Annotated in this window: 111 protein-coding genes, 2 pseudogenes and 1 riboswitch (1 of these 114 cut by a window edge); of the genes and pseudogenes, 66 read left to right on the forward strand and 47 right to left on the reverse strand. The window is 68.9% G+C overall.

What is annotated here, in order from left to right:
• Window positions 1–974: FAD-dependent monooxygenase (locus B116_RS25720; RefSeq protein WP_033667806.1), on the reverse strand; the 974-nt coding region annotated here is incomplete at its 3' end.
• Window positions 975–1,191: 217 nt separating this feature from the next.
• On the opposite strand from B116_RS25720, the gene B116_RS0122190 reads away from it, so the two are divergent.
• Together B116_RS0122190 and B116_RS0122195 are read left to right on the forward strand one after the other, a co-directional pair.
• On the forward strand, window positions 1,192–1,920 hold the full coding sequence (locus B116_RS0122190) for an SDR family oxidoreductase (protein ID WP_027661361.1): 729 nt from the start codon (window positions 1,192–1,194) through the stop codon (window positions 1,918–1,920).
• A 53-nt stretch (window positions 1,921–1,973) separates the two neighbouring features.
• Window positions 1,974–2,843, forward strand: coding sequence for an NmrA/HSCARG family protein (locus B116_RS0122195; RefSeq protein ID WP_027661362.1), 870 nt, complete (start codon window positions 1,974–1,976; stop codon window positions 2,841–2,843).
• Between the two features lie 116 nt (window positions 2,844–2,959).
• Here the strand turns inward: B116_RS0122195 and B116_RS0122200 are convergent, their stop codons facing one another.
• The 3 genes from B116_RS0122200 to fabG are packed head-to-tail and all read right to left on the reverse strand — an operon-like array spanning window position 2,960 to window position 4,734.
• On the reverse strand, window positions 2,960–3,577 hold the full coding sequence (locus B116_RS0122200) for a mycothiol-dependent nitroreductase Rv2466c family protein (RefSeq protein WP_027661363.1): 618 nt from the start codon (window positions 3,575–3,577) through the stop codon (window positions 2,960–2,962).
• Between the two features lie 13 nt (window positions 3,578–3,590).
• Window positions 3,591–3,920, reverse strand: coding sequence for a TcmI family type II polyketide cyclase (locus B116_RS0122205; protein ID WP_018723081.1), 330 nt, complete (start codon window positions 3,918–3,920; stop codon window positions 3,591–3,593).
• 28 nt (window positions 3,921–3,948) lie between these two features.
• Entirely contained in the window at window positions 3,949–4,734 is a 786-nt protein-coding gene (fabG, locus tag B116_RS0122210; RefSeq protein WP_018723080.1) for a 3-oxoacyl-ACP reductase FabG, read from the reverse strand.
• A 214-nt stretch (window positions 4,735–4,948) separates the two neighbouring features.
• Between fabG and B116_RS0122215 the strand changes: the two genes are divergently transcribed.
• The 6 genes from B116_RS0122215 to B116_RS0122240 all read left to right on the forward strand — a co-directional run bounded on the left by B116_RS0122215 (window position 4,949) and on the right by B116_RS0122240 (window position 12,232).
• Window positions 4,949–5,962 carry a methyltransferase gene (locus tag B116_RS0122215; RefSeq protein ID WP_026321876.1) on the forward strand — a complete coding sequence of 338 codons (1,014 nt, stop codon included), beginning with the start codon at window positions 4,949–4,951 and terminating at the stop codon, window positions 5,960–5,962.
• 53 nt (window positions 5,963–6,015) lie between these two features.
• Window positions 6,016–7,527 (forward strand): FAD-dependent monooxygenase, encoded by a 1,512-nt coding sequence (locus B116_RS0122220; RefSeq protein ID WP_018723078.1) that lies wholly within the window; start codon window positions 6,016–6,018, stop codon window positions 7,525–7,527.
• A gap of 27 nt (window positions 7,528–7,554) precedes the next feature.
• A complete protein-coding gene (locus B116_RS0122225) occupies window positions 7,555–8,514 on the forward strand; it encodes an aromatase/cyclase (protein ID WP_018723077.1) in 960 nt (319 codons plus the stop codon).
• Entirely contained in the window at window positions 8,511–9,950 is a 1,440-nt protein-coding gene (locus tag B116_RS0122230) for an FAD-dependent monooxygenase (RefSeq protein ID WP_027661364.1), read from the forward strand. Before B116_RS0122225 ends, B116_RS0122230 begins: the two co-directional genes overlap by 4 nt.
• Entirely contained in the window at window positions 9,937–11,415 is a 1,479-nt protein-coding gene (locus B116_RS0122235; RefSeq protein WP_027661365.1) for an FAD-dependent monooxygenase, read from the forward strand. Before B116_RS0122230 ends, B116_RS0122235 begins: the two co-directional genes overlap by 14 nt.
• Window positions 11,416–11,488: 73 nt before the next feature.
• Complete coding sequence (locus B116_RS0122240) at window positions 11,489–12,232, forward strand: antibiotic biosynthesis monooxygenase family protein (RefSeq protein WP_018723074.1); 744 nt, start codon at window positions 11,489–11,491, stop codon at window positions 12,230–12,232.
• Window positions 12,233–12,297: 65 nt separating this feature from the next.
• Here B116_RS0122240 and B116_RS0122245 read toward each other — a convergent pair whose 3' ends face one another.
• From B116_RS0122245 to B116_RS0122265, 5 genes are all read right to left on the reverse strand, one after another.
• Window positions 12,298–14,181, reverse strand: coding sequence for a hypothetical protein (locus tag B116_RS0122245; RefSeq protein WP_027661366.1), 1,884 nt, complete (start codon window positions 14,179–14,181; stop codon window positions 12,298–12,300).
• Complete coding sequence (locus tag B116_RS0122250; protein ID WP_018723072.1) at window positions 14,156–14,512, reverse strand: 4Fe-4S dicluster-binding protein; 357 nt, start codon at window positions 14,510–14,512, stop codon at window positions 14,156–14,158. The genes B116_RS0122245 and B116_RS0122250 overlap by 26 nt, the downstream gene beginning before the upstream one ends.
• 66 nt (window positions 14,513–14,578) lie before the next feature.
• Entirely contained in the window at window positions 14,579–15,373 is a 795-nt protein-coding gene (locus B116_RS0122255; protein ID WP_018723071.1) for a DUF3050 domain-containing protein, read from the reverse strand.
• Window positions 15,374–15,422: 49 nt separating this feature from the next.
• Window positions 15,423–16,895, reverse strand: a complete 1,473-nt coding sequence (locus B116_RS0122260; protein WP_026321875.1) for a type I glutamate--ammonia ligase — start codon at window positions 16,893–16,895, stop codon at window positions 15,423–15,425.
• A 20-nt stretch (window positions 16,896–16,915) separates the two neighbouring features.
• A complete protein-coding gene (locus B116_RS0122265) occupies window positions 16,916–18,223 on the reverse strand; it encodes an amidase (protein WP_027661367.1) in 1,308 nt (435 codons plus the stop codon).
• Window positions 18,224–18,576: 353 nt separating this feature from the next.
• Between B116_RS0122265 and purB the strand changes: the two genes are divergently transcribed.
• Window positions 18,577–19,863 carry an adenylosuccinate lyase gene (gene purB / locus B116_RS0122270; RefSeq protein ID WP_082312869.1) on the forward strand — a complete coding sequence of 429 codons (1,287 nt, stop codon included), beginning with the start codon at window positions 18,577–18,579 and terminating at the stop codon, window positions 19,861–19,863.
• Complete coding sequence (locus tag B116_RS0122275) at window positions 19,847–20,248, forward strand: GNAT family N-acetyltransferase (protein ID WP_027661369.1); 402 nt, start codon at window positions 19,847–19,849, stop codon at window positions 20,246–20,248. The genes purB and B116_RS0122275 overlap by 17 nt, the downstream gene beginning before the upstream one ends.
• 68 nt (window positions 20,249–20,316) lie before the next feature.
• On the opposite strand, the gene B116_RS0122280 is transcribed toward B116_RS0122275, so the two are convergent.
• Window positions 20,317–22,086 (reverse strand): ABC transporter ATP-binding protein, encoded by a 1,770-nt coding sequence (locus tag B116_RS0122280; RefSeq protein ID WP_018723066.1) that lies wholly within the window; start codon window positions 22,084–22,086, stop codon window positions 20,317–20,319.
• A 107-nt stretch (window positions 22,087–22,193) separates the two neighbouring features.
• Window positions 22,194–22,514, reverse strand: a complete 321-nt coding sequence (locus tag B116_RS0122285) for a non-heme iron oxygenase ferredoxin subunit (RefSeq protein WP_018723065.1) — start codon at window positions 22,512–22,514, stop codon at window positions 22,194–22,196.
• A 240-nt stretch (window positions 22,515–22,754) separates the two neighbouring features.
• Between B116_RS0122285 and B116_RS0122290 the strand changes: the two genes are divergently transcribed.
• Window positions 22,755–23,165 (forward strand): VOC family protein, encoded by a 411-nt coding sequence (locus B116_RS0122290; protein ID WP_018723064.1) that lies wholly within the window; start codon window positions 22,755–22,757, stop codon window positions 23,163–23,165.
• Window positions 23,166–23,234: 69 nt separating this feature from the next.
• Window positions 23,235–24,032 carry a VOC family protein gene (locus tag B116_RS0122295; protein ID WP_027661370.1) on the forward strand — a complete coding sequence of 266 codons (798 nt, stop codon included), beginning with the start codon at window positions 23,235–23,237 and terminating at the stop codon, window positions 24,030–24,032.
• Between the two features lie 86 nt (window positions 24,033–24,118).
• On the opposite strand, the gene B116_RS0122300 is transcribed toward B116_RS0122295, so the two are convergent.
• From B116_RS0122300 to B116_RS0122310, 3 genes are all read right to left on the reverse strand, one after another.
• The gene (locus B116_RS0122300) at window positions 24,119–25,681 is read right to left on the reverse strand and encodes an alpha/beta hydrolase (RefSeq protein WP_027661371.1); all 1,563 of its coding nucleotides are present in this window, start codon (window positions 25,679–25,681) and stop codon (window positions 24,119–24,121) included.
• 219 nt (window positions 25,682–25,900) lie between these two features.
• Window positions 25,901–27,022 (reverse strand): glycosyltransferase, encoded by a 1,122-nt coding sequence (locus tag B116_RS0122305; RefSeq protein WP_027661372.1) that lies wholly within the window; start codon window positions 27,020–27,022, stop codon window positions 25,901–25,903.
• A complete protein-coding gene (locus tag B116_RS0122310) occupies window positions 27,019–28,041 on the reverse strand; it encodes a methyltransferase (RefSeq protein WP_026321872.1) in 1,023 nt (340 codons plus the stop codon). The genes B116_RS0122305 and B116_RS0122310 overlap by 4 nt, the downstream gene beginning before the upstream one ends.
• A 280-nt stretch (window positions 28,042–28,321) precedes the next feature.
• Between B116_RS0122310 and B116_RS0122315 the strand changes: the two genes are divergently transcribed.
• From B116_RS0122315 to B116_RS0122330, 4 genes are all read left to right on the forward strand, one after another.
• Window positions 28,322–29,248: a putative sugar O-methyltransferase gene (locus B116_RS0122315; protein ID WP_018723059.1), complete on the forward strand. Its 927-nt coding sequence runs from the start codon at window positions 28,322–28,324 to the stop codon at window positions 29,246–29,248.
• An 84-nt stretch (window positions 29,249–29,332) separates the two neighbouring features.
• Window positions 29,333–30,319, forward strand: a complete 987-nt coding sequence (locus B116_RS0122320) for an NAD-dependent epimerase/dehydratase family protein (RefSeq protein ID WP_027661373.1) — start codon at window positions 29,333–29,335, stop codon at window positions 30,317–30,319.
• 9 nt (window positions 30,320–30,328) lie between these two features.
• A complete protein-coding gene (locus tag B116_RS0122325; protein ID WP_027661374.1) occupies window positions 30,329–30,940 on the forward strand; it encodes a dTDP-4-dehydrorhamnose 3,5-epimerase family protein in 612 nt (203 codons plus the stop codon).
• A gap of 49 nt (window positions 30,941–30,989) precedes the next feature.
• Complete coding sequence (locus B116_RS0122330; RefSeq protein WP_018723056.1) at window positions 30,990–32,003, forward strand: Gfo/Idh/MocA family protein; 1,014 nt, start codon at window positions 30,990–30,992, stop codon at window positions 32,001–32,003.
• Between the two features lie 17 nt (window positions 32,004–32,020).
• Here B116_RS0122330 and B116_RS0122335 read toward each other — a convergent pair whose 3' ends face one another.
• The 3 genes from B116_RS0122335 to B116_RS0122345 all read right to left on the reverse strand — a co-directional run bounded on the left by B116_RS0122335 (window position 32,021) and on the right by B116_RS0122345 (window position 35,184).
• Window positions 32,021–32,755, reverse strand: coding sequence for a YdcF family protein (locus B116_RS0122335; protein ID WP_027661375.1), 735 nt, complete (start codon window positions 32,753–32,755; stop codon window positions 32,021–32,023).
• Window positions 32,756–32,915: 160 nt separating this feature from the next.
• On the reverse strand, window positions 32,916–33,947 hold the full coding sequence (locus B116_RS0122340) for a glycosyltransferase (protein WP_027661376.1): 1,032 nt from the start codon (window positions 33,945–33,947) through the stop codon (window positions 32,916–32,918).
• Window positions 33,948–33,972: 25 nt separating this feature from the next.
• Entirely contained in the window at window positions 33,973–35,184 is a 1,212-nt protein-coding gene (locus B116_RS0122345) for a DegT/DnrJ/EryC1/StrS family aminotransferase (RefSeq protein ID WP_027661377.1), read from the reverse strand.
• 175 nt (window positions 35,185–35,359) lie between these two features.
• On the opposite strand from B116_RS0122345, the gene rfbB (B116_RS0122350) reads away from it, so the two are divergent.
• The 6 genes from rfbB (B116_RS0122350) to B116_RS0122375 all read left to right on the forward strand — a co-directional run bounded on the left by rfbB (B116_RS0122350) (window position 35,360) and on the right by B116_RS0122375 (window position 41,254).
• Window positions 35,360–36,376: a dTDP-glucose 4,6-dehydratase gene (rfbB, locus tag B116_RS0122350; protein WP_027661378.1), complete on the forward strand. Its 1,017-nt coding sequence runs from the start codon at window positions 35,360–35,362 to the stop codon at window positions 36,374–36,376.
• Window positions 36,304–37,644, forward strand: coding sequence for a beta-ketoacyl-[acyl-carrier-protein] synthase family protein (locus B116_RS0122355; protein WP_027661379.1), 1,341 nt, complete (start codon window positions 36,304–36,306; stop codon window positions 37,642–37,644). Before rfbB (B116_RS0122350) ends, B116_RS0122355 begins: the two co-directional genes overlap by 73 nt.
• Window positions 37,641–38,930, forward strand: a complete 1,290-nt coding sequence (locus tag B116_RS25725; RefSeq protein ID WP_155255780.1) for a ketosynthase chain-length factor — start codon at window positions 37,641–37,643, stop codon at window positions 38,928–38,930. The genes B116_RS0122355 and B116_RS25725 overlap by 4 nt, the downstream gene beginning before the upstream one ends.
• A gap of 5 nt (window positions 38,931–38,935) precedes the next feature.
• Window positions 38,936–39,181: an acyl carrier protein gene (locus B116_RS0122365; RefSeq protein WP_026321867.1), complete on the forward strand. Its 246-nt coding sequence runs from the start codon at window positions 38,936–38,938 to the stop codon at window positions 39,179–39,181.
• Window positions 39,163–40,146 (forward strand): acyltransferase domain-containing protein, encoded by a 984-nt coding sequence (locus tag B116_RS0122370; protein ID WP_018723048.1) that lies wholly within the window; start codon window positions 39,163–39,165, stop codon window positions 40,144–40,146. The genes B116_RS0122365 and B116_RS0122370 overlap by 19 nt, the downstream gene beginning before the upstream one ends.
• Window positions 40,147–40,279: 133 nt before the next feature.
• Window positions 40,280–41,254 (forward strand): LnmK family bifunctional acyltransferase/decarboxylase, encoded by a 975-nt coding sequence (locus B116_RS0122375; RefSeq protein ID WP_027661380.1) that lies wholly within the window; start codon window positions 40,280–40,282, stop codon window positions 41,252–41,254.
• A gap of 18 nt (window positions 41,255–41,272) precedes the next feature.
• Here the strand turns inward: B116_RS0122375 and B116_RS0122380 are convergent, their stop codons facing one another.
• Window positions 41,273–41,596 carry an acyl carrier protein gene (locus B116_RS0122380; RefSeq protein WP_018723046.1) on the reverse strand — a complete coding sequence of 108 codons (324 nt, stop codon included), beginning with the start codon at window positions 41,594–41,596 and terminating at the stop codon, window positions 41,273–41,275.
• 116 nt (window positions 41,597–41,712) lie between these two features.
• Between B116_RS0122380 and B116_RS0122385 the strand changes: the two genes are divergently transcribed.
• Window positions 41,713–42,168, forward strand: coding sequence for a helix-turn-helix transcriptional regulator (locus tag B116_RS0122385; RefSeq protein ID WP_018723045.1), 456 nt, complete (start codon window positions 41,713–41,715; stop codon window positions 42,166–42,168).
• Between the two features lie 205 nt (window positions 42,169–42,373).
• Window positions 42,374–43,246, forward strand: coding sequence for a glucose-1-phosphate thymidylyltransferase RfbA (gene rfbA, locus B116_RS0122390; protein WP_018723044.1), 873 nt, complete (start codon window positions 42,374–42,376; stop codon window positions 43,244–43,246).
• Between the two features lie 63 nt (window positions 43,247–43,309).
• On the opposite strand, the gene B116_RS0122395 is transcribed toward rfbA, so the two are convergent.
• On the reverse strand, window positions 43,310–44,689 hold the full coding sequence (locus B116_RS0122395; RefSeq protein WP_397540859.1) for an MFS transporter: 1,380 nt from the start codon (window positions 44,687–44,689) through the stop codon (window positions 43,310–43,312).
• A 358-nt stretch (window positions 44,690–45,047) separates the two neighbouring features.
• Here B116_RS0122395 and B116_RS0122400 point away from each other — a divergent pair, with 358 nt between their 5' ends.
• The gene (locus B116_RS0122400; protein WP_263404935.1) at window positions 45,048–45,743 is read left to right on the forward strand and encodes an HAD family hydrolase; all 696 of its coding nucleotides are present in this window, start codon (window positions 45,048–45,050) and stop codon (window positions 45,741–45,743) included.
• Window positions 45,744–45,816: 73 nt separating this feature from the next.
• Here the strand turns inward: B116_RS0122400 and B116_RS0122405 are convergent, their stop codons facing one another.
• From B116_RS0122405 to B116_RS0122420, 4 genes are all read right to left on the reverse strand, one after another.
• A complete protein-coding gene (locus B116_RS0122405; RefSeq protein WP_027661383.1) occupies window positions 45,817–48,366 on the reverse strand; it encodes an ABC transporter permease in 2,550 nt (849 codons plus the stop codon).
• Entirely contained in the window at window positions 48,366–49,133 is a 768-nt protein-coding gene (locus tag B116_RS0122410) for an ABC transporter ATP-binding protein (RefSeq protein WP_018723040.1), read from the reverse strand. Before B116_RS0122410 ends, B116_RS0122405 begins: the two co-directional genes overlap by 1 nt.
• 294 nt (window positions 49,134–49,427) lie before the next feature.
• On the reverse strand, window positions 49,428–50,126 hold the full coding sequence (locus tag B116_RS0122415) for a LuxR C-terminal-related transcriptional regulator (RefSeq protein ID WP_027661384.1): 699 nt from the start codon (window positions 50,124–50,126) through the stop codon (window positions 49,428–49,430).
• Window positions 50,123–51,034 carry a RecB family exonuclease gene (locus tag B116_RS0122420; RefSeq protein ID WP_018723038.1) on the reverse strand — a complete coding sequence of 304 codons (912 nt, stop codon included), beginning with the start codon at window positions 51,032–51,034 and terminating at the stop codon, window positions 50,123–50,125. Before B116_RS0122420 ends, B116_RS0122415 begins: the two co-directional genes overlap by 4 nt.
• Before the next feature lie 84 nt (window positions 51,035–51,118).
• Here B116_RS0122420 and B116_RS0122425 point away from each other — a divergent pair, with 84 nt between their 5' ends.
• The 3 genes from B116_RS0122425 (at window position 51,119) to B116_RS0122435 (ending at window position 53,876) form a co-directional block, all read left to right on the forward strand.
• Complete coding sequence (locus tag B116_RS0122425) at window positions 51,119–52,261, forward strand: site-2 protease family protein (RefSeq protein ID WP_033665568.1); 1,143 nt, start codon at window positions 51,119–51,121, stop codon at window positions 52,259–52,261.
• A gap of 4 nt (window positions 52,262–52,265) precedes the next feature.
• The gene (locus B116_RS0122430; RefSeq protein WP_018723036.1) at window positions 52,266–53,222 is read left to right on the forward strand and encodes a tRNA (adenine-N1)-methyltransferase; all 957 of its coding nucleotides are present in this window, start codon (window positions 52,266–52,268) and stop codon (window positions 53,220–53,222) included.
• Window positions 53,223–53,303: 81 nt separating this feature from the next.
• Window positions 53,304–53,876 (forward strand): hypothetical protein, encoded by a 573-nt coding sequence (locus B116_RS0122435; RefSeq protein ID WP_027661385.1) that lies wholly within the window; start codon window positions 53,304–53,306, stop codon window positions 53,874–53,876.
• A gap of 130 nt (window positions 53,877–54,006) precedes the next feature.
• Here the strand turns inward: B116_RS0122435 and B116_RS0122440 are convergent, their stop codons facing one another.
• Complete coding sequence (locus tag B116_RS0122440; protein ID WP_018215393.1) at window positions 54,007–54,300, reverse strand: ferredoxin; 294 nt, start codon at window positions 54,298–54,300, stop codon at window positions 54,007–54,009.
• A 174-nt stretch (window positions 54,301–54,474) separates the two neighbouring features.
• On the opposite strand from B116_RS0122440, the gene arc reads away from it, so the two are divergent.
• The 5 genes from arc (at window position 54,475) to prcA (ending at window position 60,062) form a co-directional block, all read left to right on the forward strand.
• Window positions 54,475–56,256 (forward strand): proteasome ATPase, encoded by a 1,782-nt coding sequence (arc, locus tag B116_RS0122445; RefSeq protein ID WP_018723034.1) that lies wholly within the window; start codon window positions 54,475–54,477, stop codon window positions 56,254–56,256.
• 148 nt (window positions 56,257–56,404) lie between these two features.
• Entirely contained in the window at window positions 56,405–57,922 is a 1,518-nt protein-coding gene (dop, locus tag B116_RS0122450; protein ID WP_033665566.1) for a depupylase/deamidase Dop, read from the forward strand.
• A 104-nt stretch (window positions 57,923–58,026) separates the two neighbouring features.
• Window positions 58,027–58,242 (forward strand): ubiquitin-like protein Pup, encoded by a 216-nt coding sequence (locus B116_RS0122455; protein ID WP_018723032.1) that lies wholly within the window; start codon window positions 58,027–58,029, stop codon window positions 58,240–58,242.
• A 150-nt stretch (window positions 58,243–58,392) separates the two neighbouring features.
• Entirely contained in the window at window positions 58,393–59,232 is an 840-nt protein-coding gene (prcB, locus tag B116_RS0122460; protein ID WP_026321865.1) for a proteasome subunit beta, read from the forward strand.
• A gap of 53 nt (window positions 59,233–59,285) precedes the next feature.
• Complete coding sequence (prcA, locus tag B116_RS0122465; protein ID WP_027661386.1) at window positions 59,286–60,062, forward strand: proteasome subunit alpha; 777 nt, start codon at window positions 59,286–59,288, stop codon at window positions 60,060–60,062.
• Window positions 60,063–60,091: 29 nt separating this feature from the next.
• Here prcA and rfbB (B116_RS0122470) read toward each other — a convergent pair whose 3' ends face one another.
• Window positions 60,092–61,066, reverse strand: a complete 975-nt coding sequence (rfbB, locus tag B116_RS0122470) for a dTDP-glucose 4,6-dehydratase (RefSeq protein WP_027661387.1) — start codon at window positions 61,064–61,066, stop codon at window positions 60,092–60,094.
• Between the two features lie 114 nt (window positions 61,067–61,180).
• Here rfbB (B116_RS0122470) and pafA point away from each other — a divergent pair, with 114 nt between their 5' ends.
• Both pafA and B116_RS0122480 read left to right on the forward strand, forming a co-directional pair.
• Window positions 61,181–62,539 (forward strand): Pup--protein ligase, encoded by a 1,359-nt coding sequence (gene pafA / locus B116_RS0122475; protein WP_018723028.1) that lies wholly within the window; start codon window positions 61,181–61,183, stop codon window positions 62,537–62,539.
• A gap of 54 nt (window positions 62,540–62,593) precedes the next feature.
• Window positions 62,594–62,779: a hypothetical protein gene (locus tag B116_RS0122480; RefSeq protein ID WP_018723027.1), complete on the forward strand. Its 186-nt coding sequence runs from the start codon at window positions 62,594–62,596 to the stop codon at window positions 62,777–62,779.
• A gap of 41 nt (window positions 62,780–62,820) precedes the next feature.
• Here B116_RS0122480 and B116_RS0122485 read toward each other — a convergent pair whose 3' ends face one another.
• Window positions 62,821–63,906, reverse strand: a complete 1,086-nt coding sequence (locus tag B116_RS0122485; protein WP_027661388.1) for a DUF3866 family protein — start codon at window positions 63,904–63,906, stop codon at window positions 62,821–62,823.
• A gap of 149 nt (window positions 63,907–64,055) precedes the next feature.
• On the opposite strand from B116_RS0122485, the gene B116_RS0122490 reads away from it, so the two are divergent.
• From B116_RS0122490 to B116_RS0122515, 6 genes are all read left to right on the forward strand, one after another.
• Complete coding sequence (locus B116_RS0122490) at window positions 64,056–65,048, forward strand: helix-turn-helix transcriptional regulator (protein WP_018723025.1); 993 nt, start codon at window positions 64,056–64,058, stop codon at window positions 65,046–65,048.
• A complete protein-coding gene (locus B116_RS0122495) occupies window positions 65,045–66,058 on the forward strand; it encodes a helix-turn-helix transcriptional regulator (protein ID WP_027661389.1) in 1,014 nt (337 codons plus the stop codon). Before B116_RS0122490 ends, B116_RS0122495 begins: the two co-directional genes overlap by 4 nt.
• Before the next feature lie 10 nt (window positions 66,059–66,068).
• Window positions 66,069–66,317 carry a hypothetical protein gene (locus B116_RS0122500; protein WP_018723023.1) on the forward strand — a complete coding sequence of 83 codons (249 nt, stop codon included), beginning with the start codon at window positions 66,069–66,071 and terminating at the stop codon, window positions 66,315–66,317.
• A gap of 184 nt (window positions 66,318–66,501) precedes the next feature.
• Entirely contained in the window at window positions 66,502–66,807 is a 306-nt protein-coding gene (gene tatA, locus B116_RS0122505) for a Sec-independent protein translocase subunit TatA (protein ID WP_018723022.1), read from the forward strand.
• 18 nt (window positions 66,808–66,825) lie between these two features.
• Window positions 66,826–67,776, forward strand: a complete 951-nt coding sequence (tatC, locus tag B116_RS0122510; RefSeq protein ID WP_027661390.1) for a twin-arginine translocase subunit TatC — start codon at window positions 66,826–66,828, stop codon at window positions 67,774–67,776.
• A gap of 69 nt (window positions 67,777–67,845) precedes the next feature.
• Window positions 67,846–68,766: a diacylglycerol kinase family protein gene (locus B116_RS0122515; RefSeq protein WP_027661391.1), complete on the forward strand. Its 921-nt coding sequence runs from the start codon at window positions 67,846–67,848 to the stop codon at window positions 68,764–68,766.
• An 80-nt stretch (window positions 68,767–68,846) separates the two neighbouring features.
• Here the strand turns inward: B116_RS0122515 and B116_RS0122520 are convergent, their stop codons facing one another.
• A complete protein-coding gene (locus tag B116_RS0122520; RefSeq protein ID WP_027661392.1) occupies window positions 68,847–69,608 on the reverse strand; it encodes an HAD family hydrolase in 762 nt (253 codons plus the stop codon).
• Between the two features lie 87 nt (window positions 69,609–69,695).
• Here B116_RS0122520 and B116_RS0122525 point away from each other — a divergent pair, with 87 nt between their 5' ends.
• On the forward strand, window positions 69,696–72,464 hold the full coding sequence (locus B116_RS0122525) for a DEAD/DEAH box helicase (RefSeq protein ID WP_027661393.1): 2,769 nt from the start codon (window positions 69,696–69,698) through the stop codon (window positions 72,462–72,464).
• Window positions 72,465–72,528: 64 nt separating this feature from the next.
• Here B116_RS0122525 and B116_RS0122530 read toward each other — a convergent pair whose 3' ends face one another.
• Window positions 72,529–73,446, reverse strand: coding sequence for a 5'-3' exonuclease (locus tag B116_RS0122530; protein ID WP_018723017.1), 918 nt, complete (start codon window positions 73,444–73,446; stop codon window positions 72,529–72,531).
• A 169-nt stretch (window positions 73,447–73,615) separates the two neighbouring features.
• Between B116_RS0122530 and B116_RS0122535 the strand changes: the two genes are divergently transcribed.
• Window positions 73,616–74,758 carry an acyl-CoA dehydrogenase family protein gene (locus B116_RS0122535; RefSeq protein WP_026321860.1) on the forward strand — a complete coding sequence of 381 codons (1,143 nt, stop codon included), beginning with the start codon at window positions 73,616–73,618 and terminating at the stop codon, window positions 74,756–74,758.
• An 80-nt stretch (window positions 74,759–74,838) separates the two neighbouring features.
• Complete coding sequence (locus tag B116_RS0122540; RefSeq protein ID WP_018723015.1) at window positions 74,839–75,345, forward strand: Lrp/AsnC family transcriptional regulator; 507 nt, start codon at window positions 74,839–74,841, stop codon at window positions 75,343–75,345.
• Here B116_RS0122540 and B116_RS0122545 read toward each other — a convergent pair.
• Complete coding sequence (locus tag B116_RS0122545; protein ID WP_018723014.1) at window positions 75,275–75,886, reverse strand: histidine phosphatase family protein; 612 nt, start codon at window positions 75,884–75,886, stop codon at window positions 75,275–75,277. The genes B116_RS0122540 and B116_RS0122545 overlap by 71 nt on opposite strands.
• A gap of 154 nt (window positions 75,887–76,040) precedes the next feature.
• On the opposite strand from B116_RS0122545, the gene B116_RS0122550 reads away from it, so the two are divergent.
• On the forward strand, window positions 76,041–76,238 hold the full coding sequence (locus B116_RS0122550; protein WP_018723013.1) for a CsbD family protein: 198 nt from the start codon (window positions 76,041–76,043) through the stop codon (window positions 76,236–76,238).
• A 130-nt stretch (window positions 76,239–76,368) separates the two neighbouring features.
• On the opposite strand, the gene B116_RS0122555 is transcribed toward B116_RS0122550, so the two are convergent.
• Window positions 76,369–77,772 carry a KamA family radical SAM protein gene (locus B116_RS0122555; protein WP_027661394.1) on the reverse strand — a complete coding sequence of 468 codons (1,404 nt, stop codon included), beginning with the start codon at window positions 77,770–77,772 and terminating at the stop codon, window positions 76,369–76,371.
• Between the two features lie 150 nt (window positions 77,773–77,922).
• Here B116_RS0122555 and kdd point away from each other — a divergent pair, with 150 nt between their 5' ends.
• The 9 genes from kdd (at window position 77,923) to B116_RS0122600 (ending at window position 88,226) form a co-directional block, all read left to right on the forward strand.
• Complete coding sequence (kdd, locus tag B116_RS0122560) at window positions 77,923–78,981, forward strand: L-erythro-3,5-diaminohexanoate dehydrogenase (RefSeq protein ID WP_027661395.1); 1,059 nt, start codon at window positions 77,923–77,925, stop codon at window positions 78,979–78,981.
• Window positions 78,982–78,986: 5 nt separating this feature from the next.
• Window positions 78,987–80,552: an amidohydrolase gene (locus B116_RS0122565; RefSeq protein ID WP_027661396.1), complete on the forward strand. Its 1,566-nt coding sequence runs from the start codon at window positions 78,987–78,989 to the stop codon at window positions 80,550–80,552.
• Complete coding sequence (gene kamD / locus B116_RS0122570; RefSeq protein ID WP_018723009.1) at window positions 80,549–82,111, forward strand: lysine 5,6-aminomutase subunit alpha; 1,563 nt, start codon at window positions 80,549–80,551, stop codon at window positions 82,109–82,111. The genes B116_RS0122565 and kamD overlap by 4 nt, the downstream gene beginning before the upstream one ends.
• Entirely contained in the window at window positions 82,108–82,890 is a 783-nt protein-coding gene (kamE, locus tag B116_RS0122575) for a lysine 5,6-aminomutase subunit beta (RefSeq protein WP_027661397.1), read from the forward strand. The genes kamD and kamE overlap by 4 nt, the downstream gene beginning before the upstream one ends.
• Window positions 82,887–83,279 carry a 3-aminobutyryl-CoA ammonia lyase gene (gene kal, locus B116_RS0122580; RefSeq protein ID WP_027661398.1) on the forward strand — a complete coding sequence of 131 codons (393 nt, stop codon included), beginning with the start codon at window positions 82,887–82,889 and terminating at the stop codon, window positions 83,277–83,279. The genes kamE and kal overlap by 4 nt, the downstream gene beginning before the upstream one ends.
• Window positions 83,276–84,607, forward strand: a complete 1,332-nt coding sequence (locus B116_RS0122585; protein WP_027661399.1) for a glutamate mutase L — start codon at window positions 83,276–83,278, stop codon at window positions 84,605–84,607. The genes kal and B116_RS0122585 overlap by 4 nt, the downstream gene beginning before the upstream one ends.
• A gap of 531 nt (window positions 84,608–85,138) precedes the next feature.
• Window positions 85,139–86,755, forward strand: a complete 1,617-nt coding sequence (lnt, locus tag B116_RS0122590) for an apolipoprotein N-acyltransferase (protein WP_223874656.1) — start codon at window positions 85,139–85,141, stop codon at window positions 86,753–86,755.
• Window positions 86,748–87,536, forward strand: a complete 789-nt coding sequence (locus tag B116_RS0122595) for a polyprenol monophosphomannose synthase (protein WP_018723004.1) — start codon at window positions 86,748–86,750, stop codon at window positions 87,534–87,536. The genes lnt and B116_RS0122595 overlap by 8 nt, the downstream gene beginning before the upstream one ends.
• A gap of 171 nt (window positions 87,537–87,707) precedes the next feature.
• On the forward strand, window positions 87,708–88,226 hold the full coding sequence (locus B116_RS0122600) for an FxsA family protein (protein ID WP_027661401.1): 519 nt from the start codon (window positions 87,708–87,710) through the stop codon (window positions 88,224–88,226).
• Window positions 88,227–88,443: 217 nt separating this feature from the next.
• Here B116_RS0122600 and B116_RS0122605 read toward each other — a convergent pair whose 3' ends face one another.
• From B116_RS0122605 to B116_RS0122620, 4 genes are all read right to left on the reverse strand, one after another.
• Complete coding sequence (locus tag B116_RS0122605; RefSeq protein ID WP_012013503.1) at window positions 88,444–88,785, reverse strand: RNA polymerase-binding protein RbpA; 342 nt, start codon at window positions 88,783–88,785, stop codon at window positions 88,444–88,446.
• 192 nt (window positions 88,786–88,977) lie between these two features.
• Window positions 88,978–90,084, reverse strand: coding sequence for a coiled-coil domain-containing protein (locus tag B116_RS0122610; RefSeq protein ID WP_027661402.1), 1,107 nt, complete (start codon window positions 90,082–90,084; stop codon window positions 88,978–88,980).
• Between the two features lie 47 nt (window positions 90,085–90,131).
• Window positions 90,132–90,968 carry a class I SAM-dependent methyltransferase gene (locus B116_RS0122615; protein ID WP_027661403.1) on the reverse strand — a complete coding sequence of 279 codons (837 nt, stop codon included), beginning with the start codon at window positions 90,966–90,968 and terminating at the stop codon, window positions 90,132–90,134.
• 98 nt (window positions 90,969–91,066) lie between these two features.
• Window positions 91,067–92,005 carry an EamA family transporter gene (locus B116_RS0122620; RefSeq protein ID WP_027661404.1) on the reverse strand — a complete coding sequence of 313 codons (939 nt, stop codon included), beginning with the start codon at window positions 92,003–92,005 and terminating at the stop codon, window positions 91,067–91,069.
• Window positions 92,006–92,070: 65 nt separating this feature from the next.
• Between B116_RS0122620 and B116_RS0122625 the strand changes: the two genes are divergently transcribed.
• Complete coding sequence (locus B116_RS0122625) at window positions 92,071–92,559, forward strand: Lrp/AsnC family transcriptional regulator (protein ID WP_027661405.1); 489 nt, start codon at window positions 92,071–92,073, stop codon at window positions 92,557–92,559.
• Between the two features lie 70 nt (window positions 92,560–92,629).
• Here B116_RS0122625 and B116_RS0122630 read toward each other — a convergent pair whose 3' ends face one another.
• A complete protein-coding gene (locus B116_RS0122630) occupies window positions 92,630–93,430 on the reverse strand; it encodes a hypothetical protein (RefSeq protein ID WP_027661406.1) in 801 nt (266 codons plus the stop codon).
• A complete protein-coding gene (locus B116_RS0122635) occupies window positions 93,427–93,726 on the reverse strand; it encodes a hypothetical protein (protein ID WP_018722996.1) in 300 nt (99 codons plus the stop codon). The genes B116_RS0122630 and B116_RS0122635 overlap by 4 nt, the downstream gene beginning before the upstream one ends.
• Before the next feature lie 70 nt (window positions 93,727–93,796).
• On the opposite strand from B116_RS0122635, the gene B116_RS0122640 reads away from it, so the two are divergent.
• Entirely contained in the window at window positions 93,797–94,534 is a 738-nt protein-coding gene (locus B116_RS0122640; protein ID WP_027661407.1) for a helix-turn-helix transcriptional regulator, read from the forward strand.
• Between the two features lie 83 nt (window positions 94,535–94,617).
• Here the strand turns inward: B116_RS0122640 and B116_RS0122645 are convergent, their stop codons facing one another.
• The gene (locus B116_RS0122645; protein WP_027661408.1) at window positions 94,618–95,511 is read right to left on the reverse strand and encodes a bifunctional 5,10-methylenetetrahydrofolate dehydrogenase/5,10-methenyltetrahydrofolate cyclohydrolase; all 894 of its coding nucleotides are present in this window, start codon (window positions 95,509–95,511) and stop codon (window positions 94,618–94,620) included.
• A 16-nt stretch (window positions 95,512–95,527) separates the two neighbouring features.
• Window positions 95,528–95,610: riboswitch (ZMP/ZTP riboswitch) on the reverse strand.
• Between the two features lie 121 nt (window positions 95,611–95,731).
• Here B116_RS0122645 and B116_RS0122650 point away from each other — a divergent pair.
• Complete coding sequence (locus B116_RS0122650) at window positions 95,732–96,370, forward strand: class I SAM-dependent methyltransferase (RefSeq protein WP_027661409.1); 639 nt, start codon at window positions 95,732–95,734, stop codon at window positions 96,368–96,370.
• Window positions 96,371–96,479: 109 nt separating this feature from the next.
• Window positions 96,480–97,037, forward strand: coding sequence for a GNAT family N-acetyltransferase (locus B116_RS0122655; RefSeq protein WP_188116064.1), 558 nt, complete (start codon window positions 96,480–96,482; stop codon window positions 97,035–97,037).
• 117 nt (window positions 97,038–97,154) lie between these two features.
• Here B116_RS0122655 and B116_RS0122660 read toward each other — a convergent pair whose 3' ends face one another.
• Window positions 97,155–98,465: a dihydrofolate reductase family protein gene (locus B116_RS0122660; protein WP_027661410.1), complete on the reverse strand. Its 1,311-nt coding sequence runs from the start codon at window positions 98,463–98,465 to the stop codon at window positions 97,155–97,157.
• A 22-nt stretch (window positions 98,466–98,487) separates the two neighbouring features.
• Entirely contained in the window at window positions 98,488–99,057 is a 570-nt protein-coding gene (locus B116_RS0122665; RefSeq protein WP_027661411.1) for a hypothetical protein, read from the reverse strand.
• Between the two features lie 70 nt (window positions 99,058–99,127).
• On the opposite strand from B116_RS0122665, the gene B116_RS0122670 reads away from it, so the two are divergent.
• On the forward strand, window positions 99,128–99,742 hold the full coding sequence (locus B116_RS0122670) for a TetR/AcrR family transcriptional regulator (RefSeq protein ID WP_018722989.1): 615 nt from the start codon (window positions 99,128–99,130) through the stop codon (window positions 99,740–99,742).
• Window positions 99,743–99,766: 24 nt separating this feature from the next.
• On the opposite strand, the gene B116_RS0122675 is transcribed toward B116_RS0122670, so the two are convergent.
• Entirely contained in the window at window positions 99,767–100,243 is a 477-nt protein-coding gene (locus B116_RS0122675; protein ID WP_027661412.1) for a helix-turn-helix transcriptional regulator, read from the reverse strand.
• Window positions 100,244–100,690: 447 nt separating this feature from the next.
• Between B116_RS0122675 and B116_RS27715 the strand changes: the two are divergent.
• From B116_RS27715 to B116_RS0122685, 3 genes and pseudogenes are all read left to right on the forward strand, one after another.
• A pseudogene (locus tag B116_RS27715) lies at window positions 100,691–100,852 on the forward strand (MerR family transcriptional regulator); the annotation flags it as partial.
• Window positions 100,853–101,118 (forward strand): annotated as a pseudogene (locus tag B116_RS27720) (hypothetical protein); the annotation flags it as partial. It abuts the pseudogene before it with no gap.
• 108 nt (window positions 101,119–101,226) lie between these two features.
• Window positions 101,227–102,615, forward strand: coding sequence for a cellulase family glycosylhydrolase (locus tag B116_RS0122685; RefSeq protein ID WP_027661413.1), 1,389 nt, complete (start codon window positions 101,227–101,229; stop codon window positions 102,613–102,615).
• Window positions 102,616–102,835: 220 nt separating this feature from the next.
• Here B116_RS0122685 and B116_RS0122690 read toward each other — a convergent pair whose 3' ends face one another.
• Complete coding sequence (locus tag B116_RS0122690) at window positions 102,836–103,816, reverse strand: aldo/keto reductase (RefSeq protein ID WP_033667784.1); 981 nt, start codon at window positions 103,814–103,816, stop codon at window positions 102,836–102,838.
• A 427-nt stretch (window positions 103,817–104,243) separates the two neighbouring features.
• On the opposite strand from B116_RS0122690, the gene B116_RS0122700 reads away from it, so the two are divergent.
• Window positions 104,244–104,615, forward strand: coding sequence for a VOC family protein (locus tag B116_RS0122700; RefSeq protein WP_018723246.1), 372 nt, complete (start codon window positions 104,244–104,246; stop codon window positions 104,613–104,615).
• Window positions 104,616–104,779: 164 nt separating this feature from the next.
• The gene (locus B116_RS27090) at window positions 104,780–104,947 is read left to right on the forward strand and encodes an alpha/beta fold hydrolase (protein ID WP_018723248.1); all 168 of its coding nucleotides are present in this window, start codon (window positions 104,780–104,782) and stop codon (window positions 104,945–104,947) included.
• Between the two features lie 254 nt (window positions 104,948–105,201).
• Here the strand turns inward: B116_RS27090 and B116_RS0122710 are convergent, their stop codons facing one another.
• From B116_RS0122710 to B116_RS0122720, 3 genes are all read right to left on the reverse strand, one after another.
• On the reverse strand, window positions 105,202–105,594 hold the full coding sequence (locus B116_RS0122710; protein WP_033667785.1) for a cupin domain-containing protein: 393 nt from the start codon (window positions 105,592–105,594) through the stop codon (window positions 105,202–105,204).
• A gap of 73 nt (window positions 105,595–105,667) precedes the next feature.
• Window positions 105,668–106,579: an SDR family oxidoreductase gene (locus B116_RS0122715; protein ID WP_018723250.1), complete on the reverse strand. Its 912-nt coding sequence runs from the start codon at window positions 106,577–106,579 to the stop codon at window positions 105,668–105,670.
• Complete coding sequence (locus tag B116_RS0122720) at window positions 106,576–107,199, reverse strand: TetR/AcrR family transcriptional regulator (protein ID WP_223874657.1); 624 nt, start codon at window positions 107,197–107,199, stop codon at window positions 106,576–106,578. Before B116_RS0122720 ends, B116_RS0122715 begins: the two co-directional genes overlap by 4 nt.
• A gap of 104 nt (window positions 107,200–107,303) precedes the next feature.
• Between B116_RS0122720 and B116_RS0122725 the strand changes: the two genes are divergently transcribed.
• Together B116_RS0122725 and murJ are read left to right on the forward strand one after the other, a co-directional pair.
• Window positions 107,304–107,738 carry a MauE/DoxX family redox-associated membrane protein gene (locus tag B116_RS0122725; RefSeq protein WP_026321898.1) on the forward strand — a complete coding sequence of 145 codons (435 nt, stop codon included), beginning with the start codon at window positions 107,304–107,306 and terminating at the stop codon, window positions 107,736–107,738.
• A 95-nt stretch (window positions 107,739–107,833) separates the two neighbouring features.
• Window positions 107,834–109,411, forward strand: a complete 1,578-nt coding sequence (murJ, locus tag B116_RS0122730) for a murein biosynthesis integral membrane protein MurJ (RefSeq protein WP_027661417.1) — start codon at window positions 107,834–107,836, stop codon at window positions 109,409–109,411.
• A gap of 119 nt (window positions 109,412–109,530) precedes the next feature.
• Here the strand turns inward: murJ and B116_RS0122735 are convergent, their stop codons facing one another.
• The 3 genes in view from B116_RS0122735 to B116_RS0122745 are tightly spaced (at most 31 nt apart) and all read right to left on the reverse strand, a layout consistent with a single transcriptional unit that may run on beyond the window.
• Window positions 109,531–110,886 carry an alpha/beta hydrolase gene (locus B116_RS0122735; RefSeq protein WP_027661418.1) on the reverse strand — a complete coding sequence of 452 codons (1,356 nt, stop codon included), beginning with the start codon at window positions 110,884–110,886 and terminating at the stop codon, window positions 109,531–109,533.
• Window positions 110,886–111,581 carry a TetR/AcrR family transcriptional regulator gene (locus B116_RS0122740; protein WP_033665613.1) on the reverse strand — a complete coding sequence of 232 codons (696 nt, stop codon included), beginning with the start codon at window positions 111,579–111,581 and terminating at the stop codon, window positions 110,886–110,888. The genes B116_RS0122735 and B116_RS0122740 overlap by 1 nt, the downstream gene beginning before the upstream one ends.
• A gap of 31 nt (window positions 111,582–111,612) precedes the next feature.
• Window positions 111,613–112,994, reverse strand: the 3' portion of a protein-coding gene (locus B116_RS0122745; RefSeq protein WP_027661419.1) for a DUF6194 family protein. The gene runs 268 nt beyond the window's last position; 1,382 of the gene's 1,650 nt are visible here — the last part of the coding sequence; the start codon falls outside the window, past its right edge; it ends in the stop codon at window positions 111,613–111,615.

Here is a 112,994-nt window from a genome sequence, read left to right on the forward strand (position 1 = left end):
GGGTGGCGTTCGGTGTGGTAGGTGTCGAGCAGGTCGGGTGGTGCCCAGCCGTGCACCGCCGCCGCCAGCTTCCAGCCCAGGTTCACCGCATCCTGCAAGCCGGCGCTGAGTCCCCACGCCGCCAGCGGCGGCATCTCGTGCGCGGCGTCGCCGGCCAGGAAGACCCGGCCGCGCCGGTACTCCTCGGCCAACGCGGCCGCGTTGCCGCAGGCCCACAACCACGGTGCCGACCCGTGGTGCAGCGACTCGCCGGTGAGGCGTTGCCACGCGTCGGCGACCTCGGTAAACGTCAGCGCGGCCGGATCTGGGTTCGGCGGTAATCCCCGGTCGTGGATCACGATGCGGTAGCGACCGTCCCCCAGCGGTGTGCACACCACCATGCTGCCGCCAGGTCGTCGTTCGCCGATTGGACGAGGGCGCAACTCGACTCCGGTGATCTCCGCGGTGTACATGCCCCGGGTGGCTGCGGGGCCGGAGGCCTTGATCCCGGCCAGCGCTCGGACGGTGCTCCGGGCGCCGTCACAGCCGACCAGGTAGTGGGCCCGCACCTCGGTGCTTCCGCCGGGCTCGTCGAAGGTAGCGACGACGCTGTTGTCCGCCTCCCGCACGCCGGTGAGCTCGTGCCGCCGTAGTACCGGAACGCCGTGGTCGGCGAGCCAGTCCGCCAGCATCTGCTCGGTGTGTGCCTGCGGCAGACCCAAGATGCCACTGTGGTCATCGTCGAGTTGGCTGAGGTCGATGCGTACGCCGCCGAAATGTCCCATCGGTCCCCAGCGGATGCTGCCCAACCGTGCGAGCAGGCCGCGCTGGTCCAGCGATTCGGCGGCACGCCGGTTGAAGCCGAGAGCACGGGACTCGCCGGTGGCTGCGGCGAGGCGGTCGTAGACCTGTACCCGCGCGCCGCTCAGGTGCAGTTCAACGGCGAGCATCAGGCCGACCGGCCCCGCACCCACCACGATCACATCGGTTTCCATTTCCGGACCTTTCCGCCTCGCGGCCGGATAATCGCGACGCCCAAAGTATCTGCGGGCGCTCCGCGTTTCAATATTGATTGTTGCTGAGGGGGGAATTGTTCGACTGCGGATTTCGGCTCGGTTGAACCCTCACGATTGCGCGGCAATCTCAGAGATGCCGGATTCCGGTCCGCCGTTCAGCATGGACGCGACAGGGCGACGGAAAGGAATTGCGGAGGTGCCAGTCGAGAAGATCGCGCTGATCACTGGCGCGAACAAGGGAATCGGGTACGAGATCGCGCGTCAGCTGGGCGAGCGAGGGCACACCGTCCTCGTCGGGTCCCGGGACGAGACCCGGGGCAAGCAGGCGGTGGATTCGCTGGTCACCCAGGGCATAGTGGCCGTCTTGGTGCGCCTGGACGTGACGGATCCTGCCACCATCTCGGCGGCCGCGATGGAGATTGAGCAGCGCTTTGGCCGCCTGGACATCCTGGTTAACAACGCCGGCATCGCCGGTGCTGCCAGCGGTGCGCCCAGCACGATGCGCGCCGATGATCTCCGTCAGGTGTACGAGACCAACGTCCTCGGGGTGGTGTCGGTGACCAACGCCGTGCTTCCGCTGCTGCGTCGGGCAGCGGCCGGGCGGGTGGTCAACGTCTCCAGTCACCTGGGCTCCCTGACGCTGAACTCGCAGTTGGACTCGCCACTGGCCGGTGTCAACCTGATGGCGTACCAGTCCTCCAAGACGGCCCTGAACGCGATCACCCTCGGGTACGCGAAGGAACTGCGGGACACGCCGATCAAGGTGAACGCGGCGAGCCCCGGAATGGTGGCCACGGACCTCAACGGCCACCGGGGAAACCGGACTCCCGCGGAAGGAGCAGCGATCGCCGTCCGGCTGGCGTTGCTGGACGAAACGGGGCCTTCCGGCTGCTGCCTCTCCGCGGACGGTGTCGTGCCCTGGTGACCGAACTTCCTCGCGGACACCGGCGGGTGTGCGCGCCGCACGAAGGAGTAAACGTGCCGACAGGTGGGGCGATTCTGGTGCTGGGCGGTACCGGCCGACAGGGTGGGGCGACGGCCCGCGAACTACTACGCCGAGGGTGGACGGTGCACGTCCTGGTCCGGGACCCAAGAAAGCCCGCAGCCCAGGCGCTGGCGGCCGCGGGCGCCGTGCTGGTCCCCGGCGATTTCGACGATGAGGCGTCGTTGGCAGCGGCGATGACCGGTGTGTACGGGGTGTTCAGCGTCCAGACGTTCCGTACCCCGGGCGGTGTGGTCACCGAAGAACGCCAGGGAAAGGCGGTGGCCGACGCCGCAGCCCGCACCGGCGTGGATCACTTGGTCTACAGCTCCGTTGGGGGTGCGGAGCGGGCCAACGCCGTTGACCACTTCGCGAGCAAGTGGCAGGTCGAGCAGCACATCCAGCAGCTGGGGATCCCGGCGACGGTACTGCGGCCCACCATGTTTCACGAGGTCTTTCACGACACCGGTCCGCGGCTGACCGATGGGGGACTGGTCCTCAGTCTGTGGCTGCAACCCGAGGTGCCGTTGCAACTGATCGCGACCAGCGACATCGGTGCCTTCGCAGCGGACGCCTTCGACGACCCGGACAGCTGGCTGGGGCGGCAGGTGGAGCTCGCCGGTGACGAACTAACCGGACCCGAGATGGCGGCAGCGTTTGGGCGGGTTGCTAGCCTGCCGGCCCGCTACGAGCAGCTGCCGATCGGTCAGCTGCGCGTCGTCCGTCCGGATCTGGCGGCCATGTTCGACTTCTTCAACAACGGGGGGTACCGCGCTGACCTACCGGCGCTACGCCGGATTCGGCCGGACCTGGTCAGCTTGGAGGCGTTCCTCCGGTCAACCTGGACGGCGCCGGGGCCGGGCTAGTGACCGACGGCGGTGCCGGCGCTCCGCCCCCGGGCCGCCGGCACCGTTCCCGGGCCGCCGGCACCGTTCCCGGGCCGCCGGCACCCGTCCCGGTGCCGGCGCCCGCCATGGTTGCGTTAACCGAAGACCGGACCCTGGGTACGACTACGCTTGAGTTCGAAGAACCCCTCGGTCGTGGCCAACGCCAGCACGCCGTCCCAGAGTCGGAGCGCGGCAGCGCCCCGTGGCGCCGGTGACACCACCGGGCCGAAGAACGCCACGTCCCCCACCGCGACTACCGGCGTACCGACGTCGGTGCCGACGCGGCGGACGCCGTCGTCGTGACTGGCGCGTAGCGCCCCGTCATATTCAGCAGAATTCGCCGCTGCCGCCAGCCCGGGATCCAGGTTCGCGGCGACCAGCGCCGCCTCGTAGGTGGAGCGTTGCTGGGGGGCGCTCTCAAGGTGAAACCGAGTGCCCAGCTCGGTGTACAGCCGGCCCAACGCAGGGGCTCCGTACTTCTGCTCGACGGCGACACAGACCCGCACCGCCTCCAGCGCGCCCTGCATCCCTCTCCGGTAGCGCGCTGGCAGGTCGTCGCGTCCTTCGTTGAGTAGCGTCAGGCTCATTACGTGCCAGCACGGCGTGATCGGCCGCTGTTGGGCGACCTCGAGGAGCCACCGGGAGGTGATCCAGGCCCAGGGGCAGGTCGGGTCGAACCAGAAATCGACGGGAGTGCGGACCTCGTCCGGCATCACCGTCCTCCTTTCAGCCGCTGGCGGACCAGTGATAGAACCGGGTGGCCAGAGCATCCATGGGGGAACGCCAGGTCGTCGGGTCGTAGGGCTGGATGAACGGCTTCAGATCGTCGCTGATCTGAAGAAAGCGGGGGTCGGTGCGGGCCTGGGCGATTCGTTCGCCGCCGTGCTCGCCGTCGAAATCCTGCAGGTGAAAGTAGAGCCCTTGGTAATGGAACAGCTCGCGGCGCCGGGTGCCCATGCGGTGCGGCATCTCGGTTCCGTCGAACGCGTCGAAGAGCTCGGCGACGTCCGCCGACCACTGCGGACGCATTCGGCCCACGATCAGGGTGCTGTACATTGTCGAGTCACCGCCCTTAGCTGCGAGATTAGTAGTTTCCGAGGCCACCACAGACGTTGATCGCCTGCGCGGTAATCGGAGCGGCCGCATCGCTGACCAGGTATCCGACGAGGCCGGCGACCTCCTCCGGGGTGGAGTAACGGCCCAACGGGATCTTCGCCTGGAATCGCTCCAGAATCTCCGCCTCGGTCGTCGCGAAGTGCGCGGCGTACCCCTGCCGTACCCGCTGCGCCATCGGCGTCTCGACGTAGCCGGGGCAGACGGCGTTGACCGTGACCCCGGTCTTTGCGAGCTCCAGCCCGAGCGCCTTGGTGAAGCCGATCACCCCGTGCTTGGACGCGGAGTAGGGCGCACCGAGCACCACCCCCTGCTTACCCCCGGTGGACGCGATGCTGATGATTCGTCCCCAGCCGCGCTCCAGTAGCTGTCCTGACCGGAGTACCTCGCGGGTCACCCGGAAGACACTGTTCAGGTTGGTCTCGATGACGTCGTTCCAGAGCTCGTCCTCGATCTTGGCGGTCACCCCGCCACCGCTGCGTCCGGCGTTGTTGACCAGGACATCAACATGTCCGTACCGCGCGACTGCAGCGCCCACGAGGCGCTCGACGTCGGCCTGGCGCCGGACATCCGCGACGACGCCGGCGGCCTGGTGACTGTCGGCCCGCAGCTTGCCGACCGTCTCCTCGATGGCCTCCGGAGTTCGCGCACAGAGGAAGACTTTGAGGCCGCGGCGGGCGAGCGTCTCCGCGACCGCCAAGCCGATTCCACTGGTTCCACCGGTGATCAGCGCTACTCGCTGTTCGTTCTCCGCCATGGGGCCGCCTTTCCCGAATACGGTGTCGCGGCAGTATGTCAACGATTTGCGAAATATCGCTCGAGCCTCGGTGGAAAGCGCTGTTCCAACCGCGTCAACTCGTCAGTTGAACGACCTGGTTGGGCTTGCGACCAGAAAACGACCCGGCCTATCGTCTGGCATCTCACTATTGCCTCGGAGGAAAAGGATTATGTCCGCGTTGCCTGCCGCTCCCGTGGTGCGGGACAATTCCGCTGCTTACCAGTTACTTGACCTGATTCAGGGCTCGGTGATCACTCAGGCGATCTCGACTGCAGCCAAGCTCGGCGTCGCCGATGTGCTCGCCGCTGGCCCGTTGCCGGCTGAGGAGATCGCCAAACGCGTGGGTTCCGATCCGGAGGCGACCTATCGGCTGCTGCGTACGCTCTCCGGCTGTTCGGTGTTCGCGCTGCAACCGGATGGCCGCTTCGCGCTCACCCCGATGGGTGAGGCGCTGCGCGATGATGCGCTGGACTCTATGCGCGGCATAGCGATGCTCATGGGGCATCCGCTGCTCTGGGAGGAGTGGGGGCATCTGATCGAGTCGGTGCGTACCGGCGCGGCCAACCTGCCGAAACTGCGGGGCATGGGTGCCTTTGAATTCCTGATGGCGAACCCGGCGTACGCGGCCGAGTTCTTCCAGGGCATGGGGAGCCTCTCCGGCGCGGAGACCGACCCGGTGCTCGCAGCGTACGACTTCTCGCGGTTCCGTACCGTGGTGGATGTCGTCGGTGGGCGCGGCACGCTGCTGACCGGCATCCTCGCCCAGACCGGGGACCTGCGCGGCATCCTGTTCGACAACGAGGTCGCCACCGCGGACGCGCCAGCGCTCTTCGCCTCGGCCGGTGTCGGTGATCGAGTGACGATCGAACACGGCGGCCAGTTCGACAAGCTGCCGGCCGGTGCCGACGCCTACGTGCTCAAGCATGTCCTGCACGACTTCCCGGAGCCCGCCTGCCGGCAGCTGCTGCACAACGTGCGGGAGGCGATTGCGCCCGGCGGGACCATGCTGGTGATCGAGTATGTGCTCGAGGAGCAGAATGAGCCCCACATCGGCAAGATCATAGATTTGTGGCTCCTGCTGCTGCTCGGCGCCAAGGAGCGCACCCGGTCGCAGTACACCGAGCTGTTCGGCGAGGCCGGCCTGAAGGTAACCCGGGTCATCCCGACCGCCTCACCGGTCTCGATCATCGAGGCGGTTCCGGTATGAGACTCGCCGTACCGCCGCTCCCACCGCCTCCACTGAGGAGCTGAGGTCAGAAGATGGACACGGACGTAATTGTCATCGGCGCCGGTCCCACCGGACTGATGCTCGCAGCCGAGCTCCGGCTCGGCGGTGCGAGCGTCACCGTCATCGAACGGCGTAGCGAGCGGAGCTGGGAGTCCCGCGGCATCGGATTCACGGCGCGAGCGGCGGAGGTCTTCGCGCAGCGAGGCCTGCTGGAGCGGCTGGAGAATGCCGAGATCACCCGGCAGGGGCATTTCGGTGGCATTCCGCTGGACTTCGGCGTGCTGGAGGATTCGCACTTCGGAGTCCGCGGGGCGCCCCAGTTCACCGTCGAGGAGATGCTGGAGAACCGTGCGTTGGAGCTCGGGGTGACCCTACACCGGGGGCACGAGCTGATCGAGCTGAGTGATACCGGCGATCACATCACGGCGACCGTGCAGGGACCTGATGGCCGGGTCGAATACTCGGCCCACTACCTGGTTGGTTGCGACGGCGGCCGAAGCACCGTACGCAAGCTCGCCGGTTTTGACTTCCCTGGCCAGGACGCGACCTGCGAGATGTACCTGGCGGATGTGACCGGCTGTGACATCCGGCCCCGGATGATCGGCGAACTGCTGCCGAACGGCATGGTCATGGCGGGGGCGCTCGGCGAGGGCTACTCCCGCATCATCGTCTGTGAAACCGGCACTCCACCGGATCGGGACCGGCAGGTTACCTTCGTTGACGTGGCGGACGCCTGGCAGCGGCTGACCGGTGAGTCCATCCATCACGGTACGGCGCGCTGGGTAAGCCGGTTCACCGACGCCACCCGGCAGGTTACGGAGTACCGGCGGGGGCGGGTGCTGCTGGCCGGGGATGCCGCACACATTCACCTGCCCGCCGGTGGGCAGGGGATGAGCATTGGCGTGCAGGACGCGGTAAACCTCGGCTGGAAGCTGGCGGCCACGGTCCGGGGCACAGCGGACGCCGGGCTGCTCGACACCTATCACCGCGAGCGGCATCCGGTGGGGGCCCGGGTCCTGCGCAACACCCGTGCCCAGGGCATTCTCAACCTCAGTGGGAACTCGGTCGAGCCGCTGCGGGCCGTGGTGGCCGAGCTCATCGCGCTTCCGGTGGTGGCGCGGCACCTCTCCGGCATGGTGAGCGGACTCGACATTCGACACGCTCCGGATCCGGACGACGCGCCGCTGGTCGGCGTGCGGATTCCGGACCGTGAACTGGAGCTGGTGGGGGGCGGCCGGGACCGGATCGCCCGGCTGCTGCAGTCGGCGCGAGGCGTCCTGATCACCACTGCGGACTCCGCAGCGACGGTTCGGTTGGCTGCTGCCTGGTCCGACCGGGTCGACCTGGTACAGGTGCGACGTATGCCCACTGGCCTCGGCGCGGACGGCCCGCCCCCGGAGTCGGTGCTGGTCCGCCCGGACGGCTACCTCGCCTGGGTGGCGCCGGGCGGGGGCGAGCTGGTGGATGCCCTGCGGCGGTGGTTCGGCGCGGCCCGACCCGCCGGTGACACCCCGGACGCGGACCGCCTCGCACGCGCCCACTAGACAACCGGTAGCCAGGGGAGGTGAAACGTGACCACCGATACGGTGCATGAAACGGAGCATCAGGTCCTTGTGGACGCACCCGCCGAGCGGGTGTATGCGTTGATCGAGGAGGTCGGCCGGTGGCCGGAGGTGTTCCCACCGACAGTCCACGCCGAGTGTCTCGAACGTGACGGCGAGGCCGAGCTGATCCGGATCTGGGCGACCGCCAACGGTGCCGCCAAGACGTGGACCTCGCGGCGGCGGCACGACCGGGAGCGGTGGACTGTCTCTTTCCGGCAGGAGCGCTCGCAGTATCCGGTCGGCGGGATGGGCGGGGCGTGGGTGATCGAGCCGATCTCCGTCTCCGCCTGCCGGGTGCGGCTGCTGCATGACTTCTTCCCGGCCAGCGATGACCCCGCCGATTTGACCTGGATCCAGCAAGCGGTGGATCGCAACAGCACGTCGGAGCTGGCGGCGCTCAAGACGGCCGCCGAGCTCACCGCCGCGGACCAGCTCTTCTCCTTCGACGACACCGTGCCGGTCGCCGGCGACGCCGCGGAGGTCTACGACTTTCTCAACGACGCCCGGCGTTGGCCACTACGGCTTCCGCATGTTGCTCGGGTGGTGCTGGCGGAGGAGACGCCGGGGCTTCAGGTGCTGGAGATGGATACCCGAACCAAGGACGGGCCGGTGCACACGACGCGCTCCGTCCGGGTCTGTGAGCCGCACCGCGGCATCGTCTACAAGCAGATTGTCCCGCCCGCCTTGCTGATGCTGCACCTCGGTCGCTGGTTGATCGAGGAGCAGGGCCCGGGGCGGGTGCTGGTCACCTCCCGGCACACCGTCCGAATCAATACCGCGCGGATCGCCGAGGTCCTCGGGCCGGAAGCCGATCTACCAGCCGCGCGGGAGTTCGTCCGGAATGCCCTCAGCGCCAACAGCCTGACGACCCTACGGGCCGCGAAGGCGTACGCCGAGGGCGCTGGTGGCGGACGTGTAGCGCCGTGACGGTCACCCCGGTCGTCATCGTCGGTGCCGGCCCGGTCGGGCTCCTGCTCGCCGGTGAGCTGGGTCGGGCCCGGGTGCCAGTCGTCGTCGTGGAGCGGCTGGCCGACGCGATGACCGAGTCGCGAGCGGGCCAGCTCTCCACGCTTACCGCCGAGTTGCTGCACGAGCGGGGCCTCGACGCGCTGCTCGCCGAGGCTGGGCACGAGTCGCGGGGCCACTTCGCGGGCCTGGGTTTCGACCTGTCGGGGCTGGACAGCGCGTACCGGGGCAACTGGAAGGTGCCCCAGTACCGGACCGAGGCCGCGCTCGCTGAGAACGCCCGGCGCTGGGGCGCGACGGTGCTGCGGGGACATGAACTGACCGGGCTCACCGCCGGGTCGGACCACGTGGTCTGCCAGCTCGAAGGGCCCGCGGGTCGGCAGCGCCTCGACGCTGGCTTCGTGGTCGGCTGCGATGGGGCTGACAGCGCCGTACGTCGGCTGTGGGGCTTCCCGGTGTCGGCTACGGCGGCGACCAAGGAGCTACTGCGGGCGGACGTGACCGGGCTTCGGATTCGGGACCGTAGGTTCGAGCGGCGGCCCGGCGGACTTGCGGTGGCGGCGACCCGAGCCGGTGTTACCCGGGTGATGGTGCACGTGGCCGGCCAGCCGGTGACCGCCCGGGTGGGGCGGCCGGAGTTCGGTGACGTCGTCCGGGCCTGGGCGGCGGTGACTGGCGAGGACCTCTCCGGTGGGACTCCAGTCTGGCTGGATGCCTTCGACAACTCCCGGGGTCAGGCCGGTGCGTATCGACGGGGTCGAGTGCTGCTGGCCGGGGACGCGGCTCACTGGCACCTTCCGATCGGTGGCCAGGCGCTCAATGTCGGACTCCAGGACGCGGTGAACCTGGGCTGGAAGCTGGCGGCGACGGTGCACGGCCGGGCCGCACCCGGACTCCTGGACAGCTATCACGAGGAGCGGCACCCGGTCGCGGCGCGGGTGTTGGATCACGTTACCGCGCAGGAGACGTTGCTGCTGGGCGGAGCTGAGGTCGAGCCGCTGCGGGCGATCATGGCGGAGCTTATCGGCCTGCGGTCGGTCCATGATCATCTAGCCGGGACCGCCGCCAACCTGATTGACCGGTGCGGCCCACCCGGCCCGTCGCCGATCGGGCGGCGGGCTACGACGTTACGGCTGCGAACCGACTCGGGGCCGCTTCCGTTGGCTGACATCGAGCCCGTCATTGTCCGGCTCAGACCCGGTGCGCACCGTCCGCTCCACCGCACGGTGCGGACGGTTCACGCGCGTTGTGACGGTGGTCCTCCCCTGGAGGCCACCGCCCTCCTACTGCGCCCAGACGGCTATATCGCCTGGGCCGGGGACGACGAGGAGGGCCTGGAACAGGCAATCGAGAAGCTGCTGTGGGTGGAAGGTAGGAAGGAAAATGCCAGACTTTGACGCAGATGTCATCATCGTCGGGGCCGGTCCCACTGGACTCATGCTCGCCGGCGAACTGCGCCTCGCCGGTGTCAAGGCCCTCGTCCTGGACCGGCTCACCGAGCCGACGAAGCAGTCCCGCGCGCTCGGCTTCTCGGCCCGGACGATCGAGGAGTTTGACCAGCGTGGGTTGCTGCCCCGCTTCGGCGAGCTACAGACCATCCCCTTCGGTCACTTCGGTGGGCTGCCGTTGAACTTTCAGGTGGTGCCCGGGGGCTCGTACGGGGCCCGGGGCAAGCCGCAGTCGCTCACCGAGGGGATCCTGACCGGCTGGGCCACCGAACAGGGCGCTGAGCTCCGCCGCGGCTACGAGGTGACCGGGCTGCGGGAGATTGACGGGGGCGTTGAGCTGGACGCCGACACCCCGACGGGCCCCAAGCGTCTGCGGGCCCAGTACGTGGCTGGCTGCGATGGTGGCCGCAGCACCGTACGGAAGTTGGTCGGGGTGGACTTCCCCGGCACCGACGCCACCATCGAGATGTGGTTCGCCGACGTGGCGGGCTGTGCGCTACGCCCCCGATTTTCCGGGGAGCGGGTACCCGGCGGAATGGTCATGGTGCTTCCGCTGGGCCCGGAGGTCAACCGGGTGGTGGTCTACGAACGCGGCATGACCCGGCAAGACGAGGGGGCGCCGAGCTTCGAGACGATCGCCGCCGCCTGGAATCGGTTGACCGGCGAGGACATCAGCGGTGGGAAGCCGCTCTGGACCAGTTGGACCACCGACGCCAGCCGCCAGGCGGCGGAGTATCGGCGTGGCCGGGTGTTCCTGCTCGGCGACGCGGCGCACATCCACCTGCCGGTCGGCGCGCAGGGGATGAGCGCGGGCATCGGCGACGCCGTCAACCTCGGCTGGAAGCTCGGTGCGGCGATCAATGGTCACGCTCCGGACGAACTACTGGACACCTATCACACCGAGCGGCACCCGGTCGCCGCCCGGATCCTGACCAATACCCTCGCGCAGCGCATTCTGTATCTGGGCGGCGACGAACTGGACCCGATGCGGGCGGTGATGACCGAGCTACTCGCCTATCCGGAGGCCCAGCAGCTGCTGGTCGGCATGGTCACCGGGCTGGACATCCGCTACGACGTCGGTGCGGACGGCCAAACGCTACTCGGCCGGCGGCTGCCCGACACCGAGCTCACCGGTGACTTCGGCTCGGCCGGCACGGCCCAGGCCTTCAGCTTCCTGCACAGCGGCCGAGGCGTCCTACTCGACCTGGTCGGCGATGCCGAGCTGCGCGCCGTAGCCGCGCCATGGAAGGACCGGGTCGACGTGGTAACTGCGACCTCGCGGCCGGCCGGTGCGTTGGCGGAGGTCAACGCCGTGCTGGTGCGGCCGGACGGCTACGTCGCGTGGGCCCGTTCCGGCACTGCGGACAGCACCGGCCTGTCGGCGGCCCTCATCCGGTGGTTTGGCCGGCCCTGACCGGCGAGCCCAGCCCGGGTAATTCCGCGCGGCGTAACCCCGCCGCGTGCCCCTTAGAGGAGCGAGGAGACACATGCCCTTCATCGACCCCGAAAACGGTTACCTGACGGTCATCAACTTGTTCAAGACCGATACCCCCGAGCGAGTGGATCGACTCGTCGGCGAGATGCGGGCGATCGTCGACACCGCGGACTACCCCGGTTGGATTTCCAGTACGGTGCATCGGGGCCTGACCGAGCCGGGGACCGCCAACTTCATCCAGTGGCGTGGCAAACAGGATCTGGAGTCGCGGTACGCCGGCGACGAGTTCAAGCACCGTACGGTTCCGGTGTTCCACGAGATCGCCACCTACATTCGGTTGCTGCAGACCGAGGTGGAGGTGAGCCAGCGCCACCCTGCGCTCGGCGCGGTCACGGAGATTTCACCGGCCCGGGATGACTACACGGTGATTGAAATCCTCGGCGTGGCCCCCGCCGATCAGGACGAGCTGATCGGCACCCTGGGTGCGGCCCATCAGTGGCTGGTGGACGTACCGGGCTATCGCTCGCAGAGCTTGCTCCGCGGCATTCGGGCGCGGGGCGTCGAGGGTGGCGGCAGTGGTCTGACCACGGTCGGTGAGGAACGGGACTTCGTGGTGGTCTACTCCCAGTGGGACGGCCCGGAGGCCTTCGACGCGTTTCGTACCCGTCCCGCCGCCGACCAGCCCGCGGCCCGTCGCAGGTCGCTGGAGAAGCGGAACTCCCTTTCGAGCACCACCGTCTGGAACACCTATCGGGTGGTCCACACCCGGTCCAGCGCCCAACCCGCGTCGGCCTGATCTTCCCCGGCATTCGGTCGCGGCCCGTGCCTGTGCTACGGGCCGCGACCGAATACTGCACCGCGCTACTGGCCGGTGATATTCGCCCAGTGCCACTGGCTGTCGAACGCGGCCACCTCGAGGTCGGTGCCGGCGGCGACGAGCGCGGCGGCCTGGGTCGTGGCGGTGGCGATGAAGTCCGACGCCCGATGCGCGGCGAGTAGGTCCTGCTCGTCGAAGGGGTGTCCCGCACAGCGCAGCAGCCGCAAGTCGACGAAGCCGGTGAAGGTGCGATCCAGCACCGCCACCGGCTGTGGGCTGCGGATGCTGAACCGTACTTGGGCGGCGACGTGACCGTGGTGGTGTTGGTCGGAGTGGTAGGCGAGATCCGGGATGGTGGGTGGGGCGAAGTAGTCGCGGTCCACCACCGCCGGTACGGGCGGCAGACTACCGGCGAGGAAATGCCACGAGTTGTACTGCATGCGTGCGGACATCGACCAGGCGGCGTCGGCCAGGCGCGCGGCGGATCCGCCGAAGTGTCGCCCGGCCGCTGGCGCCGGCACCACACAGCAGAAGAAGTGCGGGATGTCCCAGGAGACGATCGTGTCCCACCGCTCGTCCCGCAGCGCCGCGATCAACCTTGTCAATGACCGCATGCCCCGGCTCATCGCGAAGTCAGCCTCGAAGACCGTGGTCGCCGCGGCGACGGTTTCGTACACCAGGGACTCCAGCCCGGTCCTGAAGTCGCCCTGCGGCTCGGCCAGCCAGTCCGGGGAGGCTGCCACCGCAGCACCCAGCTCGCGTAGGGTGCCGCCGGTGATGGGGAGCCGGTCGCGCAGGTGGGCGCTGAGCGCCGCCTCCGCGCGCTGCGCCCGGCCCGTGGCGGGCCCGGCGACTCGCTCGATCTTGTGCATCAGAGGCCCGTGGATGTCCCGGTAGAGCTGAACCTTGGTGCTGATCTCCCGACGGCGTCGAGCGATCGCCACCGCGAGCGCGTCCAGCGCCGTCACCGTGGTTGAGGTAGCGGGCGGCACCGGAGCACCGCCGGGGATCTCGTTGTACGCCACCCGGGTCCGCTCGAGGAGGTGGGCCACGTGGTCGAGGGTCAGCTGGGTACCGTTCGCCTCCTCGATCCGGGCGTACCCCGCCGACCGGACCAGCAGCGTGAGCGACACCACCAGCAGCACGTCGTCGTCTGACCACAGGTCGAGTGGGACGGTGACCAGCGCGCTCAGTGCGCAGTCCGGGTGTCCCGGCCACAGCGTCTTGCCGGTCAGGGTGTTTCGGTCGCGGAAGTTGGTGTATTGCCGGTCCCCGCAGTAGAACACCACCGGAGCGGTACGGTGAACCGCCTCGGTCAGCTCCGCCAGCAGCTTCTCCCGGCCGTCCGACCGGGCCTCGGCGAGCCAGCGGCGACAGTCGGCGACCGAGTCGTGTAGCCGGGTGGTGGCAGCGGTGAGCTCGGCCTGGTAGGCGGCCAGGTCCCGGGTCGACCACGGCACCCGCAGCACCCCACCGACCAGGTCGTCCGTACTGGTCAGTGGCCCCTGGGAGGGAACCCGTACGGCAATCCGGCCGCTTCTGGTCAGCCCCACCTCGCCGAGGAAGGCCGTCCCGGCGCGATCCGGGTGCCGGGCAGCCGAATCGTCGTCGCGCCACGATCGTCCGAAGAGCACCCGGATCGCGCACTCCGCCGTGGTGGGCAGCGCCCGTAGCTGGATCTCGGCCGGAACGTGTCCGTCGAGGGTCAGTAGCGTCTCCACCGCCACCGCCGGGTTGGCGGCGGCTACGGCCTGCTGCCAGACGCGGTTCAGCAGGCCGGGAAAGCCGGCATCGCTGCCGACCGGATGGTCGGGTGTGGCGGTAGCGCCGGCCTTCTGGCCGAGCCGACTCGGCCGTCGGCTCTGCCGCGCCTTCGCCAGCGCGGCTCTGCGGGACAACCCGCTATCCGGCTCGACTGGCAGTGTCATGCCCATCCTCCGTGGTCAGGCCGATGTGATCCCAGAGCTTGTCGTCGGTAGGGGTCCACTGCGGATCCAGGTAGATGCAGTCGACCGGGCAGACCAGCACACATACCGGGCAGCCGGAGCACAACTCGGGAATGATCACGACGTCGAGTCCCCGGTCGAAGATCGCCCCGAACTCGGGCGGGCAGTTGCGCAGGCAGGTGTCGCACGTGATGCATTCGGATTTTTCGATCCGGCGCGGTGGCTTCTTCCACGCCTCGTTGCGGGTGCGCTGCGTAATCCGCGCGTCCCGCGCGGCGCCTGCCTGGGCAGCGGCCTCTCGTGTCCACGGCATCCTGCTCACCTCCTGCTGGGGTGCTCCGGGCCGACCGGCGGCGGCCCGGAGCGGAGTTCCCCTCGGTCAACGGGCGGACCGCTTCAGCTGCGCGGAGATGCCGTCCCACAGCTGGGTCCGCGCGGCCAAAGCGGTGTTTACGGTGTCCTTGCACTGCTCCCACCGGTCTTTGTCGTCCCCGCACAGGTCGGCGAGCATCTGCATCGCCATCGGCGTGTGCTCCTCGCTGTCGACCTGAATGTGCCGCCGGAGGTAGTCAACGAAGGTGGAGAGCACGCCGACCCCGGCGTTGAGCGCGGCGACCTGGTCGAACATCTCCGGGATCAGGTCCTCCCGGCCGAACGCGAACGCCGCGGCCTGGCAGTGCACCGGGGCATGCTCGATGAACCGCCAGGTGGTGCCGATGAACTCGGCCGCCGGGCCGGGGACGCCGGCCTTGGTGATCGCTGCGGGGACCGGCACGCCGGCGCGCAGCAGGCTGATGAAGGAGTCGATGCTGCTGGTGTCGGCGCCGGCCTGGCGCATGCCGTCCACGTACAGCTCGAAGTGGCTGATGAAGCCGTCGCCCAGCTCGTCGCTCTCCTCAACCAGGGTGATGTCGTTGATCAGCCGGCTGCTGCTGCGCTGCCCGGACGGCACCCAGGGCACCTCGACGCAGGTGAGCTGCCGCTGCAACGACTTGAGTAGGGACATGAAGTCCCAGACCGCGTAGACGTGGTGCTCCATGAAGGTGGCCACCGCGTCAACGCTGTCTAGCTGCCCGTATACCGAGTGGCCGAGCACCTTCTGCCGGGCCGGCTCGATGGTGTCCTTGAGCATGTCGATGGCCGGAGTTGATTCGCCCCAGTCGTACCGTGACATCGCTTTTCCTCTCGTCTCGCCCTGCGGTCCGGCCCACCGGGCCGGGTGGTCAGAAGACCCCGAAGTACTCGCGCTGCTCCCACTCGGTGACGGAGTCGGTCGCCGGGTGCTCCGTCGCGCACCAAGCACGGAACCGGGACGCCTCGCTCTCCTTGAGCTTGCGCAGGCAGTTCTTCAGCGGTGCGCCCAGTAGTTCCTCCGCACGGGCGCTCTCGCCGAAGGCGGCCAGTGCCGCGTCAAAGGAGGCCGGCAGCGTCGCGGCACCAGCCGGCGCCACGTCAGCCGAGTCCAGCCCGGCCAGGCCCGCATGTAGCTGCGCGGCGATGACCAGGTACGGGTTGGCGCACGGTTCCCCGATCCGGTTCTCGACGTGAGTTGCGCTGCCGGCGTTGAACACCCGGACCATGGCGCTGCGGTCCTCCTCGCGCCAGTCGGCGGAGGTGGGGGAGAGCGGGAACCGCGGCGCCAGCCGGTGGTAGCCGTTGACGGTCGGGACGGACAGCAGACAGAACTCGCGTGCGTGGGCCAGCAGGCCCCGCACGTAGGCCTCGCCCGCGGCGGACAGTGGGCCCGACGCGCCGTCGTCCGGCATGAATAGGTTGCGGTTCGTCGTCGTGTCGACGACCGACTGATGCAGGTGCCAGCCGCTCGGGTCGAACCCTTCCAGCCCGGGGAGGGTCATGAACGAGGCGTGGTAGCCGCGGCGGCGGCACTCCTGCTTGACCTGGGTGCGGAACAGCAGCATCGCGTCCGCCGCCGCCAGCGCCAGCATCGGGTCGAAGGTCGTCTCCAGTTGCCCTGGCCCGGATTCGTGTTCGATGGTGCGCAACGGCAGGCCGAGTGCCATGAGCATGGCCGCCAGGGGGTCTGCGACGTCAGCCACGGCGTCGTAGTAGCTGTCCAGGTTGAACTGGTATCCGGCGTTCATCGCCGACACCGCCGGGGCCGCCCCCTGCCGGCCGAACCCGTTGCCCGCGTTGCCCACCGGCCCGGCGACCAGCCGGGTCAGGTACCACTCGACCTCAAGTCCGATCACGGGCGCCAGGTCGCGTTCGGCGTAGCGGGCGCAGACCCGGTGCAGGAGGTGCCGGGTGGCTAGCGGGTGTGGCGAACCATCCCGGAGATATTCGTCGCCCACCACCCACGCGGTCCGCCGTTCTCCCCGGGGCAACACCTGGAACGTACGTGGGTCCGGGACCAGGACGAAGTCGCCGGCGCCGAGTAGTTCCCCGACTCCAACGCCGGGGTCGGTGCGGAAGTCCACGGCGACTGCGTGCCCGGTGTCGAAGAGGAACGGACCAGGGCTGAAATCCAGACCGTTGCGCAGCACCGTACGGAAGACGTGCGCCGGCACGGTCTTGGAGCGGGCCAATCCGTGCGGATCACAGAAGACGACCCGTACCAGGTCGACCTCGTCGAGCGTGGCCTCGATCTTCTCGGCCGCGGCGATCTGTTCGTCGTTCCAGTGGCCGAACTCGGCCACGAACGAGGGGCGCCCGACGCCGCTGTCGTTATCGGGCAGGGACCAGGTCCTGGACATCGTTATCGCTCTCCTCGGAAGTCGCCGCCCGGCTGTGGCGTCGGGCGGGCCAGCTCCGCTTCCAGCCGGGTGGCTGCCCGGAGCACCAGGTCGTCGTCGCCGACTCGACCCACGAGCTGAACCCCGACCGGGAGTCCGTGGGGTGTCACGCCGGCCGGCAGGGAGAGGGCCGGCTGGCCGGTGAGGTTGAACGGATAGGTGGCGGGTGACCATGCGAGCCACCGCAGACCGTCCGGGTCGATGCTGGCAGCCGGGGCGACGGCATCAGCGGCGAACGGCGTGATCGGAACGGTCGCCATCGCCAGCAGGTCGTAGCGCTGCATCACGCGGTGCATTTGGGCCCGCAGCGCCATCCGGGTCTCTTCGGCGCGGAGGACGGCGGCGCCGGTGAGCGTGCGCCCGTACCGGATGAGCGCGAGCCGGCCCGGGTCGCAGAGCTGGTCCTCCTCCGGCGTCGCTGCAGCGGCCTCAGCGGCAGCCAGGAGGTCCACCAGCGCGTCGTAGGGATCGCTGAACGGCACCGCGATGCGCTCGACCCGGTGCCCCAGTCGGTTCAGCGCCGGTCCCACCCTGCCCGTGACCGCACGGACCTCGTTGGTTGTCCCAGGGAACTCGAGCCAGCCGATCCGCAGCGTGGCCGGAGCGGCCGTTGGTGCGATCACTCCCGGCACCGAGTCCGGGTCTCGGTGGTCTGGCCCGATCAGCACCGCCATTAGGGCGGTGATGTCGGTGACCTCGCGTGCCAGCGGCCCCAGGTGGGACAGGCGCTCGGCGCCGGGTGGCACGTAGGGGATCCGGCCGAAGGATGGCTTGAAGCCGACCACCCCGCAGAACGCTGCGGGGATGCGGATCGATCCAGCCCCGTCGGTACCGACCGCCGCGGTGCTCAGCCCGGCCGCCACCGCGGCGGCCGAGCCACCGCTTGACCCGCCGGCGGTCCGTTCCGGTGCCCACGGGTTGCGGGTCGGGCCGGCGACCCGGCTCACCGTGCTGGCGCTCCATCCGTACTCCGAGGTCGCGGTCTTGCCCACCAGGATGGCGCCCGCCGCCCGCAGGCGGGCCACCGCCGGTGCGTCCACCGCCGGGCGGTGGTTGGGCACCAGGGACCCGCGTCCGGTGGGCAGATCCCGGGTCTGGACGAGGTCTTTGACCGCGATCGGGACTCCGAGTAGCGGCCGGTCTCGGAAGGCGACCGCACCGACAGCGTCGAGGAGCTGGTCGGCCGCGTCCGCCTCGTACCGGGCGCGGTCGTCGGCGACCGCGACGAACGCTCTGATTGTCGGGTCAATCTCTCCGACGGCCGCGAGCACGTTCTCGAGATGCTCGGCAACTGTCGTACCACCGGTGAGGAACAGTCGTTTGGTCTCTCGGATGGACCGACAAGCCGGGGTCCGAATGGCGGGAAGTGTGAATGCGGGCACCACCCCAATAAAGGCCATAGTCGCTCGTTGGGCAAGTGTTGGGGGAGGGGCACCGTGGTCCGGATGGCAACTCTGAAGAAAAGACCTTCGGTGCTCCTTGGATCCGCCCCGTTCAACTGAAGAAAAGCTACGGAAGTCCGGGAGGCAAGTATGGATAAAGTGCGGATAAGTGCTGTACTCTGCGCCAGCAGAATCGCTACTCTACGGCTCGTGGGTTCGGTTCTCGTTGGGGGTTCATAGTCATGATTTCTCGATATTCGCTGCCGGAGATGGCCGACCTCTGGTCGGACGAGGCGCGCTATGCCACCTGGTCGAAGGTGGAGCTCCTCGCGACCCAGGCGCAGGTGCTGCTGGGCCGGGTCCCCGAGCCGGCCCTGGCCGACATCGAGCAGGCCCGAGTGCCGTCGGTGGCGCGGGTGGCCGAGCACGAGCGCCAGCGGGACCACGAGATTCTCGCCTTCCTCGCGGCCTTCTGCGAGGACATCCCTGCCGACTCGGCCCGCTGGGTCCACCTCGGCATGACCAGTTACGACCTGGTGGACACCGCGCTGGGGGCCACCCTGGACCGCGCTTGCGACGTGCTGCTTGGGGCGGTGGTGCGGCTGCGCGGTGTGCTGGTGGATCAGGCGCTCGCGCACTGGGAGACGGTCTGTATTGGCCGTACCCATGGCATGCACGCCGAGCCCACCACGCTTGGTCACAAGCTTGCGGGCTTCGCCTTCGCGATGGACCGGTCCGTGCGGCGGCTGCGAGCGGCGCGTACCGAGGTCGCGGTCGGCACGATCTCCGGGTCGGTCGGGACCTATGCGCTCATTGACCCCTTCGTTGAGGAGCATGTCTGCGCCGAGCTCGGCCTCGGGGTGGAGCCCGCGCCGTCCCAGGTCGTGGCCCGGGACCGACACGCGCAGCTGCTGCATGCTCTGGCCACGCTCGGTGCCTGCGTGGAGCAGGTTGCCACCGAGGTCCGACTGCTCTCGCGGAGCGAGGTTCGCGAGGTGGAGGAGCGTCGCGGGGTCGGCTACCAGGGCTCCAGCGCCATGCCGCACAAGCGGAATCCGACGGCCAGTGAGCGTCTGGTGGGGCTCGCCCGGCTGCTACGCGGGTACGCGGGTACGACGGTGGAGAACGTGGCGCTGTGGCACGAGCGGGATCTGTCCCACTCCTCCGTGGAGCGGGTGGTCCTGCCCGACGCGATGATCGTTGCGCATTATCAGGTGAGTCGAGCCGCGGACCTGGTGGCGGGGATGGAGGTCTTTGCGGACCGAATGCGGGCCGCGGTCGATGGGAACGGTGGCGTGGTCTACAGCTCCGCGGTCCTGGCCGACCTGCTGGCCGGCGGCACCGAGCGGGAACGCGCCTATCGGTCGGTGCAGGCCGCCGCGAACGGCGCCGCCGCCGGCGATGGAGAGTTCGCTACCCTGCTGCGAGCCGAGGGCATCGATGTCCCGCCGCTGCGCCCGGAGCGTTTCCTGGTTCACCACAACGTCATTCTCAAGCGATTGGAAGATCTTCGTGACCTGGCACATTGAACGCGAAAACGGCGTCGACCTCGACCTGGACGCGGTTCTGGCGCTATACCGGTCGTCGGGGCTTGGCGAGCGGCGGCCGATCGCGGAGCCCGGCCGACTGGCCGCGATGGTAAGAAACGCTAACCTCGTCCTGACCTGTCGGGTCGGGGATGAGCTGGTGGGAATCGCGCGGAGTATTTCCGACTTCTCCTATGTAACGTACCTTTCTGATATCGCCGTGGACCGGGCGTACCAACACTCCGGCATCGGCAAGGCCCTCATCGCGGCGACCCAGCAGGAGGCGCCGCAGGCGAAGATCGTGTTGCTGTCGGCGCCCGCCGCGGTCGGCTACTACCCACGTATCGGCTTTACCCAGCACAACTCGGCCTGGGTGCGTAATCCGTAGCGGGCAACGGTGACCAGTAGCAGCGGTGGACCTTCCCATCCCAACTCGACACCCGGTGTGCGCAGCACCTAGCGGGCGTCTGCCGGCAGCTCGACTTCGCGGTTGACGAGCATCGCGTAGTGACCCCCCAGCTCCAGTAGCTCGGCGTGGGTGCCGCGTTCGACGATGGTGCCGGCGTCCAGCACGATGATCTCGTCCGCGTCGCGGATCGTTGACAGCCGGTGCGCGATCGTGATCGTGGTACGACCGGCGCTGGCCGCATCGATGGCTCGCGTGACGGCCTCTTCGGTCTGGTTGTCCAGGGAACTGGTCGCCTCGTCGAGTACCAAGATCGGTGGGTCGCGCAGGACCGCCCGGGCGATCGCCAGGCGCTGCCGCTCCCCGCCGGAGAACCGGAACCCCCGCTCGCCCACCACGGTGTGGTAGCCGTTCGGCAGCGACAGCAGGTGGTCGTGGATATGTGCGATCTTGGCGGCCGCCACCAACTCGTCGTCGGTCGCGTCGGGTCGGGCGAATCGCAGATTCTCGGCGACCGAGGTGTGGAACAGGTAGGTCTCCTGGAACACCATTCCGACCGTGGCTGCCAACGTCTCCGCGGGCAGGTCCCGCACATCCGTACCGTCGATTGTCACCCGCCCCGACGTCGGGTCGTACAGCCGCGGGATCAGGTAGCTGAGGGTGGTCTTGCCGGAGCCGGTCTCGCCGACGATCGCCAAGTTGTGGCCGGCGGGGACCGCCACGTCGATGTCGCTGAGCGTGGGCCGGCTCGCACCCGGATAGGTGAAGCTGACCTGTCGGAGCCGAAGTTCTCCACGCGGCCTCGCGACGGGGGCGGTACCCGCCGGCTCGTCGAGGTCGACGGGCAGGTCGAGGTACTCGAAGATCCGGCCGAACAGGACGAGTGAGGTCTGCACCTCCACGGCGACCTCCACCAGGGAGACCGCCGGTCGCAGCAGAGTCTGCTGCAAGGTGGTGAAGGCGACCAAGGTGCCAATGGAGATCGCCGCCTGGCCGCCGCGGCCGTTCAGTCCCGCCACCCAGTACGTCGCCGCCGGCATCGACGCCAACACGATCCAGGTTGTCGCCTGGGTCCAGCGGCCCGCCATATGTGAGCGGATCTCCAGGTCGGACAGGAGTCGCGACTCTGCGGTGAAGATGTCGGTCAGCGAGCGGGAGCGGCCCATTGTCCGGGCCAGCAGCACACCGCTGACGGAGAGCGATTCCTGCACTATCACGGAGATCGCCGCAGCCTGGCGTTGCCGCTCTCGGGTGATGCGGCGGCGCTGGTTGCCGACCCGTCGCCCGACCCAGACGAAGAAGGGCACCAGCACCAGCGACACGATGGTGAGGCGCCAATCCAACACCAGCATCCCAATGACCGTGGCTACCACCACGGTCATGTCGGAGACCAGCGTCGTCGCGGTGGTGGTCACGGTGGCCTGCATGTCGCCGATGTCGTTGGTGATGCGCGACTGCACCTCTCCGGAGCGGGTCCGGCTGAAGAAGGCCAGCGGCATCCGCTGCAGGCGTCCGTAGACGGCGGCGCGCAGATCGTGCATCACCTGCTCGCCGACCTTCGTGGAGAGGTAGGTCTGCCAGACGACGACGGAGCTGTTCGCGACGGCCGCGAGGAGCATGCAACCTGCGAGGACGGTGAGTAAGCCCGTCCGGCCTTCCGGTAGGGCCACGTCCAGAATCTCTCGGATCAGGAACGGGTTTACCAGGAAGAACAGGGACGAGAGGCCGACCAGGCCGGCGACGAGTAGCAGGCTCCATCTGTAGGGGCGGAACAGCCTGAGGATGCGCCGTACCGGCACATCAGGGGCAGCGGTGGTCACCCAGCCTCCTCAACCGGCCGGTGCCGGCACGACGTGTCGTCGGGTAGTCCCGGCCAGCGGCCACGGGGCGCCGGCAGGTCATCGGGGTTACCGGTGCGCCATGCTGATCAGGGCTGGGCTGCGCCGGAGGCGACGTAGACGTCCCCATCCTCGACCCGTACCTGGTAGGTACCGATCGGTCGGGTAGCTGGGGGATTGGTGGGCTCGCCGGTGCGCAGATCGAAGCAGGAGCCGTGCAGCCAGCACTCGATCGTGCCGTCGTACACCTCTCCCTCGGAGAGCAAAACCTCCGCATGGGAACACCGGTCATCGATCGCGTACACCTGTCCCCCGCTTTGGACCACGGCCACCGCTCGCCCTTCGACCTTTACCTCGATCGCGCCCTCGGCCGGGAGCGCCGTCACCGGGCACACCTTGACGAAATCCATCGACCACTCCTCTCGACACGTTCGCTTCGCCCCGGATGCCGGATGCCGGATGCCGGTTCACGGGCTACGGGCTGGTCCGCCGGACGGTAGCCGACTCCGCAACCTTGCGCATCGGGCCTCAGGCGGAGGCCGAGCGGGAGTCGAAGTCCGCTGGAGCCGCCGGCCCGCTCGCCGGTGACCAGGAAGAATGGATCAGGAATCAAGAAGCGCCGGGGTCGGGTGACCGTTAGCGTTAGCGCTATGAACATCACCATTCACTCGAGCTTTCTGCCGCACGAGAATGCGGATGCGTCGATCACCTTCTACCGGGAAGTCCTGGGCTTCGAGATTCGAAACGATGTCGGTTACGACGGGATGCGGTGGGTCACGGTGGGGCCGGCCGGCCAGCCGCAGACATCGATCGTGCTCCAACCACCGGCTGCCGACCCCGGGATCACCGACGATGAGCGACGCACGATCGAGGAGATGATGGCGAAGGGCACGTACGCCGGTGTTCTCCTCGCCTCCTCCAACCTTGACGAGGTGTTCGAGCGGGTGCAGGCCAGTGGAGCCGAGGTGGTGCAGGAGCCGATCGATCAGGACTACGGGGTCCGGGACTGCGCCTTCCGGGACCCGGCCGGCAACCTGATTCGGATCCAGCAGGCGGGTTGAGCTCCGCCCGGAAGCGTCATCTCCCTCGTGGATCGCAAGCCCACTGATGCCAAGGAGGCCATCACCATCATGCTGCTGCCTGACATGATCACGCTCGGTGCAACCGACGCGCAGGCCGCACACGCCTTTTACCAGTCCGTGTTCTCACCTACCGGCGTAAGCCATCAGGACGACCGGGTGGAGTTGGATCTGCACGGTGTGGCCCGGCTCGCCGTGTGCCCGGTTGCGGAGCTGGCGGCGCAGGCGCACGCGGGGCCCGCAGCACCGAACTACCGCGGTTACGTCCTCAGCTATATCGTCAACCAGCCCGACGAGGTGCGGAGCATCCTTGACACTGCCGCCGGCCAGGGCGCGAGCGTTCTCAAGCCGGCGAAGAAGGCCATGTTCGCCGGCTTCTCCGGCGCCTTCCAGGCTCCGGACGGTGCGGTATGGAAGCTGACCTCGGCGACGGCGAAGCCGACCGGGCCGGCTCAGGAGACACCGGTGCCGAATGAGGTCGGTATTCTCCTCGGCGTCGCTGCGACGAAGTCTGCCAAGTCATTCTATTCGGCCCTGGGCATGGTGGTCGACCGGGACTACGGCAGCAAGTACATCGACTTCCAGCCAAGTCCGGCCGGCTGCCGGCTGGGCCTCATGGACGGGAAGGTACTGGCCAAGGATGTCGGAACCAAGGAGGACCGCGCCGACTTCCGGGCGGCGGCCTTCGAACGGTTGGTGCCCTCGCCGGACGAGGTCGACTCCCTACTGTCGGCAGTGACCACTGCCGGCGGCCGGGTCGTCGCACCGGCGGCGAAATCCGGGTCGGGTGTCTACGCCGGCTACTTCACCGACCCGGATGGCTTTCTGTGGAAGGTGACCTCCGGGTAGTGGGCGGGACTCGCCCGTGCCAAGCCACCGCGGAATCGAGTCCGCCGGCCCGCGCTACCGGCCGGCGGACTCGTCAAGCGCGTTGCTCAGCCGGCTTCCGGAACTGGTAGCGGATTCGCGTCGCAGGTGGCGTCAACGCCGGTGGTGGCGCTCGGACGGGTACCGTCCCGTAGGTAGGCGGTGACGTGGCTGTTGAGGCACTCATTGGCGTTAGCGGTCAGGGAAGCGCCGTGGAAGACGCCGTCGCGCTCTAGGACCAGCCGGGAGTTCGGGAACTTCCGGTGCACCTCGTAGGCCCCGGCCACCGGGGTGAGCGCGTCGTGCTCCGCCTGGATCAGCAATATGTTTGCGTTCCGGTCGCCGACCTTCGTCGGGCGGCGGGCTGGCACCGGCCAGAACGCGCACGGAGCGTTGTACCATGCGCTGTTCCAGGTCATGAAGCGGTCGCCTCGGTCGTACTGGCGGCTCAGGTCGGTGTGCCAGCGGTTCCAGCGTCGGGGCCAGTAGCCGTCGATGCACTGCACGGTGCGGTACGTGGCGTGGGTGTTCTGGGCTGGGAAGCCCGGCTCGCCGCCGAAGTTTTCCCGCAGCCCGGCCGGGTCGCCCCGCAGCACCCAATCCGCCAGCACCTGTGCGTGGTAGGTCCAGACGTAGCTGCGATACACGTTCACCGCGAAGATGTCGCTGTACTCAGCCGGACCGATCTGGCCGTCGATCGGCGCCTCCCGGAGTGCGGCCATGCCCTGGTAGTAGTTCGCCTCTACCTCCGCGGCCGTGTCGCCCAGGTGGTAGTACGAGTCGTGCTCGGCGATCCAGCTGAAGTAGATCTGGGCTCGCTTCTCGAATGCCGCATTCGTTCGAGACAGCGAGGCGTACCCGACGGTGCTTGGCTGCACCACACTGTCCAGCACCATCCGGCGTACCCGGTCCGGGAACAGGGAGGCGTAGACCGAGCCGAGGTAGGTGCCGTAGGAGTAGCCCAGGTAGTTGATCTTTTCCTGGCCGAGTGCGGTCCGGATGAGATCCATGTCCCGCGCGGTGTCGGTGGTCCGGAAGTGCCGGAGGGTGTCGCCGTACTTCTCGCCGCAGCTCTCCGCGTACGCGCGGGCTCGCTTCGTCCACACCTTCTCCTCGGCGCGGCTGTCCGGAACGTAGTCGGGCCGCGCTTCGCCCGGATATAGGTAGGTGGGGTCGCAGGTGATTGACGGCTCGCTCGCTCCGACGCCGCGGGGGTCGAACCCGATCCAGTCGTAGGTCGAACCCACCTCGATCGGCAGCCCGCTCCAGCCTTTGGCGAACCGAGTGGGCAGATCCCGTCCGATGGTGCCGGGCCACTGACCCCGGTTCAGCAGGACGACGCCCTGGTATTCGGATTCCGGCGCCGTGTGCTTGGCTCGGGTGAGGGCCAGGGTGATCTTCTGGCCGGTCGGTCGGGAGTGGTCCAGCGGCACTGCGAGCGAGCCGCACTCCAGCCCGACCAGGTAGTCATCCATCACCGGGTCGTCGGCCGGACAGGGAGACCAGGAGATTGGGCTGGTTGGTTGGGCGGTGCCGTCCGCCGTTGGTGCCGCCCCGACCGGGGCGACGGCGATGACCTGTGCCGTGAGGCCCAGTACGACCGCGGTCGCACCAGCGAAAAGTCTTTTCACTATTCCCCCAAATTGCTCGTGGGCTATGTACCCAACAGCGGTGAGGCGGCTGAACCCTACCGGGTTAGGTTCGCAATTGTCGAACTTTTGACGTCAGCTGGTAATGCGGAGCAGCGCTCTCTGTGTCGACATGGAGTAAAGGTATCAGTTAATACTGTAACCACACCTATTAACTGCCTTTACTCGTCAGTCGGACCATTCGGATTATCGGTATTCCCGTCAAGCGGCAGCAGCCAGCGCTTCCATCGTCCGGACGATGTCGGCCGGGGTCGGCAGTGCGGCCAACTCGGCGGCGAGGGCCTGTGCCTGCCGGGCGTACCGGGAGTCGGCGAGCAGCTCCCGGCTGCTGGTGGCCAGTACGTCCGCCAGCTCGTGGTCGGCCTGGTGGGGAGCGCGGATCGTCGTTGCGGCACCGAAGTTGGCCAGAGCGTCGGCGATCGCCCTGGTGTGGGTGTTCGGGGGAGTGATCACCTGCGGTACGCCCGCGGAGATGACCGCCATCGTGGTGGTGGCGCCGCCATGGTGGACAGCCAGGTCGCAGGTGGGCGCCACGGTGTCCAATGGGATCCAACCGATCCGGATATCGTCCGCCGTTGCGCCGAACTCCTCGGCGACCCGCGTCGGCGCCGCGATCACCACCTCGGCGTTCACAGCGGTGAGCTGCTCTGCCAGCCGCCGCAACGAGCGGCCAGCGAGCATGCGATGGTGCGTTCCAGAGGTGATCAAGACCCGGGGGCGGCCCTGCGGACGGGTGTATGCCCACCGCTGGAGTCGGCGCTGGGGATTCGTGGCCACATAGCGCATCGGGTGTACGTCGGCGGCGGAGGACGACCGTAGCGATGGCGGGCTGACGTCAACCACCAGGTCGGGTTCGGGCAGCCCGACCAGACCCCGGCGACTCAGCTCCGGCGCGAGCTCCTCCGCCGCCACCGGGTCGATCTCCGCCATCGGAATTCGCAGATACTCGATGTGACGTACGAAGGGGACATCGCGGTCCGCGGCGAGTAGCCCCGCCGCATAGCTCATCGAGCTACCGACGATGGCATCCGGCGGCCAGTCCTGCGCCAGTTCACGGAGGCGTGCCAGCGTGGCAGCGGCCATCCGCCCCAGGCCGCGGCCGGTCACCGCCATCTCGTCCGGTGCGTCGACGGTGGCGAGGAAGTGCCGGATCGACTTCGATGTGATCGACACCCCTGGTAGGCCGACGGTCTCCACCGCGTCGATGAGGGGTTCGTTCGTGGCCACCAGTACTTCGTGCCCCGCGTTGCGTACCGCATGGGCAAGGGCGGCGATCGCATAGACGGTGACGTGGCTGCCCGTGGTGAGGAAGAGGAATCTCATCGCCGGGCGTTGGTCTTCCGTGCGGTGCTGCCCGCCGCGGGACGGCATTCGGTGACGAACTGGCCCGACGGGCTGTGGCCGGACGCCGTGACGGTGAGGCCGGCGCGCGCGGCGAGACCCCGGAACTCGTCCAAGGTCCGGGGCTTGCCGCCGGTCTGCACCATCATCAGTAGCCCGGCCGAGGCGGCCGCTCGCCCCGGGGAGACCCCGCCCACCACGACCACCCGGCCGCGTGGGGCTGCGGCCTCGGCGCAGCGGGTGAGCAGCACGACAGCCTGCTCGTCGGGCCAGTCCAAGAGCAGGCGTTTGAGCAGATAGACATCGGCTCCGGTGGGCAGTGGGTCGAAGAAGCTCTGCCCCTGAACGGCGGCCCGGTCGGCGACCCCCGCCGCCGCGAAGACCTCGGTCGACCGGGCGACCGTTCGGGGCAGGTCAACCAGGGTGCCGCGGACCGTCGGCCGGGCCCGCAGGATTTCGGCGAGCGTCTCGCCGGTGCCACCGCCCACGTCAACGACGTGGGCGACCTGGGTCCAGGTGTCGTCGTCGAGGAGAATAGCCGGATCCGATGCCTCGCCGGCCCGCCGGCCCATGTTCACGTCGTAGCTGGCCGCGAGGTCGGAGTCGGCGTCGAGGTCGGCCCAGTAAGAGCGTCCGAAGACGTTCTGGTAACCGGGTTGCCCGGTCCGCACCGTGGCCAGCAGCCCGTTCCAGGCGGCGGCGCTGCGGCCACCGTGGCCGTCCAGAGCCAGGCCGCGCAGCGGGCCGGACCGCAGCAGGGAACGGGCCGCCTCGTTCAGGGCGAACTCGCCCTCGACCGGCTCCTCGAAGACGCCCTTGCTGACCAGGTGGCGCAGGACCCGGGCCAGGCAGTCCCGGTCACACTTGATGTGGCGCGCGAGATCCCCGATTTCGGTGACTCCAGCCGCCAGCTGGTCGGCCACGCCCAGGGTTACCACCACGCGTAGACTCCACGGCGTCGCCAGATCGCTGAGTGAATCGACATCTACCCTTTTTGGCACTGTGTCGTCCCTCCACTGTTGGGGTGGCCCGCGGCGGCCCGCTTCGGGGTCATTATCGGTGTCCTGCTGCTCATTCGAGAATGTGTTCAATCCCGGTTAGCGGCCCGCTTGCGGGAACTGTTCAACTGGGGACGACAGTCAGTTGAACGTGGGGTACACCGCAACTGCGGAGTTGTCGCGTGTCGGACCAGATGCCAGACTCCGTCGAGATCGATCTACGGTCACACCGTCGAGCGTGGAATAGCGTTTCTATACCTTCCCTGGGTGAAAGACGGTCGAGATGACAGGCGTATACCGAGCGAGTCGACAGTGGGAACGCATCATTCGGCACTGGTTCACCGCGGAGGCGGCGAACGATCTCACGCACTTCAAGTCGGAGCGGCCGAACCACAAGATGTCGTTGTGGGACCCCGAGGTGAACGGCGTGCGGTATCTCAAGACGCTGGTCCACAACTTGGCGACCACGCTTGATCCGGACGACTGGGCGCGGTTGCGACGGACAGCCCGGCGTGAGGTGGGCGATCCGGTCGCGGTGCGGTGGCATGGCATGCCGGTTTGCCTGGACTACCTACAGGCCACGCTCGAGGTCGGGTTCATCGAGCGGAGCGTCGACCTGCGGGGCGCTCGGGTGCTCGAGATCGGAGCCGGCTACGGGCGGACCTGTCATACTCTGCTGTCAAACCATGAGGTCGCCGCGTACTGCATCGTGGATCTGCGCAGCACCATGTGGTTCAGTCGCCGCTATCTGCGGGCGGTCTTGGACGATGTTCAGTTCGCGAAGCTCCGCTTCGTCCCAGTGGAGGACGGGGACGTGGGATTGGCCCTCCGCGGAAGCGACTTCGACCTCGGCATCAATATCAACTCGTTCGCCGAAATGGTGCCGGAGACCGTACGCTGCTACCTCGATCTGATCGACCGGCGATGCGCGGCCCTGTATGTGAAGAACCCCGTCGGCAAGTACCAGGACCGGAGCTTGGACGGGCACGTGGAGGGCGACGAGGCCCGATTGAGGGCGATGGAGACCGGTCTGCTCCGTCAGGTTCTGGATATCCACGACGACCAGGCGGTACGGGCCGCCGTGCCGGGGTTCCTCGGGGCCTACCAGCCCAGTGCCGACTGGCGCGTTGTCGCTGATGCGTGGGCAGTGCCGTGGAGCTTCTACTGGCAGGCCATCTATCGCAAGAAGCAACCGGACGGTGGCGGCTGACCGGCCGGACCGGGAATGAAGCCGGAGGAGCGCGGCAACCTGCGAGATCAGGAGATCGGAGGAGCGGTGGACCAGGAGTTTGCGATGGGCGGGGACCCACCCGTGGTGAGCGTACTGGGAGCGTCTGGCTACCTGGGGTCGGTCGTCACCGCCCGGCTGGCGCAGCTTCCGATCCGGCTGCGGGCCGTGTCGCGTCGCCGTAGCCCGGTGCCGGAGCAGGCGGTGGCTGAGGTGGAGGTCTGCACCGGGGACCTCACCGAACCAGAATGCCTGGCCGATGTCGTCGCGGGTGCCGACGTCATCTTTCACCTGGGTAAACACAGCGGTGGGTGGCGTGACGCCGACACCCCGGAGGGAGAGCGGGTGAACGTGGGCATCGTGCGCGACCTCACCGAGATCCTCGGCCGGCGCCGGCCCGCCCAGACCGCTCCGTTGGTGGTGTTCGCCGCGACCACCCTGCAGGTTGGACAGCCACCGAAGCAGCCAATGAACGGCAGCGAGCCAGACCGCCCGGAGACCGCGTACGGCCGGCAAAAGCTGACCGCCGAACGGCTGCTGAAGGCCGCGACCGCGGCGTCGGTACTGCGGGGGGTCAGCCTGCGCCTGCCGACCGTGTTCGGGCAGAGCTCGCTGTCTCGGGTGGCTGATCAGGGCGTCGTGGTCACGATGGCCCGCCGGGCCATCGCCGGAAAACCACTGACGATGTGGCATGACGGCACAGTTCGGCGGGACCTGGTGTATGTCGAGGATGCCGCGGACGCCTTCCTGGCCGCCATGCGCTACCCAGCGCAGCTGACCGGTCGACACTGGCTAGTGGGCTCCGGCCGACCCGACACGCTGGGCGCAGTCTTCCGTACGGTCGCAGGGGCGGTCGCGGCGCAGACCGGCGAGCCGGCCGTACCGGTGATCTCGGTGCGGGCTCCGGCCGACGCCCCCGTGATCGATTTTCAGAGTATGCAGATCGACCCGATGCCCTTCCAGCGTGTCTCGGGATGGTGCGCGCGCACGGAGCTTGCCGACGCGGTGCACCGCACCGTGGCGACCCTGCTCGACGGGAGTGACCGGTTCTAGGGAGATCAGGTGAAGGTCGAAAAGCTTGCGGTCCAGGGTGCGTTCGGGTTTACCCCCGAGGTGTTCTCGGATCGCCGTGGACTGTTCGTGTCACCGTTCCAACAAGCTCCGTTTGCTGCGGCGAACGGTAGCCCGCTCCTGCCCGTCGCGCAGACCAACCACAGCGTGTCCCGGCGGGGCGTGGTCCGCGGAATCCACTACACCATTGCTCCACCGGGTACGGCAAAGTACGTCTACTGTGCTGCCGGTGAGGCGATCGACATCATCGTTGACGTCCGAGTCGGTTCACCGACTTTCGGTGTCTGGGACGCGGTGCAGATGAATTCGCGGGAGTTCCGGGCGGTGTACTTTCCGGTCGGGGTCGGGCACGCCTTCGTGTCGCTCGCTGATCACACCGTCATGTCCTACATGCTCACCGGGTCGTACGTGCCGGAGCATGAGCGGGTCGTCTCCGCCTTCGACCCAGCTCTGGGGCTACCGATCCCCACAGACCTGGAAACGATCGTCTCCGATCGGGACCGGGTCGGTCCGAGCCTGGCCGAGACCGCCGAGGCCGGTCTTCTCCCCGACTACCAGCAGTGCCAGGTGCTGGAGCAACAGTTGTATCAGGTGGCCCACTGACCGCCGCCGGGCCGGCTACCGACCCGGCTCCAGTGAAGGGAGGCACCGTATGCCCGCTCTCATCCGCCTGGGAGTCCTGGGATGTGCCAGCATCGCGCTCCGCCGGTTTCTGCCGGCGCTGACCGAAGCGACCGGTATCGAGCTGAGGGCGGTCGCGAGTCGCGATCCGGCCCGGGCCCGCACGGTCGCCGAGCGGTTCGGATGTCGGGCCGCCGACGGGTATGACGAGCTACTGGACCGGTCCGACATTGACGCGGTGTACATTCCGCTGCCCACCGGGTTGCACGCGTACTGGGTGAGCCGGGCCCTGGCGGCCGGCAAGCACGTGCTCTCCGAAAAGCCGCTCACCAGCGATCACGTCACCGCCCGCAACCTGGTGAACCAGGCGGAGCAGGCGGGACTCTGGCTACTGGAGAACTACATGTTTCTCCACCACCGGCAGCACGAGGTGGTTCGTGACCTTGTCGCCCGGGGCCGGATCGGCGCGACCCGGCTCTTCACCGCACGCTTCGGGATCCCGCCACTGGCTCCGACGAACTGGCGCTACCACGGCGAGTTCGGCGGGGGCGCGCTGCTTGACGTCGGCGTCTATCCGCTCCGCGCCGCCACCTACTTCCTCGGCCCGGAGCTCGACGTCGTCGGATCGGTGCTACGGACGAGTCCGATCCGGGGCGTTGATCTGGCCGGCCACGTCTTGCTGTGTACCCCGTCGGGCGTGACGGCCGAACTCTCCTTCGGCTTCGAGCACGCGTACCGATCCTGCTACTCGCTCTGGGGTGAACGGGCGCGGCTCACCCTCGACCGGGCATTCACTCCGCCGGCCACCCGGCCGCCGGTGATCCGGATCGAGGCTGACGGCGATGCCGAGGAGGTGGTGCTCCCCGCAGATCATCAGTTCCGAAACATCGCCGAGTTCTTCGCCCGGTCCCTGCTCGATGGTGCGGACTACAGTCCGCAGGCGAGAGCGATCATCCAGCAGGCGGAACTGATCGACAAAGTGCGGTCACGCGCCGTGTGCGTCCCCGAGCCGCACGGGGACGCACGGAGCGGGCTGATCGACTGACGGGCCGTGCCCCGGTGCTACTTCATTGGCCGGGCTGTGCTGCCGCGGGCTGCCATGAACTCCGCGACCATCGCCACAAGCGCCTTCTTGTCGGTATCCGGAAGGAAGAAGTACGGCGCGATGACCTCGGAGAGCCCGGGCCGTACGAAGGTCATCGGCTGGTCGCGCCGGTGGAGCGGCTCGATGACGCAGACATCCTCGGGGCGGGTGTCCCGGTAGGCCATATCGGTGGCGACCGTGTACCACTGCTGTTCCTTCGCGATCAGACCGTGCGCCCGGGCGACGGTCTGCTCCTTGAGACAGCGGGGCGCATGACTGGCGGCGGTGACCTGTAGCACCCGGTGGACGCCGTGCGCGGCGAAGATGCCGGCCGCGGTCTCCAGTTCGGAGACCGTGTTGCCGGCCTGCGGCATGATGATGATGTCCCGTACCGCCTGGCGGAAGGCAGCCCGTTGCGGGCCGGACAGCCGGGCTAGGAGCGGTCGCAGCCGGGGGAATTCATCGAGGCGGGCGAGGTTTGCCAGGAAGAATCGTTTCGTGTACTCGCCCTCGCTGATGCCGTCGCGCTGGGAGAAGCCGCTGCCCATGACGATGCAGCTGAGCTCGTGATCGTGGCTGAGGGTCAGGACCTCCCGCGCCAGCGTGGCCGCGTCGCCAAACTCGTCGTTCCGGGGGCGACCAAGGACCAGATCCTCCCACGCCTCCGTCTCGAGGTGACGACTGTGCAGGAGTACGCCCACCTTCGTGGTCAATACGGAACTCCTCCGGTGTCGGCCTGCCGGTGCCGGTGTTCAGGATAGCCAGCATCGATCCTTGGCCGGGGCCAGCCGGCGGCCAAGGCGGGGCCGGGCTTCGGCTGGCCCAAGGCCCTGGCCAAGGTCGGGGCCAGCCGGCGGCCAAGGCGGGGCCGGGCTATCGGCTGGCGGCCAACTTCTCGACGGTGTACACGACCTCGGCGGGTGTCGGAAGTCCGGCGACCTCGGCGGCAAGCAACCGGGCGCGTTCGGTGTACCCGGGGTCAGCGAGGATTCGCCGGCAAGCCGTGGTGATTGCCTCGACCGCCGCCCGATCACCGTCTGGGGGCACTGGGGCGGCGGTCAGGCCTACGCCGACGTCGGTGATGGCCTTTGCGACGGACCGGGAGTAGTCGTTGTCGGGGACGACCAGATGCGGTGCGCCGGCGTTCAGCACCGTCATCGTGGTAGCCGCGCCGCCGTGGTGTACCGCCAGGTCGCAGGTGGGGGCGACGACATCCAACGGGACCCAGCCGACGCGGACATCGCGGAACTGCGCACCGAACTCAGCGGCGGCTCGCTCCGGTGCCGCGATCACCACCTCGGCGCCGGTCGCGATGAGCTGGTCCACCAGGTGTCGGATGACGCTGCTGCGCGAATGCAGGAAGAGGTTGCGCGTGCCCGCGGTCACCAGTACCCGGGGACGGTCGGCGGGCCGGGTGTACATCCATGGCTGCAGGCGACCCTGCCGGTTCTTCGGAATCCAGCGCATCGGCCGTGCACCGGGGGTGGGTGACGGCCGTAGGCCCGGCGGGCAGACGTCGATGAACAGGTCGGCCGCCGGTGGCCCGCTCAGGCCCAGTCGCTCCAGGTCAGGTTTGATTCCCGGCTCTGGCCGTAGCGGCACGATGTCCCAGTAGTGGCGCACGTATAGCGCCTGGGTCTCCACGGCGACGAGGCCGGGAACGTATGACAGGCCACCGACAACCACATCGGGCGACCACTGCCCCGCCAACTCCCGCAGGGCCCGCAACCGGGCTGCGGGCTTCCCCGGGTGGGGGGTGGGGACCGCTGGTAGCCCGATCGCCGCCGCGGTCTCCAGCAGTGGTTCGTCGGCGGTCAACATTATCTCGTGGCCGGCGTTGCGGGCCGCGGTCGCCAGTGGGGCGATGCAGAACACGGTGGACTGGCTACCCCCGACGGTGAACATGAACTTCATCGAATTGAGGTGCTTTCTAGGAGGCGGCAAAGGGACGGGTGGGGCTCGGACCAAGTCGGTTGGTGAGCTCTGGTCCGTGGGAGATCGCGCATCGCACGATGCGGCAAATTCGGTCGATGTCCGCCGCGGCGACCGCAGGGCCGGTCGGCAGGGCGAGGACCTGCTCCGCCAGGCGCTCGGTGTGCGGCAGGGAGACCGGACGCTGAGAACGGTAGGGCTCCAGCCGGTGACAGGCCGGGGAGAAGTAGCGCTGCGCCCCCGCGTTCTCCGCTCGGAGAATCCGCATCACCAGGTCGCGGTGGATGCCGGTAATCGCTTCGTCGATCTTGAGAATGACGTACTGCCAGTTGGGCTCCTGGGCCTCGTCGAAGTCGACGACCGTCAGGCCACTCAGTCCGCGCAGCGCAGAACTGTAGCGCGCGTGATTGACGCGATTGTGGCGCACCGTCGCAGCTAGTGCATCCAGCGAGGTCAGTCCCATCGCCGCGGAGGCCTCGGTCATCTTGGCGTTGGTGCCGACCCCCAGGCTACGGCCGTCGGTGGTGATCCCGAAGGTACGCAGTGCGCGCAGCTCCCCGGCGAGGGCGTCGTCGTTGGTTGCCACTGCACCGCCCTCGAAGCAGTTGACCACCTTGGTGGCGTGGAAGCTGAACATCTCCGCGTTACCGAAACCACCGATCCGACGGCCCTGATGGCTGCACCCCAGTGCGTGCGCCGCGTCGAAAACGAGCGTGAGGCCGTGCTGGGCGGCTACCTTCTCCAACTCGCCCGCCGGGCTGGGTCGACCCCAGAGGTGAACCCCGACGATGCCCGACGTACGCGGGGTCAGCACCGTCTCCACCTGCTGCGGGTCGAGACACCCGGTCTCCGGATCGATATCGGCGAAGACCGGCGTCAGCCCCAGCATCGAGGCAGCATGCGCGGTGGCCACGTAGGTCATGGCGGGCATGATGATCTCGCCGGTGAGCCCGGTGGCCTGGTAGAGCAGTTGCAGCGCCATGGTGCCGCTGCAGGTCGCCACGCAGTGCCGTACGCCCGCCAGTTCAGCGATGCGTTCCTCGAACTCTCGGACTAAAGCGCCGTTGGTAAGCCACTTGTTGTCCAGCGCGGTGTTCAGCCGCTCGAACAACCGCGACCGTTCTCCCACGCTCGGCGTTCCCACCTGCAACACCTGCGGGAACATCGGAGTCCCGCCGAGGATGGCGAGATCAGCGACCGTGTATTTCACGCGCGGGCCTCCAAAGCCGTACGACCTGTCGGACGAGCACCGTCGCGCACTGGGCTCGTACCCCGGTGGAGCCCGGCTGGTGGCGTGCGCCGTCGGCTAGTGCGGCGGCCCCGCTCCACCGCCGTTCCAGTGGACCTCCACTCGGGATCGGTTGCGTCCGGCGAGGCTCGCAGACATGAGAATCCTCGTGACCGGGGGAGCCGGCTTCGTCGGCTCGCAGTACGTACGCAACCTCCTCGACGGCGCCTATCAGGGCTACCAGGACGCGGAGATCACCGTCCTGGACCTCCTCACGTACGCGGGCCGCCGGGCGAACCTGCCGGCGGCGGACCGTCGGCTGACCTTTGTCCAAGGCGACATCGGGAACCGGGGGCTGCTCCTCGACTTGCTGCCGGGGCACGACGCGGTCGTCCACTTCGCGGCCGAGAGCCACGTGGACCGGTCACTACAGGACGCGTCGCCGTTCGTGACGACCAACGTGCTGGGTACCCAGACCCTGTTGGAGTGCTGCCTGCATGTCGGCATCGAACGGATCGTGCAGGTCTCGACGGATGAGGTCTACGGCAGCATCGCGGAAGGCGCCTGGACGGAGGAGCATCCGCTCCTGCCGAACTCCCCGTACGCCGCCTCGAAGGCCGCGGCCGACTTGCTCGCCCGCGCCTATCACCGCTCGTACGGACTGCCGGTGGTGATCACTCGCTGCACCAACAACTATGGGCCGTACCAGCACGTCGAGAAGGTGATCCCGCACTTTGTCACCAACCTGCTGACCGGCCAGCCAGTGCCGCTCTACGGTGATGGCCAGAATGTTCGGGAGTGGCTGCACGTCGCGGATCACTGCCGCGGGGTGCAGCTGGCGCTGGAGAAGGGGCGCGAGGGCGAGATCTACCACCTCAGTGGTGGAGCCGAGTTGACCAACCGAGAGCTCACCGCTGCACTTGTGGAGCTCTGCGGGGCCAGCTGGGACGCGGTCCGCTTCGTCGCCGACCGGTTGGGGCATGACCAGCGCTACTGCCTCGATGACGGCAAGGCCCGCCGCGAACTCGGCTATGCCGCACAGGTGCCGTTCGCATCGGGTTTGGCTGCGGTCGTGAACTGGTATCGGGACAACCGCACCTGGTGGGCGGAGCATACGCGTGGCACGCGACCAGACCGGGAGAATGTCGGTTCGAATGTGGCGGTGCCCCGGTGAGCGCACCAAGGGTGGTGGTCACAGGCCTCGGCGTCGTGGCGCCGGGGGGCGTGGGTACGAAGGCGTTCTGGCACCTGATCACCGCCGGCCGGACCGCGACCCGGCCAATCACCGCTTTCGACGCTGCCGCGTTCCGGTCGCGGATCGCCGCCGAGGTGGACTTCGAGGCGGCTCAGGCCGAACTGTCCCACCGGGAGCGTCGCCGACTGGACCGAGCCGCCCAGTTTGCCTTGGTCGCGACGAGGGAGGCGATGGCCGACAGCGGCTTGGAACCGGACCGGTTCGATCCCACCCGGGTCGGCGTGAGTCTCGGCACCGCCGTCGGCGCCACCTGCAATCTTGAGTCCGAGTACCTCGCCCTCAGCGACACCGGTCGGGAGTGGGTCCTGGATCACCGGTACGCCAGCCCACACCTCTACGACTACTTCATGCCCGGCTCGATGGCGGCGGAGGTCGCCGCGGAGTGCAACGCTCAGGGCCCGGTCACCGTGGTCTCGGCGGGCTGCACCTCCGGCCTGGACGCGGTCGGCCATGCGGCCGACCTGATTCGGGAGGGTGCCGCTGACGTGATGGTCACCGGTGGTACCGATGCGCCCATCTCGCCGATCACGGTCGCCTGTTTCGACGCCATTCGGGCAACCTCGCCGAGTAACGACGATGCCGCCCATGCGTTGCGGCCCTTTGATCGCACCCGGAACGGCTTCGTTCTCGGCGAGGGCGCCGCCACGCTCTTGCTGGAATCCGAGGAGCACGCACGCGCCCGCGGCGCCCGGATCTATGCCGAGATCGCCGGCTTCGCCTCGCGGAGTAACGCCTACCATATGACCGGTCTGCGGCCCGACGGTGCCGAGATGGCCGCTGCCATCACGGCCGCCCTGGCCGAGAGCCGGCGCTCGCCCCAGTCCGTTGACTACGTCAACGCACACGGCACGGCGACCAAACAGAACGATCGGCATGAGACCGCCGCGCTCAAACGGGCACTCGGTCCGCATGCTTACCAGACCCCGGTCAGCTCGATCAAATCGATGATCGGTCACTCACTCGGGGCCATCGGCTCGATCGAGATCGCCGCCTGCACTCTCGCCCTCGACCAGGGCGTCGTCCCACCCACCGCGAACCTGCGCGAGCCGGATCCCGAGCTCGACCTGGACTACGTCCCGCTGCACGCACGGGAGCAGCGGCTCGACACGGTGCTCAGCGTCGGCAGCGGCTTCGGCGGCTTTCAGAGCGCGATCGTGCTCACCCGGTTAGGCATGGGACCGGCATGAGCACAGCGGTGATTACCGGCATCGGCGTTGCGGCGCCGAACGGCGCCGGGACAGAGAACTTCTGGGCCGCAACGCTCCGCGGCGAATCCGGTATTGGTCTCGTCCGCCGTTTCGACACGCGGGGCTATCCAGCTCGACTGGGTGGCGAGATCAACGATTTCGATCCGGCCGAGCACCTGCCCCGCCGGCTGCTACCGCAGACCGACCGGATGACCCAGCTCGCCCTCGCGGCGTCGGCGTGGGCGTTGGCCGACGCCGGGGTCCAGCCGGGCACCTATGACCCGGGCGAGACCGGGGTGGCGATGGCCGGGGCGTTCGGCGGCTTCGAATACGGCCAGCGGGAGCTGGAGAATCTTTGGTGCTCCGGACCGGAGCGCGTCAGTGTCTACATGTCGTTTGCGTGGTTCTACGCCGTCAACACCGGGCAGTTGTCGATCCGGCACGCGATGCGCGGTCCGGCCGGTGTCGTCGTCGGTGACCAGGCCGGCGGGCTCGACGCGGTGGCGCAGGCCCGGCGCAACATCCGCAAGGGGGCACAGCTGATGCTCGCCGGCGGCTTCGACAGTTCCTTCTGCCCGTACGGGTGGGTTGCCCGGATCAGCGACGGGGCGCTGAGCACCGCTGAGGATCCGCGCACCGCCTACCTGCCCTTCGATCTCCGTGCCCAGGGCCAGGTCCCCGGTGAGGGTGGTGCGGTCCTGGTGGTCGAGGAGGCTGCAGCGGCCCGCCGTCGCGGTGCTCAGATCTATGGGGAGATCGCTGGGTACGCCGCGACGTTCGACGCCACGGTTCGGCACGGCGGTGAGCGGGGTCTGGGCCGCGCGGTGGAGGCCGCTCTCGCCGACGCGGGGGTGACCGCCCGGGAGATCGGGGTGGTCTTCGCCGACGGTTCCGGCCGGCCGGCCGACGACCGCGCCGAGGCCGAGACCATCGCGGATGTCTTCGGTCCGCAGGGGGTGCCGGTCACCGTCCCGAAGACCATGACTGGACGGATGAACTCCGGCGGCGCCCCGGCCGACCTCGCCGGTGCGTTGCTGGCGATGCGAGACGGGCTCATTCCGCCGACGGTCAATGTACAGACGGTGGCCCCAGGCACGCGGTTGGATCTCGTCACCGATGTTCCCCGGCCATGGCGGCCGGGACCTGCGTTGGTGCTGGCCCGGGGCCGCGGCGGGTTCAACTCCGCCATGGTGCTCCGTCCTGGTGCCGCGGCCCCCGGCCGAACCGGAGCCGCCGGAGTTACCGGCCGCGAAGCGCCCACCCGATCAGGAGGGAATCCGTCATGAAGCAGATGACACTGTCGGCCCTGGAGCAGATCATGCATACGTGCGCGGGGGAGGACGAGTCCACGGACTCATTCCAACAGGCCCCCGAACGGGCCTTCGCCGACCTCGGCTACGACTCCCTCGCGCTCCTGGAGACCCAGAGCGTGATCCGACGCGAGTACGGCGTTGACCTCTCCGAGCAAGCGTTAAGCGCGGCGGAGACGCCGCAGCAACTGGTTGACCTTGTGAACCGATGGCTGTCGGCCGCCTGACCGGCGCTCTGGCCCTGCTGATGCCGGGTCAGAGCGCCCAGTACCAGGGGATGGGTACCGGACTGTACCGCGACGTCCCAGCGTTCGCGAGGGTCATGGACGAGCTGTTCCTGCTGATGGGGGCGGCGGGAGACGAGCTCCGTTCGGACTGGCTGGCCGCTTCGCCCCGGGTGTCAATTGATCATGCCAACCGCTCCCAGCCGTTGCTCTTCGCCATCGACTATGCGCTCGGCCGGCTCCTGCTGGACTGGGGACTGCGGCCCACAGTTCTGCTCGGGCACAGCATCGGCGAGTTGGCCGCGGCGACTCTGGCTGGGGTCTTCGATCTGGCCAGCGCGGTCCGGATCGTGCGGCATCGGGTGGGCCAGTTCGCCACGGTGCCGGCGGGCGGGATGGCCGCCGTCGCCGCGTCCCAAGCGCAGGTGCAGCCCCACCTTCGGCCGGGGGTCGACATCGGCGCGGTCAACGCGCCCCGGCAGACGGTGATCGCGGGTGCGGTCGAGCCGCTGCGGACGACCTTGGACGCGCTCCGGTGTGCCGGCTACACCTGGGCTCCGGTGCCGGCAACGGTGCCGTTCCACAGCGAGCTACTTCGCCCGGTGGTTGTCGCGGCCGGCCCGTTGCTGGCCAGCCTGCCGGCCCGGCCGCCACAGATACCCCTGGTCTCCGGGTATACCGGCGGCTACTTGACCGACGCCGAGGCACGGGACCCCGGGTACTGGGCGAGTCATCCGGTGGACCCGGTGTTGTTCTGGCCGGCCTTGACGACCCTGGCGGGCGCCGGGCCGCAGCTGTTGGTCGAGTGTGGCCCGGGGAACGGCCTGACAACACTCGCGCGGCGGCTGCCGCAAGTTCGCTCCGGGCACAGCGAGGTGCTGGCGTTGCTCGGCCCGCCGACGGACCCGTCCCGGGAAGCTGGGCAGCTCGCCGCTGCCGCTGCCCGCCTCGGGGCTTCCCCGCCCTGATCCGCCGCCGGCGGCGGAGCCAGTGCTACTGGTGCCGGCACCTGCGGGCGGTGACCGCGTTCCGCGCGGGCCCGGCTTTCCGGAACACCAGCAACGGAGGGGACATGGCCCCTTCCTGAATCGTGGAGGCGATATGGTGACCTACCAACCGGCCCCGTTCGCCCAGGTCGGTCGTCCGGCGCTGGTGCGAGGCCCGGGCGACTGGTGGGAACGCGTCGAGTTGATTACTCCGGCGATGTGCGGGCCCAACTCGCTCTTCGTCGGGCAGCTCGGGGACTGGACGTGGGACGCGGTGGGCGCTGCCTGCCACCTTGACCCCTACTCTGCGGTGGACCCCGCCGGCAATCCGGTCTATCTCTCCTTCGCGTACTTCCGGGTTCAGGCCTGCCCGGAGCTGTCCGTAGAGCAGTTGACCTTTGGGGATCGGCTGCGGGTGCGCTCCAAGGTCTTCTCCTGCGGCGGCGACTCGGTGCTGACCGTGCATCAGATCAGCCGCTACGAGGGGGAAGCCGGCAAGGCGCCGAGTGGGGCCGCTGCCAGCACGGACGACTTCTTCCGTTACGACACACCCGGCTGCCTGCATGTCGAGACGTTCAATCGGTGGATTCAGCGCTCCGGAGCGGGAACAAACCATGGGTTGCGGCGAGCCACGCCGGTCGGCTTCCGGGCGGATCACCTGGAGTTGATCGCCGACGAGTACACACCGCGGCGAATCGTGTCGAATGTCCGCCGGGCCGCCGGATTCCGATCGGTGGGGGAGCCGCCGCCGCAGGTTCGCTTGGCGCTGACCTACCAGGTGAGCGCCAGCCGCGATCTGAACGGTGTCGGTCTGCTGTACTTTGCGTCGTACTTCTCGATTGTGGATTGGGCCGTCCTGCAGCTGTGGCGCTCGCTTGGCCGGTCGGTGGCGGGCTTCCTTCGCCGGCAGGTCCGGGACCGGCAGGTCTGTCTGGTCGCCAACGCCAACGCCGACGACCTGCTCGATATCGAGGTCTCGATGTACCGAGATGTTTCGGGGGAAGAGGTGATCGATGTGAGCCTACGCCGCGGCCAGGACGGCAGCCTGCTCGCCGTGGCGCGTCAGCGGATCACTCATCCAGCGAACTGACGGCGGGCTGTTCCGCCGTCACGACCCGAGATGCTCATTGATGAACGTGACCAACGCGCGAGGCGTGTGGACGCGCTCCAGATCGTCCTCGGAGATCAGGACGCCGTAGTCGCGCTTGATTCGGCTATGCGTCTCCAGCAGGGCCAGCGAATCGTATCCCAGCTCGTCAAAGGGCTGGTCCGGGGCGTGCTCGAACGACTGCCAGTCCCCGTCCCAGACGTACTGGCGCATGAGGAGCTCGAGCTCCCGCAACGTGATCGGTGGCACGAACGACTCCTTCGCCTTGCGGTCGATGCGGCTGCCAGCGCCCGGTGCCGCATCCAGACCGTTCTCGGATCGCATCGTGCCGATCCTGCGGCCCCGAGCTCTGGGGGTGCTCGAGGGCGAATCGAACCTCGTCCCGGCGAGTCGGCGGCGAACGGCTGGACGGGGGCCGTGGAGCTTTGCAGAATACGTGCGTGCGTGCTCAGCAGCTGAACCTGGACGACGTCCGATTCCGCCTGCGCCATCTCGCGCGGCTGCGGCGGGTACGGGACCGCATTGACCGGGAGTACGCGCAGCCGCTGGACGTGCAGGCGTTAGCCCGTGGGGTGAACATGTCAGCCGGACATCTCAGCCGTGAGTTCCGCCTTGCCTACGGTGAGTCGCCGTACGCGTACCTGCTGACCCGGCGGGTGGAGCGGGCGATGGCGTTGCTGCGACGGGGCGACATGACCGTTACCGAGGTCTGCTTCGCGGTCGGGTCCTCCTCGCTGGGTACGTTCAGTACTCGGTTCACCGAACTGGTGGGCGTGCCCCCCAGCACGTACCGACGGATGGCGTCGGAGGCGACGGCGGGGATGCCGTCGTGCGTGTCGAAGCAGGTGACCCGGCCGGTACGGAGCCGAAAGGCGGGGGAGCGGCAACCGGCCTGAAGTCGGGACGCGAGCTCGGCTTGAGGGCGGGGACGCGAGCTCGGCTTGAGCGCTGCCTGAGCACCGCCGGCCAGACTTCGGCCGCGTAGCCATCGTTCGGCTGGAAGTCCTTGTTTGCCCGGCCTGAAGTCGAGGGGTGGCGGCGGCCGCCCGCGGCACCTGCCCGTGGGACGGCACAGGGAATTCCGCGGTGAGGAGGACTCATGTGAAGGGCATCATCCTGGCCGGCGGCTCGGGGACGCGGCTGCACCCGGTGACCCTGGCGCTGTCAAAACAGCTCCTGCCGGTCTACAACAAGCCGATGATCTACTACCCCCTCTCGGTGCTCATGCTCACCGGGATTCGGGACATCCTGATCATTTCGACCCCACGGGACCTGCCGCTGTTCGAGCGGCTCCTCGGCGACGGCTCCCGGTTCGGCCTGTCAATCTCGTACGCCGCCCAGCCGGTTCCGCGGGGCCTGGCCGACGCATTCATCATCGGCGCGGAGCACGTCGGATCCGACCCGGTCGCCCTCATTCTGGGCGACAACATCTTCCACGGCTACCGGTTCTCGGAGCGGCTGCAGGCGGAGAGCCGAGACATCGACGGGTGCGTGTTGTTCGGCTACCAGGTCACCGATCCGCAGCGGTACGGGGTGGGGGAGACCGACGCGACGGGGCGGCTCATCTCTATTGAGGAGAAGCCACGCGCGCCGCGGTCGAATCGGGCGATCACCGGGTTGTACTTCTACGACAACGACGTGGTGGATATCGCCAAGAATGTTCGTCCGTCGGCGCGTAACGAGATCGAGATCACCCGGGTCAACCAGGTCTATCTGGAGCGCGGTAAGGCGAGACTGGTCGATTTGGGCCGTGGGCTGGCCTGGCTGGACGCTGGTACCTATGACTCGCTGCTCCAGGCCAGTCACTACCTGCAGACCCTGGAGCAGCGGCAGGGCATCCATATCGCCTGTCTCGAGGAGGTGGCCCTGCGGATGGGCTTCATTGACGCCGAGGCTTGTCACGCTCTCGGTACCGAGTTGGCGCATACCGACTATGGTCGGTACGTCCTGAATGTGGCCGCGGAAGCACGCTGAGCCTCTCGTTGCTCCTAGCGACCGGAGCCTGGTGTGGTGCTGGTGGTCCGGGGTCTTTTTGCGTCATCCGGGCGGAGCGGATCGGTCAGGCGAGAAGAGATTGAGTAGGGCGGCGGTCAGGGCGATGGCGAAGAGCCCAACGATGACCAGAACGGGTATGCGGAAGGCGGTCAGCCAGTCGCCGGTCCGGTCCAGGCTGGCGAAGAGAACCGTGCCGACGAGACCAACTCCCAGACCGCCGCCGAAGGCCTGCCCGGTCTCGAGCATGCCGCCGGCGCTTCCACCCTCGGTCCGTGGCACGGGGGAGAGGGCTATGGTCAGGTTCGGGGCGATCACCAAGCCGCCGGCCACCCCCGAGGTGACCAGCCCGCCGCCCAGTCCGGCCAGGAGCAGGGGCAGCGTGGCCGCGTGCGGGGAGTCCGGGCCGGGCAGAAAGAGGTCGGCGACGAGTAGCGCGATGAGCCCGACCGCCGCGAGAAGCAGCCCCGATACCACCAGCGGTCGGCCCAGCCGCCCCGCCTTGGACCCGGCGATCACCGAACTGATGGCGGCGCCCAGCGCCAGCGGGGTGAGCGCGACACCGGTCACCAACTCGTCATGCCCGAGCCCGTGTTGCAGATACTCCGACATCAGGTAGTAGATGCCGTCGTAGCCGGCGGTGTAGAAGACGGCGATGATCATCCCCACCCAGAACGACTGGAACCGGAATAGCCTCATGTCGAACATCGGCACACCGCGGCGGGCGTATCGCTTTTCCCAGCGCACGAACCCCACCAGCACCACCACTCCCGTGGCTAGGAGCGTCCAGGTTAACCACTCGGGCAACTGTTCACCCTGGGTCAGCCATACCACCCCTAGCCCGACCATTAACAGGATGGCCCCCACCAGGTCCATCCGTGGCCGGTGGGCCCGTTCCGCGACCGGGAAGAACCGCCACCCGAGGATCGCGATGACGATCCCGACCGGCACGTTGACCAGAAAAGCCCACCGCCAGCCCCATTCGGCGCCCCCGACCGCGACCAGTCCGCCGCCAAGCACCGGACCGACTACCCGGGCAACGTTGATCCCCGCGGAGACTGCTCCGAACGGTAGCCCCCGCTCCTGGGCGGTAAATATTCGCTGAATTGTCCCGAACACCTGGGCGAGTGCCAGCCCGATGCCCATCCCTTGCACCAGACGGGCGGCGATCAGCCATGCCTCATGCGATGCGATAGCTGCGGCTCCGCTTGCTACGACGAACGCCGTCATGCCGGTTACGAAGATGTTGCGCCGGCCGTGTATGTCACCGAATCGTCCCGCGGGCACCAGCACCAGGCCGATCGCCAGATAGAACGCCGAGACCAGCCACTGTTGGGTGCTCGAATCCAACCCGAGCGTGGCACGGATCGTCGGCATGGCGATCACCACCAGGGCGATGTTGAGCCCCGTGATGAAGGTCATCATCGTGCTCACCACCACTACTGGTATCCGTGGCACCGGACGACCCGATCCCGTCCGAAGCGGCTGCTCTTCCTGCTGATGCTCTTCGGTCACGACAGGGTTGCCGGGCAGGCTGCGAGAACGGTCATGTACCCACTAACGATCTGCGGTGAGCTTGGCCGCGTGGAAAGGAACGATCCTGGCCCGGACAACCACCGGTGGTGGCGCGAATCCCGGTTGGCCCGGCCGCCGAGCCAGGTGCGCCTCGCTGGCTGCTGCCGACGGGCTCCAGCCAGCGGCGAATGTCACCGGTGAGCGGGATCGGTAGCGAGGCTGGGGCGCGGCTGGCACCATCTGTGGTCTACCCGAGGTGAGGAGGCCCATGCTGAGTGCCCAACGTCCTGCCGCTGTCCTCTTCGACATGGACGGCACCCTGGTGGACAGCGAGAAGCTGTGGGATATCGCGCTGCACGAGCTGGCAGTCGTCTACGGCGGCGCGCTCTCCGCGACCGCCCGCCGGGCCATGATCGGAACGAGTATGGCGGCCTCGATGCAGCTCCTGCACGACGACCTTGGCCAGCCGGAACGCGACCTGCAGGCTAGTGCCGCGTGGATCAACGCGCGGATCCTGGAGTTGTTCCGCAGCGGGCTGCAGTGGCGGCCAGGCGCGCTGACCCTGCTGCGCGCCGTCCGTGCTGCGCGGATCCCGACGGCCCTGGTCACCTCCAGCGCTCGGACGTTAGTGGAGGTTGCCCTCGACACCCTGGGGCGGGACAGCTTCGATGTGGTGGTGTGCGGGGACGAGGTGGATGCCGCGAAGCCACACCCGATGCCCTACCTGGCCGCCGCCCGGCTGCTCGGTGTGCCGATCGGACGGTGCGTGGCGATCGAGGACTCCCCGACCGGCGTGGCAAGTGCCCTCGCCGCGGGTGCGGCGGTCCTCGCGGTACCGGCAGAGGTGCCGGTGGAGCCCCACGCCGATGTGCATCAGCTGGCGAGCCTGGCCACAGCAGACCTGGAGCTGCTCGCGGCGCTGCTCGGGGACCGCGCGCCGGACGCCGCCGTCGGTGGTCGGTAGCGCGCAGCCGTTCCGGCGACGCTCCCTCAGCGGGCGGAAGGGCCCCGTAGCTACGGGGCCCTTCCGAGCTGGCTCAGTCGTGGGCGATGGCGCCCAGGACATCGATGCGGGCGGCGCGGACTGCGGGGATCACCGCGGCGAGAACGCCGACGAGTGCGCCGAGGCCGACCATCGTCCCCATGTCTGCCCAGGGCAACACCAGGTCGGTGATTCCCTCGTCATGCAGCGCCTCGACGACGGCCGCGCCGAGGCCGGAGCCGACGGCGACGCCGAGCAGTGCACCGAAGACCGAGATCACCACCGCCTCGACGGTGATCATGCCCATGGTCTGCGCCCGGCCGAGGCCGATCGCGCGGAGCAGCCCGAGCTCCCGGGTGCGTTCGAGTACCGACAGGGCCAGGGTGTTGATGATGCCGAGCACCGCGATCACGATGGCCAACAGCAGCAGGATCTGGATCATTCGCAACAGGTCGTCGAGCGGTTTGGTCTGCTGCTCGATGAACGTTTCCCGGTCGGCCACCGACACCTCCGGGCTGTCCGCCAGGAGCGTCTCCACCCGCGGCAGCACATCAGCGGGCTCGGCGCCGGGCGTGAGCTGGATGAAGCCCGCGATCGGCTGGGGGATGGTGAATCCCTGCGCCGCGGTGACCGGCAAAGTGACCGGATCGAGGAGCTCATCGGATTCGTAGATCCCGCTGACCGTGTAGGTCTTCGCCTCAGCGCGGGCCAACTGCACCGGCACGGTGGAGCCGACGGAGAGTCCGCGCGAGGCCGCCACATCCGAGCTGACCAGCATCTGATCCGGCCCGAGTCGACTGATGTCCCCGGCGGTGGCCCGCGCGCCGAAGATCTGCGTCAGCGTCAACACGTCGCTGTTGGCGCCCACCCAGGTGCGTTCGTCGCCGACCTGGGCCAGATCGCCGTATGCTCCGCCGACCAGCGCCACCCCGGGTAGCGCCGCGGCCTTCTCCAGCACCGCTGGGTCGAAGGTCGGCGGTCGGGGCCCGGTCTGCGCACCGCCGATCACCAACTCGGCCTTGATCTGGTCCTGGGCCAGGCCGCTGATGCTGCTCTTGGTGGAATCTAGGATGACAGTGACCCCGGTGACCAGGGCGATGCCGACCATCAGCGCGGCCGCCGTGATCGCCGTACGGCGCGGGTTTCGTCCGGAGTTGAGCCGGCCCAGCTTGCCCGGTATCCACCAGGAGAAGATCCCGCCGAGTAGAGCGACCACCGGCCGGCTGACCAGCGGGGTCAGGAGCGCCACCCCGATGAAGGCGAAGAGCACGCCGCCGAGGATGGTGACCAGGGTGTTGCCACCGGCATGCCCGCCGAGGCCCAGGAAGAGCAGCGTGGCGCCGGTCGCGGTCACTGCCGCGCCCGCCACCGTGACCTTGGTCAGCGGCCGGTCCGGCGTCGCCACATCCTGCATCGCCGCGATCGGCGGGATCCGGGACGCCCGCAGCGCGGGCAGCAGCGCCGCCACCACCGTGATGATCAGGCCGACCCCGAACGCCCCGATAACCGCGGCCGGGGGCACGGCGATCCCCGCCAGGTCCAGCCCGCCGGAGATGTTGCCGAACACGTACGCCAACAGCGCGCCGATGCCGACGCCGGCGCCGAGGCCGAGCACGGAGGCGAGTAGGCCGACCGCCACCGCCTCCAGCACCACCGAGCCGATGATCTGGCGACGGCCCGCCCCGACGGCGCGCATCAGCGCCAACTCCCGGGTGCGCTGCGCCACGATGATCGAAAATGTGTTGAGGATCAGGAACGTCCCCACCAGCAGCGCCACCGCGGCGAAGCCGAGCAGGATTCGGTTGAAGAAGGACAACCCGTCCTTCAGCGTCGCCGAGGCATCCGCAGAGACCTCTGCGCCGGTCTTCACCTCGAAGTCGGCCCCGAGCGCGGCGGCGACGTCGTCGCGCAGCCGATCGTTGGCGACGCCGTCCGCGGCGGTGACCGTGACGTTGGTGTAGGCGTCGCCCTGGCCGAGCATCAACTGCTGCGCTACCGGGGTGGTGAACATGATCTCGTTAACGCCACCGATGGAGTCGCGGCCCCCGCTGTAGCCGGAGATCCCGACGATGGTGAACTCCCGCTTCGGCTCGAGCGTGAGCACGCCGACCCGATCGCCGACGGCGACCCGGCCGGCCTTGGCCAGGCTGGCGTTGACGACGATCTCGTCATCCGCCTGTGGCTCCCGGCCCTCGCGTAGCTGCACGAGATCGCTTGCGCCCACCCAGTTCATACCGAGTTGGGGCGGCCCGAAGGAGGTGACCACCTTGCCATTGCTGCCGATCAGGCGCGCGCCGTCGGCGGCCACGACGCCGGTGACGTCGGCCACCCCGGGAACGCCCTGGATGCGCTCCACCGTCTCGGCCGGCACCGGCGCTGCCACCGCCTCGCCCTCGAAGTCGCCCACCTCCATCGTCGGCTTCGCGGAGACGTTGACGTCCACCCCTTCGTACGCGTCGGCGAAGACGGCGTCGAAGGAACGGCCGAGGGTGTCGGTGAGCACGAACGCGCCCGAGACGAACATGACGCCGAGTACCACCGCCAACCCGGACAGGATTAGCCGGAGCTTGCGTGCCAGCAGGCTCTTGAGGGTCGCCCGGAACATCAGTCGCCCACCTCGACCTGGCTGTCGAGCTTCTTCATCGTGTCCAGCACCGTCTCCGCCGTCGGCTCGATCAGCTCGGAGACGATCTGTCCGTCGGCGAGGAAGACCACCCGGTCGGCGTAGGCGGCGGCGGTCGGATCATGGGTGACCATGACAATGGTCTGCCCGTGCTCCCGCACCGAGTTGCGGAGGAACTTCAGTACCTCCGCGCCGGCCCGTGAGTCGAGGTTGCCGGTCGGCTCGTCCGCGAAGATCACCTGTGGGCGGCTGACCAGGGCCCGCGCGCACGCCACCCGCTGCTGCTGCCCACCGGAGAGCTGCGCCGGCCGGTGATCCAGCCGATCTTGCAGGCCGACGGTCTCGATCACTGTGTCGAACCAGGCTGGGTCCGGCTTGCGCCCGGCGATCGACAGCGGCAGCAGAATGTTTTCCTTCGCGGTCAACGTCGGCAGCAGGTTGAACTGTTGGAAGATGAATCCGACCTGATCGCGCCGCAGCTTGGTCAGACCGGCATCCCCCAGGCCGGTGACCGTGGTCTCGCCGATCGAGACCGTGCCCCGGGTCACGGAGTCCAGCCCGGCGAGGCAGTGCATCAACGTTGACTTGCCCGACCCGGATGGACCCATGATCGCAGTGAATCGGCTCTGCTCGAACTCACAGGTGACTCCGCGAAGCGCGACCACCTGTGCCTCCCCGCTGCCGTACACCTTCCATACCTCGCTCGCGCGGGCCGCGGCCTGCGCCTGACGGCCTACCGTCGCGGTCACGTCTTCTCCCTCTCGTCGATCGGTCCACGCCGTCCCCCTCGGCCGGCGCGGCAGTCCCATCATGGTTGTTTCCCCGCCCGCATCCCTCCGACTTGCGGCGGAGCCGTGGCGGATATTTGTGCTGCGGGTGTCCCCGAGCGCCACTCAGGGTTGCCCCTGAGCGCCCATTGGCGTCGAGCCAGTTCCCGACTGCCCGGGGACCGGCCCCACCTGGTGACGTCCAATGGATGATCAAACCCGCTGCCCCCCAGTTGGTCACGGTAGGTGAGCGGGACAACCTGGCGGGGCGGGCGCTCAGCTCCGGGGCCGGACCAGCCCGGACTCGTACGCCAACACCGCCGCCTGCACCCGGTCACGGAGCCGGAGTTTGGTCAGGACATGACCGACGTGCGTCTTCACCGTGGTCTCGCTGACTGACAATGCCTGGGCGATCTCCGCGTTGGACCGGCCCCGGGCGACCTGGATCAGGACCTCCCGCTCCCGCCCGGTCAGCTGGTCGAGTACTTGCGACGGGGTGGCCGCCGGGTCGGGCAGCAGGCCAGCGAGGTGATTGAGTAGTCGATCGAGGATTTGGGGGGCCACCACTGCGTCGCCGGCAGCGACCGCGCGGATCGCGGCCGTCAGCTCCGCGGAGGACACATCTCGGGGAAGGAAGCCGCGTGCACCGGCGCGTAGCGGCCCCAGCACATTCTCGTCGAGGTCGGCGGTGGCGAGGATCAGCACCCGTACCGGTAGCCCAGCTTTGACGATCGCCCGCGTCGCGGCCATCCCGGCACCGCGGGGCGTGCGAGCATCCAGGAGCACCACGTCGGGCAGTAGCCGACGTGCCAGCTCCACCGCCTCGCCGTCGGTGCCGGCCTCGGCGACGACGGTGAGGTCGACCTCGGCACCGAGCACCGTGCGGTAGCCGGTGCGTAATAGTGGCTGGCCGGCGACGACCAGGATTCGGACTGGCCGCCGCTGCGAGTCAGGGCCCGCGCGGTGTGCATTCACTCGTCGGCGCCCGGCGGCATCGGCTTGGATCGCGAGTCACGGAGCGAATCGGCCGGATTCGGGCCGGCCGGGAACGGCGGCGGCGTGCCCCCGAAACTCGGACACAGCCGCTGGTGGCTGCACCAGTCACAGAGCCGGCTTGGCCGGGGGCGGAAGTCCTGAGCGGCGGTGGCTGCCTCGATCGCCTGCCACAGCGCCACCACCGTGCGCTCGAACCGCACCAATTCGTCGGCGTCCGGGGTGTAGTCGCAGACCTCCGCATCTTTCAGGTAGAGCAGCCGCAGTACCCGTGGCACCACGCCGCGGGTACGCCACAACACCAGGGCGTAGAACTTGAGCTGGAACAGCGCCCGCGCCTCGAACGCCTCCCGCGGTGCGCCGCCGGTCTTGTAGTCGACCACCCGAAGCGCGCCGTCCGGTGCCACGTCCAACCGGTCCAGGTAGCCTCGGATTAGCAGTTCCTCGTCCACCACCGCGGAGATCAGACTCTCCCGCTCAGCCGGCTCCAGGCGGCGCGGATCCTCCACCGCGAAGTAGCCCTGGAGCAGCCCCGCGGCCGAGCGTAGGAACGCCGACCGGGCCTCGGCATCGTCGGTGAATAGGGCGGCCAGCTCCGGCTGCTCGGTGACCAGCCGTTCCCACTGCGGAGCCACCAGGTCGCTGGCGGCCCTCGGGGTGCGGCCAGCAGGGGATAGGTCGAACAGCCGCTCCAGTACGGCGTGCACCAGGGTGCCCCGGGCTTGCTCCACGGTGGGCTGCTCGGGCAGCCGGTCGATGCTACGGAACCGGTAGAGCAACGGGCAGGTCTTGAAGTCGGCCGCCCGTGAGGGGGACAGCGAAGCGCGCACCGTGGCCGGCACCTCCGCCGCGGGCGAGAGCTGCTGGGTTGTCACCGGATCCGCTGTCATGACCGGAAAGGGTAGGGCACCGGGCTGACAACGTGACCCGCGCCGTCTGCAAGGCATGATCCGCTCCCGCGTAGCATCGGGCCAGTGGAGTCCAGGAGGCAAGCCCCGCACCGGCCGGCCGGGGTAACCGTCGGCCGGGTAATCGGGGTGCCGCTGCACCTCGACTGGTCCATGCTGCTGCTCACCCTGGCTGTCACCGTGCTGTACGCCGAGTTCGCCCGTCGAGAGCTCGCCCTCTCTCCGGCCAGTGGATACCTGATCGGTCTCGGTTTCGTCGTCTCTTTGCTCGGGTCGGTGCTGCTGCACGAGCTCGGTCATGCCCTCACCGCCCGCCGATTCGGAATCGGGGTCCGTGGCATCACCCTGGAGTTGCTCGGTGGCCACACCGAGATGGACCGAGATGCCCCGACGCCCCGGGCTGATCTGCTGGTGTCCCTCGCCGGGCCGGCGGTCTCCGCGGTACTCGGCGCGGCGGCGGTCGCCATCACCCTGGCGCTACCTGAGCGCACCCTGGGTCATCAGCTCGCCTTCCAGCTCGCGGCGAGCAACGTCGTGGTCGCGGTCTTCAACGTGCTGCCCGGGCTGCCGCTGGATGGCGGTCGCGCGCTGCGGGCCGCCGTCTGGGCCGCCACCCGGGACCGGCACCGGGCCACCGAGGTGGCGGGCTGGGTCGGTCGGGTTGTCGCCGTCGGTACGGGTGGGACCGCCATCGTGCTAGCCCTGACCCGTCCCCCGACGCCGCCGGTGCTGCTCGCGATGCCGCTGATGTTGCTGGTCGCGTTCACCCTCTGGCGGGGCGCCGGGCAGTCCATTCGGCTGGCTCGGATCACCCGAAGGCTTCCGCTGATCGATCTCCCCCAGCTGGCCCGTTCGGTTTGCGCCGTTCCGGCCGGCACCCCACTCGCCGAGGCGCAGCGCCGCGCCACCGGAACCAACCCGCCGGCCGCGCTGCTGGTCACCGACTCCGCGGGCTGCCCACATGCCCTGGTCAACCCGGCTGCCGTCGCGGCGGTCGCGGTCAACCGCCGGCCCTGGTTGCCGGTGGACGCGGTGGCTCGGCCACTGGTCGAGGTGCCGACCTTGCCGGTCGGCCTCGATGGTGAGCAGGTGCTGGAGACCGTGCGGCGCCACCCGGGCGCACAGTACGTGGTGACCGCAGGCGAAGATGTCGTCGGCATCCTGTACCTCGCGGATCTTGCTCAGCTGCTCGAACCCCACCGGAGATGAACACGTGACCGCACCGCCCTCCGACGCGCCCGACCAGTACGTCCCCACCCCGCCTCCAGCGCGCCGTGGACCGTTTCAGCCCGGTGACCGGGTGCAGTTGACCGACCCGAAGGGGCGAATGCACACCGTCACCCTTGAGCCGGGCAAGGAGTTCCACACTCACCGCGGCATCCTTCACCACGACGCCCTGATCGGCCAGCCCGACGGCAGCGTCGTCAGCACCGCCGGCGGCGGTACGGCGTTCCTGGCCCTGCGTCCGCTGCTCGCCGACTACGTCTTGTCGATGCCGCGCGGGGCCCAGGTGATCTACCCGAAGGACTCGGCCCAGATCGTCGCGATGGGCGATGTCTTCCCCGGCGCGCGGGTCCTGGAAGCGGGGGCCGGCTCCGGCGCGCTGAGCTGTTCCTTGCTGCGCGCCGTTGGTCCCACCGGAGAGCTGCACTCGTGGGAGGTGCGCGACGACTTCGCTCAGATCGCCCGACGTAACGTCGAGGCGTTCTTCGGCGGCCCGCACCCGGCCTGGCGGCTGAGGGTCGGGGATGTGGCGGCCAACCCGGAGACTGGGTTCGACCGGATCATTCTGGACATGCTCACGCCCTGGGAGAAGCTCGACATGGTCGAGCGGGCCCTGGTGCCCGGTGGGGTGCTGATTGGCTACGTCGCCACCACTCCGCAGCTTTCCGAGCTGGTGGAGGCGCTGCGGGAGCGGGGCGGCTGGACGGAGCCACGGGCCTGGGAGTCCCTGGTCCGGGACTGGCACGCGGAGGGGTTGGCCGTTCGGCCCGACCACCGCATGATCGCGCACACCGCGTTCCTGGTGTCTGCGCGTAAGCTCGCCCCGGGGGTTACCGCCCCACCCCGCCGTCGCAAGCCCAGCAAGGGTATGGAGGCATACGCGCAGCGCCGGGCGGTGCTGCGGGAGGCGGCAGCCGCCCAGGCTGGTTCGGCGGAGGAGGGATGACGGTCATGACGGTCGAGCAGGACAGCGGGGAATGACGCGAGGGCGGCCGACCGGCGTGGCCCGGTGGTGCGGGGAGGCGGAATGAAACGGCCGGGCCTGGGCGGCGGCGACGTGCCAGCGGTGTTTCCGGACTGGTCGCCGTATCGGGACCTCGAGTCCGCGGCGCGCGCCTACCTGCGCGACCCGGATATGGCCCTGGAGTCGCTCGGTGGTGTGCTGCGCGGTGCGTCCGTGCTCGGTTTCACCCTGGAGCGGTTCGTCAACGAGGTCAACGGAGTCTGGCAGGAGGTGGCCATCTGTGACGGTAGCCGGCTGGTCCTCTGGCACGGCGAGGATGTCCCGCCCGGAGAGGGTCCACCCGGGTCGATGACCTCCTCGCTGCGGGTGGTTCCGGTCTCCTCGGTAACCGAGGTGGGGTGTCGGCGGAGGCTCACCCGTGCCGACGGCGGCGCCGCGCGGGTGGACGGCATCGATGTCTACCTGTTGTTGAGGTCGCTGGACGAGGTGCCGGCGGGCGAGGAGGGGGCCGGTTCGCTCCGGCATGACGCGTTGCGGTTCGGTAAGACCCTCGACGATGGCGGCGCCGGGCAGATCGCCCGTCTTGAGGAATTCGCCCGGTTGGTTGCCTCGGCCGTCGGTCAGCCACTGCGCTGAGGGTCGACCGCTCACCGTGCTGAGGTCCGACCGCTCGCCGTCCGGCTGGGGAAGCTGCTCGGGTGCGGCAGCGCTACCCCCGGCGAGCGCTCAGCCCCCGGCGGTGGCGGTCAGCCTCCGGCGCGAGCGGTCAGTCCTCGGCTTCTGGGCCGGCGACCGGCGTGCCGTCGCCGGCGCGGAGCACGTGGATGCACTCGCCCGGGCACTCCTTCGCCGAGTCGATCACCTCTAGGCGGAGGTGTTCTGGCACCTCCACCCGGCCGCCCGGGGCCTGTACCAGCTCACCGTCTGGCCCTTTGACGTAGGCGAGTCCGTCGATGTCGAACTCGAAGACCTCTGGCGCGTACTGGACGCAGAGCCCATCGCCCGTGCACAGGTCCTGGTCCACCCAGACCTGTAGCTGGTCCGTCGCGACCTCGATCACCGTTCCCCCAGGTTCATCCGTCGTACGCCTTGACGGTACCCGAACCGTCGGAGGGAATCTCCGGCCCACCCGGGGCGATCAAGGTTCGGTGACGAGGGTGTTGCATGGGACCGAATCGGCCTCATAGCGGTTAGTGTTAGGGCAGAACGTTCAAGCCCCCCGGGGAGGTGGGACGTGGCACGCAGCGACGACGCGGACTCGCGCGCCGCACGGTGGGAGAAGGAGGCCCACGATCTCTCCACGCAGGTCGCGTTCCTGCAAGAGGAACTCGCCCTGGTGCGGCGCAAATTGACCGAAAGCCCCCGACAGGTCCGGCAGCTCGAAGAGCGGCTGGCGGCCGCCCAGGCGCAATTGGCGCGGCTGACGGAGAACAATGAGCGGCTCGTGAGCACTCTCAAGGAAGCGCGAGCGCAGATCGTGACGCTCAAGGAGGAGATTGACCGGCTCGCCCAGCCGCCGAGCGGCTACGGGGTCTTCCTGGCACGGCACGACGATGGCACGGTCGATGTGTTCACCGGTGGCCGTAAGCTCCGGGTAGCCGTCTCACCGTCCCTGGAGGTCGCCGACCTGCGCCGGGGGCAGGAGGTCCTGCTCAACGATGCGCTCAACATTGTTGACGCGTTCGGTTTTGAGCGGGCTGGTGAGGTGGTCATGCTCAAGGAGGTGCTCGCCGGGCCGGACGGCGCTCCCGGCGACCGTGCCCTCGTGGTCGCCCACTCGGACGAGGAGCGCGTCGTGCACCTCGCGGAGACGCTGATCGACGCCCCGATTCGGGCGGGTGACTCCCTCATGATCGAGCCGCGCTCGGCGTACGCCTATGAGCGGATTCCGAAGAGTGAGGTCGAGGAGCTGGTCCTGGAGGAGGTGCCGGATGTCGATTACACCGACATCGGTGGTCTCCACGCGCAGATCGAGCAGATTCGCGACGCGGTGGAGCTGCCGTTCCTGCACGCCGACCTGTTCCGGGAGCACCAGCTCCGGCCTCCGAAGGGCATCCTGCTCTACGGGCCGCCGGGCTGCGGCAAGACCCTGATCGCCAAGGCGGTGGCGAACTCGCTGGCGAAGAAGATCGCCGAGCGGCGTGGCGAGGAGAAGCACACCAGCTACTTCCTCAACATCAAGGGCCCGGAGCTGCTCAATAAGTACGTCGGCGAGACCGAGCGGCACATTCGGTTGGTCTTCCAGCGGGCCCGGGAGAAGGCCGGCGAGGGCACACCGGTGATCGTGTTCTTTGACGAGATGGACTCCGTGTTCCGCACCCGGGGCTCCGGTGTCTCGTCGGATGTGGAGAACACCATCGTCCCGCAGCTGCTCAGTGAGATCGATGGGGTGGAGGGCCTGGAGAACGTCATCGTCATTGGCGCCTCCAACCGGGAGGACATGATCGACCCGGCGATCCTGCGGCCGGGCCGGCTCGATGTCAAGATCAAGATCGAGCGGCCGGATGCCGAGGCGGCGAAGGACATCTTCTCCAAGTACATTCTGCCCGGTCTGCCCCTGCACCCGGACGACCTGGCCGAGCATGGCAGTGATCCGCAGGCCACCGTTGCAGCGATGATCGACGCGGTCGTCCTGCGGATGTACTCGGAGACCGAGGAGAACCGCTTCCTCGAGGTCACCTACGCCAACGGCGACAAAGATGTCCTCTACTTCAAGGACTTCAACTCCGGGGCGATGATCCAGAACATCGTGGACCGGGGCAAGAAGATGGCCATCAAGGAGTTCCTCACCTCCGCCCGCAAGGGTCTGCGGCTGCAACACCTCCTCGACGCCTGCGTGGACGAGTTCCGGGAGAACGAGGACCTGCCCAACACCACCAACCCCGATGACTGGGCGCGCATCTCCGGGAAGAAGGGGGAGCGGATCGTCTACATCCGTACGCTCGTCTCCGGTGGCAAGGGCGCCGATGCGGGCCGATCCATCGAGACCGCCAGTAACACCGGCCAGTATCTCTGACGGCGGTGGACGCGGGCCCGGGTCGTGGTAGGACCCGGGCCCGCAACCTTCGCTGGGTAATTGCTCCGCACCGCCGCGTCACGATCGGGTGCGGTGCCGACTACTCTCGACGAAGGGATCGGTCGGGGCGAGTGAAGCGGGTAGGTTGATGAGCGTTAGACGGATTATGGGCACCGAGGTCGAGTACGGTATCTCCGTGCCCAGTCAGGCCGGGGCCAACCCGATGGTCACCTCCTCGCAGGTGGTCAATGCCTACGGGGCGCGTCCCGAGCTCAACCGCGGGGGGCGCGCTCGCTGGGACTACGAGGAGGAGTCGCCGCTGCGCGACGCCCGTGGCTTCACCTATTCCGGTGCCGCGTACGACCCGGCGGAGGCCCTCGCCGACGAGGATCTTGGCCTGGCCAACGTGATTCTCACCAACGGAGCCCGGCTCTACGTGGACCACGCCCACCCGGAGTACTCCACTCCGGAGGTGACCACCCCGCGGGACCTGGTGCGCTGGGACAAGGCGGGGGAGCTGGTGATGGCCGAGGCGGCCCGACGTGCCGCGACCATTCCCGGTAGCCACCCCATTCACCTGTACAAGAACAACACCGACAATAAGGGCGCCAGTTACGGCGCCCACGAGAACTACCTCATGCGGCGGCAGACGCCATTCGCCGACATCGTCACGTATCTGACTCCGTTCTTTGTCACCCGGCAGATCGTCGCGGGGGCCGGGCGGGTCGGCCTCGGTCAGGACGGCGGGCAGAGCGGCTTCCAGATCTCCCAGCGGGCCGACTTCTTCGAGGTTGAGGTGGGGCTGGAGACCACGCTCAAGCGGCCCATCATCAACACTCGCGACGAGCCGCACGCCGATGCCGACAAGTATCGCCGGCTGCACGTCATCATCGGCGATGCCAACCTGTCGGAGATCTCGACGTACCTCAAGGTCGGCACGACCGCTCTGATCCTGACCATGATCGAAGAGAAGGCGCTCGTCCCTGACCTCGGCATCGCGGACCCGGTCAGCGAGCTCCGTGCGGTCAGCCACGACCCGTCCCTCGGCCACCTTATGCGGCTGCGGGACGGGCGGCGGCTCACCGCGCTGGATGTTCAGTGGGCCTACTACGAGCGGGTGCGCTCGTTCGTGGACGACCGGTACGGCAGCGACGTCGACGAGCAGACCGCCGATGTGTTGGACCGCTGGGAGAGCGTGCTGGACCGGCTGGGCCGGGACGTGCTTCTCTGCGCTGACGAGCTCGACTGGGTGGCGAAGCTGCGGTTGCTGGAGGGCTACCGGGAGCGGGAGAAGCTCGGCTGGGGCTCACCCAAGCTGCAACTGGTCGACCTGCAGTACTCCGATGTTCGCCCCGAGAAGGGGCTCTATCACCGGTTGGTGTCGCGGGGCGCGATGCGGACGCTGCTGCCGGCGGAGGCGGCCCAGATCGCAATGACCGAGCCTCCGGAGGACACTCGAGCGTACTTCCGGGGTCGCTGCCTCGCCCAGTTCGCCTCCGAGGTGGTTGCGGCGAGCTGGGATTCGGTCATCTTCGACGTGGGCCGGGAGTCGCTGGTGCGGGTGCCGATGATGGAGCCGGAGCGCGGCACCCGGGCACACGTCGGTGCGCTCTTCGACCGCTGCGAGAGCGCCAAGGATCTGCTGGAGACGCTGACCGGTGGCTGAGCCCTCCGACGCGGTGGCCCGGTATCACGTGACTGGCGCGCGACGGGCCATTTCGTCGTCCGCGCGAGGTAAGTTCGTCGCAGACGATCGTGGAGGAGGCAGCCATGGCGACCCGTGACAGCGGTGGGCAGTCGCAGACCGGCCGGTCCCAGCAGAATGAGGAGATCGAGGACGTCGCGACGGAGGCGAGCGCAGAAGCCGCCGAGCGACACGCCGAGATCACCGAGGACGTGGACGACCTACTCGATGAGATCGATTCCGTCCTTGAGGAGAACGCCGAGGAATTCGTCCGGGGCTACGTGCAGAAGGGCGGCGAATAGGCATCGGGGCGGACTCGCCACTACCTGGACACGATCACCGCGCCGGAAGGGGTGCGGGATACCCTGCTTGAACCGCAATGGTGGTCCTGGCTGGTCCCGGAGAAGTCCGGGCAGACCGACCAGGACGATCACGTACCTGAGAGGAACCACGTGGCAGCGGCTTTCGACCCATCCGGGCGTCTTCCGGATCTGTTCACCAGCGCCGGGACGTCCTCCTTCTCCGCGTTCCTGAGCAAGGCGGCGCCGGAGCTGCTGCCCGGACGACGGCCACTGCCGCCCGGGATGGCCACGGACCTGACGCCGCACGCCACCACTATCGTCGCCATCGCCGCCGCCGATGGGGTCGTGTTGGCGGGCGACCGTCGTGCCACCATGGGCAACCTGATCGCCAAGCGGGATATGGAGAAGGTGTATCCGGCGGACGCATTCTCCCTGGTGGGCATGGCAGGTGCCGCCGGAATTGGGATCGAGCTGCTTCGACTCTTCCGGGTCGAGCTGGAGCACTACGAGAAGATCGAGGGCGCGATGCTCTCGCTCGACGGTAAGGCCAACCGGTTGGCGGCGATGGTTCGGGGCAATCTCGGCGCGGCGATGCAGGGGCTCGCTGTGGTCCCGATCTTCGCCGGGTTCGATCTGGCCGCAACGGACCCTGCGAAGGCCGGTCGGATATTCAGCTTCGACGTGACCGGCGGCCCGTACGAGGAGACCGGTTACGACGCGGTCGGCTCCGGCTCCTTGTTCGCCAAGTCGGCCCTGAAGAAGCGGTTCCGGTTCGGACTCTCCGTTGACGACGCGGTGCGTTTGGCCGTGGAGGCCCTGTATGACGCGGCCGACGACGACACCGCGACCGGCGGGCCGGACCTGACCCGGCGGATCTATCCGGTGGTGATGTCCGCTACGGCGGAGGGCACGCACCGACTCACTGAGGCGGAGACGGCGGCGATCGCCGGAAGTGTGGTCGCCGGCCGGACGGAGAATCCGGGCGGCTGAGCCTCCTACCCGACCCCAGTGACCAGCAGAGAGCCGTAAGGAGAACTTCTGTCGTGGCCATGCAGTTCTACGCCTCGCCCGAGCAGATCATGCGCGACCGCTCCGAGTTGGCCCGCAAGGGCATCGCCCGAGGGCGCAGCGCGGTGGTCCTGAGTTACACCGGCGGGGTGCTCTTCGTCGCGGAGAACCTCTCCAGCGCCCTGCACAAGGTCGGTGAGATTTACGATCGGATCGGCTTCGCCGCCGTGGGCCGATACAACGAGTTCGAGAACCTGCGACGTGCGGGTGTGCGGATGGCTGACCTGAACGGTCTGAGCTACGACCGGCGGGACGTGACCGGGCGGGCGCTCGCCAACGCGTTCGCGCAGACGCTTGGCGCGATCTTCACCGAGCAGTCCAAGCCGTTCGAGGTGGAGATCTGCGTCGCCCAGGTCGGCGTAACCGCGGCGGAGGATGAGTTGTATCGGTTGACCTACGACGGCTCGGTCAACGATGAGCCCGGCCGAATGGCGATGGGCGGTCAGGCCGAGGCGATCGCTGGAGTGTTGAAGTCGAACCACCGTCCGGACATGTCGCTGGGCGACGCGGTCAAGGTGGCGGTGCAGGCGCTGGGTAGCGTCGGCGGTGAGGGCGGGGCTGCTCGTACGATCGCGGCCGACCAGCTGGAGGTCGCCATCCTGGACCGGGGCCGGGCCGGGCGGACCTTCCGGCGCGTCACCGGTGCGGCGTTGACCGCCCTGCTCGACGACGGCGAGCCCGTGGTGGAGTCGGCGGACACTCCGGCCGGCTCCGCTGACTCCGCCGACACGGCGGAGGGCTCCGACTCCTAGGCCTGGTGGGAGCCGCTGAATTCGGCCGCTCACGCGGTGATCAGCGGCTCCCACCAGGCCCGGTTCTCCCGGTACCACTCGATGGTGGCGGCCAGACCCTGATCGAAGTCGACGGTGGGTTTCCAGCCGAGGTCGCGCTGGGTCGTGGTGGTGTCGAGGGCGTACCGGCGGTCGTGGCCCTTTCGGTCCGCCACCGGCGTTACCCGTTCCCAACCGGCGTCGAACGCGGCGAGGAGTAGGCCGGTCAGGTCCCGGTTGGTCCGAGCGGTTCCGGTGCCGAGGTGGTAGATCCCCCCAGCACGGCCGTTGCATTGCGCGAGCGCTATCCCGTGGCAGTGGTCGTCCACGTGCAGCCAGTTTCGGATGTCGCCGCCGTCGCCGTACAGCGGCAGGGTGTGCCCGTCGATCAGGTTGGTGACGAAGCGGGGGATCAGCTTCTCGGGGTGCTGGTATGGCCCATAGGTATTGGCACCCCGGGTGATGACCACGTCGAGCCCGTGCGTGCGGTGGTAGGAGAGGGCGAGCAGGTCGGCGGCGGCCTTGCTGGCCGAGTACGGAGAGCTGGGATTCAGCGGCGCGGAGGCAGCCCATGAGCCCTGGTCGATGGCGCCATACACCTCGTCGGTGGAGACGTGGAGAAACCGCCCGGTCCGGTGCCGCAGCGCGGCGTCGAGCAGGACCCCGGTGCCGCCCACGTTGGTGCTGATAAACGGGGCGGCGCTAGCGATGGAGCGGTCCACGTGGGATTCGGCGGCGAGGTGGACGATGACGTCATGTCCGGCGACGGTGGCGTCTACCAGCTCCACATCGCACACGTCGCCGTGGACGATGCGGAGGCGGGGGTCGTCGCGGACCGGGTCGAGGCTGCCCTCGGTGCCGGCGTATGTGAATGAGTCCAGCACGGTTACCCGGTCTGCCCGCAGGACGGATTCGGTGCCCTGGAGTAGCCGGCGCACATACGCCGAGCCGATGAAGCCGGCCCCGCCGGTGACGAGGAGTTTCACGGCTTGCACCGTACCGTGGGGGCGGGGCAGCGCGGGCCGTAGCTGGCGTCGGATGGTCGGGACGGGTGCGGTGAGCACTGCCCAGATGTCGGCTTGTGCGGCTAGTGTCGCATCATGGAGCGGCGAATCTTCGGCATCGAGACCGAGTACGGCGTCACCTGTACCTATCGTGGGCAGCGTCGGCTCTCCCCCGACGAGGTTGCGCGGTACCTGTTCCGGCGGGTGGTGTCGTGGGGCCGGTCGAGCAATGTCTTCCTGCGCAACGGCGCCCGGCTGTATCTCGACGTCGGTTCGCACCCGGAGTACGCGACGCCGGAGTGCGACTCGGTGGCGGACCTGGTGGCACATGACCGCGCCGGCGAGCGGATCTTGGAGGGCCTGCTCGTCGATGCGGAGAAGCGGCTGCACGACGAGGGCATCGCCGGCGAGATCTACCTGTTCAAGAACAACACCGACTCGGCGGGAAACTCGTATGGTTGCCACGAGAACTACCTCGTCTCCCGGCACGGCGAGTTCGGCCGGCTGGCGGATGTGTTGATCCCGTTCCTGGTCACCCGACAGTTGATCTGTGGTGCGGGGAAGGTTCTCCAGACGCCACGGGGTGCGGTCTACTGCCTGTCGCAGCGGGCCGAGCACATCTGGGAGGGGGTCTCGTCGGCGACCACGCGGAGCCGGCCGATCATCAACACCCGAGACGAGCCACACGCGGATGCTGAGCGGTACCGCCGGCTGCACGTGATCGTCGGCGACTCGAACATGAACGAGGTCACCACCCTGCTGAAGGTGGGCGCCGCGGACATTGTGCTCCGGATGATCGAGTCCGGGGTGGTGATGCGGGATCTGACGCTGGAGAACCCGATCCGCGCGATCCGCGAGGTGTCGCACGACATCACCGGGCGGCGAAAGGTGCGGCTGGCTTCCGGAAAGGAGATCAGCGCGCTGGAGGTCCAGCAGGAGTATCTGGCGAAGGCCACGGAGTTCGTCGAGCGGCGCGGCGGCGACCAGACGGCGAAGCGGGTGGTGGAGCTCTGGGGCCGGGTGCTGCGGGCGGTGGAGACCGGTGATCTGGAGCCGGTCGCCCGGGAGATCGACTGGGTGACCAAGCTGCGATTGATCGAACGTTACCAACGCAAGCATGAGCTGCCGTTGTCGCATCCGCGGGTGGCACAGATGGATCTCGCCTACCACGATCTTCGTCGCGGTCGGGGCCTGTATGGCTTGCTGGAGCGGCGGGGCCAGGTGGACCGGGCGGCGACCGACCCGGAGATCTTCGAGGCGAAGGAGACACCGCCGCAGACCACTCGAGCGCGACTGCGGGGCGAGTTCATCCGGCATGCCCAGGAGAAGCGGCGGGACTTCACCGTCGACTGGGTGCACCTGAAGCTCAACGACCAGGCGCAGCGCACGGTGTTGTGCAAGGACCCCTTCCGGGCGTACGACGAGCGGGTGGAGCGGCTGATCGCCAGCATGTGAGCGCCCGGCGGCCGGTGGGTCGACCCATCGGCCGCCGGGTAGGCTGGCCACGCCATGATGCCAAGCCAACCGGGCGGTTCCGGCTCCGAGAAGCAGAGCTGGACTGAGCGCCGCCGCCAGAAGATTCGTGCCGAAATCGAGCGAAACCGCCGCGGCGAGTACACGGTGCCCACCTGGGTGCTGGCGCTCGCCCTAGCCGCGATCGTGCTGGCCTGGGTTGCATTGCTGATCTTGGCCTGAGCGGCGGCCAGCTGATTTGGGTCTGAGCGGTGGTCAGCCGCTCAGCTAGCCAGCCGCGCGGCGTGCCGTCCGGCCGCCGCGGCGGCGAGGAAGTAGGCGTGGTCGGCATCCAGGCCGCGCCCCATCGTCGACAGCGGTACCGGGCTGGCCCGCAGCGCGGCGTCGAGGCCGACTACCGGTACCCGGCGCACCTGGTGCCGGGCGGTGAGCGGGGCCAGCGCCGTCTCGACCGCAGCGGCCAGCGCCGGCTCGAGTTGGTCGGGCACGACCAACTCGGCGGGGGCCAGGGCTACCCGGCCGTACGCGGTCAGGCTGTGGTGGGAGATGCCGTGGTGTCGGGGGCGGGGGTCCGCGGCGGAGATGCGCAGGGAACCGACCGGCCGCCCACCCAGTGCAGCGATCGCGTTGACCGCCTCGCCGACGGCCACCCCGGAGAAGCCCCAACGGGTGCCGGTGCCGAGGTTGCCGGGTCCCTGGGCGACGACGGCCAGGTCGGCGTGGAGCACGTGCCGTGCGGCGAGCAGGCCGGAGTGCAGGGTGCTCGCCTCCAGGTCGCCGCCGAACGCCTGCCCGACACTGATTGTGCCGGCGAGGTGTCCGTGGAGCCCGGCGAGGGTGCGGGAGAACCAGGCCGGCAGCGCGCCCCCGTCGGTGAGCAGGTACGCCACCCGCGCGTCGGGCGCGTCGGCGCGGATCCCAGCGAGTATCGCCGGGAGGGCGGAGTGCAGGTCGGCGGTGACCACGGGTAGGCCGTCCAGGTCGTCGGCGTCGGCCAAGGCAGCTCGGTGTGGGGACGCCTCCTCGTCCACGCCGAGCAGGATCGGCTGCAACGGCGTGTAGCGAGCTTTGACCAGGTGCCCCCCGGCGCGACTGTCCGCCGGCGCGGGCGGATCCGGCGGTAGCCGGTCCGGCAGGGCCACGACCAGGGCGTAGCCGCCGGTGCCGAGGCCCATCAGCAGGGCACCGGCGTTGAGCAGCACTCGATCCCCGAGGCGTGGTCTACCGACCAACTCGGGGTAGGCGAGCGCGCGCATCGTCGAGTCGTCGGCGAGCGTGACAGTCAATTCGACCGCGCCGCTCCACTCCCGCCGGACCGCCGCTACCGTTCCCGACCGCCATCGCACCATGTGGGCGACGCTAGCGGTCGAGCCGGGTGGGCCCGGCGTCCGGGGGTGGCACGGGCGGCGCGACGGCCCGGTGCCGGTGACCCACCGGGGCGAGACGCGCGGCGCGATAGGTACATTTGTTCGCCGGCATTGGCTGCTAGCGTCGTACCGTGTCGCGGAACCGTACCGAACGCCTGGTCAATCTGGTGATCTGCCTCCTGTCCACGCGACGGTTCCTGACCGCCGTGCAGATCGCCGCGACCGTGCCCGGTTACGAGCATGATCCACACGACGTGCGGGACCACGAGGCGTTCCAACGCAAGTTTGAGCGAGACAAGGCTGAGCTGCGCGAGCTCGGCGTCCCGCTGGAGACCGGGACGGCCAGCGCCTTCGACATCGAGCCGGGCTATCGCATCGCCCGCCGGCAGTATGCGCTGCCCGAGATCCCGCTCGAGCCGGATGAGGCCGCGGCGGTCGGCATCGCCGCCCGGCTGTGGCAGCACGCTGGTTTGGCCGCCGCCGCTTCATCCGGGTTGGCGAAGCTGCGCGCGGCCGGTGTCGACGTGGACCCACAGGCCACGCTCGGGCTGGAGCCGATGGTGACCGTCGACCCGGCCTTCGCGCCGCTGACCGCCGCGGCCCGGGACCGCCGCGAGGTGGCCTTCGACTACCGGGTCCCGGACCGGGACGAGCCGTCTGCCCGCCGACTGCAGCCGTGGGGGGTGGTCTGCTGGCGGGGTCGGTGGTACGTGGTGGGGCACGACCTGGATCGGGCCGCGGCCCGCTGCTTCCGCCTCTCCCGCATGGTGGGGGCGGTTCGGACGGTTGGCCCGTCGGGGGCGTACGAGCCGCCGGCCGAGGTGGACCTGATCAGCTATGTCGCTCGCTCGTCCGGTCCAGTGGAGCGCACCGGCCGCGCCCGGGTGCTCGTCGCGCCCAACCGGGCTGCCGGGTTGCGCCGGTGGGCGGTGGAGACGACCTCGGGTCCCACCGGTGATCAACTCGTCTTGCCCTACGCGGACCCGGAGGCGCTCGCCGGTCAGCTCGTCGGATATGGCCCGGACGTGCGGGTGCTCGACCCACCGGAGGTACGGGAGGCAGTCATTCAACGGCTCAAGGAGACCGCAGCGCGCCACGACATCGGGATCGGGGGTGCCCGGTGAGCCGGTCTGTTCGGCCCGGGTCCCGTACCTCTGCGGACCGGTTGGCCCGGCTACTCAACCTGGTGCCCTTCCTGCTGGCCCGGCCCGGTATCGAGATCGCCGAGGCGGCGGATGACCTGGGGGTTACCGAGCGGCAGCTGCGGGAGGATCTGGAGCTGCTCTGGGTATGTGGGTTGCCGGGCTACGGCCCGGGGGACCTGATCGACATGGCCTTCGACGGCGACCGGGTGACGATCACCTACGACGCCGGCATTGATCGGCCGTTGCGACTGACTCCCGACGAGGCCCTCGCGCTGGTCGTGGCGCTGCGCATGCTGGCGGAGACACCGGGGGTGGCCAACCGGGAAGCGGTGGAGCGGGCCCTGGTCAAGATCGAAAGTGCCGCGGGTGACCGGTTGGGTGCCCCGGTCGCGGTCCGGCTGCCGGCGGACAACCCCCGGGTGGCAGAGCTGCGGGCGGCGGTAGAGAGCGGCCGGGCGTTGCGGATCACCTACTACTCGGTGGCCCGGGACGAGACGATCGAGCGGACCGTTGATCCGCTGCGAATGCTCATCATCGGCGGCCGGGCGTATGTGGAGGCCTGGTGCCGCCGGGCGGAGGGAATGCGGATGTTCCGGGTCGACCGGATCGACGCGGTGACCCGGTTGGACGAGCCGGCGCAGGTACCGCCGCAGGCGGTGCCGCACGATCTCACCGGCGGTGTGTTCCGGCCTACGGCGGATCTGCCGCTGGTCACCCTGCGAATCGGTCGGAGCGAGCGGTGGATCACCGAGTACTACCCGTGTGAGCGGGTCGAACAAGGCGATGGCGAGTGGTTGGTCTCGCTCCGGGTCACCGACCTGGGCTGGGCCCGCCGCTTCGTGTTGGGCCTGGGCCCGGAGGTCACCGTGGTGGCGCCGGCGGAACTGGCCGCCCAGGTGCATGCCGCGGCGACCGCCGCCCTCGAGGCTTACGCCACGCCACCGCCGGACGCAGTGGCCGACCCGGCGGCGCCGAGGCGGGGCCAGTAGGCTGGGCGCCGTGGTGGTGTGGATCGTGGTCGCGCTGGTGGTGCTCCCGTTCGTGCTGCTCGGGCTGGCCCTGCGGCCGGTGTTGACCCGGCTGCATCGGCTGCGGCGGGCGGCGGTGGTGTTGCAACGGCAGGCAGGTGAGGCCGCAGCGCTCCAGACGACCGCGGCGGCGCTGCAGGCGCGGGCCGAAGGGCTGCAGGAACAGCTGGCGGCCACCCAGCGGCAGGTCGCCGCGGTCCGATCCCGCCGCGGCGGGTAGCAATCGCCATCCGCCCCTGGTGGCCCGGGTCGGAGGCGAAGCGGGCGGCCGAGGACATCCGCGGTTGGCCTAGACTTCATCGAGCCGGAACGGTCCTGTACCGCCCAGCGGGTGGCAAGGCCGCAGGACGCACGTACGATGGCTGCGACACCACCTGCCCGACACCGAGAGACCGGAGCTTTCCATGGGTGCCCTAAGGCCGTGGCACATCGCCGTACTCGTGGTCGTGCTGATCCTGCTCTTTGGCGCGAAGCGGCTCCCCGACGCGGCCCGCTCGCTGGGCCGTTCGTTGCGGATCATCAAGGCCGAGACGAAGAGCCTGCACGACGACGACCGTGACCTGGCCGAGAAGGCCGACGCCCAGACTGGCTACCAGCCGTTGCCGCCGCAGGTTCAGCAGGGGCAGCCGTACCCCCAGCAGCCGACCTACCCGGCCCCGCCGCAGCAGCAGCCGGTCGTTGACCCGGTGCAGCGCACCCGCGACAACTGATCGAGGGGCCCCACCACCGTGGCCTTCGCCCTGCGTAAACGCGGCCCGAGCAGTTTCCAACGGGCCTCGGAAGGCTCGATGACGCTGGTCGAGCACGTCCGCGAGCTGCGCAACCGGCTGTTCAAGGCGTCGCTGGCGATCCTGATCGGCTTCGGCGTCGGCCTCTGGCTCGCCGGGCCGGTGCGCGGCGTCTTGCAGCGGCCCTACTGCGAGCTGCCCCAGGCGCAGACCACCGACGGCGCCTGCGACTTCGTGCAGCTCGGTCCCGCTGACCTGTTCCTGCTCAACCTCAAGATCGGTCTGTGGGTGGGGCTGATCCTCGCCGCGCCGGTCTGGCTGTATCAGCTGTGGGCCTTCATCGCCCCCGGCCTGCACAAGCACGAGCGGCGCTACGCGTACGCCTTTACCTCGCTCGCGGCGCCGCTGTTCGCCGCTGGCGCGGTGCTGGCGTACTTCGTGACCGCCAAGGGCCTGGAGTTCCTGCTGCAGGTCTCCGGCCCCGAGATCAATACCACCCTCGACATCACCCGGTACATCTCGTTCGTTACCAACCTGATTCTGCTGTTCGGGGTGGCGTTCGAGTTCCCGCTGATCGTGTTGATGCTCAACTTCGTCGGCGTTGCCAGCGCGAAGCGGTTGCTGGGCTGGTGGCGGGTGGCCGTCTTCGTGTTCTTCGCCTTCGCGGCGGTGGTCACGCCCACGCCCGACCCGTTCGGTATGACCGCGTTGGCCTTGTGCCTGTGTGCCCTCTACTTCGCGGCCGTTGGTGTCGCGTTCCTCAACGACAAGCGTCGGGGCCGCGGCAAGGAGATCTACGCCGGCCTCGCCGACGACGAGGCGTCACCGCTGGCGGAGGGGAGTGACCCGGTCGAGGCGAGTGCCCCGGTTGGAGCGCCGGAGTCGATCGCGGAGCCGGAGCCGGTCGCCAAGCCCACACCGATCGAGCGCCGCTACGACGACATGACCTGACGCGGGTGCCCCTGCCCGCATGCCGGGTGGGGGTGCGGGCCCGGGTCCCGTCCCGGTACGGTGCACGCCGTGACCGCAGTCGATTTTGCTGGTGCCGGTCGTCCGGTCGCCGTCCTGGTCAATCCAAGCGCCGGCCGGGGGCGGCATCGCGGGATGCTCCCCACTGTGGTGCACCGGCTGGCGGCTGGCGGCCATCCGGTGCGGGTGCTTGCCGCACACACTCCGGCGCAGGCCCAGGCGGCCTGTCGCGCGGCGGTGGCCGACGGCGCGGTAGCGCTGGTCGCGGTCGGTGGTGACGGGACCGCGCACCTGGCGCTACAGGCGGTGGCGGGCACTCCAGTGCCGTTCGCGGTGGTGCCGGCGGGGACCGGGAACGACTTCGCCGGTGACACCGGGTTCCCGGCCGATCCTCTCGCCGCGGCCGACGCGATCGCCGCTGCGCTGCGGCACGGGCGCTCCCATCCGATCGACCTAGCCCGTACCACTGCGGCGGACGGCACGCAGCGGTGGTACGGGGCGGTGCTCGCCGCCGGCATCGATGCGATCATTAACGAGCGGGCCAACCAGATGCGGTGGCCCCGGGGCCCGCGCCGCTACGACCTGGCGATCCTGGTGGAGCTGGCCCGGCTGCGGCCCCGCCGTTACACGTTGCGCCTGGACGGGGTGACCCACGAGTTGGACGCCGTGCTGGTGGCGGTCGGCAACTGCGCCCGCTACGGCGGTGGGATGCGGATCTGCCCTGCCGCCGATCCGACCGATGGGCTGCTCGACGTCGTGGTCGGCGGGCGGTTCAACCGGCGTACGCTGTTGCGGATCAAGCCCCATATCTATCCGGGGACGCACGTTGAGCACCCGCTAGTGCGCAGTTTTCGGGCGCGGACGGTGGAGGTGTCCGCCGCGGGCATCACCGGTTACGCCGACGGGGAGCGGGTGGCTGAACTGCCGGTGACGATCACCGCGGCCCCGGCGGCGGTACGGCTGCTGCGCTGATCGCCGGTCAGCCGGCCCAAGGTCCGGCACCGTGCCCGGTTAGCGCAGCACGGCCAGGTCCCGCACCGCGTTGAGCCCGGCTAGCGTGGCACGGCCAGGTCCAGCACCGCGCCGAGCCCGTTTGGTCGACCCGCCTCGCCGGGCGGGAGCACCAGCACCGCGCAGCCGGCCGCCACCGCGCCCGCATCGGCGGGGGTGTCCCCGACCATGAGTACCCGTTCCGGGTCAACGGCCAGCGTCCCGCAGGCGTGTAGGAAGATGCCCGGGTCGGGCTTGCAGCGCCCCACCTCGTACGACAGCACGTACCCGTCTACCAGGTCGGCGAGCCCCCAGGCGGCAAAGAGCGGCCGGATGTCGAAGCCGATGTTGCTGACCACACCCACCCGTACCCCGGCGGCGCGCAGCGCGGACAGGGTGGGGGCGGTATCCGGGTACGGCACCCACCCCTGGGGCACCAGCAACCGCTCGTAGAGCGCGTCGGCGAGCCCATCGATCCCGGCATCGACCGTCGCCGCGAGTCCCGTGTACGCGCCGCGGTGCGCATGTGGGTACAGGTCCCGGTCGGCCCAGAGCTCGGCCAGCGCGGGCGGGACCCGTTGGGGTAACGGCCCCCCGGCCCGGCCGGCGGTGAGTAGCCGGTCGGCGAGTGCGGTGGCGCGGATCCGGTCCAGGGTGGTTCCGCAGGCAGCGGCTGCCGCGGTTACCCAGGCGGTGGCCTCCTCCACCTGCGCGAGCGTGCCGTGGAAGTCGAAGAGCACCGCTTCCACGGGCCGCCGGGATGCCGTCGGGGCTGTGGCACGACCCGGGGCGGTTGTCTGGGCGGGTTCGGTACGGTCCGGCACGCCGTGCACCCTACCGACTCCCCGGACGGCCCCGGACGGGACGGCCTCGTGGGGCGTGCCGGCGCGACACACACTAATCTTGGTCCCATGTCGAGCCCCGCCGAGCGGTACGCCGCGGCACGCCGCCGGGCCGCACAGGTCCCCCTGTCCCCGGCGTTGGACGAGTTCGCCCTCGACCTCGGTGTCGACCTTGACGACTTCCAGCGGGAGGCGTGCCAGGCGTTGGAGCGCGGCAGCGGGGTCCTGGTCTGCGCCCCCACCGGCGCCGGTAAGACGGTCGTCGGCGAGTTCGCCGTCCACCTGGCGTTGCGGGGTGGGACCTCGGCGGACGCGGGGCGCCGCAAGTGCTTCTACACCACCCCGATCAAGGCGTTGTCAAATCAGAAGTACCACGATCTTGTTGACCGGCACGGCGCCGACCAGGTCGGGTTGCTCACCGGTGACAACGCGATCAACGGTGATGCGCCGGTGGTGGTGATGACCACCGAGGTACTGCGCAACATGCTCTACGCCGGCTCGGCGACGCTGCAGGGGCTGGCGTACGTGGTGATGGATGAGGTGCACTACCTCGCCGACCGGTTCCGTGGCGGTGTGTGGGAGGAGGTGATCATCCACCTGCCCGCCTCGGTCACGCTGGTGTCGCTGTCGGCGACGGTGTCCAACGCGGAGGAGTTCGCCGACTGGCTGGTCACCGTGCGCGGCGAGACCGAGGTCGTGGTCAGCGAGCACCGGCCGGTGCCGTTGTGGCAACACATGCTGGTTGGGCGACGGATGTTCGACCTGTTCCACGACGCCGACGCCGCGCGTAAGCACGATGTGCATCCGGAGTTGCTGCGCTACACCCGGGACACGCTGCGCCGCCTCGAGTTGGGGGAGGGGCGCGGTGGCGGCCCGGGGGGTCGGCGTGGGCCGCGCTGGCGGGGGCCGATGCGCCCGGACATCGTTGACCGGCTCGACCGGGAGGGGCTGCTGCCGGCGATCCTGTTTATCTTCAGCCGTGCCGGCTGCGACGCGGCGGTGCAGCAGTGTCTCGCCGCTGGGCTCCGGCTTACCAGCCCGGAGGAGCGGGCCGAGATCCGTCGGGTGGTGGAGAGCCGGATCACCACGATCCCTGGCGAGGACCTGTCGGTGCTCGGCTACTGGGACTGGCTGGACGGGTTGGAGCGCGGCCTCGCCGCACACCACGCCGGGATGCTGCCGGCGTTCAAGGAGGTCGTCGAGGAGCTGTTCGTCCGGGGGCTGGTGAAGGCGGTGTTCGCCACCGAGACCCTCGCGCTGGGCATCAACATGCCGGCCCGCTGCGTGGTGTTGGAACGCCTGGTCAAGTACAACGGCGAGGCGCACGTGGATTTGACGCCCGGCGAGTACACGCAGCTCACCGGCCGGGCTGGCCGACGCGGTATCGACGTGGAGGGGCACGCCGTGGTGGTCTGGTCTCCGGAGACCGACCCGCGGCACGTGGCCGGCCTGGCATCCACCCGTACGTACCCGCTGCGGTCGAGTTTCCGGCCGTCGTACAACATGGCGGTGAACCTGGTCGGCAGCGTGGGCGCGGAACCGGCCCGGGCGTTGCTGGAGTCCTCGTTCGCGCAGTTCCAGGCGGACCGGTCGGTGGTCGGGCTGGCGCGGCAGGTCCAGCGCAACACCGAGACCGTCCAGGCGTACGGCGCGGAGGCGGCCTGCCAGCACGGTGACTTCGACGCCTACTTCGCGATCCGGGTGGCGATCGCCGACCGGGAGCGGGAGCTGGCCCGGCAGGGGCAGAGCCAGCGAAAGGCGGCGGCGATCGTCTCGCTGGAGCGGCTGCGGGTCGGCGACGTGATCCGGGTGCCGTCAGGTCGGCGAGCTGGCCTTGCGGTGGTGCTGGACCCGGCGGCTGCTGGCTTCGGGGAGCCCCGTCCGTTGGTGCTGACTCAGGACCGCTGGGCGGGCCGGGTGGGCCCGGGTGACTTCACCACACCGGCGGAGGTACTCACCCGGATTCGGGTGCCCAAACATTTCAACCACCGCTCCCCGGCCGCGCGCCGGGACCTGGCCGCTGCGGTCAGTGGCACCGGATTGAACCGGCACGGCAGTCGGCGGGGTGGCCGGCCGCGGCGCGGCGGCGGGGAGGACGACCGGCTCGTGCAGCTCCGCGCCGAGCTGCGCCGTCACCCGTGCCACGCCTGCCCGGAACGGGAGGAGCACGCCCGCTGGGCGGAGCGTCGTCGCCGGCTGGAGAAGGACACCGAGGAGCTGCGGCAGCGGGTGACCGGCCGGACCGGTTCCCTGGCCCGCACCTTCGACCGGATCGTGGCGCTGTTGACGGCCCGCGGCTATCTGGCCCCAGACGGGGGCGTCACCGACGCCGGTCGGATGTTGAGCCGGATCTGGACGGAGGCGGACCTGCTGGTCGCCGAGTGCCTGCGTCGTGGCGTGTGGAGTGGGCTCAGCCCGGCCGAGTTGGCGGCGGCGGTGTCGGTGGTGGTCTTTGAGGCCCGCCGGGACGTTGACGAGCGCGCGTCGCTGCCGCGGGGCGCGGTGGCGACAGCGGTTGACGAGACGTTGAAGCTGTGGGGGGAGATCGAGGCCGACGAGGCGGCACAGGGCCTGACCGTGACCCGGGAGCCGGATCTCGGCTTCGCCTGGCCGGTCTACCGCTGGGCCCGTGGGGAGCCACTCGCGAAGGTCCTCGTCAGCGGCCACATCGACGGCGAGATGCCGGCCGGCGACTTCGTCCGCTGGGCCCGGCAGGTGGTGGACCTGCTCGGCCAGCTGGCCGAATCCGGCGGCGCCTCGGCCGAGTTGCGCAGCACCGCGCGGCAGGCCATCGCCGCGGTGAACCGCGGGGTGCTCTCTTATCAGGCCACCGCCTGACGACATACATCTCGTCCGGCAACGCCGCGTCTCCAACGCCGCGCGCTGTGCCGCTGGGCGGCGGTCAGTCGGCGGGGATCGCCAGGGCGTCAACCAGGCGCCGGACGGCGCCGGCGAGGTTCCACCGCTCGGCGAGGTCGAGCAGCCGATCGGGGTCGGCCGGTGCGGCCGGCAGGTCGGTGGGCAGGGCGGGCAGCGGCACATCGAGGGCGACCCGGACCACCGCCGGGGCGACGGCCAGGTAGTCCCGCGCGGCGACGAGTTTCGCCCGTAGCCCCGGCGCGAAACCGGCGTCCGGATCGTCCAGGGCGGCGAGCACACCGGCGATGTCGCCGTGTCGGGCAACGAGCCGGGCCGCGGTCTTCTCACCGACGCCGGGCACCCCCGGCAGGCCGTCGCTGGGGTCACCGCGCAGCGCGGCGAAGTCGGCGTAGCGGGCGGCGGGAACCCCGTATCGGGCCTGGACCGCAGCGTCGTCGCAGTCTGCCAGCTTCGCCACCCCCCGCCCGATATAGAGCAGCCGCACCCGGCGTGCGTCATCGACTAGCTGGAACAGGTCGCGGTCACCGGAGACCACCTCGACCGGGCCCGGCTGGGTGACCGAAAGGGTGCCGAGCACGTCGTCGGCCTCGTAGCCGGTGGCGCCGACGGTGGTGATGCCGACCGCGTCGAGCACGTCGAGGATCACCGGGACCTGCGGACTCAGCGTGTCGGGGACCACCTCACCTCCCTCCGGTGCCACCCGGTGCGCCTTGTACGAGGGCAGGAGAGCCACCCGCCACTCGGGTCGCCAGTCGTGGTCCATCGCGCACACCATCCGGCTCGGTCGGCGGGTGCGGATCAGGCTCGCCAACATGTCGAGGAAGCCGCGGACGGCGTTGACCGGTTGACCCTCGGGACCGACGGCGGCGGACTCTGGAATGCCGAAGTATGCCCGGAAGTAGAGGCTGGGCGCGTCCACGAGCATGAGCGGGGCTGGCATGCGCGACAGCCTGGCACATCGCACCGACATCGGCGTGGAGGCTGGCAGCGGGGACCGGCCGATGGTCTCCGCTGCGCGTTTCGGTGCCGCGGCGGCGAGGCGAGCCGAACGACCGTTAAGCTGGTAGGTGCGACGGCTCAACCCCACCCCCATGGAGCTCATCAAACCCATGACTGTCGACCGGATCCTCCCCACCGACGAGGCCCACGACCTGCTGGACCTGGCCACCGAACTCGCCGACCGGGAGCTCGCGCCGAAGGCCGCCGACCACGAGGAGCGCGCCGAGTTCCCCCGGGAGGTGCTGCGCACCCTGGGCCGGTCGGGCCTGCTCGGCCTGCCGTACGCGGAGGAGTACGGCGGCGCCGGCCAGCCGTACGAGGTGTACCTGCAGGTGTTGGAGATCCTGGCCAGCCGCTGGCTCGCGGTCGCCGAGGCCGTCAGCGTCCACACCCTGTCCTGCTTCCCGCTCGCCGCGTACGGCACGGCGCAGCAGCGGAAGCTGCTGCCCGAGCTGATCGGTGGGGAGCTGCTGGGCGCGTACTGTCTCTCCGAGCCGCAGGGCGGTTCGGATGCCGCCAGTCTGACCACCCGGGCCGTCCTGGACGGTGAGGACTACGTCGTCTCCGGCACGAAGGCGTGGATCACGCACGCCCACGTGGCAAACTTCTACAACATTTTCTGCCGTACCGGGGGTGCGGGAGCGTCGGGCATCTCCTGCCTGCTCGCGGACCGGGACCTGCCCGGGATCGAGCCGCAGCTGCCGGAGCGCACGATGGGGCTGCACGCTTCCCCGGTGGCGCAGGTCGTCTTCGACGGGACGCGGGTGCCGGCGGACCGGCTGATCGGCGAGGAAGGCCAGGGCTTCGGTATCGCGATGTCCGCGCTGGACTCGGGCCGGCTGGGGATCGCGGCCTGCGCGGTGGGCCTGGCCCAGGCGGCGCTGGACTACGCGGTCGGCTACGCCCGGGAACGGCAGCAGTTCGGCCGGGCGATTGTCGACTTCCAGGGGCTGGGATTCCTGCTCGCCGATGCCGCCACCCAGATTTCGGCGGCTCGGGCGCTGATGCTGGCGGCGGCGCGGCTGCGAGACGCCGGCCGGCCGTACTCGATCGAGGCGGCGAAGGCGAAGCTGTTCGCTACCGATGTGGCGATGCGGGTGACCACCGACGCGGTACAGGTGCTGGGCGGCGCGGGCTACGTCGCTGATCACCCGGTTGAGCGGTACATGCGCGAAGCGAAGGTGCTCCAGATCGTTGAGGGGACCAACCAGATCCAGCGTCTGGTGATCTCCCGCGCGCTGGCGAAGGGCTGACGAGGGGCGGGCCTGCGGCCGAGCCGCTTTCTGGCGACCCAGCGTCGCGTGGCGGGCCTTTTCCCGGTAGGTTGCTCGCCGTGGAGGAGATCGACCGGGCCATCGTCGCGGAGCTGGCCGTGGACGGCCGGCTGTCCTATACCGACCTCGCGGAGCGGGTGGGATTGTCGGTCTCCGCGGTGCACCAGCGGGTCCGTCGGCTGGAGCAGCGCGGGGTCATCGGCGGGTACGCGGCCCGGGTGTCCTTCGAGGCGCTGGATCTGCCGCTGACGGCGTTTGTGGCGATTCGGCCGTTTGACCCTTCGCAGCCGGACGACGCGCCGGAGCGGCTGTCCCACCTACCGGAGATTGACTCGTGCTACTCGGTCGCGGGGGAGGACTTCTACCTGCTGTTGCTGCGGGTGGCCGGGCCGACCGACCTGGAGCGGGTGCTGCAGGAGATTCGGATGGCAGCGAGTGTGACCACGCGGACCACCGTGGTGTTGTCAACGCCGTACGAGAGCCGGCCGCCGAAGATCAGTGCCGGGGTGTCTGGGCGGTTGCGGCCGCGGGGGCCGGGGGAGCCGGCTGGTTCCACCGACGGATGACCTGCCGGCCGTGTTCGTGGCCGAGCACGCTGACGGTCGCGGTTTCCAGTCGGAACAGCGCTCCGGCGGAGGGCGGTAGGCCGAGCCACCGGGCAGTGAGCACCCGGAGACTGTGCGCGTGCCCGACCACGGCGACGGTTCCGTGGTCGAGGACGGGCCGCAGCCGGGTGAGGAGTCGGTCGAGCCGCTCGCCGATCTGGCCGGGAGACTCGCCGCCGGGGCAGCCGTCGGTCCAGAGGTTCCAGTCGGGATCTTCTTCGTGGACTTCGGCGGTAGTGCGGCCTTCGATTTCGCCGTAGTTCCACTCGGCAAGGTCGTTGTCCGTCCCGGTCGGGGTAAGGCCGGCGAGCTGCGCGGTCCGCACCGCGCGGGTGCAGGGGCTGGTCAGGACCGCGGCGAAGCGCCGGCCGGTGAGCATCGGGCCGAGTGCGCGGGCTTGCCGTTCGCCGTCGGGCGTCAGCGCGAGGTCGGTGTAAGAGGTGTGTTGCCGACGGGCGCTCCACGTGGTCTCGCCGTGTCTGATCAAGAGGAGCTCACCCATGTGCTTAGTCAATCACTGGTGGTGCCAATCTTCCTGGCTAGCATCCTAGGATGTACTACGCGATGTGCCGCACCGTACGAACCCAAACGAATAGTCCCCAGCACCACGGGAAACCCGATATCGATGGCCGAGACGCCACGAGGGGAGAGCGGAGATGGGCTTCGCCACCAAGACGAAAAACCTGGTGGACGAGCTGACCGGCGCCGCCAAGGAGCGGGTGGGCGATGTCTGCGGCGACGAGCGGCTGCGGGTCGAAGGAGTCCGGCAGCGGGGTGACGCCCGCGCTCGCCAGGCCAGGGAGGAACGCGCTGAGCAATCGGATCGTGAGTTGGATCGAACTGGGGTGCGGTGACGTGACCGCTTGACCCGACGGGCCCGGAAGCATCTTTCTTCCGGGCCCGTTGTCGGTGCCGGCTACGGCCAGATCTCGGAGCGTGGTGCCGCCGACGAGTCGTGGTCACGGACGGCGGATCGAGGTGGGACTAGTCGTCGCGGTGCGCCGCCCACCAGGCTTGACCGGTCTCGGGCAGGGTGTCGATCGGGTCGTAGTACGCGTACCGCTTGTTCAGCGCCTCCAGGTCGGCGGACTCGATGGACGTGCGGTAGTTCTTGGTCCAGTACGAGATGCCGCGTTCCCGGTCGTATTCGGTGAGCATGTGCACCCAGCGCTTGCCGACGAAGGGAACGTCGCAGACGATGCGCGGGGTGGCGTAGCCGGGCAGGTAGCCCATGATGTCGTGTTGGAGCTGTTGGGCGTGCCCGACGGGGACCCGCCAATGCTCGGCGTTGGGGATCATGTCGCACAGGTAGAAGTAGTACGGCAGGATGCCGGCTTCGCCCTGCAACGCGAAGCAGAGATCAAGTAGGTCGGGTGTGGTGGCGTTGACGCCGCGCATGAGCACGCCCTGGTTGCGGACGTCTCGAACCCCGACGTTTAGAGCGGTCTGGGCGGCCTTGGCGACCAGCGGAGTGAGGGACTGGGCGTGGTTGACGTGGGTGTGGATCGCGAGGTTGACGCCACGGCGGGCGGCGGTGCGGGCGACCCGCTCGAGGCCTTCGACGACATCGGCCCGGAGCCAGTGCTGGGGCAGGCCCATCAGGGCCTTGGTGGCGAGCCGGATGTCGCGCACGGTCTCGATGTCGAGCAGGCGCATCAGGTACGACTCGAGGTTCTTCCATGGCACGTTGGCCACGTCACCGCCGGAGACGACGACGTCGCGGACGCCGGGGTGGGCCCGGAGGTAGGTGATGTGGGCGTCGTAGCGGTCGACGGGTTTCAGGGTGAGTTTGAGTTTGTCGATGGTGGGGGTGGAGTTGCCGACCAGGTCCATCCGGGTGCAGTGCCCGCAGTATTGCGGGCAGGTGGAGAGTAGTTCGGCGAGGACCTTCGTGGGGTAGCGGTGGGTGAGACCCTCGGCGACCCACATGTCGTGTTCGTGCAGGGAGTCGCGGCTGGCGTATGGGTGTGAAGGCCAGTCAGTGCGTCGGTCGGAGGCGACGGGGATCATGTAGCGCCGGATCGGGTCGGCGTAGAGGGCGTCGGTGGTCATCGCCTCGAAGGGCACCATGGTGTTGAGCATCTGGGGCGGTACCAGCATGGACATGGTGGCCAGATTCTTCTGGTCGGCTTCCAGGTCGGCGTAGAAGGTCTCGCCGACGAGGTCGCCGAGGACGGCCCGGAGTTGCTTTATGTTCTTGATGCAGTTGGTGCGTTGCCACTGGGCGGACTCCCACTGGTCGCGGCTGATGTGGCGCCAGCCGGGGAAGCGGGTCCAGTCAGGTTCGACGAGGGGGGCCCGTCGGTATTCGTAGGGCTGGCCCGTGGTGGGGGCGGCCGGTGCAGGGTGGGCTGCGGAGATGGCTTCCGCGGGGTGGGTCTGGGTCACGGCCCCCTCCTTGAGGGTGGTGGTACAGATGATCATTAGCACCGTAGGGTACTGGAAATTATCCGGTGAAGTAATTAGTCTGCCGGAAGTCTTCCCGTCATGCGAGTCATGGTCCGGGCTTCAGGCGGCTGGTCAGGGGAGGTCGGCGTGATATCACCGGTGGGTTTGCACCGCGTTCTGGAGCCCGCGGGGGTGCTACCGCAGGCGGCCTGGCGGCTGGATGCGAGCCCGGAGATTGCACCGAACGAGGTACGGATCCGGGTGGAGCGGTTGAACCTGGACGCGGCGAGCTTCCGACAGCTGCGGGAGAAGCACGGTGGGGACGGCGCGCGGATCCGCGCTGAGGTGCTGGAGACTATCGCCGCGCGGGGGAAGATGCAGAACCCGGTGACCGGTTCGGGCGGCATGTTGATCGGCACGGTTGAGGAGGCTGGTCGGCGGTCGCCGCTAGGGCTGCGGGTGGGCGACCGGGTGGCGACTCTGGTGTCGCTCACGTTGACGCCGTTGGCCGTCGCGGATGGGTTGGCCCGGTGGGACGGGCGCAGCGAGCAGGTCCCGTGTGATGGTCATGCGATCCTGTTCGCCCGCTCCATCGCGGCGGTACTGCCGGCGGATCTGCATCCGGAGTTGTCCCTCGCCGCGCTGGATGTCTGTGGGGCTCCGGCGTTGACCGCGCGGGTGGTGGAGCGGTATGTGGCCGACCGGGCGCGGGAGGGGGACGCCCGGCCGGTCAGCGTCGCGGTTATCGGCGGTGCGGGCAAGAGCGGGTCGCTGTCGCTGGCTGCGGCGCGGCGGGCGGGCGCGGCGCGGACGGTCGGGGTGGTGCCGGTGGCGGGGGAGCGGGACGCGCTGGCGGCGTCCCGGGTGACGGATGCGGTGGTGGTGGCCGATGCGCGGGATCCGGTGGCGTTGTCGACGGCGGTGACGTCGGCGCTGGGGGTGCCGGCGGATGTGACGGTGGTGTGCGTGGATGTGCCGGGCTGTGAGCATGGGGCGGTGTTGGCCACGGCTGACGGTGGCACGGTGGTGTTCTTCTCGATGGCGACGAGTTTCGCGGCGGCGGCGTTGGGTGCGGAGGGCCTGGCGGCGGATGTGACGATGCTGGTCGGTAACGGGTTCACGCCGGGGCACGCGGAGTTCGCGTTGGAGCTGTTGCGGGCTGAGCCGGGGGTGCGTCGCCTCTTCGAGGCGCGGCTGGCGGCAGACTGAGTGCTATGACGAACCCCTCGACGCTGTACCGCGGTGGTGTGCTGCATTGTCCCGCTGATCCGGGTGCGACTGCCTTGTTGGTCTCTGATGGGCGGATTGCCTGGTTGGGGGCGGATGCGGATGCGCCGGTTGCCGATCAGGTGGTGGATCTGGATGGGGCGCTGGTGACGCCGGCGTTCGTGGACGCGCATGTGCATGCGACCGACACCGGGTTGGGGCTGTCGGGGCTGGACGTGTCGGGTGTGCGGTCGGGGCGGGAGTTGTTGGCGGCGGTGGCGGCGTTCGCTGAGGGGTTGCCGCCTGATGGTGTGGTGCTGGGGCATGGCTGGGACGAGTCGACCTGGCCGGTGCCGGTGCCACCGGATGGGCAGGAGTTGGGTCGGGCGGCGGCGGGGCGGCGGGTGTATCTGTCGCAGGCGTCGATGCATTCGGCGTTGGTGTCGACGGCGCTGTTGGCTGCGTGCCCGGGGGTGGTTACCGCGGCTGGCTTTGATGAGTCGGGGTGGTTGCGGCGGGATGCGCATCATGCGGTGCGGACAGCGGCTTTTGGTTCGGTTGGTCGGGCGCAGCGGGCAGCGGCGCAGCGGGCGGCGTTGGCGCATGCGGCGGCGTTGGGGGTCGCGGCGGTGCATGAGTGTGGTGGGCCGGAGATTTCCGGTGAGGAGGACTTCACGAGGTTGTTGGGGATCTCCGGGGCGGGGGTGCCGGAGGTGTACGGGTATTGGGGTGAGTTGGGTGGTGCGCAGCGGGCTCGGGAGTTGGGGGCGGTGGGTGCTGGTGGGGATGTCTTCGCTGATGGGGCGTTGGGGGCGCGGACGGCTGAGCTGACGGTGCCGTATGTGGATGAGGGTGGGTGCGGGCACGGGTACCTGTCGGCGGAGCAGGTACGGGATCACCTGCTGGGGTGTGCGACGTTCGGGGTGCAGGGCGGTTTTCACGCGATTGGGGATGCGGCGATCGCCACGGTGTTGGAGGGGTTCTCGGCGGTGGCGGCGAGGCTGGGCACGGATCGGGTGCGGGCGGCTCGGCATCGGGTGGAGCATGCGGAGCTCGTGGACAAGCGGATGATTGCCCGGTTTGTGGAGTTTGGCGTGGTGGCGTCGGTGCAGCCGGCGTTTGACCGGTTGTGGGGTGGCGCGGGTCGGATGTATGAGTCGCGGTTGGGGCTGGATCGGTCGTTGGCAGCTAATCCGTTGGGGGCGATGCATTCGGTGGGGGTGTCGTTGGCGTTTGGGTCGGATTCGCCGGTGACTCCGGTGGATCCGTGGGGGTCGGTGCGGGCGGCGGTGGCGCATCACAATCCGGCGCAACGGATGAGTGTGCGGGCGGCTTTCGCGGCGCATTCGCGGGGTGGGTGGCGTGCGGTGCGGCGGGATGGTGACGGGGTGTTGGCGTTGGGGGCGCCGGCGACGTTCGCGGTGTGGGATACCCCGGCGGGGGTGGAGCGGGGGCTGCCGGTGTTGCAGGCGGAGGATCCGGAGGCGCGGGGAGTGCTGGACCCGACGCCGTTGCCGGTGTGTCGACGTACGGTGCTGCGTGGTTCGGTGATCTATGGGGAGGGCGGATTGTGACCGGGAAGCTCGATCTGGATCCGGTGTTGGTGGCGCGAGCGCGGGAGTTGGCGGCTCGGGCTGGGGCGCCGGTGGTGGAGTTGGCGCGTAGCCATACGACGGTGTCGGTGGAGCGGGCAGTGCTGCGGCTGGCTGGGGTGCAGGGGGCGGATCCAGATGGGATTCCGTGGGTGAACCGGTTGGTGGATGCGGTGGCCGCGGATGTGGGCTTGGGGCATGGGGTGGCTGCTCCGGTCTTCGATGCGTTGGCGCGGGAGCAGCTGGCGGATGTGACGTTGTTGGCGCAGAAGGCGGCGGCCGGGTCGGTGCGGTTTGAGGTTCCGGCGGGGCGGGCGGCGACGGCGGCGCGGCGGACGGCGCGGCGGGCGGTCGCGGCGGGGGTGCGTCGTATCGATCGGCGGCGGGCTGAGCGGGAGCGGTTGGTGCGGCGGTTCGGGGATCCGCCGCGGCGGCCGTGGATCTATCTGATCGTGGCGACGGGGGATATTTACGAGGACATTCCGCAGGCGCAGGCGGCGGCCCGGGCGGGGGCGGATGCGATCGCGGTGATCCGGTCGACGGGGCAGTCGTTGTTGGACTATGTGCCGGAGGGGGCGACTCGGGAGGGTTTCGCCGGTACGTATGCGACGCAGGAGAATTTCCGGCTGATGCGGGCGGCGTTGGACGAGTCGTCGCGGGAGTTGGGCCGGTATGTGCGGTTGACGAATTACGCGTCGGGGCTGTGCATGCCGGAGATGGCGACGTTGGCGGGCCTCGAACGACTTGACATGATGTTGAACGATTCGATGTACGGCATCTTGTTTCGGGATATCAATCCGATCCGTACCTTTGTCGATCAGCGGTTCTCCCGGCAGGTGCACGCCCGGGCAGGGATCATCATCAATACCGGTGAGGATAACTACCTGACGACTGCCGATGCGGTGGACGAGGCGCACACGGTGACGGTGTCGCAGCTACTCAACGAGTACTTCGCGCATGAGGCGGGGTTGGCGGACTGGCAGTTGGGGTTGGGGCACGCGTTTGAGATCAACCCGGATGTGCCGGAGTCGTTGCGGTTGGAGCTGGCGCACGCGCTGTTGGTGCGGGAGTTGTTTCCGGATGCGCCGTTGAAGTGGATGCCACCGACGAAGCACATGACCGGGGATGTGTTTCGGGGCAACCTGCTCGACGGCTTCTTCAACCTGGTGGGGGCGCTGACCGGGCAGGGGATTCTGCTGGTGGGGATGATGACCGAGGCAGTGGTGACGCCGTGGCTGTCGGATCGGGATATCGCGTTGCAGAACGTCCGGTATGTATTGGGTGCCGCGGGTGGGCTGCACGAGGATTTCGTGCCGGCGTCGGGCGGGTTCATTCAGCAGCGGGCACACCAGGTGTTGGGTTCCGCGGTGGAGTTGTTGGACCGGATCGGGGAGCAGTCGTTGCTGACGGCGATTGGCGAGGGCACGTTCGGGATCATGAAGCGGCCGGCGGACCGGGGTAAGGGGTTGGACGGGGTGGCACGGCACGAGGGCGACTACTACAACCCGGCGGTGGAGATCCTGGAAGGGGCGGGGTCGTGACGGTCGTGCCGGAGCAGGCGGTCGTGCCGGAGAAGCAGATCGTGCGGCCGTACGGGGACACTACTGGTGACGGCATGGTGCAGGTGTCGTTCACGTTGCCGCTGCCGCATGACAAACGAGCTGAGGGTGCGGCGATTCAGCTGGCGGGGAAAATGGGCATCGACCCGGCGATGCTGGTGCATGCCCGGCCGATGGGGGACGGGTTCACCTTCTTCGTGGTGTACGGGCGGGTGAACCATCTGGTGGACACCGCAGCGGTGCGGGTGGTGGAGCGGGACTTCCCGTTGCTGTCGGCGAAGGAAGTCAACGCGGTGGTCAAGCGGCAGCTGCGGCGGAAGCTGTCGGTGGTGGGGGCGTGCATCGGCACCGACGCACACACCGTGGGGATTGACGCGATTCTCAACGTCAAGGGCGTCGCTGGGGAGAAGGGGCTGGAGTACTACCGGGAGTTGCGGGTCAGCAATCTGGGTGCGCAGGTGAGTGTGCCGGATTTGGTGGCGGCGGCTCGAGCGGAGCGGGCGGATGCGGTGTTGGTGTCGCAGGTGGTCACGCAGCGGGATGCGCATCTGCACAACACGCGGGAGATGTCGGCGGCGTTTCGGGAGGCGTGGCCGGCGGGGAAGCGGCCGTTGCTGATTGTGGGCGGGCCGCGTTTCGACGAGGCGATGACCGCCGAGTTGGGGGTGGACCGGATCTTCGGCCGTGGTACCACTCCGGGTGAGGTGGCCTCCTACCTGGTCCATACGTTGATCACAAGCCGGAAGGCGGCGACGGGATGAGCGACCCGAGGGTCGGGGTGACGGTGGCGCACCGGCGGTATGTGCCGTACTCGCATGCGCACTACGCGGGGAGCCTGGTTGATGGGGCGTACGCGTTGGGCTTGTTCGGGGATGTCGCCACGGAAGTCTGTATCCGTACCGACGGGGACGAGGGGTTGTTCGCCGGCTATTCGGACGTGCAGTTCGTGGCGCCGGTGCGCGCCGGTGACGTGGTGGAGGTGACCGGTCGGGTCACCAGGGTGGGTACGCGCAGCCGCACGTTGGAGTTGAGCTGCGTGGTGGTGTGTCGGGGCCGTCCGGATCGGGGGGAGTCCGCGGCGCAGGTGTGTGATCCGCCGATCGTGGCGGTCACCGCGACGGGCACGGTGGTCGTGCCGCCGGTGGCGTGAACGTCGCGATCTGCGCGGATGTCGGCTCCACGTACACGAAGGTGGCGGTGGTCGATCTCGACGGCGCGGGTCTGGTCACGACGGCGGCGGTGCCGACCACGGTGGGCAGTGACGTGTTGCGGGGGTTGGACGCGGCGGTAGCGGCGGCGACCGACGGACTGCCGGTGGGGGACGCCCCGTGGTATGTGTGCTCGTCTGCTGGGGGCGGGCTGCGGTTGGCGGTGGTCGGCTACGAACAGTTGGTGACCGCGCAGGCGGGTCGTCGGGTGGGGCTGTCGGCGGGGGCGAACGTGGTGCATGTGGCCGCGGGGCGGCTTGGCGCGGCGGATCTGGCGGCGCTGCGGGCGGCCCGCCCGGATGTGCTGCTGCTGGTCGGCGGGACGGACGGCGGTGACGTGGAGACGTTGACGCACAACGCGACCCGGCTGGCGCGGGCCCGCTGGCGGGTTCCGGTGGTCCTCGCCGGTAACGCGCAGGTCCGCGACGACCTGGTATCGATGCTGACGTCGGCGCGGGTGCCAGTGACCGCGGCGGAGAATGTGCTGCCCCAGATCGGGGCGTTGGCGCCGGCTGGGGCGCGGGCGGCGATCCGCGAGGTGTTCTTGCGGCATGTGATCGGCGGCAAGCGGCTGTCATGGGGGCCGCGGTTCCCGCGGCTGGTGCGGGCGGCAACCCCGGATGCGGTGTTGACCGGCGTGGAGTTGCTCGCGGATACGCTCGGCGGCGACCTGGCGGTGGTGGATGTTGGTGGGGCGACCACCGACGTGTATTCGGTGCTGACGCCGGATGAGCGGGAGAGCGGGCCGGGCCGGGAGGTGGCGGGGAGCCTGTGGCGGGCCCGCACCGTCGAGGGGGATCTGGGGGTCCGGTGGAGCGCCCCGGGTGTGGTGCGGGCAGCGGTGGAGGAACGGCTGCTCGACGGGGCCGACGCCGAGATGTTGGCGGCGGCGCGGCGGCGTGCGGACGACCCGGCGTACCTTCCGGTGGGTGGGGCCGAGCGGGCCACGGACGCACGGTTGGCGGCCTTGGCGGCCACGGTGGCGTTGCGGCGGCACGCCCGCGGGGCGGCCACCGGTGAACGTGCGGGACGGGATCTGCGGGATGTCCGGCTGCTGGTCGGCTCGGGTGGGGTGCTGCGGCACGCCGCGCCGGCGGATGCCGCGGCGGTTCTCGCGGGGGTGTTGGCCGACTACGCCGGTGGGTGGCCGTTGCCGCGTGCCGCCCGGCCGGTGGTTGATGTGGACTATGTGCTGGCCGCCGCCGGGTTGCTCGGCGCCGAGCAACCGGTCGCGGCGCGCGCTCTCATGGACCGGTTGCGCGAGGGCTAGGCATGTCCTTTTTGCCCGGTTTGCGGGCGGCTCGGTGTGGGCTGGTCGGGTGCCGGTGGCGCGACACGCCCGGGTCGTGGTGACGACTCGTCGGGGCCGGGTTGACAGCGCCCCGGGGGGAGCACGTACCGTCTTTGAGTCCTACTACGGGAAGCGGCTGTTGTTCGCTTCGTCCCTTCGTCCGCTGGCCGAGCGACACGAGTGTGTGGTCGCGGCGGCCAGGTCCAGCGGGCGGGGGTCGGCGGGGCGGCGCGGACCGGCCGCGGTTACCGGTGTACGGGCAGGGTGAGAGGCACGGCCAGTAGACAACGGCCAGGCGGGGGCAGCCAGTCTGCCGTCCGGTCGGTCCGAAGGTCGGCGCGTCCCATTCTCGCCCCACCGGCCGGGAAGGGCCTGGGAGCATCGGGGCGCGGCAACCGCCGCGCCCCGATTTCCGTTTACCCCGGGGGCCGGTCGAGTGAGGCTGTCGTGGTCTGCGCTGGCGGGGCGGCTCGAATCGGGCCGGGTACCCTTCGGCAGGTGATCGTGGACATGCCGGCGACGGCTGTGGGAGTTATGCGGGAACGCCGGTTGCCGTTGCCGGTTGCGATGGTGGCGGCGGTTGGTGGGGGCGTGGCGATGCTGCTCGCGTTTCCACCGTACGGGGTGTGGCCGCTGGCGGCTGTCGGAGTGGCGCTGTTGGCTGGTGCAGCCCACCGTCGGCGTCCGCGCGCTGGCGCTGGTCTCGGGTTCCTGACCGGGGTGGCGTTTTTCGCTCCGCTGCTGGGCTGGACCAACCTGCACACCGGCTACTTGCCGTGGGTACTGCTGTCGCTGTTGCAGGCCGGCTATCTGGCGCTGCTGGGCGCGGCGACCGCGTGGGTTTCTCCGCTGGTTGACCGGTTCCGGTGGGGATGGCCGGTGGTGACCGGGGTGCTGTGGGTGGCGCAGGAGGCGCTGCGTGATCGCACTCCGTTCGGTGGTTTTCCGTGGGGTCGGCTGGCGTTCAGCCAGGACGGGTCGCCGCTGCTGCGGTTTGCCGCCCTGGGCGGGGCGCCGTTGGTCACCTTCGCGGTCGCGATGATCGGTGGGCTCCTGGTGGCCGCCGTGTGGACGGGCTGGGCGGTGTATCGCCACCCGGGCCGGCGGTGGGCGCCGGCGGTGGGGGCGATGGTGGCGGTGCTGGCAATGCCGGCTGTCGGGCTGCTTGTGCCGATTCGCGCCGATGGTGGTGGGGAGGCGGTGACGGTGGCGATCGTGCAGGGCAATGTGCCGCGGCTGGGGCTGGACTTCAACGCCCAACGGCAGGCGGTGCTGAACAACCACGTCGAGGCCACCGTCGAGTTGGCCGACCAGGTGGCCTCCGGCGCCCGACCCCGCCCCGACCTGGTGGTGTGGCCGGAGAACTCCAGCGATATCGACCCGCTGCAAGACGCTTCCGCCAGTGACCGGATCCAGTCGGCTGCGGACGCGGTGGGTGTGCCGATCCTGGTTGGGGCGGTGCTACGCGGCCCAGGGGAGGGCCAGGTACGCAACGCGGGGCTGCTGTGGCGGCCGGGGACCGGTCCGGACCTCGACCAGTTGTACACGAAGCGGCATCCGGTGCCCTTCGCCGAATATGTGCCGTTTCGTGATGTGGCTCGACTGGTCAGCAAGCAGGTTGACCGGGTGCGGTCTGATTTCGTGCCGGGTAGCACCCCGGGGGTGCTGGCTGCCGGTCCGGTGGTGCTCGGCGATGTGATCTGCTTCGAGGTCGCCTACGACGAGGTGGTCCGGGACACTGTTACCGGTGGGGCGCAGCTGCTGGTGGTGCAGACCAATAACGCCACCTTCGATGTGGCTGAGGCCCGTCAGCAGCTGGCCATGGTGCGGTTGCGGGCGGTCGAGCATGGTCGCCCGGCGCTGATGGCCTCGACGGTGGGCGTTTCTGGGTTCGTTTCCCCGGATGGGCGGGTAAGTGATGCCACCGGGTTCAATACCCGCGCGATCGTGGTGCGGCAGCTGCACCTCGCCGACGGAGAAACCTTCGCGACCCGGGTCGGGTTGTGGCCGGAGGCGGCGCTGACGGTCCTGGCCGTGGCGGTCCTGGCCGCAGCTGGGGTGCGGCGACGCGCCCGCGGTGCGGCGACGGCTGGTACGCCGGTGAGAGGGAGGCAGGACGGTGCGTGATGAGACCGGTCATCCCGGGGTGGGGCGGGTGCTCGTGGTCATCCCGACCTACAACGAGGCCGACAACCTGAGCTGGATTGTGGAACGGGTACGTCGGGCGGTGCCGTCGGTGGACATTCTGGTTGCCGACGACAACAGCCCGGATGGCACCGGCGCGGTCGCTGAGGCCCTCGCCGGGCAGGATCGGCGGGTGCATGTGCTGCACCGGGAGGGCAAGGAGGGGCTGGGCGCCGCCTATCTGGCCGGGTTTGGGTGGGCGCGGCAGCGCGGCTACGACGCGGTGGTGGAGATGGACGCCGACGGCTCACACGCGCCGGAGGATCTGCCGGCGATGCTGGCCGCGGCCCGGGACGCGGACGTGGTGATCGGGTCCCGGTGGACCCGGGGGGCGCAGGTGCTCAACTGGCCGCTGCGGCGGCTGCTGCTATCGCGCTGCGGCAACCTGTACGCGCGGCTGGCCCTGAGGATGCCGGTCTCCGACGCCACCGGCGGCTACCGGGTGTACCGGCTCAGTGCTCTGGACGCGTTGGACCTAGCGTCGGTGTGTTCGCAGGGGTATTCGTTCCAGGTGGAGTTGTCCCGGTTGGCGCACCGGGCCGGGGCGCGGATCGTGGAGGTACCGATCACGTTCGCCGAGCGCGAACGGGGCAGCAGCAAGATGAGCCCGTTCATCGTCGCCGAGGCGTTGTGGCGGATCACCGGATGGGCGGTGGCGGATCGGCGGCTGGCCTTCCGCCGGGGGCTACACGGTACGACCACGGGGCAGGTCCGTTGGCCGTAGTGCCGCCCCCGGGTTCCCTCCGCTGCCCGGTGGTGGCGTCGCCGACGCCCCGGCTGCTGGTGGCGTGGAGACCGGCGGCGGTGTGGCCGTGTCATGCTGGACAGGCGGGACGACGTACTCCACCCGGGGAACCGGACGGTGGGGGCGTGGCGGTCGGGTGGTGAGGTGAGGATGCGCCGGGGACTGAGGTTCGTACCGTTGGCGTTGTTGCTGGCGGGGTTGGTGGAGCTGGCGGTGTTCGTGGCCGTGGGTCGCGCTGCCGGGTTCGGAATTGCGGTGTTGGCCGTGTTCACCGCATCGCTGTTGGGCATGGCGTTGCTGCGCCGGGAGGGGATGCGCGCGTGGCGGGGCTTCCAGACCGCCGCACGGGCTGGTCAGCCGCCGGGCACGCAGGTCACCGATGGTTTGGTGGGGTTGCTCGGTGCGCTGTTGTTGGCCACTCCGGGGCTGCTCAGTGGCGCGCTGGGGATGGTGCTGCTGGTGCCGCCGGTGCGTCGGCTGGCCCGCGCGGGGGTGCGGCGCACGGCCGAGCGGCGAGTGTCGTCGATGGTCGCCGGTGACCTGTTTGGGCCGCGCCGGGTGCGGGTGCACCGGGGCACTCCGCAGCAGCAGCCGCCGTCGGCGGAGCCGACCGTGGTCGACGGCGGTCAGCCCATTGAGGGCGAGATCATCGAGCCCCGGCAGAGTTGAGGCGGGCACCCGGAGCGCTGAGGTGGCGCACCCGGCGTTGAGGTGGCGCACTCGGCGCCCGCAGCCGCCGACCGCAATCCGGCGCCCGGGCTGACTGACCCGCGACCCGGCGCCCAGGACCGCGGCTGACCCGCGACGCGCCCCGGGCTGACTGACCGTGATACGACGACACCCGCCCCGGGTGGGATGACCTGGGGCGGGTGTCGTGTCGAGTGGTTCAGGCGCGCCCGCGGCGGGTGCGGACTTCCTTGAGCCGTTCGGCGAGAATGTCCTCAAGTTCGGCGATCGAACGCCGCTCCAACAGCATGTCCCAGTGGGTGCGCGGCGGCTTCGCCTTCTTCTGCTCCGGTTCGTTGCCGTCAACCAGCCGGGCGACGCTGCCGTCGAACTTACATTCCCAGGTCATCGGGACCTCGGCGTCAACGGCGAACGGCACCTCGAACTGGTGACCCTTAGCGCATAGGTATTCGCGGGTCTGACGCGGCGCGAGCTCGGTGTTACGGTCGGATTCGTAGCTGACCGCGCCCAGACGGCTTCCGCGCAGCATGCGCTCGCCCATGATCGTCTTCCCCTCGTTTGTGGTGCTGGTCTGTCTCGGTGTAACAGTCGGTGTCCGTCGGGCCATTCCCGCCCGGTGGCACGTGACGGGCCGGCAACCAGGGTAGCCGGAGGGCAGCTCGGCCCGGCGGGGTCGCCCCGACCTGGTCGAAAGTTCGCGGGGTGGCTGAACCGTGATGATGTCGCCCTCGGGTCAGCGTACGGGTGTGGACGCCTCCCGGTGTGCCAGGGCAGCCGCCAGCTGGGCGACCTGGTCGGCGAGTTGGGCGACTCGCCGGTGTGCCTCGTCCCGGTCGCTCTCGGCGGCCCGCAGCCGCGCCGTCAGCTCCGCCAGTTGGCCCTGCGCGGTGGCCTGGTCCTGCTGGGCGGCGGTCAGCTGCCCGCGAAGTGATTCGCGCTGCTCGGCGAGGGTCGTCGCATCCGCGTGCGCCCGTTCCGTGTCCCGCACGGCCTGCTGGCGTTGCGCTTCGGCCTGGTCCCGGTCGGCCACCGCCCGGTCCCGCTCCTGCGTCGCCGCCGCGGCCTGCGCCTGAGCCCGTTGCGTGTCCTGGCGGGCCTGTTGCGCGTCGGCGCGGTGTCCGCGGGCCTGCTCAGTGGCCGTGGCCTCCGCCTGCGCGGCCCGTTCCGCGGCGGCGCGGGCGGCGTCGCGTTCCGCGGCCAGGTCCGCGGCGTGCTGCCGCTGGGCGGTGAGTTCGGCACTGGTGCTACGTAGCTGCGTACGGGCGGTGTCGCGGTCCTGTTGGGCCTGCCCCAGGAGTGCCTGCGCCGCGCTCGCCTCCTGGCGGGCCTGGTCCCGTGCCTGTCGGGCCTGGTCGGCGCGGTCCACGGCGGCGGTGGCCTCCGCGACGGCGCGGGCCGCTTCAGTGCGGGCGCGTTCCTGCTCGGCGGTGGCGTTGCGGGCCTGCTCTCGGGCCTGGACGGTGGCTGCGGCGGCGTCCTCGGCGGCGCGGCGTGCCTCGTCCCGATCGGTCTGCGCCGCCGCTACCTGGTTGGCGGCGTCGGCCCGCGCCTGGGCCAGTTGCTGTTCCACCCCGACCGGGGACAGCTGGGCGTGCAGCGCCTCGGTGAGCGCCGCCACGATCTGGTCGAGCCGGTCCACGGCCTCCCAGGTACGGGCGACCTGCCCGGGGAGCCCGGGGGCGTTACGGTGGCGCATCCGGCTGGTACGGGCGGCCTGTTGGCAGGCGCCGTCGTTGTCCCGGCAGTAGCGAAACGGTCGGCCCGCTCCGGTGCGCTGCGGCACCGGGCGTCCGCAGTGGGCGCAGGGGCGGGGGTCGGCGGGTGCGGCCTGCTCGTCCATCGGACGCCGAGTCTAGATGCCGTCGCTGCCGTCGGTGGTGCGGTGGGCTATCCATCGTCGCCGGCGGTCGGCTTACGCGCCCGGAGTGAGAAGAACAGCGGCAACTCGCCCTGCCCGCCGGGCGGGAGGGTCCACCCCAGCCCCTCCTGCTTGTGTAGGAACGGCCACGGCCGATCCAGCCACGGGAACTCGTGGAAGAACTCGATCACGAGCCCTGCCCGCGCGACAGCGGTGATCAGTTCCGCGACGCTGTGCGGCCACAGGTACTCCATCTCGGTGACGACCTGGGCGTCGCGGTCGACATAGCTGCCCCGCACCGGGTAGCCAACCGGTTCGATTCGGGGGAAGTAGGGCCGGCTGATTCGAAGCTCGGACGCGGACGAGTCCAGGACCTCGGCTATCGGGTGGATGTCGGTGACGTAGAAGACGCCACCGGGTGCCAGGAAGTGCGCCACCACCTGCGCCCACCGGGTCAGATCTGGCAGCCAACCCAGCACCCCCCGCGAGGTGTAGACAATGTCGAAGGTTGCGGTCAGGGCGGCCGGCAGGGTCAGGACGTCGCCGCAGACGAAGTGGGCGTCGATTCCGGTGTCGGCGGCGAGTTGGCGGGCGACAGCGACCGCGTGGGGCGAGAAGTCGACCCCCGTGACCGTCGCACCCCGCCGCGCCCACGAGACGGTGTCGGTGCCGAGTTGGCACTGAAGGTGCAGCAGGCTTCGGCCTGCCACCTCGCCCACTTCGTCGATCTCGTATGACCGCAGTTTGCAGGTGCCTCGGCGTACCGACGCCAGGTCGTACCAGACCGACCGGGCGTGTATTTCCGCCCATTCATCCCACAGTCTCCGATTCGACTCGAGGAATCGGTCTGCGCTGAGGTCACTCACCTGGCTTCACGCCTCTCACCTGGTCGCACGCCCTCGCCGGGACCGTGCGTGCAAAGCCCTCCCGTTGTTCGCTCCGGACCGCTTTCAGGCCGTGATTCTCAGCGTGTCACAGACGGGTCGGCCACGTCCTCGGAAGCGCGCTGGTGCGGCGGCTCGCCGTCCTGGTGAACGGCGACACCTGCGACCACCAGACCGACCCCGACGATCTCCGGTGCGGCGGGGATCTGGGCCAGCACGATGACCCCGATCACCGTCGCGGTCGCCGGGAGAATGCTGACCAGGAGGGCGTAGGTGGCCCGGGGTAGCCGGGCCATGGCGAGCTGGTCGGTGACGTAGGGGATGACCGACGAGGTGACGCCGACGCCGACGCCGGCAGCCAGGGTGACCACGTCAACGGCGGCGGGTGCGGCGTCAACGATGCCGACCGGTAGCGCGAAGACGGCGGCGATCAGCATGGCCAAGGCAAGACCGTCGATGCCGGACAGCTGTTGATGACGGGCGACGCGGTGCCCCAGCACAATATAGGCGGCGAACAGCACAGCGTTGGCCGCGGCGAAGGCGATTCCGAGCGGTTCGGCGACCAGGCGAACATCGGTGAGCAGGTACACCCCGGCGACCGCGCAGGCCAACGCGACCAGGTTTCGACGAGTTCTGGCGGCGTAGGCCGCCAAGACGATGACCGGCAGGAATTCGATTGCGGCGACCGTGCCCAACGGCAGCCGCTCCAAAGCTAGGTAGAAGACGCTGTTCATGGCCGCCAGAACGGCGGCCCACCCGGTCAGCAGCCGGCGGGTGGGCCGGTCCAGGTGCCGCCAGCGTCGCCACGGCCGCCGCCACAACGCGAACACCGTGGCGGCGGCGGCGATACGCAGCCACGCCACGCCCAGCGCGTCCACGCGGACGAAGAGCAGTACCGCGAACGCCGGACCGAGATAGTGGAACACCGCGCTGACGACGAAGTAGGCGTGGGGTGGTACCCGCGGTGCCGTCACCGCCGTCGGTGACGGGGTGCCCGAGCGGGAGATTGATCGTGGCATTCCCCTATCGTCGAAGGTAGTAGCGCGTGACACCATGCACGATCGAAGGTGGAAGGAGTATGACGATGACCTACCGCACGCCAAGACCCCCGACTGGCCTTCCAAATGGAAATTCGCTACTCGACGACACCAATCGCCGCCTGCTCCGCGCCCTGCGGGACGACCCGCGCGCCAGCGCCGCCGAGCTGGCGCGCCAGGTCGGCATGTCCGCGCCGGCCGTGCGGGAGCGTCTTCACCGGCTCGAACAGGCCGGCGTCATCCGCGGCTACCGCGTCGAAATCGACCCTGCGGCGCTGGGCCTCCCCGTCGCCGCCTGGGTGCGGATCCAACCCGGCCCAGGGCAGCTGCCGAAGATCGCAGACCTGGCCGCCCGCACTCCCGAAGTCAGTGAGTGCCACCGGATCTCCGGTGAGGACTGCTTCCTGCTCAAGGTGCACGTAGCCGCCGTTGACGCGCTGGCGGCGGTCCTCGACCAGTTCCTGCTCTACGGCCAGACCACCAGTTCGTTCATCGTCTCCACACCGGTGGCACCCCGCACGCCCGGGCGAAGCTAGTGCCTGGACCACGAAGTTTCGCGGTGTTGCACCCCCCTCGAGGCCAGTTTTCCTCGCTTGCCCGTCCTGCTCAGGAAAGGGGGGAGCTGACGAGGTCGAGTGCTCGGGGATGGCCCGCCCGGCGGAGGGTCCGCGCGCCATGGCGGACTACATAGCGCATCTCCCGCGGCTGCTGGAGCGCTGAGCTCCGCCAGCGCTCGAGAGTGTCGAGTGCCAGTTCCGGGTCCTTCTTACAGATGTCATTGACGTGGTTGGCCACGGACCGGGTGACGTAGCGGGTGGGGTCTGCGAAGAGCCGGTCCAGGACCGGGATCCCCACGTCGTGGGGCAGCGTCAGATTCCGTGCCCACGGGAGCCGCGGCCGCGTGCCCTCGCTGCACAGTCGCCGTACGTGATAGTGCTGGTCCTCGGTCCAGGCCAGCAGCGTTGTCAGTACCTGGTCGGGGAAGGCGTCCAGGAAGGGCCGGATCGCGAATTCGGCGGAGAAGCGCGTGGTGATTTCGCGGAGCGTGGCCAGCGAGAACTCGAGGTCCTCGGCGGTGCAACCGTGCCGGGCGACGTACTCGGCGTATGGCGCGTAGATGAAGTCACCGAAGTCGCCGTCGGAGAGGGCCGGGTCGGCCGGGGCGGGCAGCGAGCGCGTCAGTGTGCTCGCTGCCTCCCGGAAGCTGCGCGGCAGATATCTATCCAGGCAGGTGGCGATCCAGGCGATGCGGGCCTTGAGCTCGAGTTCCGGGAACCGAGCAACGACCATGGCAACGAAATCGTCCGCCCTGAATGCCGAGTCCACATCTTTGATCTCGCCAGCGATATGCTCGACCTTCTCCCGCGTGAAGAACAGGTCCTTGAAGGGAATCCGCGCCGCCGTCACTCGTAGCTCTTCAGGACTTCGTAGACGCGGTGCGACCCGTCACCGTCCATGATCGAGAAGAATGCGGCGCAGACGTCGCTCTTCCGCTCTGCTTCGACGACCGCGTCGATCGATCGCAGGTCGCGGAAGAACACGACGTCGGCGTAACCGCCGCCTTCGCCGTCCTTCACGAGAATCCTCTTGATGATCCCGTCCTGCTTGCTGACAAACTCTTCCTCAAACCGGTCGGAGGCGCTGAGCAGGGTGTCCTCGGAGACGCCTGCCTGGAGTCCGAACGGTGCCAGTGCGATGTGCATGGTGCTCTTCTCCTTCCGTGGTGAGAGTGACGATAGGGGGTAACATGTCACGGGCTGACATATTTGGAGGATGAGTAGCGATCAGTCCCGGGAGAACCGGATCCTGCGCCTGGACCGGCTCAAAGCGCTCTTGGCGGAACGCGACCACCCAACGGCCGCCGACCTCGCCGCGGAACTGGGGGTCAGCACACGCACCCTGCACCGCGACCTCGCGCTGCTACGGGAGACGGGCGTCCCCATCGAGGGAGACCGGGGAACGGGTGGCGGGCTGCGCCTTGAGTCCGGATGGTCGCTCGGCAGAGTCCACCTCAATGAGTCTGAGGCGCTCGGCCTGCTTCTCAGCCTCACCATCGCTGAGAAGGTCGGCTCGCCGCTGCTGCTGGATGACCTACGCTCGATCACCCGTAAAGTCGCCGCGGCGTTCGCACCGGCGCAGGCCCGTCGCATCCTTGCACTGCGTCGACGGATCGTGATCGGTCAGACCGCATCCGTGCCGGTACTTGCCAGCTACGCCTCGCCCCGGGGCGCAGTGATGAAGGAACTGCTGGACTCATTCACGCGATGCCGCACGGCGCTGGTGCGCTACGAGGACCGGCACAGCGCCGTCACCGAGCGCGAGATCGAGATCCAGTTCCTCTACTACAACATGCCCGTCTGGTATGCGCTGACGTGGGACCGGCTCCGGAACGACATCCGCTCCTTCCGCATCGACCGGATCCAGGACATCCAGACGATGTCCACCGAATTCCGCCTACGACCACCCGCCCCCTTCCTGGCGGCTGGCGAGGAAGCCGTACGAACCATGTAGACGCCGTCAACGCGGCAGGTGCAGGGCTTGGCGATCCGCTTGTCGAATCCGCCCGGTCCGGCCCCTGCGCCGAGTGCCCGCCTTCACCGGGGGCGCGGTGGAGTCAGGGCCTGCCGTGCCGCCCGCACCGCGTTCCGGAACACCATCGCCACCGTCGTCGGGCCGACCCCGCCGACGCGGGGAGTCATCGCCCCCGCCACGGTCGCGCATGACTCGTCCACGTCCGGCAGCAGCCGCCGCCCCTCGTACCGCACCCCACCACCGACCACGACCGCTCCCGGGCGCAGGTGCTCCGGGCGGACGAGACCCGGCACTCCCGCCGCCGCCACCAGGATCTCCGCCCGCCGGGTGTACCGCGGCCAGTCCGTCACCCCGGTGTGCACCACCGTCACCGCGGCGTTCGCCGTCGGCCGCTTCTGCGCCAGCAACATCGCCAGCGGACGCCCCAACGTGGCACCCCGGCCCAGCACCACCACCTCCCGGCCGGCCACCGGCACCCCGTGGTACGCCAGCAACGCTTCGATCCCCGCCGGTGTGCACGGAGCCGGCCCCGGCAGCCCCAACGCCAACCGGCCCAGGTTCACCGGGTGCATCCCGTCGACGTCCTTCTCCGGATCCAGTGCCTGCATCGCCCGGTCAAAGTCCAGGTGCCGGGGAACCGGGTGCTGCACCAACACCCCGTGCACCGACGCATCCGCACTCAACTGGGCTACCACCGCCTGCAGGTCCGCCTGCGACGACGACTCCGGCAGCCGCACATGTGGGGAAGCGAACCCCAACTGCATGGCCTGCCGCTGCTTGATCCGGATGTATCCGACGCTCGCGTCGTCGTCGCCCACCAGCACCGTCGCCAGGGCCGGGGTCACCCCGGCGCCCCGCAGCTGGGCGACCTCCTGCGTCACCTCGGTCAGGATCTGCTCGGCTACCGGCGCACCCGGCAGGGACCGTGCGACCGACTTCGACATGGACTTGGACATGGCGCACCTCGCCCCCACGGAAGGCCCAGGCGGTCGACCCTCCGCGACGAGCTCCCTGATGGTCGTCCATCCTCGGTGCCGCCAGTCGCGTCGACCCCAGCCTGCCACAGCCCGCCCACGGTGGGAACGCCCTCGCCAGCGCCGATCGGGTCGGGTCGTTGCCGGACCGCGGCAGGGGCGTGGAAGGCGGTGCGTGGGCCGCCGGACCGTACCCGAGACAATGACCGACATGGACGTTCGATATGACGAGGTTCTCGACCCGCTGCGGCAGGCGTATGACACTCGCGCAGCCTGGCGCGACGGGCTGCCCAAGCAACCGTGGAAGTTAGCGGAGCGTCAGGTGTTCCGGGACCGTCTGGCATCGGGTGCGCGGCTGCTGGAGGTCGGCGCGGGCACCGGGCAGGACAGCGTGTTCTTTCAGCAGGAGGGGCTTGTCGTCGTCGCGGCCGACCTGTCGCCGGTGATGGTCGAGCACTGCCGGGCCAAGGGCATCGATGCCCACGTGATGGACTTTCTGCACCTGGACTTTCCGGCCGGTTCCTTTGATGCGGTATTCGCGATGAACTGCCTGCTGCACGTGCCCAACCATGATCTGCCTGCGGTTCTGGCAGCAATCCGGGCCGTCCTGCGACCCGGTGGCCTCTACTTCGTCGGGGTGTACGGCGGCGACGAGAGCACCGAGGGTCCCAGCGACAATGACCTGCACGTGCCGCCGCGCTTCTTCTCGTGGCGCACCGACGAACAGCTGCTCGGCTTTGCCACCGCCGCGCAGTTCGACGTGGTGGACTTCCACCTGGTCGATACCGGTCATGGCTACTGCTTCCAATCATTGACCCTGCGACGTCCGGACCGCGACTGACGATCCGGCAGCAGCGGACCCGTGGTCACGGTGCGTTGCGGGTTGGCTGTGGCGGATTTCGCCGCCGCCAGCCCTGGCGCGTTGCCGCCAGGGCACTACGCTCACAAGGGTGAACATCGGTCCTGTTCCCTTAGCTGATTCGATTGTGATGCGTCTGCTGGAAGAGTCCGATGCGGGGCCGCTGAGCGAGGCATACCTTCTCAATCGGGCATACCTGCAGCCGTGGGAGCCACGGCGGGCGGACGCCTTCTTCACGTTGGAGGCGCAGCGGAGCCGGGTTCAGGATCAGCTCCGGCTCCTGGATTCGGGCCAGGCATGGCCCTGGGTGTTGGACGAGGGGGGTCGGGTCGTTGGGACGCTGACACTGTCCAACGTCACACTCGGACCCTTCCGCAGTGCCAACATCGGCTACTGGGTCGACCATGGGTATGCCGGGCGAGGGCTCGCTACGCAGGCTGTTCAGCATGCCTGCCGGCTCGCTGACGACGTGGCCGACCTGCACCGGCTTGAGGCCGGCACCCTCGTGCGCAACGTAGGAAGTCAGCGCGTTCTCACCAAAGCTGGGTTCACGCTGATCGGCACCGCGGCCAACTACCTGCATATCGACGGTGCCTGGCAGGACCATCTGATCTTCCAGCGAATCCTGAACGAACGTCGTCCAGCGTGAGGTCGCGTCCAGGAAAGTCGGACCGCCGGGAGTCCGTCGGCGACCATGACGCCTGGAGCTGTCGCTACTCCCGGTGATCCTGGCTGCTCTTCAAGGGTGAGATACGCGATAGATCGGCTACCCGACCTGCCGGTCGGCCGGGCCAGGGCGGGCGTAGCGGAGGAACAGGTTGCCCCGCTCGTCGAGGAGAGACCGGCGCAGCTGCCACTGCCCGTCCGCGGGTTGCCCCGCCGGGCCGGCGGTGATCCGCGGGCCGGTCACCGCCAGCAGCTGCGGGCTGATCGTCATGCAGATCTCGTCGAGCAGGTCCGCCCGGGCCAGCTGACCGGCCAGTGCGGGACCACCTTCGCAGACGATGCGTCGGTGCCCCCGCTGTTGCAGCACCTGGATCGCCTGGTTGAGGTCGACGTCGTGTTCGCCGGCGACCAGGAACTCCGCGGCTTCGGCTATCGCCGTCCCACCCTTGGGCGCCGCAGCGGCGGGGATGATCAGGAGCGGCCGTGGCTGGCTATGACCTCCGACGCTGCGCTGGAACAACGGGCCACGCAGGTCGAGATCGAGACTGCGGGTGACAACCGCGACGACCGGATAGGGCGGTAAGCCGTTGGCCCGTCGACGGGCGATCTCGGGAGCCGACAGGGCGGTCTGCCCGTACTGTTCGGCGCGGATCGTGGCCGCCCCCAGCAGCAGCAGGTCGGCGTCTCGTTTGATCAGGCGATAGACCCGCTGGTCCCCGCTGCTGGTCAGCGCGGTGCTGGAGCCGTTCACCGCGGCGAGACCGTCGAGGCTCGACACCGTGACGAGGCGTACGTGACCCTCAGTGTGGGAGGGCAGCGCGTAGCGTTCGTGGAGTTCGTCCTCGTCCAGGTCGATCAGCCCGGCAACGGGCCACATGTCGCGGATGCGAGAACCGGCAGCGGCGGGCGGTGGGCCCGCCAGCCGCCAGACCAACTCGGCGAGCCGTTCGGTGAGGAGATCAGGAAGGTGGGTGCGGGCCGCGACATCCGTGCCGCTGGTGCCGCACCGTCCGGGAACGCGTCGTTGGCCTCGCACGAGGTATTCCCGGCCGTTGCGGTCCATGGCGTAGCCGATGTACTGGCCATCGATCTCACCCGAGACGGCTACCGCGTCCACCCCGAGGTCCCGCTGGGTGTGGACGATGCCACGATGACGGCGACATTGGTCGATCCAGCGGGCTAGGAGGTCGAGCGGGCCGTCCCCGTCGACGCCGCTGGCGAGGATAGCAGGCACGGTCGGCTTCGGCGGCCGATGGCTGATCGTGAGTAGCGTCGGTGGGCCTCCCCAGCGCCAGGTGGCGCTGAGTTCTTCCAGCACCGACAAGATTGAACTGCTCGTGTCCCGGTGGGCTGATGTCATACCTGACCGTTTCGCGCTGGTGGTGGCATGCTGGTCTGGTCCGACCAGCATCGGAGCTGCCCTGGCTCACGACTCATCCGGTGTGGCCCGCAGCGTTGGTGGGGCGGCGTGGTTCCCGCTTGGGAAACACCGTGTGCGCGAGCGGCCAGAAGACAAGCCAGATCGCCATCGCCAGGCTGAGTCGCCCGATCCACCCCCAGAGCTCCTGGGTCCGATCGGCGTCACCGACGAAGGCGATACCGGCGAGCAGGAGAGCGCAGGCAACGGCCCAGCCGAGCAGGCCCCGGCCCCACTCGCGCCACTCGTGTCGGGTGCGCTCCAGTCCGTACCGGGGCGCTCGAGGCGGTGGCGGCCCGCCGGCGAAACGGTGCGCGAAGCGTACGTCTGCCCAGCGAACCATGCGGTGACCGAACGCCACGGAGAAGCCGAGGTACGCCGCGGCGAGGCCGTGTGCGGCGGTGGCGGTCCCGCCGCCGCGCAGGTCGATCGTCGTGGCGGCGAGCAGGACGAGGTCGACCGCCGGGACCGCTAGGAGCAGGGCAGCGCCGACGCGGGGCAGGCGAAGCGGGTACCGGGCTAGCAGTCCGGCCGCGAGTAGCAGCCAGAAGGCCACTTCACAGGCGACGATCACCGCGATAAGCACCCCAGACCCCCTTTTTAGTACGCTGTACGATCACAGTAGCAGGGGGATGTCATCGACTGTCGGAGGAGCCGTGCCGAAGATCGTTGACCACGAGGCGCGCCGCGCCGAGCTGGCCGAGGCGATGTGGCGCGTCGTATACCGCGATGGTGTCGCCGCGGCCACGGTGCGTACCATCGCTGCCGAGGCCGGCTGGTCACCCAGTGCGCTGCGGCACTACTTTGCCACCCAGGCCGATCTGTTGATCTTCGCCATGGAGCACGTGATAGCGAAGGTGACCGAGCGTTTCGCCGCGGAGAGCTGGACCGGGCCGCCCCGCGAGACCGTTCAGCGGGTGCTGGAGGAGTTCCTGCCGCTGGATCGACAGCGCCGCCGAGCCGCTGAGGTGTGGCTGTGGCTGACCTTGCACGCCCAGGTCGACCCGGCGGCCCAGGCGCGACTCAGCGAGGCCGATGACGGTGTTCGGCGGGTGGTCGACATCGCTGTCGACGCACTCGCGGCGGCCGGGCTGGTGGCTCGGGGCGCTGACCTCGGCGTGGAGAAGGCCCGACTACACGCCCTGCTCGACGGGCTTACACTCCACGCGCTGGTGCGTGCCGAACTCATGCCGCCCCGCCGCCTTCGCCTGTTGCTTACCGGGCATCTGGACAGCCTGAGGAGCACCGGGGCCGACGACGCGACCCAGTAGCCCGATCGCCGGAGCCGACAGCCGTCATGCTTCCGGGTTTGTCGAGGGTTGGCCGGCGCTGCGTTCTAGGGACAGGACGTGATCCAGGATGGCATCGAGGTTGGCCCGGTTGGCCTCGGACAGGCCCCGCGCCTTGAGCGCCACGGCCCGGACACCGGGGGTCTGCAGCGCTTCGTTGAGGTCGCGTAACTCCTGGAGTTGCCGCAGCTCAGCGTCGATATTCCTGGTGTCGCCACTGAGAAAGTATGCGGCGGGGATACCGAAGAACGCTGCCAGCGCCTCCATGTGCTGCTTGGTCGGGTTCGTTCGCTTCCCAGTGCGCAGCGCGTGTAGGTAGCTGGCGGAGACATCCCCGCCCGTACGTCGTACGGCCTCAGCCACCTCCCGATCGGTGTAGGGCTTCTTGCGGCCGGTAGGCAGCTTGTGTTGGTACAGGTGGTTGAGCTTGTCGGCCAGAGACCGCTCAGTGTCGCCCCGCCTCCGAGGGGTGTCGTCGGTCATGGGGCACCTCCAGCTCCGTCCCCTGAGGCGAGAAACGCAGAGTTCATCATCGTCACCAGTTGACAACACTCCGTGCGCGATGGCTATCCTCGGGCCAGTCCACTCATGTGGACAGGCATATATTAGGTGACAACTGAGGTAGATTGTCAGCTGTCCGTCCGGTGGCGGTCCGGGCCAAGCGTCGAAGGCCCTTCGTCCGGCAACCGGTTGGCGGACCTACTGGTAATCGGTCCCCACGCCTGGTCAGCGATGGGATCGTGACGGTAACGGGGGACTGACCCGCGCCTGCGCTCAGGCGCGGGTCGTGCCGCATCGGTTCACGCTGTCCGGGGTGGGTGCCCGTGGTCCTGGCTGCGCAGTGCCACCCTTGCCCGATTCGCCGGCGGCAGTACGCCGCGGCCGCCGATCCTGTTGGCCGTTGACCTTCAGGTCGGTTGAAGGCTCAGGATGGTCGGCGTGACAGAACAAGACGATCGGATGACGATCGGGGTCTTCGCGCGGACCGCGAAGGTCAGCACCAGTGCCCTGGGCTTCTACGACGACTGCGGTTTCGTGCGACCCCATGCGGTCGACCCGATCACCGGGTACCGGTACTACTCGCCGAATCAGCACGCCTGGCAGGTGCGGGTGCTCCAGCCGTCGCTACACCTCAACCTCGCTGATGACCATCGGCGCCTGGGCGACCCCGCTCGAGCGCGGGAACATCTGGCGCAGGCCGGAGCCTGGTTTCGCGCCTCTCCGACGACCAGTACGGCGGCCTGATCCGCAGCGGTGTCCAGCACGTTTCTGAAGCTTTGGCGGCGGGTTCGACCCAGCGCCTCGACTCCCATCCGTCGGCACCGCAGTCGGGCAGGTTCAGGGCAGCATTGTTATAGACAGTTCACTATACAGTTAAGTATATTAACAGAACGTGCCACGTGGAGTCCCTGTCCCGACACCAGCCGCGGCCGAGCTGATCGGGCGTTGTCTCTCTAGGAGGGCAGATGAAGCTGGGCATGAGGACTGTGGCCCTGGCCGGCATCTTCGCGGTCGTGGCCGCGGGGGCCATGGTGGCCACCACCACCGCGAACGCAGCGGCCGCGCCGACCGCGACGTTCGCCAAGGTCTCCGACTGGGGTAGTGGCTGGGAAGGTCGATACACCATCACCAACGGGGGGAGCAGCACCCTGAACTCCTGGCAGGTCGAGTTCGACCTGCCAGTGGGCACCAGCATCAGCACGTACTGGAACGCGCTGATGGACCGCGATGGGCAGAACTACCGCTTCACCAACCAGCACTGGAACGGCACGATCGCACCGGGCGCCTCGGTGACGTTCGGCTTCCTCGGTGCCGGCTCCGGCAGCCCGAGCAGTTGCCGCCTCAACGGCCAGCCGTGCCAACCGACAGCTCCTCCAACCACGAGTCCACCCACGCCACCACCGACCACCGCGCCTCCCGGTAGCACACCGGTCGCGGCGAATGGACAGCTTCGGGTCTGCGGTGAACAGCTCTGCAACGACAACGGCAAGGCGATCCAACTGCGGGGCATGAGCACCCACGGTCTTCAGTGGTACGCCAACTGCGCGACCAGCGCCTCCCTCGACGTCCTCGCCCAGCAGTGGGGCGCCGACGTCCTGCGGATCTCGATGTACATCCAGGAAGGCGGCTACGAGACCGACCCGCGTGGCTTCACCGATCTGGTCCATGACTACATCGAGATGGCTACCGCTCGTGGCCTCTACGCGATCGTTGACTGGCACATGCTCACGCCGGGAGATCCGAACTACAACCTGTCGCGCGCGCAGACCTTCTTCGCCGAGATCGCCGACCGGCACCGGGACAAGGTGAATGTCCTCTACGAGATCGCAAACGAGCCCAACGGGGTCAGCTGGGGCGCGGTCAAGAGCTACGCCGACCAGGTCATCCCGGTGATTCGGGCGCGGGACCCGGAGGCAGTGGTGCTTGTCGGCACCCCCGACTGGTCGTCGCTTGGGGTTTCCGGAAGTGGCGGCGGCGTGGACGCCATCACCGCCAACCCGGTGGCGGCCAGCAACCTGATGTACGTCTTCCACTTCTACGCGGCATCGCACGGCGACCTGTACTACAACACTCTGGCGGCGGCGGCTGACCGAATCCCGATCTTCGTGACCGAGTTCGGCACCCAGCAGTACACCGGCGACGGCCCGAACGACTTCACCATGTCTCAGCGCTACCTCGACCTGATGGCGAGCAAGAAGATCAGTTGGGTCAACTGGAACTACTCTGACGACTTCCGTTCCGGCGCGGTCTTCACCACGGGAACGTGCGCCAGCGGGGACTTCGACGGTACGGGCCCGCTCAAGCCGGCCGGCAGTTGGATCCGTGACCGGATGCGTACCGCTGACGACTTCTGACCGCCCCTCCGCCCGGAACGGAAGACCGCCGCCCCGGTCGATCAGCTGCCGGGGCGGCGGTCTTCCGTTCCGGGCGGGTCACGTGGCACTCGCCGCGGAACTCCGCGAGTTCCTACCCACCCCCGGTCCGACCAAGTAGCCGCCCAGCTACAACGAATAGGTGACTCTGCCAGTCGGACAGCTCGATATGGCCCAACCGTAAGACTCGCCCCCTGCACGTTTACATGCGGATGGTCTGCGACTGGTAGGGCTCTTCGAGGTAGTCGATCTGCTGCTCGGTCAGCGAAACGTCTACCGCCGCAACAGCATCATCAATGTGCCGCTCCTTGGTGGCCCCGACGATGGGGGCGGTCACCCCAGACTTACTCAGCAGCCAGGCGAGGCCGATCTGTGCTGGTGGGAGAGCGCACTCCTTGGCGACCTGGGCCACCCGCTGGAGGATCCGCTCGTCGCCGCGCCCGTACAACGCCTCCCTGCGGTCGGCGTCGCCGCTGGACATGCGATCGGTGGCGGCTGCTTCGGTCGTTCCGGCGCGGGCGACCAGTCCACGGGCCAGCGGGCTCCACGGGATGACGCCGACTCCCTGGTCGCGGCAGAGCGGGATCATCTCCCGTTCTTCTTCCCGGTAGAGCACGTTGTAGTGATTCTGCATGGAAACGAACCGGGTCCACCCGGACCTGTCTGCAGTGTATTGCGCCTTGGCGAACTGCCAGGCAGCCATGCTGGAGGCACCGATATACCGGGCTTTTCCGGCGCGCACCACCTCGTGCAAGGCCTCCATCGTTTCCTCGATCGGTGTCTGGTCGTCCCAGCGGTGGATCTGGTAAAGGTCCACATGGTCGGTCCCGAGCCGGCGCAGCGATTCGTCAATGGCAGCGTGAATATGCTTGCGGGATAGCCCACCGTCGTTGGGTCCGCTACCCATTGGAAAGAAGACCTTGGTGGCAAGTACGTAGTCGTCCCGCCGCGAGAAGATCTTGCTCAGCAAGCGGCCGGTGACCTCCTCACTCGTTCCTGACGAATACATATCGGCGGTGTCGAAGAAGGTGACTCCGGCGTCCACCGCCCGCCGGACGAGAGGTTCGGCGGCGTCCTCGGTGAGCACCCACCCATTGCTCTTGCTGCGATCGCCGTAGCTCATCATTCCCAGGCAGATCCGCGAGACCTTCAGCCCTGTCCTACCCAAACGTACGTACTGCACTCGGTTCGCTCCCCATGCGACAACCAGATCACCGTGACCCTACGGGCAGGTGTGTGGTAGAACGCAATACCTGAGATCTCCGTCACCTGAAGCTCTCTCGGTTGGTGTCTCCGAGGTGTTCCCGCTCGGCTGACCGGGCATGGCCCCCGGCGGTGCCGGAGACGTCCAGCGCTCGGGGTGCAGCGTCGAACGGCTGACACCGAGGTGCGCGGTGATCGCGGTGATCGACTCGCCCCGAGATTGCCGGGCCTGGACGATGTCGAGCTGGTCGGTGGTGACGGCGACCGACCGTGCGCGGGTTGGCTGTCCCTGTCGTCGTGGCGGTGAAAGTGTCGTACCCCCTTCTAGTCTGGGATTCGTCAGACGTTGTGACCCGGCCCGGTTCTCGCTGGCCGGGATCCGGCTGGCCGGTTTCCCTCAAGGAGTTATGGTGCTAAACCACATCGCCGTCCATGTGCGTGATTTCGACGCCAGTCGTGTCTTTTACGATGCTGTCCTGGCCACACTTGGGGGGCGTCGTCTGTTGGAGTCCCCCACTCAGGTCGGCTATGGCACCAGCACTCCTGACTTCTGGCTCTATCCGCTGCGCGGAGCGGACGAGGGGGCCGAGGTGCACATCGCCTTCACCGCGGCTGACCGGGCTACCGTGCGGGCATTCCACGACGCCGCGGTGGCGGCCGGGGCGGAGGTGCTGCATGCCCCCAGAATCTGGCTGGAATACCACCCGAACTACTTCGGTGCTTTCGTCCGCGATCCGGATGGCAACAACGTCGAGGCGGTCTGCCATGAACCGGAGTGATCGCCGTCCCGCCACGCCGGGCACATGCTCGGCGGGCACATCGACGGCTCCGTGGCGTTCTGGGACAACAATGGCGTCGACGTCCCGGCCGGCTACCGGTTACTCGACGTACCAGAACTGGCAGAAGGAAAGGTAAAGCACACATGGTGCCGCTCTCTCACGATATGACGGGAACCGGTGACACGGTGGTCCGGCAGGTCGCCATCGACCTGACCAACCGCCCCTCCGACACCCGGCACGTACAGCGGCCGTGGGGCGGGCACCTCCCGAGCCTTGAGCGCCCCGCCGAGACCGCGACGCTCCTCAAGAACTTCCTGAGCGCGTCCCCCTGACCCGCCCCACGCCGATCCCCGGGCCCCGCTCGCCCTCGGAGGGCGAGCGGGGCCTCAGCGGTTCCGCGCCCGGCACGTTGGCGAAATCGGGGGTGGCCCTCATCTGACAGTCCTAATACCACGAGATATGGGCCCGTCCGACTGGCAGAGTCACCTGTTCGATGTTTGCCGGTATTCCCCCGCCTGAGCGGGCTTCGGTTACGGAGGGCAGCAGCCTACGGCGGTCGTGTGGTTGCGGGGTGACGCCGTGGCAGCTACTTAGTCGGCGGTTTGTCCACACCCGCGGCCTCGGCCGCGTCGGCCTCCTCCTTGGTGCGATGCACCGCCTGGTCGGCGTGCTCCGGTGGGCCGTAGACCGTGTAGAGCACCAGCGGGTTCGGCCCGGCATTGACGATGTTGTGCCTGGTACCCGCGGGCACCGCCACCAGGTCGCCCTGGGCGATACTCCGCTTCTCCCCGGCGACAAGCGCCTCGCCGACGCCGCTGACGAAGATCAGGATTTGGTCGGTGTGCTCGTGCACCTCCGCGCCGATCTCACCACCGGGCGGGATGGTCATGACGACCAGTTGGGTATGCTTCCCGGTCCACAACACCTGGCGGAAGTCCGCACTCTCCTGGGCGACAGTCCCGATCGTGAAATGCTCCATGCCTCCGCCCATACCCGTCACGGCCGAATAGCATGCCGCCGCCGCGACACCGCGCTCCCGGCCGTGGCGTCGGTCAGAGCGGTTCCCCGAGGGGCCCGTGCTGGTCGGCCAGGTTCCTCGCCCAGTGAGCGGCGAAGTCCGGTTGGCTGCCGTCGGCGTCGGTGAACCCGTACTCCCGATAGAGGCCCCAGGTGGCCAGGGCGCGCCCGGTCTTGGCCATGATGTTCGGGTCTGCGGCCAGCGCCGCGACAGCCCGACCGAGGTAGGCCGGGGTCTCGGAGTAGGCGAAGTTCGGGTCCTGGGCTACGCCGTCGCGCCAGTTGGCCTCGGTGACACCGAAGTGTTCCAGCATGGCCTCCGAACGGAGAAAGCCCGGCGTGATGGCTACGGCCGCCACGCCGTGGGGCTTGAGCTCGGCAGCCTGGGCGACGGCGAGCCGGATGACCGCGGATTTCGCCAGGTCGTAGAAGAGGCTGCCACGGTAGCGGGCGGTGTTGCCGTCGGTCACCTCCACGACCAGTCCGCTGCGGCGGGCGACCAGGAGGGGGAGCGCGTACCGGCTGGTAATGATGTGGGTATCCACTGCCTGCCGCAGCAGCCGCAGACCGGTGTCCAGCTCCTGCTCCCACAGTGGATGTTCCCAGTCGGTCAGCGGATCGCCGCCCCACACGGAGTTGACCACGATGTCGAGTTGACCGTCCTGCTCCGAATCGATCTGGTGGATGAGCGCCTGGACCTCGTCGGGACGGCTGTGGTCGGTGCGAACGGCAATACCCAGTCCGCCAGCGGCGGTGACGTGCTCGGCGGTCTGTTCGATGGTCTCCGGGCGGGCGAGGTCGGAACGTTCTCCGGCGCCGCTTCGGCCGGTGACGTACACCGTCGCACCGGCGGCACCGAGCTCGACGGCGATACCCCGTCCGCCGCCTCGGGTGCCGCCGGCGACCAGGGCCACCTTTCCGGCCAGCGGGCGTGTGTCAACGGTCATGACTCCTCCAGTTCAGGGTTGGCAGGTAGTGGCAGGTGGGACGCCAGCACGGCATCGAGCTCTTGCCGAAGCCGCTGCTCAAGGCGGCCTTCGCGCTCCAGCGCCCAGTTCAGGCCGGTGCCGGCGATGACTGCCTGCACCGTGCGGGCCAGCGCTGTGGGGTTGCTGTTGGTGCGAAGCTCGCCGGTGCCCACTGCCTCGGTGAGTAGTTGCTCGATCATCCGTTGCTGAGTGCGGTGAATGGCCAGGGCGCGTTCGTAGAGCTGTGGATCACCAAGATCCATGCACAGGAATGCCAGGTGATTGGCGTAGCTCTCCGGGGTGCTCAGCGCCGCCAAGGACCGCACCATCAGCGCCGCCAGAGCTCCGAGCGCCGAGTCGTGCGACCGACGCACTCGCCCGACCAGCTCGCTCATGTCCTTCTCCGCCTGGTCGGCGAGGGCGAGGAGTAGGCCGTGTTTGGAGCCGAAGCGTTGCACCAGGGTCGCCGGTGCCAGCCCGACCTCGCGCGCCACGGCCGCCAACGTGAGACCTGCCGGACCCACCTGGCCCATGACCTGCGTCGTCGCACGCAAGATCACCGCATCGTCAACCCCGCGCGGGCGTCCCACCATCGCCACCCCCTTCATTAATAAATGACTGTTCGTTCATTAAAGCAGCTGGGGTGCCCGGACAGCAAACTGTTTGCGGTGCTGGAGCTGGGTTCTGCCGCTAGCGTCGGCTCATGTGGCTTCGTGCTGTCCTGGGGGCCATCCTCACGGCGATGGGAGTAGGCCAGCTTGCTTCGTGGCCAGCGATGCCGGACATCCTCGACACGTACGAGATCGCGCCCGCGGCGGCGCTGCCGTGGCTGGCCGCGGTGCTGATCCTGGCGGAACTGGCCGGTGGGCTTTGGCTACTGAGCCGACCGCGGTCGTGCGCGCTGACCCCGGTCTGGATCTACACGGGGGTGGCGGTGACCTGGGCCGGTCTGGCGGCACAGGCGTTCGCGCGCGGGCTGACGGTCGACAACTGCGGTTGCTTCGGGAGCTTCCTGACCCAGGGACTCGGCTGGTTCGTGCTGCTCCAGGACGCCCTGCTGCTGCTCTACGCCGGACTGCTGCTGCGCGCCACCCGCAAGGTTCGAGCACGGTCGGCAGCAGCCGAGGCGACACACTGAGATCGGGGCCGGGGGCAGGGCTTCAGGGCGGGCGCCCGTGCGCTAGGAAGATCGCCATGGCAGAAGAACCTTCCCTTGGCAGCGCGGGCCGGGCCATGGCGGTGGCGACCTTGGTATCACGGATCGTCGGCTTCGTCCGGCTGGTGGTGCTGGCCTCCGCCCTGGGAATGGGGAGTCGTCTGCTCGACAGCTACAACGTGGCGAACACCCTGCCCAACGCCGTCTACGAGCTGGTCCTCGGAGGTGCGATGGCCAGCGTGGTGGTGCCGCTGCTGGTGCGTGCCACCCTGACCGAGCCCGATGCCGGGGTGAGCTACGCCCAGCGGCTGCTGTCGCTGGGCGGCTACGGGCTCGGGGCGGTCACGCTGATAGCGATGATCTCAGCTCCGTGGCTGGTCGCGGTCTACGCGCCGGGCTTCTCTGGCGAGCAGCACGACCTGGCGGTGCTGCTGTGCCGGTTCTTCCTGCCCCAGATCCTGTTCTACGGCTTCAGCGCCACCGCTGGCGCTGTGCTCAACACCCGGGGCCGGTTCGCCGCGCCGATGTGGGCGCCGGTTGTCAACAGCCTGATTGTGATCGCTGTCGGGCTGACCTACCTGGCGATCGGCGGCACCACCAGCATCACGTCAATGCCCACCGGGCAGCTGCTGTTGCTCGCCGTGGGCACCACCGCGGGCGTCTTTGCCCAGATGACTCTGGTGGTGTGGGCGCTGGCACGCAGCGGCTTCACCCTTCGGCCCCGGCTCAACCCGCGGGGTATCGGAATCCGCCGCATCGGCCAACTCGGCGGCTGGGTCCTCGTGTCGGTCGTCGCCGCGCAGATCCTGCTCGCGGTGGCCACCCGGGTCGCCTCGATCAGCGGACCAGGCGGGGTCAGCGCCTTCCAGAACGCGCTCGCGGTGTTTCAGATGCCGTTCGGGGTCATCGTCATGTCGGTGATGACCGCCATGCTGCCCCGGCTCAGTCGCCACGCCGCCGGCCGGCAGCACGGCCACATCGTCGAGGACCTATCTCAGGCGGTACGGCTGGCCGTCGTCGCTCTCGCCCCGATCGCGGTAGCCATGACGGTGCTCGGCCCACAGATCGCCACGCTGTTGTTCGCCTACGGCCGCAGTTCACCGTCGGCGATCGCCCTGCTGGGGGCGGTGGTAGCAGCCTTCGGGGTAGCCCTGGTGCCGTTCACCGGATTCATGATCTTGCAACGCGGGTTCTACGCCCTGCAGGACACCAAGACCCCCGCCCTCATCACCGTCGGAGTCACCGCCGTCGGCGTGGTCGGATGCTTCGCCGCGTCGCGGCTACTACCCCGCGCCAACGCCGTGGTCGGGGTTCCCCTCGCGTACGCGGTCGCCTACACGGTGGGCCTCGGCGCTGCCGCCCTTCTCCTGCGCCGCCGGCTGGGCCGAATCGATGGGCGCCGACTGCTTCGTACGCATGCCCGGGTAGCGGTCGCTGTCGGCCTCTCCAGCAGCTGTGCTGGGCTCACGGTCCACGCCCTCACCCCGCTGCTCGGCTCCTCGAACACCGGGGCGCTGATCACCGTAACCATGGCGGGCGTCACCGGCGGCGCCGTCTACGTTGCGGCGGCCCGCCTAATGCACCTCACCGAGCTGCGGCAACTCGTGACAACCGCCCTAGGGCCTTTGTCGAAGTCGGTCATAGCCACTCGTTGACCGCGGCGATGTGCACGGTGGCTTCGTAGCACGCGCAGCGAACTTGTCGAATCGGGTGGCTACGGCGCGCTACAGGGGCCACGAGCTCACCGTGTTGCAGGAGACTCCCCGAGCTGGAGTCACCCGGCAGATGTATCAGGCGTCGTGCACCGAACCGTCCGGTCCAGGAACTGTTGGATCTGACTATTCTTCCATCGGGCTATTTCGATACCGGACGCGTCGCCGAGGTGTCCCAACCATCGCAGAATTGGTAGTACGACGGTAGCGTCATGGAAGTCCAGGTGCTTTGCCCCGGGTACTGTCATCTCGTGGAACTCGGCCTGTGCGATGTCTCGTGCGAAATCGTTGCTGCCAGAGTTTAACTCACTGTAGATCATCAGGTACGGAACGCTGAGTGGGTCATGAGGGCGTTCGCTGTAGAGCCCACCATCGATGTTGATGGCTGCGGTGCACCGGTTGTCAATCTTACTGAGCTCGCTGGCGACCGCCCCGCCCAGAGACAGCCCCATCGTGGCGATCGGCCGCCCTGACCCCACTTCACCGGTGGGATACCCGGGAACACTGGCCAGGATGGTGGGAAGCCGGTCAAGCACATGCTGTGAGTCTTCGGTACGGCGGGCAACGACGGTAGCTGTGCTGGTGCTTAACTGGTAGAGCTCCGCAGAGATTCGGGCGCGCTCGGATCGGGTGAGCTTACCCCGCAGCTCGCGGTTGATCTCCTGGGTCCGTCTGGCTGTGGCCGGGGCGACGGCTGCGTTTGATTCCTCCAGCTCGGCACGCTGATCGATGTGCCTGACACTCACCACGATATAGCCGTGGCTTGCCAACGATTCCATCAGGAGGGAGTTCTCCGAGGTGATGGACACGAGCCCGGGCTGGTAGAGGACTATCGGTGCGGTCGTAGCGTGTCGGCTGGCGTGGGCGTCACGAATCGCATGCGTCCGTACCTGCTTCAGGTAGCCGGCGAGCCGCCGTAGCCCGGAGGGAATCCCAGGAGCTTCGTGGAATTCGGACCACAGGGCTTCGCCTCGTCGTTGAGTCAGGTTTGCTTCCGCCGGATACCACGTGGTGACGAAGAGTCGCCTGCGTCCCATGCGTGGTGCCGTCCCGACATCGCGCTCCTCCGTTGTCGTGATCATGCCGACCCCGAACGGACCGTCGGGCTGTGGGAGGCTAGGGATGGGAAAGCCGACTACCAACGCGGCAGACGCTGTCGACAACAACAGGGCGACCAGCCCGCCGACGATGCGTACGCCAACGGGCAGTTCTGTGACGACAGCGACGCAAAGCCAGACGACGGCGAGGTAGCCCGGTGCCATCTGCCACCGGGCGCTGTTGTTGACCAGGCGGAGGATGCTGAGTGCGGTCACCGCGACGATCGCCGGCAGCGCCACGCTCGTCGGAGCGGCAAAGAGGATCAACGTTGTGGTGAGGGCGGTAGCAGTCAGAGTGGCCCGTTCGACAAAGGTCCACATCATCGATTCCGCCGGTCCGACGAGCCCGGGACGTTGGCGACACCGAGGTAGCCACATACGAAGTCGGCGAGTTCCTTGGCGAACTCGTCGGCATCGGTGGGAAGGTTCCAGCCGGACATCCCCTCTGGGTGAAGCAGGCGTCCCAGGAACATCAGGTTGAAGAAGTACGCAGTCATGCTGGCCGCTCTGGCCAAGTCTGAATGGCGTATCTCGTCGGCGTGACTCTGTAGCAGTGAGCGAAAGCCGGACACGGCAACCTCCTCCCGGTGCCGCCAGTGCTCGTCTAGCAAGTCCGGGTGCAACCGAGACTGAAGGTAGGCCGGTTGCATGACATAGCGCAGGTCCTCGGATTGACGCCATGCCGCACGGCCGACTTGGACAAGTGCCTCGCGCAGCGAGGTGCGGCTGCTCGGCTCGGCGTTGTCCCGGGAGAAGTCGTCCCACCATTGCGTCACCCGGCGCAGGTACAGGGCGACGAGGATGGCGACCGCGGCGTTCTGATTGTCGAAACGCTGGTAGACCGAGGCCACGGACACACCGGCCCGGTTGGCGATCTGCGCGACGCTGATCTCGTCGAAGCTCTCTTCGTGAAGCAGTTCGTCCAGTGCGGTGATGAGCTTGTCCCGGGTCTCGCGGGAGCGCCGCTGCGTGGCGGGTTTGGTGCCGGGCGACGTACCGTCCACAGAACTAAACATGACTCAGGTTTACCTTACCCCTGGAGGGATCTCAACCCCTGACAACCGCGAGTTGTGGTGGCCGCGCACCGGCTGGGACGCCTACCCCCGTTGCAGTACCAGCCGGTAGCAGATTCTGCTGATTCCTGCGGGAACGAGCCCGAGCCACCAGCCGGGTCACGTCCTCCGCGGTGGCCTGACCCGGATTGACGACGCTGACCCAGCCCTGCCCGGCGTAGACCGGATGGGGGAGCAGACGGTCCGGCTCCGTGAAGTTGATGCCGTCGCTGTGTGCGGCGAACTCCTCCGGGCCGTAGCCGAACAGGTTGCGGAACTCGGCTCGATCCACCTCGATGTTGAGCCGGTACCGTCCGGGGCCGGCCAGGCGGGACCGTTCGTCGAAGCCCGGGACGTCATGCCCGACGATCGTGGCGAACGGTCGCACTCGGTCCGTGTCAGTGAAGAAGAACCGGTCACCCCAGGTGTGGGGTGGCTGCTCGGAAGCCGGCGGGATCCGGGTCTCGGTCACCCCCGCCAGGCCAGCGATCCGGGCCGCGTCGGCCGCGCCCGGCGCGAAACCGAGGTGCAGGATCGCGTCACAGGTCTCGACCGTCGCCGCGTCCAGCGACGACAGTCCGAGCAGGTCGGCCGCGCGTTCGCGGAGACCGTCGCCGGTGGGCGGCGGGAAGATCCCGGTCTCGGCGCCGAGCTGATACTCGTAGGTGCCGGGCTCCGGCTGCCCGAGACCGAGCGGCCCGCTCGCCCCGAGACTGCCGGCCACATAGACGTACCTGTTGCCGAGCGACACGGACACGATCGAGCCGGCGCCGTTCCACTGCGCTGCCAGGTCCTGGCCATCCCAGCGGCTGTCCCACCGGCCCGGGTGCCGTTGCAGGTGGACGTTGTGGGCGCAGACCAGGACCGGCCCCCGGTCCCGCTCACGGGCGTCGATGTCGAGCAGATTCTGTGCCATCAGCGCATCCCGAACGGCGAGCAGGCGACCGATGCGCTGCGACTGGGTGCCCGGTACGGCCATCGCGCCGTGGTAGGTGAGTAGGCCGACAGCCGTGCTGGCGAGTACCGTGGCGCGGTTCCAGGATTCCAGCGATGTCTCCCGGACCAGGCGGGGCGCGTCGGCGTACAGCTGCGTGCGGAAATCCTCGGCGATACCGCGCAGCGCCGTCGCCTCCGGTGACCGGCCGGGTGATCGCGCGGCATCGAACATGATTTCGGGGGCGCTCCAACGCTTCTCGTCGCCTACGAGGCGATCCAGCTCGGACAGGGCTTCGCCGAGGTATTCGCGCAGCTCACGCAGGATCGGCCCGGGACTGGGCGCGCCGGTGATCTCGGTTGGCGCGTCGAAGCCGTGGAAGGTGACCCGCTCGTCGGGCGGTAGCCCCTCGTTGTGCGCGCGCAGCCAGTCGATCAGTTCGC

Source organism: Salinispora fenicalii, from assembly GCF_000514815.1.
In the GTDB taxonomy this organism is placed as follows: domain Bacteria; phylum Actinomycetota; class Actinomycetes; order Mycobacteriales; family Micromonosporaceae; genus Micromonospora; species Micromonospora fenicalii.

Bases quoted from the DNA above. Each gene is read 5' to 3' on its own strand.
- B116_RS0122200 (WP_027661363.1), bottom strand. From the start codon at position 3,577: ATGCCGGACGAGGTCCGCACTCCCGTCGATTTCTGGTTCGACCCGACC.
- B116_RS0122205 (WP_018723081.1), bottom strand. From the start codon at position 3,920: ATGTACAGCACCCTGATCGTGGGCCGAATGCGTCCGCAGTGGTCGGCG.
- fabG (WP_018723080.1), bottom strand. From the start codon at position 4,734: ATGGCGGAGAACGAACAGCGAGTAGCGCTGATCACCGGTGGAACCAGT.
- B116_RS0122220 (WP_018723078.1), top strand. From the start codon at position 6,016: ATGGACACGGACGTAATTGTCATCGGCGCCGGTCCCACCGGACTGATG.
- B116_RS0122235 (WP_027661365.1), top strand. From the start codon at position 9,937: ATGCCAGACTTTGACGCAGATGTCATCATCGTCGGGGCCGGTCCCACT.
- B116_RS0122240 (WP_018723074.1), top strand. From the start codon at position 11,489: ATGCCCTTCATCGACCCCGAAAACGGTTACCTGACGGTCATCAACTTG.
- B116_RS0122245 (WP_027661366.1), bottom strand. From the start codon at position 14,181: ATGACACTGCCAGTCGAGCCGGATAGCGGGTTGTCCCGCAGAGCCGCG.
- B116_RS0122250 (WP_018723072.1), bottom strand. From the start codon at position 14,512: ATGCCGTGGACACGAGAGGCCGCTGCCCAGGCAGGCGCCGCGCGGGAC.
- B116_RS0122255 (WP_018723071.1), bottom strand. From the start codon at position 15,373: ATGTCACGGTACGACTGGGGCGAATCAACTCCGGCCATCGACATGCTC.
- purB (WP_082312869.1), top strand. From the start codon at position 18,577: ATGATTTCTCGATATTCGCTGCCGGAGATGGCCGACCTCTGGTCGGAC.
- B116_RS0122285 (WP_018723065.1), bottom strand. From the start codon at position 22,514: ATGGATTTCGTCAAGGTGTGCCCGGTGACGGCGCTCCCGGCCGAGGGC.
- B116_RS0122290 (WP_018723064.1), top strand. From the start codon at position 22,755: ATGAACATCACCATTCACTCGAGCTTTCTGCCGCACGAGAATGCGGAT.
- B116_RS0122295 (WP_027661370.1), top strand. From the start codon at position 23,235: ATGCTGCTGCCTGACATGATCACGCTCGGTGCAACCGACGCGCAGGCC.
- B116_RS0122305 (WP_027661372.1), bottom strand. From the start codon at position 27,022: ATGAGATTCCTCTTCCTCACCACGGGCAGCCACGTCACCGTCTATGCG.
- B116_RS0122315 (WP_018723059.1), top strand. From the start codon at position 28,322: ATGACAGGCGTATACCGAGCGAGTCGACAGTGGGAACGCATCATTCGG.
- B116_RS0122320 (WP_027661373.1), top strand. From the start codon at position 29,333: ATGGGCGGGGACCCACCCGTGGTGAGCGTACTGGGAGCGTCTGGCTAC.
- B116_RS0122330 (WP_018723056.1), top strand. From the start codon at position 30,990: ATGCCCGCTCTCATCCGCCTGGGAGTCCTGGGATGTGCCAGCATCGCG.
- B116_RS0122340 (WP_027661376.1), bottom strand. From the start codon at position 33,947: ATGTTCACCGTCGGGGGTAGCCAGTCCACCGTGTTCTGCATCGCCCCA.
- rfbB (WP_027661378.1), top strand. From the start codon at position 35,360: ATGAGAATCCTCGTGACCGGGGGAGCCGGCTTCGTCGGCTCGCAGTAC.
- B116_RS25725 (WP_155255780.1), top strand. From the start codon at position 37,641: ATGAGCACAGCGGTGATTACCGGCATCGGCGTTGCGGCGCCGAACGGC.
- B116_RS0122365 (WP_026321867.1), top strand. From the start codon at position 38,936: ATGACACTGTCGGCCCTGGAGCAGATCATGCATACGTGCGCGGGGGAG.
- B116_RS0122370 (WP_018723048.1), top strand. From the start codon at position 39,163: ATGGCTGTCGGCCGCCTGACCGGCGCTCTGGCCCTGCTGATGCCGGGT.
- B116_RS0122375 (WP_027661380.1), top strand. From the start codon at position 40,280: ATGGTGACCTACCAACCGGCCCCGTTCGCCCAGGTCGGTCGTCCGGCG.
- B116_RS0122380 (WP_018723046.1), bottom strand. From the start codon at position 41,596: ATGCGATCCGAGAACGGTCTGGATGCGGCACCGGGCGCTGGCAGCCGC.
- B116_RS0122395 (WP_397540859.1), bottom strand. From the start codon at position 44,689: ATGATGACCTTCATCACGGGGCTCAACATCGCCCTGGTGGTGATCGCC.
- B116_RS0122400 (WP_263404935.1), top strand. From the start codon at position 45,048: ATGCTGAGTGCCCAACGTCCTGCCGCTGTCCTCTTCGACATGGACGGC.
- B116_RS0122405 (WP_027661383.1), bottom strand. From the start codon at position 48,366: ATGTTCCGGGCGACCCTCAAGAGCCTGCTGGCACGCAAGCTCCGGCTA.
- B116_RS0122420 (WP_018723038.1), bottom strand. From the start codon at position 51,034: ATGACAGCGGATCCGGTGACAACCCAGCAGCTCTCGCCCGCGGCGGAG.
- B116_RS0122435 (WP_027661385.1), top strand. From the start codon at position 53,304: ATGAAACGGCCGGGCCTGGGCGGCGGCGACGTGCCAGCGGTGTTTCCG.
- dop (WP_033665566.1), top strand. From the start codon at position 56,405: ATGAGCGTTAGACGGATTATGGGCACCGAGGTCGAGTACGGTATCTCC.
- B116_RS0122455 (WP_018723032.1), top strand. From the start codon at position 58,027: ATGGCGACCCGTGACAGCGGTGGGCAGTCGCAGACCGGCCGGTCCCAG.
- pafA (WP_018723028.1), top strand. From the start codon at position 61,181: ATGGAGCGGCGAATCTTCGGCATCGAGACCGAGTACGGCGTCACCTGT.
- B116_RS0122480 (WP_018723027.1), top strand. From the start codon at position 62,594: ATGATGCCAAGCCAACCGGGCGGTTCCGGCTCCGAGAAGCAGAGCTGG.
- B116_RS0122485 (WP_027661388.1), bottom strand. From the start codon at position 63,906: ATGGTGCGATGGCGGTCGGGAACGGTAGCGGCGGTCCGGCGGGAGTGG.
- tatA (WP_018723022.1), top strand. From the start codon at position 66,502: ATGGGTGCCCTAAGGCCGTGGCACATCGCCGTACTCGTGGTCGTGCTG.
- B116_RS0122525 (WP_027661393.1), top strand. From the start codon at position 69,696: ATGTCGAGCCCCGCCGAGCGGTACGCCGCGGCACGCCGCCGGGCCGCA.
- B116_RS0122530 (WP_018723017.1), bottom strand. From the start codon at position 73,446: ATGCCAGCCCCGCTCATGCTCGTGGACGCGCCCAGCCTCTACTTCCGG.
- B116_RS0122535 (WP_026321860.1), top strand. From the start codon at position 73,616: ATGACTGTCGACCGGATCCTCCCCACCGACGAGGCCCACGACCTGCTG.
- B116_RS0122545 (WP_018723014.1), bottom strand. From the start codon at position 75,886: ATGGGTGAGCTCCTCTTGATCAGACACGGCGAGACCACGTGGAGCGCC.
- B116_RS0122550 (WP_018723013.1), top strand. From the start codon at position 76,041: ATGGGCTTCGCCACCAAGACGAAAAACCTGGTGGACGAGCTGACCGGC.
- B116_RS0122565 (WP_027661396.1), top strand. From the start codon at position 78,987: ATGACGAACCCCTCGACGCTGTACCGCGGTGGTGTGCTGCATTGTCCC.
- kal (WP_027661398.1), top strand. From the start codon at position 82,887: ATGAGCGACCCGAGGGTCGGGGTGACGGTGGCGCACCGGCGGTATGTG.
- lnt (WP_223874656.1), top strand. From the start codon at position 85,139: ATGCCGGCGACGGCTGTGGGAGTTATGCGGGAACGCCGGTTGCCGTTG.
- B116_RS0122600 (WP_027661401.1), top strand. From the start codon at position 87,708: ATGCGCCGGGGACTGAGGTTCGTACCGTTGGCGTTGTTGCTGGCGGGG.
- B116_RS0122605 (WP_012013503.1), bottom strand. From the start codon at position 88,785: ATGGGCGAGCGCATGCTGCGCGGAAGCCGTCTGGGCGCGGTCAGCTAC.
- B116_RS0122610 (WP_027661402.1), bottom strand. From the start codon at position 90,084: ATGGACGAGCAGGCCGCACCCGCCGACCCCCGCCCCTGCGCCCACTGC.
- B116_RS0122620 (WP_027661404.1), bottom strand. From the start codon at position 92,005: ATGCCACGATCAATCTCCCGCTCGGGCACCCCGTCACCGACGGCGGTG.
- B116_RS0122625 (WP_027661405.1), top strand. From the start codon at position 92,071: ATGACCTACCGCACGCCAAGACCCCCGACTGGCCTTCCAAATGGAAAT.
- B116_RS0122635 (WP_018722996.1), bottom strand. From the start codon at position 93,726: ATGCACATCGCACTGGCACCGTTCGGACTCCAGGCAGGCGTCTCCGAG.
- B116_RS0122640 (WP_027661407.1), top strand. From the start codon at position 93,797: ATGAGTAGCGATCAGTCCCGGGAGAACCGGATCCTGCGCCTGGACCGG.
- B116_RS0122645 (WP_027661408.1), bottom strand. From the start codon at position 95,511: ATGTCCAAGTCCATGTCGAAGTCGGTCGCACGGTCCCTGCCGGGTGCG.
- B116_RS0122650 (WP_027661409.1), top strand. From the start codon at position 95,732: ATGACCGACATGGACGTTCGATATGACGAGGTTCTCGACCCGCTGCGG.
- B116_RS0122660 (WP_027661410.1), bottom strand. From the start codon at position 98,465: ATGCTGGTCGGACCAGACCAGCATGCCACCACCAGCGCGAAACGGTCA.
- B116_RS0122675 (WP_027661412.1), bottom strand. From the start codon at position 100,243: ATGACCGACGACACCCCTCGGAGGCGGGGCGACACTGAGCGGTCTCTG.
- B116_RS0122685 (WP_027661413.1), top strand. From the start codon at position 101,227: ATGAAGCTGGGCATGAGGACTGTGGCCCTGGCCGGCATCTTCGCGGTC.
- B116_RS0122700 (WP_018723246.1), top strand. From the start codon at position 104,244: ATGGTGCTAAACCACATCGCCGTCCATGTGCGTGATTTCGACGCCAGT.
- B116_RS27090 (WP_018723248.1), top strand. From the start codon at position 104,780: ATGACGGGAACCGGTGACACGGTGGTCCGGCAGGTCGCCATCGACCTG.
- B116_RS0122710 (WP_033667785.1), bottom strand. From the start codon at position 105,594: ATGGAGCATTTCACGATCGGGACTGTCGCCCAGGAGAGTGCGGACTTC.
- B116_RS0122715 (WP_018723250.1), bottom strand. From the start codon at position 106,579: ATGACCGTTGACACACGCCCGCTGGCCGGAAAGGTGGCCCTGGTCGCC.
- B116_RS0122725 (WP_026321898.1), top strand. From the start codon at position 107,304: ATGTGGCTTCGTGCTGTCCTGGGGGCCATCCTCACGGCGATGGGAGTA.
- murJ (WP_027661417.1), top strand. From the start codon at position 107,834: ATGGCGGTGGCGACCTTGGTATCACGGATCGTCGGCTTCGTCCGGCTG.
- B116_RS0122735 (WP_027661418.1), bottom strand. From the start codon at position 110,886: ATGTGGACCTTTGTCGAACGGGCCACTCTGACTGCTACCGCCCTCACC.
- B116_RS0122740 (WP_033665613.1), bottom strand. From the start codon at position 111,581: ATGTTTAGTTCTGTGGACGGTACGTCGCCCGGCACCAAACCCGCCACG.